This is a genomic window from Caulobacter sp. BP25, from assembly GCF_002737755.1.
Lineage (GTDB): Bacteria > Pseudomonadota > Alphaproteobacteria > Caulobacterales > Caulobacteraceae > Caulobacter.
The window spans coordinates 56,326-171,037 of sequence record NZ_PEGH01000020.1; the positions used below are offsets into that span (position 1 = coordinate 56,326).

At 66.0% G+C, this 114,712-nt stretch carries 95 protein-coding genes, 2 tRNA genes and 5 pseudogenes (1 of these 102 cut by a window edge); 59 read left to right on the forward strand and 43 right to left on the reverse strand.

Annotation, left to right across the window (positions count from 1 at the left end):
• Positions 1–705 precede the first annotated feature (705 nt).
• Positions 706–2,431 (reverse strand): annotated as a pseudogene (locus tag CSW59_RS19205) (sensor histidine kinase).
• Between the two features lie 193 nt (positions 2,432–2,624).
• On the opposite strand from CSW59_RS19205, the gene CSW59_RS19210 reads away from it, so the two are divergent.
• The 5 genes from CSW59_RS19210 to CSW59_RS19230 all read left to right on the forward strand — a co-directional run bounded on the left by CSW59_RS19210 (position 2,625) and on the right by CSW59_RS19230 (position 7,114).
• Complete coding sequence (locus tag CSW59_RS19210) at positions 2,625–3,419, forward strand: sensor histidine kinase KdpD (protein WP_099445582.1); 795 nt, start codon at positions 2,625–2,627, stop codon at positions 3,417–3,419.
• A gap of 51 nt (positions 3,420–3,470) precedes the next feature.
• A complete protein-coding gene (locus tag CSW59_RS19215) occupies positions 3,471–3,905 on the forward strand; it encodes a SufE family protein (RefSeq protein ID WP_099445583.1) in 435 nt (144 codons plus the stop codon).
• Complete coding sequence (locus tag CSW59_RS19220) at positions 3,898–4,848, forward strand: rhodanese-related sulfurtransferase (RefSeq protein ID WP_099445584.1); 951 nt, start codon at positions 3,898–3,900, stop codon at positions 4,846–4,848. The genes CSW59_RS19215 and CSW59_RS19220 overlap by 8 nt, the downstream gene beginning before the upstream one ends.
• 58 nt (positions 4,849–4,906) lie before the next feature.
• Complete coding sequence (locus CSW59_RS19225) at positions 4,907–5,356, forward strand: PA2169 family four-helix-bundle protein (RefSeq protein WP_099445585.1); 450 nt, start codon at positions 4,907–4,909, stop codon at positions 5,354–5,356.
• Between the two features lie 159 nt (positions 5,357–5,515).
• On the forward strand, positions 5,516–7,114 hold the full coding sequence (locus tag CSW59_RS19230; RefSeq protein ID WP_143755021.1) for a hypothetical protein: 1,599 nt from the start codon (positions 5,516–5,518) through the stop codon (positions 7,112–7,114).
• 47 nt (positions 7,115–7,161) lie between these two features.
• Here CSW59_RS19230 and CSW59_RS19235 read toward each other — a convergent pair whose 3' ends face one another.
• The 6 genes from CSW59_RS19235 to CSW59_RS19260 form a co-directional block, all read right to left on the reverse strand.
• Positions 7,162–7,884 carry a DUF6456 domain-containing protein gene (locus CSW59_RS19235; RefSeq protein ID WP_201722864.1) on the reverse strand — a complete coding sequence of 241 codons (723 nt, stop codon included), beginning with the start codon at positions 7,882–7,884 and terminating at the stop codon, positions 7,162–7,164.
• The gene (locus tag CSW59_RS19240) at positions 7,881–8,252 is read right to left on the reverse strand and encodes a helix-turn-helix domain-containing protein (protein ID WP_099445587.1); all 372 of its coding nucleotides are present in this window, start codon (positions 8,250–8,252) and stop codon (positions 7,881–7,883) included. The genes CSW59_RS19235 and CSW59_RS19240 overlap by 4 nt, the downstream gene beginning before the upstream one ends.
• A gap of 134 nt (positions 8,253–8,386) precedes the next feature.
• Positions 8,387–9,316: a sugar kinase gene (locus tag CSW59_RS19245; RefSeq protein ID WP_099445588.1), complete on the reverse strand. Its 930-nt coding sequence runs from the start codon at positions 9,314–9,316 to the stop codon at positions 8,387–8,389.
• 2 nt (positions 9,317–9,318) lie between these two features.
• Positions 9,319–11,091, reverse strand: a complete 1,773-nt coding sequence (locus CSW59_RS19250; RefSeq protein WP_099445589.1) for a DUF885 family protein — start codon at positions 11,089–11,091, stop codon at positions 9,319–9,321.
• Positions 11,092–11,185: 94 nt separating this feature from the next.
• Positions 11,186–11,260: transfer RNA gene (locus CSW59_RS19255), tRNA-Gly, on the reverse strand.
• A gap of 49 nt (positions 11,261–11,309) precedes the next feature.
• A tRNA-Gly gene (locus CSW59_RS19260) sits at positions 11,310–11,384 on the reverse strand.
• A gap of 171 nt (positions 11,385–11,555) precedes the next feature.
• Here CSW59_RS19260 and CSW59_RS19265 point away from each other — a divergent pair.
• Positions 11,556–12,416, forward strand: coding sequence for an SDR family oxidoreductase (locus CSW59_RS19265; protein ID WP_099445590.1), 861 nt, complete (start codon positions 11,556–11,558; stop codon positions 12,414–12,416).
• Positions 12,417–12,420: 4 nt separating this feature from the next.
• Here CSW59_RS19265 and CSW59_RS19270 read toward each other — a convergent pair whose 3' ends face one another.
• Positions 12,421–13,293 (reverse strand): alpha/beta fold hydrolase, encoded by an 873-nt coding sequence (locus CSW59_RS19270; RefSeq protein ID WP_099445591.1) that lies wholly within the window; start codon positions 13,291–13,293, stop codon positions 12,421–12,423.
• A gap of 56 nt (positions 13,294–13,349) precedes the next feature.
• Between CSW59_RS19270 and CSW59_RS19275 the strand changes: the two genes are divergently transcribed.
• Both CSW59_RS19275 and CSW59_RS19280 read left to right on the forward strand, forming a co-directional pair.
• Positions 13,350–14,531 carry a glycosyltransferase family 4 protein gene (locus tag CSW59_RS19275; protein ID WP_099445592.1) on the forward strand — a complete coding sequence of 394 codons (1,182 nt, stop codon included), beginning with the start codon at positions 13,350–13,352 and terminating at the stop codon, positions 14,529–14,531.
• Complete coding sequence (locus CSW59_RS19280; protein ID WP_099445593.1) at positions 14,528–15,502, forward strand: glycosyltransferase family 9 protein; 975 nt, start codon at positions 14,528–14,530, stop codon at positions 15,500–15,502. Before CSW59_RS19275 ends, CSW59_RS19280 begins: the two co-directional genes overlap by 4 nt.
• A gap of 9 nt (positions 15,503–15,511) precedes the next feature.
• Here CSW59_RS19280 and CSW59_RS19285 read toward each other — a convergent pair whose 3' ends face one another.
• On the reverse strand, positions 15,512–16,111 hold the full coding sequence (locus CSW59_RS19285) for a YitT family protein (RefSeq protein ID WP_099445594.1): 600 nt from the start codon (positions 16,109–16,111) through the stop codon (positions 15,512–15,514).
• 236 nt (positions 16,112–16,347) lie between these two features.
• On the opposite strand from CSW59_RS19285, the gene infC reads away from it, so the two are divergent.
• From infC to CSW59_RS19340, 12 genes are all read left to right on the forward strand, one after another.
• Entirely contained in the window at positions 16,348–16,869 is a 522-nt protein-coding gene (gene infC / locus CSW59_RS19290; RefSeq protein ID WP_013080311.1) for a translation initiation factor IF-3, read from the forward strand.
• Positions 16,870–16,994: 125 nt separating this feature from the next.
• Positions 16,995–18,932: a S9 family peptidase gene (locus tag CSW59_RS19295; protein WP_099445595.1), complete on the forward strand. Its 1,938-nt coding sequence runs from the start codon at positions 16,995–16,997 to the stop codon at positions 18,930–18,932.
• A 50-nt stretch (positions 18,933–18,982) separates the two neighbouring features.
• Positions 18,983–20,176 carry an MFS transporter gene (locus tag CSW59_RS19300; RefSeq protein ID WP_099445596.1) on the forward strand — a complete coding sequence of 398 codons (1,194 nt, stop codon included), beginning with the start codon at positions 18,983–18,985 and terminating at the stop codon, positions 20,174–20,176.
• Positions 20,177–20,316: 140 nt separating this feature from the next.
• Positions 20,317–20,517 (forward strand): 50S ribosomal protein L35, encoded by a 201-nt coding sequence (gene rpmI, locus CSW59_RS19305; protein ID WP_010918930.1) that lies wholly within the window; start codon positions 20,317–20,319, stop codon positions 20,515–20,517.
• A 15-nt stretch (positions 20,518–20,532) separates the two neighbouring features.
• Entirely contained in the window at positions 20,533–20,889 is a 357-nt protein-coding gene (gene rplT / locus CSW59_RS19310) for a 50S ribosomal protein L20 (protein WP_099445597.1), read from the forward strand.
• Positions 20,890–21,009: 120 nt separating this feature from the next.
• Positions 21,010–22,083, forward strand: coding sequence for a phenylalanine--tRNA ligase subunit alpha (pheS, locus tag CSW59_RS19315; protein WP_099445796.1), 1,074 nt, complete (start codon positions 21,010–21,012; stop codon positions 22,081–22,083).
• A 124-nt stretch (positions 22,084–22,207) separates the two neighbouring features.
• A complete protein-coding gene (gene pheT, locus CSW59_RS19320) occupies positions 22,208–24,607 on the forward strand; it encodes a phenylalanine--tRNA ligase subunit beta (protein ID WP_099445598.1) in 2,400 nt (799 codons plus the stop codon).
• Between the two features lie 295 nt (positions 24,608–24,902).
• On the forward strand, positions 24,903–25,052 hold the full coding sequence (locus tag CSW59_RS20675) for a hypothetical protein (RefSeq protein WP_143755022.1): 150 nt from the start codon (positions 24,903–24,905) through the stop codon (positions 25,050–25,052).
• A gap of 125 nt (positions 25,053–25,177) precedes the next feature.
• A complete protein-coding gene (locus tag CSW59_RS19325) occupies positions 25,178–25,480 on the forward strand; it encodes a hypothetical protein (protein ID WP_099445599.1) in 303 nt (100 codons plus the stop codon).
• Entirely contained in the window at positions 25,459–25,755 is a 297-nt protein-coding gene (locus CSW59_RS19330; protein ID WP_099445600.1) for a hypothetical protein, read from the forward strand. Before CSW59_RS19325 ends, CSW59_RS19330 begins: the two co-directional genes overlap by 22 nt.
• Before the next feature lie 52 nt (positions 25,756–25,807).
• On the forward strand, positions 25,808–26,407 hold the full coding sequence (gene msrA / locus CSW59_RS19335) for a peptide-methionine (S)-S-oxide reductase MsrA (protein WP_099445601.1): 600 nt from the start codon (positions 25,808–25,810) through the stop codon (positions 26,405–26,407).
• Between the two features lie 63 nt (positions 26,408–26,470).
• Positions 26,471–26,998, forward strand: coding sequence for a TIGR00645 family protein (locus CSW59_RS19340; protein ID WP_099445602.1), 528 nt, complete (start codon positions 26,471–26,473; stop codon positions 26,996–26,998).
• Between the two features lie 41 nt (positions 26,999–27,039).
• On the opposite strand, the gene CSW59_RS19345 is transcribed toward CSW59_RS19340, so the two are convergent.
• Positions 27,040–27,654 carry a DUF1134 domain-containing protein gene (locus tag CSW59_RS19345; RefSeq protein ID WP_099445603.1) on the reverse strand — a complete coding sequence of 205 codons (615 nt, stop codon included), beginning with the start codon at positions 27,652–27,654 and terminating at the stop codon, positions 27,040–27,042.
• A 152-nt stretch (positions 27,655–27,806) separates the two neighbouring features.
• On the opposite strand from CSW59_RS19345, the gene lepA reads away from it, so the two are divergent.
• Complete coding sequence (gene lepA / locus CSW59_RS19350; RefSeq protein WP_099445604.1) at positions 27,807–29,615, forward strand: translation elongation factor 4; 1,809 nt, start codon at positions 27,807–27,809, stop codon at positions 29,613–29,615.
• A 207-nt stretch (positions 29,616–29,822) separates the two neighbouring features.
• On the opposite strand, the gene CSW59_RS19355 is transcribed toward lepA, so the two are convergent.
• The gene (locus CSW59_RS19355; protein WP_161495075.1) at positions 29,823–32,372 is read right to left on the reverse strand and encodes an ATP-binding protein; all 2,550 of its coding nucleotides are present in this window, start codon (positions 32,370–32,372) and stop codon (positions 29,823–29,825) included.
• A gap of 599 nt (positions 32,373–32,971) precedes the next feature.
• Here CSW59_RS19355 and CSW59_RS19360 point away from each other — a divergent pair.
• From CSW59_RS19360 to CSW59_RS19370, 3 genes are all read left to right on the forward strand, one after another.
• Entirely contained in the window at positions 32,972–34,135 is a 1,164-nt protein-coding gene (locus CSW59_RS19360; protein WP_099445606.1) for a DNA cytosine methyltransferase, read from the forward strand.
• Positions 34,132–34,962, forward strand: coding sequence for an Eco29kI family restriction endonuclease (locus CSW59_RS19365; RefSeq protein WP_099445607.1), 831 nt, complete (start codon positions 34,132–34,134; stop codon positions 34,960–34,962). The genes CSW59_RS19360 and CSW59_RS19365 overlap by 4 nt, the downstream gene beginning before the upstream one ends.
• Positions 34,963–35,064: 102 nt before the next feature.
• Positions 35,065–36,003 carry a hypothetical protein gene (locus CSW59_RS19370; RefSeq protein ID WP_099445608.1) on the forward strand — a complete coding sequence of 313 codons (939 nt, stop codon included), beginning with the start codon at positions 35,065–35,067 and terminating at the stop codon, positions 36,001–36,003.
• Here CSW59_RS19370 and CSW59_RS19375 read toward each other — a convergent pair.
• From CSW59_RS19375 to CSW59_RS19385, 3 genes are all read right to left on the reverse strand, one after another.
• The gene (locus CSW59_RS19375) at positions 36,000–36,893 is read right to left on the reverse strand and encodes a hypothetical protein (protein WP_099445609.1); all 894 of its coding nucleotides are present in this window, start codon (positions 36,891–36,893) and stop codon (positions 36,000–36,002) included. The genes CSW59_RS19370 and CSW59_RS19375 overlap by 4 nt on opposite strands.
• Positions 36,894–37,040: 147 nt before the next feature.
• The gene (locus CSW59_RS19380; protein WP_099445610.1) at positions 37,041–37,835 is read right to left on the reverse strand and encodes a protein NO VEIN domain-containing protein; all 795 of its coding nucleotides are present in this window, start codon (positions 37,833–37,835) and stop codon (positions 37,041–37,043) included.
• 49 nt (positions 37,836–37,884) lie between these two features.
• A complete protein-coding gene (locus CSW59_RS19385) occupies positions 37,885–38,451 on the reverse strand; it encodes a hypothetical protein (protein ID WP_099445611.1) in 567 nt (188 codons plus the stop codon).
• 63 nt (positions 38,452–38,514) lie between these two features.
• Here CSW59_RS19385 and CSW59_RS19390 point away from each other — a divergent pair, with 63 nt between their 5' ends.
• On the forward strand, positions 38,515–38,694 hold the full coding sequence (locus tag CSW59_RS19390) for a hypothetical protein (protein WP_099445612.1): 180 nt from the start codon (positions 38,515–38,517) through the stop codon (positions 38,692–38,694).
• Positions 38,691–39,311, forward strand: a complete 621-nt coding sequence (locus tag CSW59_RS19395) for a glutathione S-transferase family protein (protein ID WP_099445613.1) — start codon at positions 38,691–38,693, stop codon at positions 39,309–39,311. Before CSW59_RS19390 ends, CSW59_RS19395 begins: the two co-directional genes overlap by 4 nt.
• Here the strand turns inward: CSW59_RS19395 and CSW59_RS19400 are convergent.
• A complete protein-coding gene (locus CSW59_RS19400) occupies positions 39,241–40,287 on the reverse strand; it encodes a D-alanyl-D-alanine carboxypeptidase family protein (protein WP_236632274.1) in 1,047 nt (348 codons plus the stop codon). The genes CSW59_RS19395 and CSW59_RS19400 overlap by 71 nt on opposite strands.
• Positions 40,288–40,372: 85 nt before the next feature.
• On the opposite strand from CSW59_RS19400, the gene CSW59_RS19405 reads away from it, so the two are divergent.
• The 7 genes from CSW59_RS19405 (at position 40,373) to CSW59_RS19435 (ending at position 45,589) form a co-directional block, all read left to right on the forward strand.
• Positions 40,373–41,446, forward strand: coding sequence for a L,D-transpeptidase (locus CSW59_RS19405; RefSeq protein WP_099445615.1), 1,074 nt, complete (start codon positions 40,373–40,375; stop codon positions 41,444–41,446).
• A 90-nt stretch (positions 41,447–41,536) separates the two neighbouring features.
• Positions 41,537–42,121 (forward strand): beta/gamma crystallin-related protein, encoded by a 585-nt coding sequence (locus tag CSW59_RS19410; protein ID WP_099445616.1) that lies wholly within the window; start codon positions 41,537–41,539, stop codon positions 42,119–42,121.
• Between the two features lie 90 nt (positions 42,122–42,211).
• On the forward strand, positions 42,212–42,349 hold the full coding sequence (locus CSW59_RS19415) for an entericidin A/B family lipoprotein (RefSeq protein WP_099445617.1): 138 nt from the start codon (positions 42,212–42,214) through the stop codon (positions 42,347–42,349).
• Between the two features lie 285 nt (positions 42,350–42,634).
• Complete coding sequence (locus CSW59_RS19420; protein WP_099445618.1) at positions 42,635–43,027, forward strand: DUF983 domain-containing protein; 393 nt, start codon at positions 42,635–42,637, stop codon at positions 43,025–43,027.
• Between the two features lie 94 nt (positions 43,028–43,121).
• Positions 43,122–43,277 (forward strand): DUF3309 family protein, encoded by a 156-nt coding sequence (locus CSW59_RS19425; RefSeq protein WP_099445619.1) that lies wholly within the window; start codon positions 43,122–43,124, stop codon positions 43,275–43,277.
• Positions 43,278–43,337: 60 nt separating this feature from the next.
• A complete protein-coding gene (locus CSW59_RS19430) occupies positions 43,338–44,777 on the forward strand; it encodes an MFS transporter (protein ID WP_099445797.1) in 1,440 nt (479 codons plus the stop codon).
• 56 nt (positions 44,778–44,833) lie between these two features.
• Positions 44,834–45,589, forward strand: a complete 756-nt coding sequence (locus CSW59_RS19435; protein WP_099445620.1) for a DUF599 domain-containing protein — start codon at positions 44,834–44,836, stop codon at positions 45,587–45,589.
• 60 nt (positions 45,590–45,649) lie between these two features.
• Here the strand turns inward: CSW59_RS19435 and CSW59_RS19440 are convergent, their stop codons facing one another.
• The 8 genes and pseudogenes from CSW59_RS19440 to CSW59_RS19475 form a co-directional block, all read right to left on the reverse strand.
• Complete coding sequence (locus CSW59_RS19440) at positions 45,650–47,254, reverse strand: TolC family outer membrane protein (RefSeq protein WP_099445621.1); 1,605 nt, start codon at positions 47,252–47,254, stop codon at positions 45,650–45,652.
• 152 nt (positions 47,255–47,406) lie between these two features.
• A pseudogene (locus CSW59_RS19445) lies at positions 47,407–48,905 on the reverse strand (tryptophan halogenase family protein).
• Between the two features lie 19 nt (positions 48,906–48,924).
• Positions 48,925–50,031 (reverse strand): cupin-like domain-containing protein, encoded by a 1,107-nt coding sequence (locus CSW59_RS19450; protein WP_201722875.1) that lies wholly within the window; start codon positions 50,029–50,031, stop codon positions 48,925–48,927.
• Positions 49,956–50,678: a SapC family protein gene (locus CSW59_RS19455; protein WP_099445623.1), complete on the reverse strand. Its 723-nt coding sequence runs from the start codon at positions 50,676–50,678 to the stop codon at positions 49,956–49,958. Before CSW59_RS19455 ends, CSW59_RS19450 begins: the two co-directional genes overlap by 76 nt.
• Before the next feature lie 99 nt (positions 50,679–50,777).
• Positions 50,778–53,882 (reverse strand): TonB-dependent receptor, encoded by a 3,105-nt coding sequence (locus tag CSW59_RS19460; protein ID WP_236632276.1) that lies wholly within the window; start codon positions 53,880–53,882, stop codon positions 50,778–50,780.
• A gap of 390 nt (positions 53,883–54,272) precedes the next feature.
• The gene (gene galA, locus CSW59_RS19465; RefSeq protein WP_099445625.1) at positions 54,273–56,771 is read right to left on the reverse strand and encodes a beta-galactosidase GalA; all 2,499 of its coding nucleotides are present in this window, start codon (positions 56,769–56,771) and stop codon (positions 54,273–54,275) included.
• 88 nt (positions 56,772–56,859) lie between these two features.
• Positions 56,860–59,517, reverse strand: a complete 2,658-nt coding sequence (locus CSW59_RS19470; RefSeq protein WP_099445626.1) for a TonB-dependent receptor — start codon at positions 59,515–59,517, stop codon at positions 56,860–56,862.
• Positions 59,518–59,630: 113 nt separating this feature from the next.
• On the reverse strand, positions 59,631–60,992 hold the full coding sequence (locus tag CSW59_RS19475; RefSeq protein ID WP_099445627.1) for an arabinogalactan endo-1,4-beta-galactosidase: 1,362 nt from the start codon (positions 60,990–60,992) through the stop codon (positions 59,631–59,633).
• Between the two features lie 204 nt (positions 60,993–61,196).
• Between CSW59_RS19475 and CSW59_RS19480 the strand changes: the two genes are divergently transcribed.
• From CSW59_RS19480 to CSW59_RS19500, 5 genes are all read left to right on the forward strand, one after another.
• Positions 61,197–62,573, forward strand: coding sequence for an NAD(P)/FAD-dependent oxidoreductase (locus CSW59_RS19480; RefSeq protein WP_099445628.1), 1,377 nt, complete (start codon positions 61,197–61,199; stop codon positions 62,571–62,573).
• 2 nt (positions 62,574–62,575) lie between these two features.
• Positions 62,576–63,352, forward strand: coding sequence for a DUF1365 domain-containing protein (locus CSW59_RS19485; RefSeq protein WP_099445629.1), 777 nt, complete (start codon positions 62,576–62,578; stop codon positions 63,350–63,352).
• A gap of 30 nt (positions 63,353–63,382) precedes the next feature.
• A complete protein-coding gene (locus CSW59_RS19490) occupies positions 63,383–63,994 on the forward strand; it encodes a sigma-70 family RNA polymerase sigma factor (RefSeq protein ID WP_099445630.1) in 612 nt (203 codons plus the stop codon).
• Entirely contained in the window at positions 63,991–64,629 is a 639-nt protein-coding gene (locus tag CSW59_RS19495; protein WP_099445631.1) for a ChrR family anti-sigma-E factor, read from the forward strand. Before CSW59_RS19490 ends, CSW59_RS19495 begins: the two co-directional genes overlap by 4 nt.
• A 95-nt stretch (positions 64,630–64,724) precedes the next feature.
• On the forward strand, positions 64,725–66,218 hold the full coding sequence (locus CSW59_RS19500; protein WP_099445632.1) for a putative 2OG-Fe(II) oxygenase: 1,494 nt from the start codon (positions 64,725–64,727) through the stop codon (positions 66,216–66,218).
• A gap of 124 nt (positions 66,219–66,342) precedes the next feature.
• Here CSW59_RS19500 and CSW59_RS19505 read toward each other — a convergent pair whose 3' ends face one another.
• Complete coding sequence (locus CSW59_RS19505; protein WP_099445633.1) at positions 66,343–69,285, reverse strand: TonB-dependent siderophore receptor; 2,943 nt, start codon at positions 69,283–69,285, stop codon at positions 66,343–66,345.
• Between the two features lie 587 nt (positions 69,286–69,872).
• On the opposite strand from CSW59_RS19505, the gene CSW59_RS19510 reads away from it, so the two are divergent.
• The 3 genes and pseudogenes from CSW59_RS19510 to CSW59_RS19520 all read left to right on the forward strand — a co-directional run.
• Complete coding sequence (locus CSW59_RS19510) at positions 69,873–70,604, forward strand: 2OG-Fe(II) oxygenase family protein (RefSeq protein WP_099445634.1); 732 nt, start codon at positions 69,873–69,875, stop codon at positions 70,602–70,604.
• A complete protein-coding gene (locus CSW59_RS19515; protein WP_099445635.1) occupies positions 70,604–71,152 on the forward strand; it encodes a hypothetical protein in 549 nt (182 codons plus the stop codon). Before CSW59_RS19510 ends, CSW59_RS19515 begins: the two co-directional genes overlap by 1 nt.
• Before the next feature lie 45 nt (positions 71,153–71,197).
• A pseudogene (locus CSW59_RS19520) lies at positions 71,198–72,830 on the forward strand (DUF5597 domain-containing protein); the annotation flags it as partial.
• Positions 72,831–73,148: 318 nt separating this feature from the next.
• On the opposite strand, the gene CSW59_RS19530 reads toward CSW59_RS19520, so the two are convergent.
• From CSW59_RS19530 to CSW59_RS19545, 4 genes are all read right to left on the reverse strand, one after another.
• Complete coding sequence (locus CSW59_RS19530; RefSeq protein WP_099445637.1) at positions 73,149–74,849, reverse strand: glycoside hydrolase family 43 protein; 1,701 nt, start codon at positions 74,847–74,849, stop codon at positions 73,149–73,151.
• Positions 74,850–75,014: 165 nt separating this feature from the next.
• Positions 75,015–76,184, reverse strand: a complete 1,170-nt coding sequence (locus CSW59_RS19535; protein WP_201722866.1) for an endo-1,4-beta-xylanase — start codon at positions 76,182–76,184, stop codon at positions 75,015–75,017.
• A 92-nt stretch (positions 76,185–76,276) separates the two neighbouring features.
• Positions 76,277–77,593, reverse strand: coding sequence for an amidohydrolase (locus CSW59_RS19540; RefSeq protein WP_099445638.1), 1,317 nt, complete (start codon positions 77,591–77,593; stop codon positions 76,277–76,279).
• Between the two features lie 200 nt (positions 77,594–77,793).
• Entirely contained in the window at positions 77,794–79,938 is a 2,145-nt protein-coding gene (locus CSW59_RS19545; protein WP_099445639.1) for an alpha-glucuronidase family glycosyl hydrolase, read from the reverse strand.
• Positions 79,939–80,287: 349 nt separating this feature from the next.
• On the opposite strand from CSW59_RS19545, the gene manD reads away from it, so the two are divergent.
• The 3 genes from manD to CSW59_RS19565 all read left to right on the forward strand — a co-directional run bounded on the left by manD (position 80,288) and on the right by CSW59_RS19565 (position 83,591).
• A complete protein-coding gene (gene manD, locus CSW59_RS19550; RefSeq protein ID WP_099445640.1) occupies positions 80,288–81,499 on the forward strand; it encodes a D-mannonate dehydratase ManD in 1,212 nt (403 codons plus the stop codon).
• A gap of 112 nt (positions 81,500–81,611) precedes the next feature.
• Entirely contained in the window at positions 81,612–82,361 is a 750-nt protein-coding gene (locus tag CSW59_RS19555) for a FadR/GntR family transcriptional regulator (protein ID WP_099445641.1), read from the forward strand.
• A 147-nt stretch (positions 82,362–82,508) separates the two neighbouring features.
• Positions 82,509–83,591, forward strand: a complete 1,083-nt coding sequence (locus CSW59_RS19565) for an acyltransferase (RefSeq protein ID WP_099445643.1) — start codon at positions 82,509–82,511, stop codon at positions 83,589–83,591.
• Positions 83,592–83,747: 156 nt separating this feature from the next.
• Here the strand turns inward: CSW59_RS19565 and CSW59_RS19570 are convergent, their stop codons facing one another.
• The 4 genes and pseudogenes from CSW59_RS19570 to CSW59_RS19580 form a co-directional block, all read right to left on the reverse strand.
• The gene (locus tag CSW59_RS19570; protein ID WP_099445644.1) at positions 83,748–84,449 is read right to left on the reverse strand and encodes an HAD family hydrolase; all 702 of its coding nucleotides are present in this window, start codon (positions 84,447–84,449) and stop codon (positions 83,748–83,750) included.
• Positions 84,450–84,504: 55 nt separating this feature from the next.
• Entirely contained in the window at positions 84,505–84,639 is a 135-nt protein-coding gene (locus tag CSW59_RS21635; protein WP_255408988.1) for a hypothetical protein, read from the reverse strand.
• Positions 84,640–84,884: 245 nt separating this feature from the next.
• On the reverse strand, positions 84,885–87,995 hold the full coding sequence (locus CSW59_RS19575) for a TonB-dependent receptor (protein ID WP_099445645.1): 3,111 nt from the start codon (positions 87,993–87,995) through the stop codon (positions 84,885–84,887).
• 508 nt (positions 87,996–88,503) lie between these two features.
• Positions 88,504–88,783 (reverse strand): annotated as a pseudogene (locus tag CSW59_RS19580) (DUF1272 domain-containing protein); the annotation flags it as partial.
• Positions 88,784–89,112: 329 nt separating this feature from the next.
• On the opposite strand from CSW59_RS19580, the gene carA reads away from it, so the two are divergent.
• The gene (gene carA / locus CSW59_RS19585) at positions 89,113–90,279 is read left to right on the forward strand and encodes a glutamine-hydrolyzing carbamoyl-phosphate synthase small subunit (protein ID WP_099445647.1); all 1,167 of its coding nucleotides are present in this window, start codon (positions 89,113–89,115) and stop codon (positions 90,277–90,279) included.
• Between the two features lie 98 nt (positions 90,280–90,377).
• Here carA and CSW59_RS19590 read toward each other — a convergent pair whose 3' ends face one another.
• Entirely contained in the window at positions 90,378–91,082 is a 705-nt protein-coding gene (locus CSW59_RS19590) for an acyl carrier protein (protein WP_143755023.1), read from the reverse strand.
• A gap of 124 nt (positions 91,083–91,206) precedes the next feature.
• Here CSW59_RS19590 and CSW59_RS21640 point away from each other — a divergent pair.
• Positions 91,207–91,305 (forward strand): annotated as a pseudogene (locus CSW59_RS21640) (3-oxoacyl-ACP reductase); the annotation flags it as partial.
• Between the two features lie 202 nt (positions 91,306–91,507).
• On the opposite strand, the gene CSW59_RS19595 reads toward CSW59_RS21640, so the two are convergent.
• Positions 91,508–91,747 (reverse strand): flagellar basal body rod C-terminal domain-containing protein, encoded by a 240-nt coding sequence (locus tag CSW59_RS19595; RefSeq protein WP_099445649.1) that lies wholly within the window; start codon positions 91,745–91,747, stop codon positions 91,508–91,510.
• Between the two features lie 420 nt (positions 91,748–92,167).
• Between CSW59_RS19595 and CSW59_RS19600 the strand changes: the two genes are divergently transcribed.
• Positions 92,168–93,862, forward strand: coding sequence for a M20/M25/M40 family metallo-hydrolase (locus tag CSW59_RS19600; RefSeq protein WP_099445650.1), 1,695 nt, complete (start codon positions 92,168–92,170; stop codon positions 93,860–93,862).
• 228 nt (positions 93,863–94,090) lie between these two features.
• Entirely contained in the window at positions 94,091–94,723 is a 633-nt protein-coding gene (locus CSW59_RS19605) for a DUF998 domain-containing protein (RefSeq protein ID WP_099445651.1), read from the forward strand.
• Between the two features lie 149 nt (positions 94,724–94,872).
• Here CSW59_RS19605 and CSW59_RS19610 read toward each other — a convergent pair whose 3' ends face one another.
• Positions 94,873–95,208 carry a hypothetical protein gene (locus CSW59_RS19610; protein WP_099445652.1) on the reverse strand — a complete coding sequence of 112 codons (336 nt, stop codon included), beginning with the start codon at positions 95,206–95,208 and terminating at the stop codon, positions 94,873–94,875.
• A gap of 58 nt (positions 95,209–95,266) precedes the next feature.
• A complete protein-coding gene (locus CSW59_RS19615) occupies positions 95,267–96,847 on the reverse strand; it encodes an oleate hydratase (RefSeq protein ID WP_304441820.1) in 1,581 nt (526 codons plus the stop codon).
• Positions 96,848–96,963: 116 nt separating this feature from the next.
• On the opposite strand from CSW59_RS19615, the gene CSW59_RS19620 reads away from it, so the two are divergent.
• Positions 96,964–97,326: a thiol-disulfide oxidoreductase DCC family protein gene (locus CSW59_RS19620; protein ID WP_099445654.1), complete on the forward strand. Its 363-nt coding sequence runs from the start codon at positions 96,964–96,966 to the stop codon at positions 97,324–97,326.
• A 5-nt stretch (positions 97,327–97,331) separates the two neighbouring features.
• On the opposite strand, the gene CSW59_RS19625 is transcribed toward CSW59_RS19620, so the two are convergent.
• Together CSW59_RS19625 and CSW59_RS19630 are read right to left on the reverse strand one after the other, a co-directional pair.
• The gene (locus CSW59_RS19625; protein WP_099445655.1) at positions 97,332–98,360 is read right to left on the reverse strand and encodes an AI-2E family transporter; all 1,029 of its coding nucleotides are present in this window, start codon (positions 98,358–98,360) and stop codon (positions 97,332–97,334) included.
• An 81-nt stretch (positions 98,361–98,441) separates the two neighbouring features.
• Positions 98,442–99,062: a TIGR02466 family protein gene (locus CSW59_RS19630; RefSeq protein ID WP_099445799.1), complete on the reverse strand. Its 621-nt coding sequence runs from the start codon at positions 99,060–99,062 to the stop codon at positions 98,442–98,444.
• A 43-nt stretch (positions 99,063–99,105) separates the two neighbouring features.
• Here CSW59_RS19630 and CSW59_RS19635 point away from each other — a divergent pair, with 43 nt between their 5' ends.
• From CSW59_RS19635 to uvrC, 3 genes are read left to right on the forward strand one after another with little or no spacing between them, the layout of a single operon-like run.
• On the forward strand, positions 99,106–99,441 hold the full coding sequence (locus tag CSW59_RS19635) for a hypothetical protein (RefSeq protein ID WP_099445656.1): 336 nt from the start codon (positions 99,106–99,108) through the stop codon (positions 99,439–99,441).
• Positions 99,442–99,444: 3 nt separating this feature from the next.
• Positions 99,445–99,726, forward strand: a complete 282-nt coding sequence (locus tag CSW59_RS19640; RefSeq protein WP_099445657.1) for a type II toxin-antitoxin system RelE/ParE family toxin — start codon at positions 99,445–99,447, stop codon at positions 99,724–99,726.
• A 19-nt stretch (positions 99,727–99,745) separates the two neighbouring features.
• The gene (uvrC, locus tag CSW59_RS19645; protein WP_236632289.1) at positions 99,746–101,659 is read left to right on the forward strand and encodes an excinuclease ABC subunit UvrC; all 1,914 of its coding nucleotides are present in this window, start codon (positions 99,746–99,748) and stop codon (positions 101,657–101,659) included.
• A 225-nt stretch (positions 101,660–101,884) separates the two neighbouring features.
• Here uvrC and CSW59_RS19650 read toward each other — a convergent pair whose 3' ends face one another.
• Positions 101,885–104,788 (reverse strand): N-6 DNA methylase, encoded by a 2,904-nt coding sequence (locus CSW59_RS19650; protein WP_099445659.1) that lies wholly within the window; start codon positions 104,786–104,788, stop codon positions 101,885–101,887.
• A gap of 238 nt (positions 104,789–105,026) precedes the next feature.
• On the opposite strand from CSW59_RS19650, the gene CSW59_RS19655 reads away from it, so the two are divergent.
• Together CSW59_RS19655 and CSW59_RS19660 are read left to right on the forward strand one after the other, a co-directional pair.
• Entirely contained in the window at positions 105,027–105,431 is a 405-nt protein-coding gene (locus CSW59_RS19655) for a restriction endonuclease (RefSeq protein WP_255408990.1), read from the forward strand.
• Between the two features lie 91 nt (positions 105,432–105,522).
• A complete protein-coding gene (locus CSW59_RS19660; protein ID WP_099445660.1) occupies positions 105,523–106,062 on the forward strand; it encodes a hypothetical protein in 540 nt (179 codons plus the stop codon).
• Between the two features lie 222 nt (positions 106,063–106,284).
• Here CSW59_RS19660 and carB read toward each other — a convergent pair whose 3' ends face one another.
• Positions 106,285–109,584, reverse strand: coding sequence for a carbamoyl-phosphate synthase large subunit (gene carB / locus CSW59_RS19665; RefSeq protein ID WP_099445661.1), 3,300 nt, complete (start codon positions 109,582–109,584; stop codon positions 106,285–106,287).
• 226 nt (positions 109,585–109,810) lie between these two features.
• Complete coding sequence (locus tag CSW59_RS19670) at positions 109,811–110,152, reverse strand: endonuclease domain-containing protein (RefSeq protein WP_099445662.1); 342 nt, start codon at positions 110,150–110,152, stop codon at positions 109,811–109,813.
• Positions 110,153–110,424: 272 nt separating this feature from the next.
• Here CSW59_RS19670 and CSW59_RS19675 point away from each other — a divergent pair, with 272 nt between their 5' ends.
• From CSW59_RS19675 to CSW59_RS19690, 4 genes are all read left to right on the forward strand, one after another.
• Positions 110,425–111,378 carry an IS110 family transposase gene (locus tag CSW59_RS19675; protein ID WP_099443262.1) on the forward strand — a complete coding sequence of 318 codons (954 nt, stop codon included), beginning with the start codon at positions 110,425–110,427 and terminating at the stop codon, positions 111,376–111,378.
• Between the two features lie 129 nt (positions 111,379–111,507).
• The gene (locus tag CSW59_RS19680; protein WP_099445663.1) at positions 111,508–111,912 is read left to right on the forward strand and encodes a helix-turn-helix transcriptional regulator; all 405 of its coding nucleotides are present in this window, start codon (positions 111,508–111,510) and stop codon (positions 111,910–111,912) included.
• Positions 111,909–112,367 (forward strand): SRPBCC domain-containing protein, encoded by a 459-nt coding sequence (locus CSW59_RS19685; RefSeq protein WP_099445664.1) that lies wholly within the window; start codon positions 111,909–111,911, stop codon positions 112,365–112,367. The genes CSW59_RS19680 and CSW59_RS19685 overlap by 4 nt, the downstream gene beginning before the upstream one ends.
• A complete protein-coding gene (locus CSW59_RS19690; RefSeq protein WP_099445665.1) occupies positions 112,364–113,017 on the forward strand; it encodes a glutathione S-transferase family protein in 654 nt (217 codons plus the stop codon). The genes CSW59_RS19685 and CSW59_RS19690 overlap by 4 nt, the downstream gene beginning before the upstream one ends.
• A 106-nt stretch (positions 113,018–113,123) precedes the next feature.
• Here CSW59_RS19690 and CSW59_RS19695 read toward each other — a convergent pair whose 3' ends face one another.
• Complete coding sequence (locus CSW59_RS19695; protein WP_099445666.1) at positions 113,124–113,741, reverse strand: DUF2306 domain-containing protein; 618 nt, start codon at positions 113,739–113,741, stop codon at positions 113,124–113,126.
• 108 nt (positions 113,742–113,849) lie between these two features.
• Here CSW59_RS19695 and CSW59_RS19700 point away from each other — a divergent pair, with 108 nt between their 5' ends.
• Entirely contained in the window at positions 113,850–114,617 is a 768-nt protein-coding gene (locus CSW59_RS19700; protein WP_099445667.1) for a LytTR family DNA-binding domain-containing protein, read from the forward strand.
• On the opposite strand, the gene CSW59_RS19705 is transcribed toward CSW59_RS19700, so the two are convergent.
• Positions 114,571–114,712, reverse strand: partial view of a patatin-like phospholipase family protein gene (locus tag CSW59_RS19705; protein WP_099445668.1) — the end only. The gene runs 1,076 nt beyond the window's last position; the window shows 142 of its 1,218 coding nt (coding positions 1,077–1,218); its start codon lies off the right edge, out of view — the gene reads right to left on this strand; the stop codon is at positions 114,571–114,573. The genes CSW59_RS19700 and CSW59_RS19705 overlap by 47 nt on opposite strands.

Consider the following 114,712-nt stretch of genomic DNA (forward strand, 5'->3'; position numbering starts at 1 on the left):
CGCCCGCGCCCAGGCCCGTGGCGCGGCCCTGCGCTCGGGTGTCAGCGAGCTTCAGGTCGCCGCTCTCGAGCAGAGGGCCCGCGCCAAGGCCAGCGCCACGGCATGCGACTCCAAGGACATGACCTTGGCGGCCTCGCGGGTCAAAGCCGCCTTCGAAGGCTATGCCCAGATGCAGACCATGACCTATCGAGGAGACGTGGCGTCGTGGAAGGCGGATCGCGCCTCTTCCGCGACCATTCCGTTCTGGCGACTATCGCAGATGTCGGCCTTTGGGGGCGACCGGCTCATGTTCGGCCTGGCGGGGCGCAACAAGGCGCTCACCGCCGTCGCAACCTTCGAAAACGGTCAGCGCCCGTACGCAGCGCGGTTGATCCTGCGCGACACCAGACGCACGCTTGCCCCTATATCGACACCCGTGGGCCGCGCCCTGGGCGGCAAGGTCGCGCGCAACGCCAGCCTCGTGTTCAACGCAGAAACGCGCGAAGAGGCGCCGCCAACCCTGCTGCCGACAGGCGCCAAGACAGGACTGGCCTTCCGGTTCCCCATCGCCGCGGCAGAGGCCATGTCGCAGCTGGATCCGCGCGAGGCGGTGACCATCGAGTTCGCCTTCGCCGGCCGTGGCGACGAACAGACCCGCAAGGCCTATATCGAGGTGGCGATTTCGCGCGGGGCGGGCTTTTTTGAACTAAACCCTGACGCTCTGGATCAACGTGGCGCGAAGGCGATCACGTTGTCACCCAAGCTCGTGGGAGGAAGCGGCTCTTCCTCGATCAACGCTTCTGGCGCCGGCGGCTTGGCGGCGGGCAGCATGGCCAGCAGCACGGCAGCCGCACCGAAACGGTCGTGCCCGCGCCCAGGCGGCTCTCAATGGCCATCTCGCCGCCATGCAGCTTGGCGAAGGCCCGGACTAGCGACAGGCCAAGGCCCGTGCCCCGGGCCCGCTGTTCGGCGCCACCGGCCTGCTCGTAGGGCCGTCCCAGGCGCTCGAGATCCTCAGGACTGATGCCGACGCCGGTGTCGGCCACGACAATCTCCAGAACCCCGTCATAACCGTCCAGCGTCACGGTCACCTGGCCGCCGCGCGGGGTGAACTTCAGAGCATTCGAGACCAAGTTCAGCACGATCTGCTTTAGCGCGCGACGATCGGCGTCGACCTCCATCTCGCCTTGCGGCAGGACGCCTCGCAGCTGGACGCCGGCGGTGTCGGACTGCACGCGCAGCAAGCGCATGGCGGCCTGGACCGCCTCGCGCGCGTCGAAGACCCGCGCTGCAACTCGAACCGCTCGGCCTCGATCTTGGACATGTCCAGCACGTCGTTGATCAGGTCCAGGAGATGGCCGCCGCTCTCGTGGATCAGCTCGGCGTATTCAGCGTAGCGGTCGCTCAAGGGGCCGAACATCCGCGCGCGCATGATGTCCGAGAAGCCCATGATGGCGTTCAACGGCGTGCGCAGCTCGTGACTCATGTTGGCCAGGAAGCGGGCGCGGCCAGCGGCCAGCCCCTCGGCGTCCGCGCGGGCCTGTTCCAGGGCGGCAGCGCGATCCCGCTCGGCCGTCACGTCGCGTAGAACGCCGACAAGCTGGTTGGGCGCCACACGCTGCAGGTCCAGGGCCACCAGGCGTTCAAGCCCGAGCGCCGGCTTGAAATCCAGACTGGCCGCGCCGTCCCGGTGAGCCTGAGCGATGGCCGCAGCCAAACGCGCGCGATCCGTCGGCGCCGCGGCTTCGGCGAGCCCGCGCGTCATCAGCAGCTCTGTGGACAAGCCCAGGGGAGCCGCCCCCCGCACGGTGGTCACCTGTTCATGACCGCGCACGGCGATCGCCAGATAGGGCAAGCCATCGAGCAGGGTCTCAAGCCAGCCGATCTCCAAGGCGTCGCGGTCTTCGCGCATGTCCTGACGGCGGCGGCCAATCAACAGACCAGCGGCAAGGCCGAGTCCCGTGGTGACCAAGGCCAGGAAACCCAGCAAGAAAGCCAAGGGTCCGCTCGGGGCCGCCGGCGCGAGGCCCGAAAGCTGAATCAGAGCGGCCACACAGCCACCGATCAGAGCCAAGGCGGCCCCTTCAGCGAGGCGCTTGGAGCGACTCATGGTTGACGCGGCGGCGACGGGGGCGAGACACCAGGCCGCCATGGCGCCGGACACACCGCCGGTCAGGGCTGCGGCCGAGGCTCCGCCCACGGCCCAAAGCACCAAAAGCAAGGATTCCGTCCGCTCGCCGCCGCGCGTGACGATCAAGGCGGCCAAGGCGGGAATCGCACCAGCGGCCAGAGCGCTCCAGATTGGCCACGCTCGGGCGTCGATGATGAACAGCGCCGCAGCGGCGGCGAGGCACACAGCCCCCAGCCACCCCAGGCGCCAGGCAAGCGCGGGATCGAATCCCGCCTGCGGGGCGGGACGCCTGATCGAGTCTGGTCGCGCTTCGAGTTCCAAGGCCGGCCGGTTTCGACTACGGCGGGAGTCGCCGTTTTATGAAGCCTAACGCGAGCGGCGGGTTCCGTCCAAGCGCACACAATCGTTAAGCGAGGTTAATGGCGGACTTCGTTGTGGACGGAAACGGAATCGTAAGCGCCATGCGTCATGGTCCGGCTTTGATTGGTGCGGACAGAAGGTCCGGGAGTTCATAATGCCAGAACCGGCGTCCCTGGACGCATCGCTTATCGTACCCTTCGACGACGCTGTTCCGACCGAGCGTCGGACGGCGGCGGAGGAGCGTCGCCGCGCGGCGCTCGACGATCGTAAGCGTTCCTTCCTGCGTATGGTCAGCCATGAGCTGCGGACCCCTCTGAACGCCGTTATCGGCTTTTCGGAGATCCTTTCGCATGAGCTGTACGGCCCGCTCGGCGCGCCGCAGTACCGCGAGTACGCTCAAATCGTCCACGAAAGCGGCGTGAAGCTGCTGAAGCTGGTCAATCAGATCGTCGAGATCGCGCGCCTGGAAGGCCACGTCACCGACATCAAGATGACGCCCGAGAGCCTCGACGAGGCTTTGGAGGACGTGATCGAGGGCCTGCGCCCCGAGATCGCCCGCCGCGAGGTCATCATCCACATCATCGGCCAGGGCGCCCTACCGCTGGTTATCGCCGACAGTCGGGGTCTGCGCACCATGCTGTCGAATCTGCTGCAGAACGCCGTGACCCACTCGCCGGCCGGCGGGGTGGTGCATGTCGCCGCAGGCCGGATCGGCGCCGAGGTCGAGGTGACCATCCGCGACCAGGGCCCGGGCGTGGACAGCGCTGAATTGCCGCGCCTGCTGCAGCCGTTCGAGCAAGGCGGCTCGCCGCTGACCCGCGCCAATGAAGGCGTGGGCCTGGGCCTGCCGATCGTCGACCTGCTGGCGCGCGCCATGGGCGGACGACTGAAGCTGTCGTCGAGCCTGGGCGCCGGCTTCCTGGCTCGGCTGATCCTGCAAGCGGGCTGATCGCCACGCTGTGCTTGCCTTGGAGCGGCGAAGGCGCCTAAACGCCCGCCCATGACCAACCCGATCGACGCCGCCCTCGACGAACTGGCCGACGAGTTCGAACTGCTCGGCGACTGGGAAGAGCGCTATCGCTATGTGATCGAGCTCGGCAAGGACCTGGCTCCCCTCACCGACGCCGAGCGCTCCGAGGACAACAAGGTGCGCGGCTGCGCCAGCCAGGTGTGGCTGGTCACCGAACCGCAAGCCGACGGGACGCTGACGTTCCGTGGCGACAGCGACGCCCATATCGTCAGCGGTCTGGTGGCCATCATGCTGCGCCTCTATTCCGGCCGCGCCCCCGCCGACATCGCCGCCTTCGACGCCAAGGCGGCCCTCGATCGCCTGGGCCTGTCCGAAGCTTTGTCGTCCCAGCGCTCCAATGGGCTGAAGTCCATGGTCGCCCGCATCCAGCGCGACGCCCAGGAGGCGCTTGCAAACCTTGGCTAGGTATCGCGTCGCCGCGCTCTATCGCTTCACGCGGTTCGAGGACCCGGCCGCGATCCAAGGGCCGCTGGCCGCCCTCTGCTGCGGCCTGGGCGTCAAGGGCACGCTTCTGCTAGCGCGCGAGGGGATCAACGGCACCATCGCGGGCGAGGACGCCGCCATTGAGGCGGTGCTGGCCCACATCCGCGCCCTGCCCGGCTGCGCTGATCTGACGCCCAAGACGGCCTGGGCAGAACGCATGCCGTTCTACCGGATGAAGGTGCGGCTGAAGAAAGAGATCGTCACCCTGGGCGAACCCGATCTCGACCCGACCGATCCTGGAACCTATGTCGCGCCCGCCGACTGGAACGCGCTGATCAGCGATCCCGACGTCGTGGTGATTGACACCCGCAACGACTATGAGGTCGCGGTTGGCCATTTCGAGCGCGCGGTCGATCCCCGAACCGCCAGTTTCTCGGAATTCCCCGCCTGGTTCCGTCAGTATCGCGAGGGCCTGGAGGCCGCGCGCGGCCCCGACGCCCCACCGCTGAAGGTCGCCATGTACTGCACCGGCGGCATCCGCTGCGAGAAGTCGACCGCCTTCCTGAAATCCGAGGGCATCGAGCAAGTCTTCCACCTGAAGGGCGGCATTCTCGACTATCTGGAGCAGGTGCCAGAGCCCGAGAGCCTTTGGCGCGGCGAGTGCTTCGTGTTCGACGAGCGCGTGGCGGTCGGCCACGGCCTGACGCCCGGAACCCACGTGCTTTGCCGGGGCTGCCGCATGCCGGTCAGCCCCGAGGACCAGGCCTCGTCTCTCTATGTCGAGGGCGTCTCCTGCCCAGCCTGCCATAACCAACGCACCGAAGAGCAAAAGGCCCGCGCCGCCGAGCGTCAACGCCAAACCCTGCATTGCGAGGCCCTGGGCGTCGACCACGTCGGCGCGAAATTGCCGGCAAAGTCGGGCTGAACCGTTCACGGCCGCCCCGCGTTGACAAGGCTCCCCTTCCCACACGAGGAGCCGCGCCATGCACACCAACGAAGACCACATCAAGCTCGTCAACGGCCTGGTCGAGACCACGATCGACAGCGCCGACGGCTATGCCGAAGCCGCCAAGGACGCCGACAACAGCAGCTACAAGGCGCTGTTCGAACGCCGCGCCCAAGAGCGCCGCTCGGTCGCTTCGGAACTGCAAGACGAAGTCCGCCGCCTGGGCGGCGATCCCAAGGACGACGGCACCATCCTGGCCGCCGCCCACCGCGCCTTTCTGAACCTGAAGGATGCCCTGACCAAGGGCGACGAGGCCGTGGTCAAAGAGGTCGAGGCCGGCGAGGACCACATCAAGGCCAAGTACGAAAAGGCCCTTCAAGACGCCGACGTCGATCCCCAGACCCGCGTAGTGATCGAACGCGCCTGGACCTCGGTCAAATCCGGCCACGACCAGATGCGCGACATCAAGCATGCGCTGAAGCACTAGAGGCCTCGGAGCCCAAGCTGGGGCGGGTTCGAGAGGACCCGCCCATTTGCTTCCGGACGCGCCTAAAGGAATCTGGAGCCCTCGAGCGGCGCTTGCCTTGTAATCGCGACGGCGGCAACCTCAGCGAGAGATTGAAGGTCGAGAGGGGCGTCGGTTTTGTTGCATCAAAGAGCGGCTCTGGTCGCTGTCGTCGCCGCTCTCGGCGTCTGGACGACATGTTCGGCGCAGGAGGGCGCGCCTGAACGCGGCGCAAGCCAGACCAACGCGCCGGCTGACCAGACTGGCTTTTGGAAGCGCGCGGAAAGCGACCACTTCGTTGTCTACTCTAACCAAAGCGACAACCTGATCCGCCGCTACGTCGCAATGCTTGAGGACTTCGATGGGGTCCTGAGGCTGCTTCACGGCAAGACCGATGCGGAAACGCCCCGCAAGCTGCCCTTCTATCTCGTATCGAACACTCAGGAGATGCGGCGCGTGCTTCCGGATGCGCCGGAAGAGATCCGAGGCATATATCTGACCCCGTTGGAGGACATCTTCGTCGTCGCCATCAGGGCCGATGACGGTCGCTATGACCGCAACAACGGCGATGACGTGGTGCTGCATGAGTACACCCACCACTTCGTCGCCCAGTACTTCCCCGCGGGCTACCCTGGCTGGCTTCAGGAGGGGCTGGCCGAGTATTTCATGACGGTCGACCTTCAGCCCGACAAGGTGCTGATCGGCGACTTCAACCGCGGGCGGGGATACGCCCTATTGAACACGAAATGGGTCCCCGTAGCCGACCTGCTGTCGAAAAGCCCACATCAAGTCCCCGAAGGCGATCGCGGCGTTTTCTACGCTCAGTCTTGGCTGCTCACCCACTACGTCTGGAGCGATAGGGACCGACGCGCGAGAATTTCCGACTATCTGGACGCTGTGCGCGCCGGCTCTCATCCGATGGCGGCATGGAAGGCCGTCTACGGTCAGGACGAAAAGACGCTCGAAAAGACCCTCCTGGCTTACATGAATAATCTATCGGGGCTGGAGCTAAAACGCGCGCCGCCTCCGCCGCCCAAAATCACATTCTCTCGCATGCCTGCGGGCGCGGATGACCTGATCCTGGAGGTTCAGCAACTCAAGCTCGATATTCCTCAGGCCAAGGGCCCCGACTTTCTGGCCAAGATGCGCAAGGTCACCGCCAAGCGGCCCGCCGAATTCTATAGTCGGCGCGTCCTGGCGCGCGCCGAATGCGATCTGGGCGACCGCAAGGCATGCGAAGAGATGCTGAGGAGCCTGCTGGCCGAACGCCCCCAAGACCTGGAGACCTTGCAGATCCTGGCGGCCAGCCGCCTGTCGACGGCGCGCCAAGCAATCCGCGAGAAGGCCAGCCGAGATCAGGTCCAGGCGATCTACGCCGACGCGACGAGCTATCTCGGCCGCATCCACAAGATCGATCCCAACGACTACATGGCCTTGTTCGGCTACGCCCAAACCAAATCGTTCGACTCCGTTCCGTCCGAGAACACCCTCAATGTGATCAGTCGCGCCGCAGAAATCGCTCCGCAGGCCTCCATGATCCGCATGACCGCCGCGCGGCTATTCATCCAGGCCAAGGAGTATGAGGCGGCGTGCGAGATGATGGCCCCGGTCGCTGGTAATCCCCATGGCGGCGCCCGAGCCAAGTACGCCACGCTCTTGATGAGCGAATTGAAGGACAAGACCGATGGCGAGCCCCTTTCGGGAGCGCCGCTGGCGAGCGCCTTCGCCGCGAACGGGTGAAACTGGGAGGCCTGCCCCCGCCTGATCGCGGTCGCCAGGGGCGACCGCTAGACCATCCGATAATGCCGCGCCAGGCGCTGCAGGGCGAGTTTCAGGACCGTCTTGCCCGTCCGGCGCGGCAGTTTCAGCGCGGACTCGGCGGCCTCCAGGGCCGAGCCCATCAGGCAGACCCGCTCCAGGATTTCGCGAAGCCCCGGGCCGACTTCCGCCAGGGCGCGGGCGATCCGCTGACGGGCGGCGTGGTCCCGTTCGACCGGCGCCAGGCCGGGTTGACCGCCATCCACGCGGGATGAGTCCCAGCGCATGGTCAGGCGTCCCTGGGTTCCGAGCCGTTCGAACTCTTCGCGCAGTCGCTCGCCGGCCGCCGCCTCGACCGGCGTCAGCCAGGGCTGCCCGTCGCGATCACGGCGGCGCGCTAGCCAGGCGATCGGCGACTCGCCGAGATTGCGCCGGACGGGCTTTGACGCCTCGGGCAGCAGGACCTCCCCTTCGATCACCCCGGGACGGCCCGGCGGCGGCAAGATCGGCTCGGGCCGGGCGATCATGGTCCAGCCGCCTTGCGGGCGAGGCTTCAACCTCGCCTCGCGGGCCAAGGCCTGAAAGCTGGCCTCGTCCAGTATCAGCATCGGCCTGCGACGACGATTGGCGCCCAGCCTGACGCCATAGCCATCGCCCTGCGCCTCGACCACTGCTCCGGGACGGGCCAGGAGGCGCATGGCGCGCTCGGCCTGACGGCGCGCTTCCAGTTCTTGATCGAACGTCATTGTCATAGCGGCAGGGCCTCCGCATGGGCCGGGGCTTGTCGAAGGCATGCCTCCAGTTCGGCCAGGCGACGGTCGAAGTCGGCGTTTTCGCGAAGGTCCTCGATCTTGCGACACGCGTGTCCGCAAGTGGTGCGGTCACGACCGAACGCGTAGGCCACCCGGTGAAGCGGCCAGTGGAAGGTGATGTGGGTCAGGTAGATGGCCAAGTGCCGCGCGCGGACGGCGGCATTGGTGGTCCGGCGGGCCGTGTTGATCTCGGCGGCGGGAATTCCAGTGGCCAGGGAAACGAGTTGGGTGACGAAACCCGCCATCAGGCGGTCGCGTCGGGGATCGGGCGTAATGACCCAGATATCCTCAAGGGCATGAACCAGCATGGCGCTCTCTCCTCCCGACCGCGAGCAGGTCGGACAGCGCCACTATAGGTTTATTTTCCTGAAGAGAGGAAGATATTCCTATTTCCGCACAGCTCAAGAAACTAAGCCTTTGATAAATTTAGACTCAACCTTCTCTATTCCCGTGACCAGACGGGCATTGAGTGTTCGGGAACGATCGCGCCCTTGCACCGAACCACCGTCGCGGCGAGGGCGTGGCCACGCTGCACCGAATCAGCGATCGACAGCCCCGCCAGGCGCGAGGACAGATAGGCGGCGTTGAAACTGTCCCCCGCCCCGGTGGTGTCGATGGCCTGGACGCGCTGCGGCGCGGGCGTCGTTGTCTGTCCCTCGGGACGATGGACATTGACCGCGTGGCTCTCGTCGCGGGCCACCACTTCCACACCCGCCGTGGCCCAGTCGGCAGCAAGCTCCTCGGCCTCGCGACCATAAAGCGGGCGGCTGTCCTCGCTGCTCAGCGAGATGTAGCGGCACGCAGGAACCACCCCGTCCAACGCGGCGCGCGCCGCCTCGGCGCTGGGCCAAAGCGCGGGCCGGTAGTTGAAGTCGAGAGCCACGGCTACGCCGTGCGAATGAACATAGGTCAGGATGTCCTTCAGCCGCGCCCGGCCTATGTCACCGATCACCGCCAGGGTGACACCCGAGAGGTAGACGAGATCGCTGGCCTTGGCCGCCTCGATCAGCTGGTCGGCGGTGTGGGCCGAGAACAGGTCGCGGATCGGGGCGCGCTCGCGCCAGTAGTGGAACTTCCGCTCGCCTTGGTCGTCCAGGACAATGGCGTAGAGCCCTGGAAGGCGGTTCTCGACCTGCCGCACGAGGCGGGTGTCGATCGTCTCGCGGCGCATGGTCGCGAGCACGCCCTCGCTGAACGGATCGCCCTGGCCCAATGCCGTACAATAGGCGACCTCATCGCCCAGGCGCGCCATGTAGATCGCGGTGTTGAAGGTGTCGCCGGCGAAGCCCATGCGATAGAGCGGCGCGGCGCCGTCGGCGGTCTCCGGAGACAGCTCGACCATGCACTCGCCGAGAACGGTGATCCTGGCCATGATCAGCCCTTCTTCGCGGCGTTGCGTTCGGTGATCCAGGCGTCGACCCGCCGCTCCAGCACCGACAGCGGCAGCGAACCGTTCAGCAGAACCACGTCATGGAAGGCGCGCTCGTCGAAGCGCGGCCCCAGCGCCTGTTCGGCGTGGCGGCGCAGCTCCAGAATCTTCAGTTCGCCGATCTTGTAGGCCAGCGCCTGGCCTGGCCACGAAACATAACGCTTCAGCTCGACCTCGATATTGACCGGCGAGAGCGCGGTGTTGTCGGTGAAGCAGGCGCGCGCTTGGTCCAGGCTCCAATGCTTCCAATGGATGCCGGTGTCCGCGACCAGCCGGCAGGCGCGCCACATCTCGTAGGACAGGCGGCCAAACAGCTCGTAGGGGTCGCGGTAAATGCCCATCTCCTCGCCCAGCCACTCCGAATAGAGACCCCAGCCCTCGCCAAAGGCGGTGAAGTAGAGGCTCTTGCGAAACTCCGGCGCGCCGGCCTGCTCCTGCGCCAACGAGGTCTGGATGTGGTGGCCGGGCGCGCCCTCGTGCAGCACCAGGGCCGGAAGTTCGTACAGCGGCCGCTGATCAAGCTCTGAGGTGTTGATCATCAGTCCGCCGGCGCGGCCGACCTTCGGATCGCCGCCGAAATAGCGCCCAGTGGTGTAGCCCTTCTCGATGGCGGCTGGCACCGGTCGCACCCCGTAGGTCAGGCGCGGCAGAACGCCGAAGTGGGCCGGCAGCTGGTCGTCGGCGCGCTTGGCGATCTCGCTGGCCTTCTCCAGAAGCTGCTGGCGGCTGGTCGCGTAGAAGCGCGGATCCTTGCGCAGCATGGCGATGAAGGCCGGCAGGTCGCCCTGGAAGCCGGCCGCCTTCATCGTCTCCAGCATCCTTCCTCGAATGCGCGCCACCTCGGCCTGGCCGATGTCGTGGATCTGATCCGGCGTCAGGGTGGTGGTGGTGTGCCGCCGGGCCAGGAACGCGTAGTAGCGCTTGCCGTCCGTCAGGTCCGACGCCGCCAGGCTCTTGGCCGCGCGCGGGACGTACTCCTCGGTCATGAACTTGACGAAGCTGGCGCGGGCGGGGGCGACCTTCGCCTTCACGGCCGCCTCGCCCTCCGCGACCAGAGCCGCGCGTGTCTCAAGCGGGATGCTCGTCGGCAGAGCTCGCAACGGCGCCAGCAACGGATCGTCGGCCAGCGGCGTGGCGGCGATGCGCTGGGCGCGCTCCAACACCGTCTGAGCGGTCGGAACCGCCTGGACGAAGCCGGTCTTCACCCCGCGTCGGGCGTTGTCGATATTGGCCGCGTACCAATCGGGCATCCGGTTCAGCAGCGCGATCCAGCGGCGCGCTTCGGTCTCGTCCTTCAGACGAAGGCCGCTGGCGCGGTACAGCATCATCACGTCGAAGCCGCCATCGCTGCTGAACGGCAGGCGGGATTCGTCGAAGCCGCCCGCCTCGATGCGGTCGTTCAGGGTCCAGAGAAGCAGCTCGCGGGTCAGAGCCTCCTGCTCAGACAGCCCCGACGTCTCCAGTCCTGTCAGCTCCGCGCGGATGGCTTTCAGCTTGGTCAGGCGCGCGGCGTCCGCAGCGGGCGTCACATCGGGCAGACGCCAACGGGCCTCGGCCGCGCCGCCGGAATCAGGGTCCTCATCGCCGCCGCCGAGCGTCTCAAATCGGGCGACCAGGCCTGTCAGGGTTTCGGAGGGACCAGCCCATGCCGCCGACGCGGCCAAGGCGGAGAAGCAGACGCCGATGCAGGCGGCGCGCCAGGGTGCGATGCGAGTCATGAGCCGGAGCTTAAGCGAACGGCGCTTGCCCCGCGACACGCGAATGACCACCCGCAGGTGTGTCCGTCGTGTCCAATATTCGGAAAACCGAGAATGGAGCGGGCGAAGAGATTCGAACTCTCGACATCCACCTTGGCAAGGTGGCGCTCTACCACTGAGCTACGCCCGCGCTATTCGCGAGATATGGTCTCATCCAGCCCGTCCCGAAAGGGAGGGAATGGAGCGGGCGAAGAGATTCGAACTCTCGACATCCACCTTGGCAAGGTGGCGCTCTACCACTGAGCTACGCCCGCATCGGAGGGGCTTGGTGAAGCGCCCCGCGACGAGGAGGCGGCTTATGGCAGAGCGCTTCGCGGTTTGCAAGCGCCCTTTGAGGGGTTGCGAAGAGGCTTTTTTCGACGGCTTGATCCGGGCGGGTTTTCGCCGGGTTTTCGCCTGGCGTTCTTGGGGGCGGAGTCCTGGCGTTGCGACTGTTCGTGTTCGGTCTGGGCTATGTGGGAGCCGCTTTCGCCAACGCCCTGAGGGCGCGGGGTTGGGAGATCGCCGCCAGCGCGCGAAGCCCTCGGCAAGCCGAAGCCCTGCGCGAGAAGGGCGTCTTGGCCGTCGATCCGGCCGATCGCGACGCCATGGCCCAGGCCCTCACCGGCGTGAACGCCATCCTGATCACGGCCCCGCCTGGGCCAGACGGTTGCCCGGCCCTCGAATCGGTCGTCCCCGCCCTCGCCCAAGCTCAGGCCTTTCCCGACTGGATCGGCTATCTTTCGACGACTGGGGTCTATGGCGACTTCGACGGGCGCTGGGTGTTCGAGACCTCGCCGCTGAAAGCGCAATCCGTCGAAGGCGCCCGCCGAGTCGGCGCGGAGCGCGACTGGCAGGAAGTCGGGCGGGGCATGGGCCTGACTGTCGCCGTCTTTCGCCTGCCGGGCATCTACGGCCCCGGCCGCAGCGCTCTTGATCGCCTGCGGGCCGGCGAGGGCCGGCGGATCGTCAAGCCTGGCCAAGTGTTCAGCCGCATTCATGTCGACGACATCGTCACAGGCCTCCTGGCGTCGCTGGACAAGCCGCGCGCGGGGGGCGTCTACAACCTCGTCGACGACGAGCCGGCCCCGCCGCAGGACGTGATCGAGCACGCCGCGCGCCTGCTGGACGTCCCGGTCCCTCCGGATCTGCCGTTCAATGAACTGGGCCTCTCGCCCGCGACCCGACGCTTCTACGCCGAGAACAAACGGGTCTCGAACGCGCGAGCCAAGGCCGAGCTCGGTTGGCGGCCAGCCTATCCGACCTACCGCGAGGGGTTACAGGCGATTGTGAAGGCGGGGGGCTGACGAGTTACTCGTCGTCGATCGCCAGCGGGCGCGGCGTTATGCCGACGGCCTCAAGCCCTGCGGCGTTGCGCAACCGCGCCGCCCGCGCGAGGCGGCGAGCGACGAGGTCGCCCTCCTCCGGCTCCGCCAGTCCCTTGGCCTCGGCCACGGCGGCGACCAGGCGCTCCAGGTCTTGAGGACGCGAGAGACGATGGTCGCCGTCCTTGATCAGGGTGAAGACGACATCCTGGCTGGCCAGGGCGTTGGCCAGCTCCAGCGCGTGGGTCCAAGGCACGTCGGGGTCCGCGCCGCCCTGAAGGACGCGCACGGGGATGTTGATCGGCACGGGCCCCGGCAGGATCGACCATCTCGCCCCATCTTCCAGCAGATCGCGGGTGATCGGGTAGCCGCCCTCGTCGTACTCCGAGGGCCGTATCCAGAAGCCGTCGCGCGCGATCGCCGCCTTGGCCTCGTCCGAAAGCTCGGGCGTCATCAGCTTTTCAGTAAAGTCCGGCGCGGGCGCGATCAGCACCATCGCCTTGACCCGATCCGGCCGCGCGATGGCCGCCAGGCACGCCAGCCAGCCGCCCATGGACGAGCCGACCAGAACAAGCGGCCCGTCGGTCAGCCCGTCGATCACCGCCAGGACGTCCTCGCGCCAGCGGCTGATCGTGCCGTCCTTGAACGCCCCGCCGGACTCGCCGTGGCCGAAATAGTCGAAGCGGACATAGGCCCCGCCGCTCGCCATGGCCTGCTCGGCCAGCACCTGAGCCTTGGTCCCGGTCATGTCGGAATGAAAGCCGCCCAGCCAGACGACCGTCGCGCCCTCTCCCGAAATACGTCGGAAAGCGAGCTTGGAGCCGTCTTCGCGCGGTAGAGCGCCGGGGGATTCGGTCATGGCGTCGCCTCGATCGTTTCGCTACTTAAAGCCCGCGTTGTCCTCGCGAGAGTCGTGTGCCCGACCTACCTCCCGATTTCACCCTGCTGCAAGTGACGCCGGAGCTGGAAACCGGCGGCGCTGAGCAGACGACGATTGATGTCGCCCATGCCGTAGTGGTGCAAGGCGGCAACGCCCTGGTCGCGACCAAGGGCGGGCGCATGGCCTCGCGCCTGACCGCCGACGGCGGCCGCCTGGCGCAGATGCCGGCCCAATCCAAGAACCCGCTGGTCATGCTGGGCAACGCCGCGCGGCTGATCGACCTGATCCGGCGCGAGAAGGTCAGCCTGGTCCACGCCCGCTCGCGGGCTCCGGCCTTCAGCGCTCTGTGGGCCGCCCACGCCACCAAAACCCCGTTCGTGGCGACGTATCACGGCGTCTACAACGCGCGTTCGAACCTGAAGCGCTGGTACAACGCGGTGATGACCAAGGGCGACCTCGTGATCGCCAACTCCGAATACACCCGCCAGCACGTGATGCAGGAGCATGGCATCCCGCCCGATAAAGTGGTGGCGATCCCGCGCGGCGTGGACCTGTCCCGCTTCGAGCCCGGCATGGTCGGCTGCGAGCGCCTAAAAACGCTCGCAGAAGCCTGGGGCGTCGCATCAGACGAGCGCCGGCTCAAGGTGCTGCTAGCCGGCCGGCTCACGCGTTGGAAGGGCCAGGGTCTGCTGATCGAAGCCATGGCTCTGCTGAAGGCGCGCGGCGAGGACCGCATCCTCTTGCTGCTGGCCGGCGACGACCAGGGCCGCAAGGGCTATCGCGCCGAACTGACCGCCGCCATCGCCGCTGCCGGCCTTGAGGACCGCGTCAAGCTGGTGGGCCACTGTGACGACATGCCGGCGGCCTACCTGCTGGCCGATCTGGCCATCGCGCCCTCCTTGGAACCCGAGGCCTTCGGCCGCACGGCGGTAGAGCCGCAGGTGATGGGCCGTCCGGTCATGGCCGCTGACCATGGCGCGACCCGCGAGACGGTTGTGGTCGGCGAAACAGGTTGGCTGGTGAAGCCCGGCGACGCCGAGGCCTGGGCGCAAGCCCTGCTGACGGCCTGCGAGGCCGGCGCCGCGCGACGCCAAGCCATGGGCCAGGCGGCCCGCGCCCGCGCACGACGGTTGTATTCGGTGGACGCGATGTGCGAAGCCACGCTCGAGGTCTATGCTCGCGTCTTGCGAGTTCGCGACACGGAGCACGCGTCTTGAGCCAGGAGATCAAGAAGGTCCTGGTCATCAAGCTGGGCGCGCTGGGCGACTTTGTCCTGGCCCTTGCGGCGATGAAGAAGATTCGCGAGGCGCATCCCAAGGCCAAGATCACCCTGCTGACCACGCCGCCATTCGAAGCGCTGGCCAAGCTCAGCCCCTACTTCAACGCCGTCGAGACCGACGGTCGCCCCGGCGATCTGAGCGAAACCCTGGCGATGATCGGCCGAATTCGGAAAGCGGGCTACGATCGGGTCTACGACCTGCAGACCAACAACCGCACCAACTGGTACTTCCAACTGCTGCGTCCCTTCCCACCGCAATGGAACGGCATCGCCTTCGGTTGCGCCCTGCCACAGAAGGGCAAGGCGCGCCTGAGCATGCACACGCTGGAGCGGCACGCCGACCAGCTGAAGGCCGCGGGCGTCTGGCCCGAGGCGCCGACAGAGCCCGGCAGCGCGCCGGCGCCGGACCTCTCGTGGATTCTTCGGAAGCAGAAGAAGGACGCGCCCCCCGTTTCCGGCGCGGCGAAGCCCAAGCCCTATGTCCTGCTGGTGCCCGGCGGCTCGGCGCATCGCCCCGAGAAGCGCTGGCCCGTCGAGTTCTACGCCCAGCTGGCGTCGCTGCTCAAGGCGCGCGGCTTCGACATCGTCATCATCGGCGGACCTCAGGAAAGCGCCATGGCGCGCCAGATCCAGAAGGCGACCGCTGGCGCGCGCGACCTGACCGGCAGAACGGACTTCGCCCAACTGGCGCTGCTCGGCGCCAAGGCCGCCCTGGCCGTAGGCAACGACACCGGGCCGACCCACCTTCTGGCGGCCGCAGGCGCGCCGACGATCGCCCTGTTCTCGGACGCCTCGGACCCGGACCTCTGCGCGCCGCGCGGCCACGTAACCGTGATCCGCTCCCCCGATCTTCAGGCCCTGCCAGTCAGCACCGTCGCCAGCGCGGCCACAGCGCTGACGACGCGGTAAGACGCGAGCCTAGTACCCCGCGTACCGCCCAGGCTTGTGATTGGCGATGATCACCGCGCTCAGCGCCACGGCGCTGGCGATCGAAAGCAAGAGCTTGTCGAAACTGATCGCGAAAAAGCCCGCACCCACGATCACGCAATCGGCGACCATCTGCACCTTGCCGGCGCTGATCCCCCGACGCTCCTGCAGATAGAGGGCCAGCACGCCGATCCCGCCGACGCTGGACCTGTGCCGCGCCAGGGCCAGGATGCCCATGCCGATGATCGTACCGCCGAAGATGGCCGCGAAGATCGGATCCACCCCCGTCACCTTCAGCCAATGCGGCATGGCCCAGGCAAAGCCCGCCAGCAGCAGGTTGGTCGCCAAGGTCTTGAAGGTGAACATCCACCCCAGGGTCCGCTGGGCCAGCACATAGAACGGCAGGTTCAGCACGAAGAACACCACGCCCACCGGCCAGCCGCTGATGTACGAGACGATCAGCGCCACCCCGGCGACGCCGCCGGTGACGAGGCCAGCGGCCTTCAACAGGGTCAGGCCGACAGCGATGAAACTGGAGCCAATCAGGAGGGCGTGGATGTCCTCCAGGGCGGTATGGCGATGCGGATTCATGGGGATCAGGCAGGGGTCTTGGTCAGGAGATCACGCGTCCCCGCCTCGTCGTTTCCCCCTGATCGCTCTTTAGGCCCGAAAAAACTGGCCCCGACGACGTCTCTTTAACCGCCTTCGCTTGATAGAGAGCGGCCGGCGCGTCATATATCAGTTTCTCGCGGCGCGCCCAGCGCGGCGCGAAAACGTTTAGCCCTACCCCTATCAACAGCCCCGGAGCCGCCCCTATTCGCCGTCCTATGCAAACGCCGCCCGTCAAGGATGGGCCGCGTATCAACGATGAAATCCGTGTCCCCCGCGTCCTGCTGATCGACCAAAATGGCGAGAAGCAAGGCGAGATGCCGACGTCCGCCGCCCTAGAAGCGGCTGAGGAGGCTGGCCTGGACTTGGTGGAAATCGTTCCGAACGCCAATCCTCCCGTCTGCAAAATCCTGGACTACGGAAAGTTCAAGTTCCAGGAGCAGAAGAAGAAGAACGAGGCGCGCAAGCGGCAAAAGGTCGTCGAGCTCAAGGAAATCAAGCTCCGCCCGAACATCGACGTTCACGACTACGAAGTGAAGGCCAAGTCGATGCACCGCTTCTTCGAGGAAGGCGACAAGGTCAAGGTGACCCTGCGCTTCCGCGGTCGCGAAATGGCCCACCCGGAACTCGGCATGAAGCTGTTGCTCAAGGTCAAGGCCGACTTCGACGAAGTCGCCAAGGTCGAATATGAGCCGCGCATGGAAGGCCGGCAGATGATCATGATCCTGGCCCCGCGCTAGGATTGGATCACGGGCAGACAAGAAAAACGCCCCGGCCTCGCGGTCGGGGCGTTTTTCTTTGGGTGTTCGCCCCCTCGACACCTCCGCTCGCCTTGGTAGAGTTGACCGACGAGGGGGAGTTTGGCGTGTTGAAATCCATTATCGCCGCGGGTGCGGCGTGCGTTGCGTTGCTGTGCGCGGGTTCCCTTTCGGCCCAGCCCAAGCCAAATCTCGCCGTCTACGGGCAACTTCCAAACATCGAGCAGATCGAGCTGTCGCCTGACGGCTCCAAACTGGCCATCGTGGTGACCGATGGCGAGCAGCGCTTCCTGTCAATCCGTCAGGTGCGAGGCGGCGTTCTTGCGGGAATGAACGTTGGCGCCACCAAGCTGCGGGGCGTGACCTGGGCGGGAGAAGAGCACCTCATTCTCGTCGTCTCCAGGACCGACGCCGTGGTCGGCCTTATGGGACCCGCGCGCGAATACTTCCTCGCCACGGACTACAATTGGAAAACCAAGAAGCAGGTTTTGCTGCTGCGCAATCAGCGCGACGCCATGAATGTGATCCTCGGCGCACCGATGGTGCGCATGATCAACAGCGAGCCCGTGGTGTTCTTGGAAGGCGTCCACTTCGTCAACAACGTCGGGCTAGACACCCTCTTCCGCATCAATCTGAACAGCGGCGCGACCCGGATGCTGGACTATGGCGCGCAGGTGGATACCGACGGCTGGCTCGTCGATGCCAAGGGCGAACCCGTGGCGCAATCGCTCTACAACAGCGAGCGAGGTCGCTGGACGCTCAAGATCAAGCAGGGCATGAGCTGGCGGGCGATCGACGAGGCCATCACACCGATGGGCTCCTATGGCATCGCCGGTTTCGGCCGAGATGGAAAATCAGTGCTGGTCTGGCGTACGGACGACAAGGATCAAGACATCCTGCGGGAGTATGACGCCAGCGGTCAGCACGTCGACCTGCCCAGCGACCTGAACCTGAGCGGATTGCTGCACGATCCCGCCAATCTCTCCCTGCTCGGCGGCTATACGCTCAAGGGCGACGACCTGATCTACACCTTCTTCGACCCTGGCAGTCAGAGAGCGTGGAACGCCGTCGGCAAGGCCTATCAGGGCGACCGCGTTTCACTGGCGTCCTGGTCCCAGGACCGCAAACGCGTCGTCGCAAGAGTCGATTCTCCGACCATGGGCCCCGGCTATACGCTTGTGGACCTCAACACCAAGACCGCTGACTGGCTGGGCGACATCTATAGCGGACTGACGGAAGCAGCGATCTCGCCCGTACGTCCCATCAAGTACAAGGCGGCGGACGGCCTGGAGATCAACGGCTACCTCACTCTGCCCAAGGGGCGCGATCCGAAGAATCTGCCGCTGATCGTGCTGCCGCATGGCGGACCGGAAGGCCGTGACACCCCCGGATTCGACTGGTGGAGCCAGGCGCTGGCCTCGCGCGGCTATGCCGTGCTGCAGCCAAACTTCCGGGGCTCCGAGGGCTACGGCTGGGACTTTGTCCAGGCGGGCTTCGGCGAGTGGGGCAAGAAGATGCAGACGGACCTATCCGACGGCGTTCGGGATCTGGCCAAGCAGGGGATCATCGACCCCAAGCGCGTCTGTATCGTGGGCGCGTCCTATGGCGGCTATGCGGCGCTGGCCGGCGCGACGCTCGATAACGGCGTCTATCGCTGCGCGGTATCGGTCGCCGGCCCGTCCGACCTGAAGAAAATGCTGCTGTCTGTTCGCGCATCCCATAATGGCGCTGTCTCCGCCGCCCAGCGCTACTGGCTTCGCTTCATGGGAGCCGATGGCATCAGGGACCCTGATCTGGCGGCCATATCGCCCGCACAGCAGGCGGCCAAAGCGAACGTCCCGGTGATGCTCATTCACGGCAAGGACGACACGGTCGTCCGTTACGACCAGAGCCAGATCATGGCCGATGCGCTCAAGAAGGCGGGCAAGCCGGTCGAGTTCATCACCCTGGACGGCGAGGACCACTGGCTCTCGCGCGGCGCCACGCGGCTGAAGATGCTGACCGAGACCGTAGCGTTCGTCGAAAAGCACAATCCTCCGGAGTGACCAACAGCGGGTCGCCAAATCGCCCCATACGGCTTAAACCGCGCGATCTGATGTCCAGCACCACTCACAGCACCCGCGCCCTGGCCGTCCTGCTCCTGGTTGTCTTCATCAACCTGGTGGGTTTCGGCGTGGTCATCCCGCTGCTGCCCTTCTACGCCACGGCGATGGACGCCGCCCCTTGGCAGGTGACGGCCATGTTCGCCGCCTACAGCCTGGGGCAGTTCTTTGGCGAACCGTTCTGGGGCCGGCTGTCGGACCGGATAGGCAGGCGGCCGGTGCTGCTCGTGACGATCCTGGCCAACGCCGTGGCCTATGTCGCCCTGGCCTTCGCGCCGAACATCTGGATCGCCATGGCCATCCGCCTGTTCGGCGGCTTTGGCAGCGGGAACATCTCGACGATCCAGGGCTACATGGCTGACGTCACGCCGCCGGAGAAGCGCGCCGGTCGGATGGGCCTGCTGGGCGCGGCTTTCGGCGCCGGCTTCGTGATCGGCCCCTCGCTCGGCGGCCTGTTGGCTCATCCCAGCGCTGGCCAGTTGGGCTTCCAGATTCCGCTGTTCGTCGCCGCGGGCATGGCTGCCGCCGCCGCGATCGGCATCGTCGCCTTCGTCGGCGAGAGCCGGGCGCGTTCGGCGCCCGACGTCATCCAACCCAGCCGGGGCGAGGCCCTGGCCCAGGCCGCCGCCCACCCGATCCTGTCTCGCGTACTGCTGGTCACCCTGGTCTCGACCGGCGCCTTCGCGGGCATGGAGTCGATCTTTGGTCTCTGGGCCAATGCGCGCTTTTCCTGGGGGCCGCGCGAGGTGGGGCTGTGCTTCGCGGTCATCGGGGTCATCGCCTCGCTGGGCCAAGGCGTGCTGACCGGGCGCCTCGCCCGCCGCTTCGGCGAAGGCCGGGTGCTGACGACGGGCCTCTCGATCATCATGCTGAGCCTCTTCGTCACGCCCTTCGCGCCGCATGCAAGCCTGGCCATGGTCGCGGTGGGCTGCACGGCCTTCGGCCAGTCGCTGGTCTTCCCCTGCGTGGCCGCCTTGATTTCGCGCGCCAGCCCGCCGGATCGCCAAGGCCAGATGCTGGGCTTGAACATGGCGGCCGGCTCCTTGGCGCGGATCGCCGGCCCCCTCACGGCCGGGCCGCTCTTTGGACTGGCGGCTGGCGGCCCCTACTGGATGGGATCGGCGCTGATGGTTCCCGCGATCGCCTTCGCTCTGACCATCGTCCACCGCACCAAGGCGGCCGCCTGATCGTGCCCGCCGCGCTTCAAACCCTTGCCAACGGCGAGTCTTTCCTGTAGCAACGCCGCCTTTCCGGAACCGCCTGGCCATTGGCATGCCATGGCGGTTCGTCATGCTTCTAGAGGACGGGGCGTAAGCTCCGACGCGAAATGCCGAAGTTGAAGACCAAGTCGGGCGCTAAAAAGCGCTTCAAACTGACCGCTACGGGCAAGCTGAAGGCCGGCGTCGCCGGCAAGCGCCACCGCCTGATCGGCCACAATGGCAAGTACATCCGCCAAAACCGCGGAACCAAGGTGATGAGCGAGGCTGACGCCAAGATCATCCGCACCTACCTGCCCTACGGCCTGTAAGAGGAGCGCTGACACATGGCTCGCGTCAAACGGGGCGTTACCGCCCACGCCAAGCACAAGAAGGTTCTCGAGCAAGCCAAGGGCTTCTACGGGCGCCGCAAGAACACCATCCGCACGGCCAAGGCCGCGGTCGACAAGGCCGGCCAGTACGCCTATCGCGACCGCAAGGTGCGCAAGCGCGCCTTCCGTTCGCTGTGGATCCAACGCATCAACGCCGGCGCTCGTCTCGAGGGCTTCACCTACTCGCAATTCATCCACGGCCTGGACGTGGCGGGTATCGTGATCGACCGTAAGGTCCTCGCCGACATCGCCGGCGCCGATCCGGTTGCGTTCAAGGCCATCGCCGACAAGGTTCGCGCCGCTCTGGCCTAAGGACATCTGGGTTTTTAAGACCCATTCGATCCTGAAAAGCCCTCCGGTGCGAACCGGAGGGCTTTTTGCTGCGCGCTCCCCTACTCCCCCGCGACCAAATCCTCTAGACGGATGCCCGTCATGACCGATCTCAACACCCTCGAAGCCGACGTGCTGGCCCAGGTGGCCGCCGCCTCGGATCTCCAAGCGCTCGACGCGGTCCGCGTGGCCGCCGTCGGCAAGACCGGCTCGATCTCGGGCCTCCTGAAAACCCTGGGCGCGATGAGCCCCGAGGAGCGCAAGACGCAAGGGGCGGCGATCAACGCCCTGCGCGACAAGGTCGCCGAGGCCATCAGCGCCAAGAAGGCCGCGCTGGAGGCCGCCGAGCTGGACGCGCGCCTGGCCAGCGAAACCCTGGACCTCTCTTTGCCCGCGCCCTACCGCCGCAAGGGCAGCGTCCACCCGACCATGCAGACCATGGACGAGATCGTCGCGGTCTTCGCCGAAATGGGCTTTGCGGTCGCCGAAGGTCCGGACATCGAGGACGACTTTCACAACTTCACGGCCCTGAACTTCCCCGAGAAGCACCCGGCCCGCGAGATGCACGACACCTTCTTCTTCAACACGAAGGAGAGCGGTGAGCGCATGCTTCTGCGCACCCACACCAGCCCCGTGCAGGTGCGGACCATGGTGTCGCAACAGCCGCCGATCCGCATCATCGCCCCGGGTCGCACCTATCGCGTGGACAACGACGCCACCCACACGCCGGTGTTCCACCAGGTCGAGGGCTTGGTGATCGACAGGGGCATCCACATGGGTCACCTGAAGTGGACCCTGGAGACCTTCCTGGCGCGGTTCTTCGAGACCGACGCGGTCACGACCCAGTTCCGTCCGCACCACTTCCCGTTCACCGAGCCGTCGGCCGAGATGGACGTGCAGTGCGATCGGTCGGGCGGCGAGATCAAGATCGGCCAGGGCACGAGCTGGCTCGAAATCCTGGGCTGCGGCATGGTTCACCCGAACGTCCTGCGCGCCTGCGGCATCGACCCGGACGAATACCAGGGCTTCGCCTTCGGCATGGGCGTCGATCGCTTAGGCATGCTGAAATACGGCATGCCGGACCTGCGCGACATGTGGTCGTCGGACGTCCGCTGGCTGTCGCACTACGGCTTCAGCGCGTTTGCCGCGCCGAACCCGGCTTCTGGGCTGAGCTAGACAAGAACCCTCCCCTCCCCCTTGCGGGGAGGGGGCAGGGGGTGGGGGTGAGACGCCGCCGCCTCCGAGCACACACCCCAACCCCAACCCCTCCCCGCAAGGGGGAGGGGCTTGGAGATCGAAAATGAAATTCACCCTGTCCTGGCTCAAGGATCACCTTGAGACCACCGCCACCGTCCCCGAGATCGTCGCGGCCATGACCATGGCCGGGCTCGAGGTCGAGCACGTCATTGATCCGGCGACCAAGCTGGCCCCGTTCACGGTCTGCAAGATCGTCGAGGCCGCTCGGCACCCGAACGCCGATCGCCTTCAGGTCTGCCAAGTCGACACCGTCGACGGCCGCAAGGAGATCGTCTGCGGCGCGCCGAACGCCCGCGCGGGCCTGACCACCATCTACGCCCCGATCGGCGCCTATGTGCCTGGCCTGGACGTCACCCTGGTCGAGAAGCCGGTGCGCGGCGTCGTCTCCAACGGCATGCTCTGCTCGGCCGCCGAGCTGGAATACGCTAGCGAGAGCGACGGCATCATGGAGCTGCCCGATAGCCTGGCGGTCGGCACGCCTGCCGTCGACGCCCTGGGCCTGGAAGCCGTCATCGACTTCGAAGTCACCCCCAACCGCCCCGACTGGCTGGGCGTCGCCGGCATCGCCCGCGACCTAGCTGCTGCGGGTGTGGGCACGCTCAAAGACCTGTCGATCGCGCCGGTCGCGGGAACCTTCCCCTGCCCGATCACCGTCAAGGTGGACGGCGAGGCCTGCCCGGTGTTCGCCGGCCGCCTGATCAGGGGCGTCAAGAACGGCCCCTCGCCCAAGTGGCTGCAGGATCGCCTGACCGCTATTGGCCTGCGCCCGATCAACGCCCTGGTGGATGTCACCAACCTGATCTCCTACGACCGCGCCCGGCCGCTGCACGTCTATGACGCGGCCAAGCTGTCGGGGACGGAGATCTCGACGCGCCTGGGCCGTCATGGCGTCCACGGCGACGAGCACCTGATTGCGCTGGACGGTAAGACCTACGAGCTGACGCCCGAGATGTGCGTGATCGCCGACGCCCACGGCGATCGCCCGATCGGCCTGGGCGGCGTCATGGGCGGCGAGAGCACCGGCTGCTCGGACGAGACGGTCGACGTCTTCATCGAGAGCGCCTGGTTCGAACCGATCCGCATCGCCCAGACGGGCCGCGCCACCGGCATCAACAGCGACGCTCAGTACCGCTTCGCCCGCACGGTCGACACCGGCTCGGTCGTTCCGGGCATCGAGCTGGCCACCAAGCTGATCCTGGAGCTTTGCGGCGGCCAGCCGTCGGAGATCGTCGTCGCCGGCGAGGCCCCGGCCGCGCCGAAGGGCTTCGTGTTCGACCCGGCCTATGTCGAGCAGCTGTCGGGCCTGTCGGTCTCGACCGATCGCGCGCGCCAGATCCTGGTTGCTCTGGGCTTCGACGTCGAAGAGGGCTCGCCCTGGACCGTCATACCGCCGACCTTCCGCCGCGACGTGGAGGGCAAGGCCGACCTCGTCGAAGAAGTCGCCCGCATCGCCGGCTACGGCGCCCTGCCCTCGACACCGCTGCCGGAAGTTCCGCGCGCCGTCGGCGGCATCCTGACCGCCAAGCAGGCCCGCGCTCGCACCGCGCGTCGGGCGCTCGCGGCGGCCGGCTATGCCGAGGCCGTGACCTTCAGCTTCACCAGCCGCAAGACCGCGCAACTGTTCGGCGGCGGCGCGGCCGAACTGGTCCTGGCCAATCCGATCGCCTCGGAGCTGGACTGCATGCGCCCGTCGCTGCTGCCCAACCTGATCGAAGCGGTCGGCCGCAACGGCCGCCAGGGCTTCCCGGACGCGGCCCTGTTCGAGATTGGCCCGACCTTCCACGGCGACAAGCCGGCCGACCAGCGCACCGTCGTCTCGGCGATCCTGGTCCCCAAAGCCCCGCGCGGTTGGGACAAGTCGGCCCAAGGCGACGTCTTCAGTGTGAAGGCGGACCTGCTGGCCCTGCTGGAAGAACTGGGTGCGCCCGTCGCCTCGCTGCAGACGGCGCAAGGCTCGGCCTCGCCCTGGTGGCATCCTGGGCGCTCGGCGCGCCTGCAACTGGGCCCCAAGGCGGTGATGGCCGAGTTTGGCGAGATCCACCCGGCTGTCCTGAAGGCCCTGGACGTGGCCGGCCCGGTCTATGGCTTCGAGATCACCCTAGAGGCGATTCCCGAGCCGAAGAAGAAGTCGGTCAAGACGCGTCCGGCCTTCTCGCCCTCGGCCCTGATGCCGCTGACCCGCGACTTCGCCTTCCTGGTCGAGAAGACCAAGGCCGCCGGCGATCTGGTAAAAGCCGCCGCCGGCGCAGACAAGGCGCTGATCACCGCCGCCCGCGTGTTCGACGTCTATGAAGGCCCCGGCGTGCCGGAGGGCTTCAAGTCAATCGCGATCGAGATCGTGGTCCAGCCCCGCGAAGCCACCCTCACCGACGCCGAGATCGAGGCCCTGTCGGCCAAGGTCGTGGCGGCGGCCGAGAAGGCCGGCGGCAAGCTGCGGTCTTAATTTTCCTTCTCCCCTTGCGGGAGAAGGTGGCAGCCGAAGGCTGACGGATGAGGGGTCGCGCAGGCGGCCCCTTTTTCGTTGTAGAGGCATTCAACCCCTCATCCGGCGCTGCGCGCCACCTTCTCCCGCAAGGGGGAGAAGGAAGCCGTATTGTCCACTTTCCAGGCGCCGAGCCTCGCCAAGGGCAAAACCCGCCCTCCTCCGCGACCGAACGTCCCTGCTTGGGGTGAGACCTTGCGCGGTGGCGAATGTCACGCTACCTGTAACAAGCGCCAATCGGAGTTATCGCTTCTACATGCAATCGACCTTCGCCTTCGCCGCTTTCGTGACCACCGGCCTCGCCGCCGTGGTTGCGATGTCGTGCGCGGTGTCGATGTGGAATATGATTAACCAGATTAAAACCGTGCGAGTTCGAACGGGGCAAAATCGGCGCAAGCAGCGGTAGGGAACCCTACCAAACCCAAAGCCGAAGGATCGCAAGATCTCCAAAAAGCCCCGCTCCCACGAGCGGGGTTTTTTGTTGCGCGGTTCCTCGGTCCTCCAGTCTCTCAGATCCTAAGGACCACACCGATGAGCTACCTGCCCTCTCCACCCGCCTTCCACAGCGACGCCGACGGCGTTACCGTGCACCAATTGCTGCTGGCCGCGCAGGACGCGCCCAGCGCGCTCGACGCCGTTCGCCAAGGCCTGGCTGACAGCGGCGCCGAACTGTGCGGCCTGACCCTGAAGCCTGTTGGCCAGATCGTCGAAGCCTCGCTGCGCGTGCGCCATCTGGGCGACCAGGCGGCTCGACTGCTGGCCCGCGACCTCGCCGCCTGGCCGGGCGTGAATTCGGCCTCGGTCGAGCACCAGTGGGTCCGCCCGTGCGCGTAGAGGACCTCAAACCCGAAGAAGACACCTTTGCTTCTCTTAGGCGCCGCCTCTTCCTGGTCACCGCCGAGGACACGCCCGACGCCCTGATGCGTGTGCTGGGCGTGGCCTCGGTCCAGCAGGCGCGGCTGCGCGCCCTGTCCGCCGCTCCCGAGGGCCAGCACATGGCCATTAGACTCGAGATCGACGACCAGGGCGACGCCCGCGCCGAAGCCCTGGCCTCGCGCCTGGCTGCCTGTCCCTCGGTGCGCGGCGTCGGTTTCGGCTGGCGGCAGTAACCGATCGAGCGTTTCGTGCGTATCTGAGGTGAGTTCGCCTTCGGAGACCACGATGCGCCGCCTGCTTACCCTCCTCATCGCCGCCGTCGCCCTGCTGGGCGCGCCCGCCCTCGCCGCTCCCCCATCTGGCGCTCCCAAAACCGAGACCGCCGTGTTCGCCGGCGGCTGCTTCTGGTGCATGGAGCACGACATGGGCGGCATTTCCGGCGTGCTGAAGGTCGAGAGCGGCTACACTGGCGGCCACGTCAAGAACCCGACCTATCGCGACGTCACGAGCGAGCGCAGCGGCCACTACGAGGCGGTTCGCGTGACCTACGACCCCGCCAAACTGGACTACGGCTTCCTGCTCTACCGCTACTGGAAGCTGGTGGATCCGACCGACGACGGCGGCCAGTTCTGCGATCGCGGCCCCTCCTACCGCCCGGCGCTTTTCGTCACGCCCGCCCAGCGCCCGATCGCCGAGAAATCCCGCGCCGACGCCGCCAAGCGCCTGAGGACAGGGACGATGAAAGCCCAGATCCTGCCGCTGCAGACCTTCTACCCGGCCGAGGAATACCACCGCGACTACGCCAAGCGGAACGCGGCCAACTACAACGCCTATCGCCTCGGCTGCGGCCGCGACGCGCGCTTGAAACAGGTCTGGGGCGGGTAGATCGGGCGTGCTGGCGCTCGCTCGCCGGCCCCGCTAGGTTGGCTTCGATCACGGAGGTCGTGGATGAAGAAACCAGCTTGGGAAATATGGCTCGAGCGCGGACTGTTCGCCTCGCGCTGGCTGATGGCCCCATTCTACGTGGGGCTGGTCGTCGCCTTGGCGGCGCTGATCGTCGTCTTCTTCCAGGAACTAGCGCACGAGCTGCCCGGCTTGCTGGCCATGAAGCCCGAGGACGCCATCCTGATGGCGCTGACGCTGATCGACCTGTCGCTGGCCGCCAACCTGCTGGTGATCGTCATATTGTCTGGCTACGAGAACTTCGTCTCCAAGATCGACACGGCCAGCCACGAGGATCGGCCTGAATGGATGGGCACGGTCGACTTCTCGGGCCTGAAGATGAAACTGATCGCCTCGATCGTGGCGATCTCGGCGATCGCCCTGCTCAAGGCCTTTCTGAAACTGACCGAGCCTGGCCAGACCGTGGATCAGGTGCGCCTGTTCTGGCTGGTGATGGTTCACCTGTCCTTCGTGGTGTCGGGCGTGCTGCTGGCCGTGATGGACTGGCTGAGCGCCAAGGTGGCCAAGCACTGAAGCGCCCAGGCTCTCCCGCGCGGCGGGAGAGCCTTCGAAGCTTAGAACGGCAGCGTGCGACGCTTGCGGCTGTAGCCCAGATAGCCGACGTTCGCGCCCAGGCGCAGACCCACGCCGGCGCGGATTGGCGCCAGGGCGATGTCGTCGGCCTTTTGGTAGTTCACGCCAAGACCGCCGATCAGGTAGGCGCTGCCCTCGACACCGGGGAAGCGGCGGAAAAGCGCGTCTGGATACTGCAGGTTATAGCACAGGGTGAAGACGCGGCTGGCGTTGCCGCCCCAGTCCCAGCCCACCGACGGGCCCTGCCAGAAGACCTCCATGGTCGGACGGCCCTTCATATAGAGCAGGCCCCGGCCGTAGCGCAGGCCGACCCCGATCGCGCCCGAGCCTTCCTCGCCGGCGATGTAGCCCGTCGGCTGGCCCTTCTCCTTGAACACGCGCTCGATCGCCGCGCCCGCGCTCTCGGCCGTGACGCCCAGGAAGTCCGACGTGGCGCGGACCATCTCGTCGCGTGAATAGGTCGAGGCGCCGCCCGTTTGGAAGTTCGGGCCGCCCGCCCCCGCCGGCGTCGGATTGGCTTGGCGCGCGAGCGCGTCTGTCGCCGAGGCGGTCAGGCCGGCGGCGGCGCCGGAAAGGATCAGCTTGCGACGGTCCATGTATGGGCCTCCAGGTCGGTTACTTTGCAACACTGTTGCAAGCCATTGAGACGGGTTTGCGGCCCCAAACTTAACGCGCGGTTAAGCATGACAGTTCGCCTCGCGACGCGCGCCCCCTCGCGAAGCGGGCCAAATGTGCTAGAGGCTGCGGCATGACTTCGACGCCCCTCGACCGGATCCGCAACTTCTCAATCGTTGCGCACATTGACCACGGCAAGTCCACGCTGTCCGACCGGCTGATCCAGACCACCGGCGGCCTCACCGCGCGCGAGATGAGCGCGCAGGTGCTGGACAACATGGACATCGAGAAGGAGCGCGGGATCACCATCAAGGCGCAGACCGTGCGCCTGACCTACAAGGCCAATGACGGCGAGACCTACATCCTCAACCTGATGGACACCCCCGGCCACGTCGACTTCGCCTACGAGGTCAGCCGCAGCCTGGCCGCCTGCGAAGGCTCGATCCTGGTCGTCGACGCCAGCCAGGGCGTGGAAGCCCAGACCCTGGCCAACGTCTACCAGGCCATCGACAACAACCACGAGATCGTCCCGGTCCTGAACAAGGTTGATTTGCCCGCCGCCGACGTCGACCGCGTCAAGGCCCAGATCGAGGACGTCATCGGCCTGGACGCCTCCGACGCCGTCGAGTGCTCGGCCAAGACCGGCATCGGCATCCCCGACGTGCTGGAAGCCATCGTCACCCGCCTGCCCCCGCCCAAGGGCGAGCGCGACGCCCCGCTCAAAGCCCTGCTGGTCGACGCCTGGTACGACGCCTACCTCGGCGTCGTCGTCCTGGTCCGCATCTTCAACGGCACGCTGAAGGCCGGCCAGCAGGTCCGCATGATGCAGACCGGCGCCACCCACCGCATCGACAAGGTCGGCGTCTTCACGCCCAAGGCCACCGACGTCGCGGAGCTTGGCCCCGGCGAGGTCGGCTTCTTCACCGCCAGCATCAAGGAAGTGGCCGACGCCGCCGTCGGCGACACCATCACCGACGAGAAGAAGCCCACCGCCGAAGCCCTCAAGGGCTTCAAGGAAGTGGTCCCGGTCGTGTTCTGCGGCCTCTTCCCGGTCGACGCCGCCGACTTCGAGGACCTGCGCGCCGCCGTCGGCAAGCTGCGCCTGAACGACGCCAGCTTCACCTACGAGATGGAGAGCAGCGCCGCCCTCGGCTTTGGCTTCCGCTGCGGGTTCCTGGGCCTGCTGCACCTGGAGATCATCCAGGAGCGCCTGTCGCGCGAGTTCGACCTTGATCTGATCGCGACCGCCCCGTCGGTCGTCTACAAGATCCACATGCGCAACGGCGAAGAGATCGAGCTGCACAATCCGGCCGACCTGCCGGACGTCATGCAGATCGAGAACATAGCCGAGCCGTGGATCAAGGCCACGATCTTCACACCCGACGAGTTCCTGGGCGGCGTGATCAAGCTGTGCCAGGACCGTCGCGGCCAGCAGCGCGAGCTGTCCTATGTCGGCAGCCGCGCCATGGTCGTCTACGACCTGCCGCTGAACGAGGTGGTGTTCGACTTCTATGATCGCCTGAAGTCGATCTCGAAGGGCTATGCCAGCTTCGACTACCAGCTAGACGACTACCGCGTCGGCGACCTGGTCAAGATGTCGATCCTGGTCAACGCCGAGCCCGTCGACGCCCTGTCGATGCTGGTCCACCGCGACCGCGCCGAGAGCCGCGGCCGGGGCATGTGCGAGAAGATGAAGGAGCTCATCCCCCAGCACATGTTCGTCATCCCGATCCAGGCCGCCATCGGCGGCCGCATCATCGCCCGCGAAACCGTCCGCGCCCTGCGCAAGGACGTGACCGCCAAGTGCTACGGCGGCGACGCCAGCCGCAAGCGCAAGCTGCTGGACAAGCAAAAGGCCGGCAAGAAGCGCATGCGCCAGTTCGGCAAGGTCGAGATTCCGCAGGAAGCCTTCATCGCCGCGCTGAAGATGGACGAGGATTGATCGGGGCGGTTAGCGCCGGATCGTAGAGTTGTGAGCGCCCCCGCCGGGAGACTGGCGGGGGCTTTGTTTGGGGCTTAGAGCTCTTAGCAACGCGAGCCTTAGTCCGATCACCCCGAAATAGAAGGAGGTGCCCTTGCCAACCAATAATGGCAATCACACCGGACGAACCAACCGCTCCGCTAATTCAAGGTTCCGACGCCAACATCATCAGCAAGTGCCAGGGCGCACTAACTTGAGGCTCCACCTTGTAGCGGGGGGTGAGTGAACATTGGCCTCAAAAATCTGAGAACTTTCGATCGAGACCAAGGGCTCTCCGCCCCACGCCGTATGCAGAAGCTTCAAGAGCGTCATCCAGGAAAGGCCATTGTCGCTGATGTCCGACAACAAGATATCGGAGCGCCCCTCCTTTGTGATTCTTCTCGCCAAATCCTCATCAATAAGTTTTGAATCTGCACCACTTATAACTATTACATCATTTTGAAGCGGAAGCTCGAAATAGGTTGGCCCCAGATCAGAGAAATTTAATATCTTGAAGCGGGCAGAATACTCCAGGTAAAGAGGAATTCTCACAATATTTAGCGAACCAACCATCGCCAAAGCAGATCCATATGCCGTGAACCCTTGGGAAGTAAAGCAATATGGTAGACTTCCCGGATCCCCTCCAGCCTGAACAATACGCTCACAGATCTTCAGAAGCTGCCCCTTTAAAAACTTATTCTGATCGATAAGCTGAGCCTGCCTCGTCGCCCAACCTGCGATGACAGCTTCCGGAATACTGGACATAGCTATCTGGCGCGACGCTTGGTCAGTAGTGCCATCAACGACGCCAACATACTCAGTGGAGATTCCGCGCCCATCTGCGTAGAGGAAGCCCCCGACACTTACAGCGCCCAGACCTCTGAATTGCCTCCGATATTCGCGCTGATCAACTTCAAGAACCAGTATGGCAGCACGACCATATCTCCTGCCATCTTCACCTTCCATGGGCGACATGAGGGCGGCGTGAGCGGCCTTCAGCATATTGCGCTCCCTTTCGGGAACATCAGCATAAACCTCATCTATAAATGTATGGGGATTCACTTCATATACGTTAGGATCATGAAGAAATGAAGCGCCACTTATCTTGTCATTATACTCAACCTTAACATCAAGCATCGAGATAAGGCGCAAAACAGCGTTCTCAAATTTTCTCTCGGAGTACCCTCTTAGAGGCGAATTCCTTACCTTTTGCGCAAACTTCTCGTCGACATTACTTATACGAACAGAAACTCTCGTACTAAAATCCTTCGGCAGCTCCCCCGGCCTTGCCGGCCGCAGGATAGGACGCGCGTTCAACGCCCTAAAATCCAACACCTTCGCGTCACTAACGGCCCCCTCGAAGTGCCTGCTGATGACTTTTACGATCTTCCCAAGCTCAAATATGGAGAAAAAGCCGATGCCGAATTTCCCTATAGGCACCATTCCGCTTCTTTGAAGACCAGGAAACTCTTCCCTAAGCAGTGACGAATTCCATATGGATTTTCCAAAATCTATGAGAGGCCCGCACAGAACACGCTCGGTCATCCCGATCCCGTTGTCGTCTACGTGCAACCAGCCACTCTCAGAACCAGGAGGATCAGGCTCGATAGTTACCCTAATGCTCCCCCAATCTCGTTCACGCCCCTCCAGCTTGCGCCTAGCGCGCACCGCATCCGCCGCATTCTGTAAGAGTTCGCGAACGGGCGCGAGCGTATCGCGACCGTAGAGGTGATGGCCACCTAGCGTTTCAGCCAAGTGCACCGGGTCCGAAACCTTCACCTCGGTATCTACCGGACGCCAACCATCAACACGTATATGCTTAGAAAGCGATCTCGGACTATCCGCCCCCAGAACTCGTGAGACAGAAAACGAGGGGAATCCGATATCTTCCAACATGGCATTCGAAGATCGTATTTCCCCATCGATCATTCTGATCAAATCATAAGTCAACCACCAGGCGTCTGCATCCTCCGGGCCGTAAGATTGACCAGAACTATATATAAGAACCCCGCCCCGCACGGCCGGCTTGTTGATCTTATTCTGCGCGCTCCAATGTGTGTCTGAGACACCAGACGGTCGCGTTGAAGCGTATAGAATTGAAGGCGCTCGACGACGATCTATGTGGGCGGCATCAGCACACCTCAACAAACAGGCAACTTTACGCTCACTCACCGACCATTCGGGCGGTAAAAATACAGGAGCCCCCACGTTATCGACCAACTCATCGACAATGCGCTCAATATCCCAATGATGGCTATAAGCTATCCGCCCTATAGTACCGCCCAGGGCCTGCCTCAATTCAAGATCTTCAATTAGATATACAAGATCACCACCCAAGCTCCATTTTGCCGTAGCCATCTTCTCAGCTTGAGATGCATGCAGCAGACGCAAGACCTCAAACTTGATTCTGGGCAATAGATCATTCGGAGGGGAATTTATTAGCTCCTCCGTTGGATCTATCCCGGCCTGCCTGATTGTGGCGGCGGCCACATCTCCCCACTCGGTAGTTTGCTTAATTTCGTTGAGCCCACCTGGAAACGCTGCCGCAGACATTCCAGCGTCGTGCAGCAGTATTGCCGCTCCAAGCACAAACGCCTCGGTTGGATTTAGATCATACTCCGGGCCGGCAATCGTACTTGCCATTTCCCAGAGCGCATCCAAGTGACTGACGTCATGAACAGTCAAATCTTTGCAGTCGGCGGGTATTGTCGTGATTAGCGAGGCGACCGCCTCCCTCATTCGCAGTAGACTCCCACGGAGCCGCTGGCGCGCCTCAGAGTGAGCACCATTTTCACAAGGCTCGAAAGCTGCAAGCCATAGCGACTGCTGGGTTATATCTGACATGTGCCCTATCAATCTGCGTGTGCCGATGCAGCATAGCTTTGCGGTTGGCATTGGCTAGTAGCTTACCCGCCTCGCTAGAAGCGTAGGGCGCAATCAATCATTACGGACGACGGCAACTCGGCCTAGCCGATCGCTACCTGCCGCTACAACGCTGGGAAAATGCAACGAAGAGAGAGCGCGAATTTAGCGGCTCCAGATTTGCCCATCGATTGCGGCCATCTCGCGAAGCCCGTACCCTCAACGATGGACTGGAATTACAGTGACAGTGCACCAATTCCCCTGCCCCACGTCCACGGCCCGATCCCCCCACACCTAGCGCCCCCGCCCAAATCACGGCACGAGTCCTAGCGCCTCAAGCTGGACGGGAGTCGCCCCCGCGATCTTCGCCAGCGGGCGGAACTGGAAGCCCTCGGCTGGCGGGCCCTCGTCCTTTGGGAATGCGGGCTCAAGGACGAGGCTTTTCTTGAGAACGAAATTAGAACATCCTGGTACTCATGAAGTCGATCGAACTGTTCGCGGGCGCCGGGGGACTGGGGATCGGTCTCTGCCGGGCGGGGTTCAAGCCGGCCAAGGTGGTCGAGTGGAACCGCTATTGCCGCGAGACCATCGCCGAGAACCGCGCCAGCAAGGCCTCGCCCATGGCCGGCTGGCCGCAGGTCGAGGGCGACGTGCGCCATGTCGACTTCCGGGGGCTTGAGGGCAAGGTTGATCTGGTCTCGGGCGGGCCGCCCTGCCAGCCGTTCTCGCTGGGCGGCAAGCACCGCGCCTACGACGACACCCGCGACATGTTCCCCCACGCAATCCGCGCGGTGCGCGAGACACGGCCCCGGGCCTTCGTGTTCGAGAACGTCAAGGGCCTGACCCGCGCCAGCTTCCGCAACTACTTCGAATATATCCGGCTGCAGTTGGAGCACCCGGAGGTCGTCGCCCGTCCGGACGAGGACTGGTCCGAGCACCTGTCGCGGCTGGAGGAGCATCACCTGCGCGGCGCGCGCGACGGCCTGGCCTATCGCGTGGTCGCCCGGGTGCTGAACGCTGCCGACTATGGCGTGCCGCAAAAGCGCGAGCGGGTGATCTTCGTGGGCTTTCGCGACGATCTGGACCTGGAATGGTCGTTCCCCACCGCCACCCACTCGGCCGAGGCCCTGCTGTGGGCGCAGTATCGCTCGGGCGATTATTGGGACGCGCACAAGGTGGCCAAGCGGGCCCGGCCGGACGCCTCCGACGCGCCCGCTCGCGCCCGCGCGCTGAAGGACAAGCCGACCGAGATCGCCTGGCGCACGGTGCGCGACGCGATCGCCGACCTGCCCGATCCCGAGTTCGAGCCCGACGCGGCGGCCAAGATCGCCTATCACCGCTTCCAGCCGGGCGCCCGGTCCTATCCCGGACACACCGGCAGCCCGCTGGACGAGCCCGCCAAGACCTTGAAGGCCGGCGTCCATGGCGTGCCCGGCGGGGAGAACATGCTGGCGCGGCCCGACGGCTCGGTGCGCTATTTCTCGGTGCGCGAGAGCGCGCGCCTGCAAACCTTCCCCGACAGCTTCATCTTCCACGGAGCCTGGAGCGAGGTGATGCGCCAACTGGGCAACGCCGTGCCGGTTCGCCTCGCGGAGGTGATTGGCAAGGACGTCGCGCGGAAGTTACGCTACGCGGCGTGAGCAAACCGATTTCCCTCGACCAAGAGATCGCCGGCCTGCGCGAGCGCGTCGCCGCGCTGACCAGCCTCGCCGATAGCGCGCCGTTCTCGCCCGCCTCGCGTCGCAAGGTCGATCACGAACTGCGGGTGGTCATCGAGACGCTGGAAGCGGCTCTGCGGCGGCTCGATCCGATCGCCATGCCGCGCTCGATCTTCGATCCCAGCAACCCCAAGGTCATCGGCCGCTTCACGGCCCTGGCGTTGGTGGCGCAGGACCGCATTCCCTTGAACGCCGTGGGGCAGTTCTATGGGTCCGGCGTCTATGCGATCTACTATCGTGGTCCCTACCCGCTCTACGCGTCGCTATCGGGTACGGAGACGCCGATCTATGTCGGCCAGGCCGCTCCTAGCAACCAGGGGGCGCACACCGCGCGGGACCAAGGCCCTCGGCTCGCCGTACGCTTGAACGAGCACCGAAAGAACATCGCCAAGGCCATCAGCACCTTGGATGTCGCGGACTTCGACGCCCGCTACCTCGTCGTTCAGTCGGGCTGGGAGACGGCGGCGGAAGACTACCTGATCCACCTGTTCAAGCCGATCTGGAACAACGAGACGAACCTGCTCTACGGCCTGGGCAAGCACGGCGACAGCGCCACCACGCGCGCCAATAAGCGTTCGCCTTGGGACACCCTGCATCCTGGCCGCGCCTGGGCCGCGAACTCGACGGAAGACGCCCGGCCTGTCGAACAGATCATCACGGATGTCACCGCGCACTTCGCCAGGCACGCGCCGTATCGCGAGCGCACGACGTTGCTGGAAGACTTCTTCGCGGAGCTGAGACAGGGCTAACCCCCACCTCTTCCCACACCTAACCCCCTGAAATCCCTCACCCCGACCCCGCTCTACGCCACGCTGCGTCCTCGGTGTCCGGGACGGCCGTATTCTAGGGGCATGAGCAGATCACATCCCAACGCCCGCCCCACCTGGTTCCGCCTCTCGGAGGACTCGTGGGCCAAGATCGCCGATGAGTACAAGAACGGCGCGACCGCCGACGAGTTGTCGGCCAAGTGGAAGGTCGCGGCCCGCACGGTCTATCGCCGGGCGGGCCAGCACGGCTGGACCAAGAAGGCGCACGGCGACGCGGTGGCGCGCGAGCACGCCGCGGCCTTCGAGGCGCAGGCCGAAGCCGCGCGGCGGGCGGCGCTGGGCGGCGCGGGGCCCCTGCCCGGCGAGCTTTGGCCGACCGGCGACGAAGACGCCGACGGATCGGGCCCGACGCCCCCGCCCCTATCGACCGATCCGTCGGACCTGAAGGCCGCGACCCTGGCGCGGCTGGCGGCGGCGATCCGCGAGGGGCGCGACCAGGAGGCCCTGCGGCTGACGACGCTGGTCGACAAGCTCGGCAAGCTGAGCGCGTCCGGCGAGACCGGGCGGGAGGCGTTCGACGACGACTACGACCCCGAGCGGGCGCGGCTGATGCTGACCGGCTTCGTCGACTGGCGGCCGACGCGAGCCCATGTCGAGCACGAGACCGCCTACATGTTCCGCACGATCTTCCTGCTCGCCCTGTTCATGCTGGAGAAGCCCGAGAGCGTGCCGGGCCTGTTCAAGCGGCGGGTGATGCGCTTCCGCCGCGACTATCTCGGCGAGGACGATCCCGAGGCGCTGGAGGCGGCCGAGGAGCTGACCGACTATCTGCTGGCCGGGTACGATCAGCTGTTCATGGACTTCACGGAAGACGAGCCGCGTCCGGCCCGCAAGCTGCCGTGCCGGACCTGGCCGCCGCCGCGTCCGCCCTATCCCTCGCGCAAGGCTCTGGCCAAGGAGGCCACGCCCCTGCCGCCGGCCGAGCCTCGGCCCGGGGCTGTGCTATATGGGCGGCGGCGCTAGGGGCGGCCGCCTTGGGCCAGGTACTGCGCCTCCCACCAGCCTAGCAGGTTCTGTTCGCCCATGGCCGCGAAGAAGCGCATCAGGACCTGGGCGTGGCGTTCGGAGAAGGCGCGCCAGCGGGGCTCCTCCATCAGTTCGGGGGTGATCAGGTAGCCGCGCCCGACCTTCTGGCACAGGCCGTTGTCGGTGATGCGCAGGGCGTTGCGGCGGACGCTCTCGAACGGCAGGCCAAGGGCGCGGGCGACGGCCGAGGCCGAGACGGGCTTGCCTGCGGTTGTCGCCAGACTGCCGTCGAGGATCGCAAACAGCATGACGACGCTGAACGGATCGCCGACCATGGGCAGCAGGGCCTCGATCAGGCGCAGGAAGTGGTTGGTCCACAGCCGCATCATCAGGCGCAGCGGCGGCGGCTGGTCCGGCGGCGCGGGCTCGACCGGGGCCAGGGCGCCGGCGCGGCGCAGGTTGGCGTAGAAGCCGGTGAACAGCGCCCAGCTGTCGATCGCCGTCTGCAGCGCGTGGGGCGAATAGGTAAAGGCCTGGGGCATGATCACGCCCTCGTCGCGCATGACCAGGATACCGGCCTCGACCAGGCTGGCGACCCGGCGGCGCGCGGTCTCCTGCGGCACGCCCAGCGAGACCGCGATCGAGCGGACGCGGGCGGGGCGGCGCATCTCGTCGGGCGGCGAGGCCTCCAGCCCGGCATAGGTCTTCTGGAACTCGGGATCGCGGGCCATGGGGGCCAGGTTGGCCTGGGCGATGGCCAGCATCAGCAGAACGTCGATCGCCGAGCGGTGCCCCTGCTTACGGAAGCCATTTGGAATTAACTGGGCCGAGAAGGCCAGGCACAGTCCTTCGCAGGTCCTGTCCACCGTCACGGTCGATGTGGTCATGATCTCGAAATCCCAGGACGGAGTCCGGGACCTGCCCCAATGCTTGGCCCCCTCCCCCAATCCTTATTATGCGCCCCACCGTGGTCTAGTGCGCGCGCTGGGCGGAGGCAAATCACATCTTGGGGGTTCTGGCGCGGCGCGGGCGCGTTACTCGAACGGCGGCTTGAGCCGGAAGAAGCGCGCTTCGCCCAGCAGGTCGTAGACGCGCCGCACACGGAAGGCTTCGGGGCGGGCGCGGGCCAGGGCCAACTCGGCCTCGGTCAGGCCGAACGGCGCGACCTCGGCGCCCAGGCTGGTCTTGACGGCCAGCAGGCGCGGGGCGGCCTCCAGGTCGAAGCTGATGACGTCGCAGCCCTCGGGGTCGCCTGCGCGGGCCAGGCGGACCTGGTGGGCCAGGTCGTAGCGGCCGTGGTCGGTCAGGCGGCGGGCCTCGTGGGCGACGATGCTGGCCGCGCCCAGGCCGGGCAGGAACCGATCCTCGGCGGCGCGCGCAGCCAGGTCGAAGCGCTGGATGATCCGGGCCAGGGTTGCGTCGGGCGGCAGGGGCTGGGGCGGCGCGGCCTCCAGCAGCGGGACGGCCGGCGGGGCGGCGAACAGGGCGTCGGGACGAACGGCGGCGGCCAGCAGGGCCGGCTTGGCCAGCAGGGCGTCCTCGACGGCGGTCAGCAGCGCGGGATCATAGGTCCAGCGCGGCGGCGGGTCCTTCAGCACCGGCAGGCCGATCAGGGAGAGCACGGCGGTGATCTCGCCCTGCTTGGCCGTCACGGGCATGCCGGACTTGCCGGTGACGAAGCGGACCGTGCGGTCGTGGGTGGCGCGATCGACCGGCTTGCCGGCCAGGGTCTTCTCCAGCTGGGTCAGGTAGTCGCCGACGACGACGGCGAGCTCGGCCCCCGTCCACTCGCGCCCGATGGCCTCCCGTTCCGTCGAATCCCCCGTCATCGGACAATCCTGCGCCAGCGCGGCTTCCGGCGCCAGACGCTTGAGCGGTTCAGCGCCCGCCGGCCGCGTTGCCGGCCGAGGCGCGCGGGGCCTCCTGCACCGGGGTCTGGTCGGCCTGCAGCCCGCCCAGCTCCATGGCGCGGCGCAGGGTGGTGACCGGCGCGCCGTTGTCGACCTTGAAGGTCAGGCTGGCGGTCTGCGCGGGGTTCTCGCCGAGATTGGAAAAGCCGCCAGCCCGCTCGGCGTTAAAGGTCACGCCATAGGTGCGGCCAGCCAGCACGCGGCACAGCAGGACGAAGGTCTTCTGGTCGGACAGCAGCCGCGGGGTCTTCACGCAGTCCATCGGCTCGGCGCCGGACGCGGGGGCGTAGTTCCAGGCGGCGGGCGACATCTGCTGGTCGAAGGTCGCCTTCAGGATCAGCACGCCCGGCGCGACGCTCTGATCCTGGGCCGGATAGGTCGAGACCAGCTTGGGAGGCAAGGTCGGCGGCAGGATCAGCACCGGCGAGACCGCGTTGGGCGCCTCGCCGACCGGCTTCTGGGCCTGAGCGCGGACACTCGTTCCGCAGAGGGCCAGACAGAGGACAATCAGGGGAACACGGGGGCTGCGCGACATGTTTCCAGATTGGCTGGCAAGCGCGGCCTTCTCAAGGCGCCAATCGAGGCCTAAACCGCGTGCATGACCGACAAAACCGACGCTGCCCCGCCCGAGGGCGAAACGCCGATGCAGCGCGCCCTGCGCCTGAAGAAGGCCGCTCAGGGCCGCCATGGCCACGGCCCCAAGGCCTCCAGCGGCAAGGTGGAGCGCGCCAGCGCCGCCGCCCCCACCGGCAAGTCCAAGCCCTGGATGACCCGGTGACAATCCCCAAGGTCCTCGGCCGGACCTCGTCCATCAACGTCCGCAAGGTCCTTTGGACCCTGGAGGAACTGGACCTGGCCTACGAGCGCGAGGACTGGGGCGCGGGGTTCGCCTCGACGAAGGACCCGACCTTTCTGACGATGAATCCCAACGCGCTCGTGCCGGTGCTGGTCGACGAGCACGGCGCGCTTTGGGAGAGCAACACCATCTGCCGCTATCTCGCGACCGGTACGCCGCTGCTGCCGGAGAACCGGCGGGCGCGTGCGATCGTCGAGCAATGGATGGACTGGCAAGCCACCGAGCTGAACACCGCCTGGCGCCACGCGTTCGCGGGCTTGGTGCGCAAGGCCCCGGGCTTCGACGATCCGGCCCAGATCGCCGCCAGCGTCGAGGCCTGGAACAACGCCATGGGCCTGCTGGACGCGCGCCTGATCGACACCGGCGCCTATGTGGCGGGCGAGGCCTTCACCCTGGCCGACGTCGTGCTGGGCCTGTCCACGCATCGCTGGCTACACAGCCCGATTGAGCGCGTGGAATGGCCCGCCGTCACCGCCTACTACGCGCGCCTGAAGCAGCGTCCGGCGTTCGCGCCGTGGAGCCTTCCGCAGGTTCCGTGAGCCGCTCCGCGCCGTCCTGGGAAAGGCTGGCGATCGGCGTCCCGGGCAGCAACGGCTCGCCGGTCCACTCCCAGTGCCAGGGCTCGTAGACGTAGTTGACGAAGCCAAAGCGCCCCGCGTTCCAGACCATCCAGCGATAGAGCGGCGAGCGCGCCATCGCCAAGCGGTTGGCGTCGGCCGATGAGTCCGGGCCAAAACCGGGCGCGGTGTCGATGAAGAGGTCGACGGCCAGTCCCGTGCGATGGGCCGAGCAGATCGTGCGGGTCAGCCCCTGGCAGTTGCGGTCGCGCGCGCAGCGCTGGGCGTCGGCGTCCGGGGCGCGGAAGCCGGAATAGATTCTCAGGGCCTCGGGCCGATGCAGCACGCCGGCGGCGCGCGCCTCGGCGGCCATCCAGCGATAGGCCTCCAGCGCGGCAGGCCGCAGCTGGATCGTCTTGCCGCCATGGCCCTCCTCTGGTCGGGCCATCGCCAGGGCGTCCTCGGCCGGCGCGCCGGGACAGATCCCATCTCGGTTCAAGCGTACGAAGGGGCGCGACAGATGCCAGCGCGGCAGCATCGCGGCGAAGGTCGCCGCGTCCATCACCCCCGTGCGCGGCAGGCGGTTCGCCGCCTGCCAGCGGGCCAGGGCGGCGGCGAAGCCGTCGGAGCCCGCCGCGCAGCTTGTGCCCAGCTCGGCGGCGATGCGGAGCGCGTAGATTTCCCACCCGATCTCGGGCTTGCCGAACGGCGCCCAGGCCAGGGTCGAGAGCGAAGCGGCGTTGGCGGCCGCCGCGCCAGGCGCCCCCGCCTCACGTCCCACGCAGAGCGCCGGCGCGGCGACCAGAGGCGGTGCGATCTCGGCGACGGTCGGAGCCTCCGGCGCGCCATTTGGCCCGCGCCGTTCGGATCGCTCTCCTCCGGAAGGCCAGACAACCCACAGCCAGAAGGCGCCGATCGCCAGGACCAGGACGCCCAATCCCCACAGCAGAAGACGCAACGGCCTCAACTCCAGCCTCGCAATTGGTGGAACTTCGCCATGGCTCAAGCCTTGAGACGGTGAAGTCGTTCCCCCTGGAGTTTTCATGACCGGTCTGGTTTCCCGTTTCGCCCTCGTCGCCGTCCTCTCGCTCAGCGCTTGCGACAACAAGCCACCGGCCAACCCCGCCAACACCGTCCAGAAGGCTCCCGGCCCGGTCGTCGCCGTCCCGCCCGTCTCGGCGGCGTCGTCGGCGTTGGGACAAGCGATCAACGCCGCCGCGCTCGATCCCACGGCAACCGATCCGCAGGCTCGGCGCAACGCCCTGATCCGCGTCCAGACCCTGCTCGACCGCGCGCACTTCTCGCCCGGCGTCATCGACGGCCGCGATGGCGGGAACCTGACCCTGGCGATCCGGGCCTTCCAGAAAGCCCATGACATGACGGTCGACGGCGAGGTCGGCCAGCCGTTGCTCGACGCCTTGATCACGGCCGATAGCGGCCCGGTGCTGGTCGACTATACGATCACCCAGAGCGACGTGGCGGGCCCCTTTATGCCGCCGATCCCCAAGGGCGACTACGAGGCGATGGCCCGTGAGCCGGCCATGAACTACCACGACGTCGTCGAGATGCTGGCCGAACGGTTCCACATGGACGAAGCCCTGCTGCGCGCGCTGAACCTGGGCGTCGATTTCAACCAAGTCGGAGCCGCCATCGCCGTCACCGCCTCCGGTCCTGACACCCTTGCCGCCAAGGTCGACAGGATCGAGATCGACAAGACCCTCGGGCAGGTCCGGGCCTTCGACCAGTCAGGCGCGCAACTCGCGGTCTATCCGGCCACGGTGGGCAGCACCGAGCGTCCCGCCCCCTCAGGCGAATGGGCGGTTCGCACCCTGGCCCCGCGACCGACCTACACCTACGATCCCTCGCGCCTGACCTTCGGCAAGCCCAAGTCCAAACTGACTATTCAGGCCGGCCCGAACAATCCGGTCGGCTCGACCTGGATCGACCTGACCAAGGACACCTACGGCATCCACGGCACGCCGGATCCCAAGCTAGTGAACAAGCGCGCCTCGCATGGGTGCGTGCGGCTGACCAACTGGGATGCGGTCGAACTGGGCTCGGCGGTAAACAAAGGCGCGAAGGTCGTCTTCATGGGCGCCGAGGCGCGGACCGGCTAAACACGGGCGAGCTTCAGTGTTCAGGCTGCGTTCAGCCGGCAAGCTGCCTAGTCGCCTCGACAAGCCGCTCAAAGCTTGGGGGAAACAACGATGTTCAAGACGCTCAGCCTGACCGCCCTTTCCGCCGCCGCCCTGATGGCCGGCTGGAGCGGCGCCGCCAGCGCCCAGGCGCCCGGCTGGGACGGCCGCTACGAAGAACCGCCGCGCGGCGCCTACACGCGCTCGTGCCGCGAAATCACCGCGTTCGACGGAAGGGTCTGGGCGCGTTGCCAGAACGATCGGGGCGGCTGGGAGTGGAGCAGCGCCCGGTTCCGCGATTGCGGCGGCCAGGGCCTTGAGAACCGAGATGGACGCCTGCAATGCGCTGGCTTCGTCGGCCCTGGGCCACTCCCCGGTCCTGGCCCCGGCCGCCCGCCGGGCGGCTGGCGCGCTGACGCGGTGCTGTTCGAGCACGCCGGCTATGACGGTCGCGTCTACGAGGTGCGCGGCGACATGCCCGACCTGGATCAGGCCCGCTTCAACGACCGAACCTCGTCGATCAAGATCCAGCGCGGCGCCTGGGAAGTCTGCGAGGACGCCTACTACCGGGGTCGCTGCACCGTGATCGACCGCGACCAGGGCGTGCTGCCGCGCGACTGGAACGACCGGATCAGCTCGATCCGCCGCGTTCGCTAACCGCCTTACACCACCGTGGGTCGCGCCCTCTTGAAGGCCGTCGCGGCCCACGGTTAAGGTCCCGCGCCTCGAGAGAAGTGGAGCTTAACCATGCGCAAGATCATCATCCTGGCCGCCGCTTCGGCCGCTCTGCTGGTCTCGGCCTGCAACACCATCGAAGGGGCTGGTCGCGACATCTCGGCCGCTGGCCGGGCTGTCAGCAACACCGCAAAAGAGGTCAAAAACTGATTGGTTGGGTCGCAGCGCTCACGCGCCAAGCCCGCCACTTTAGGGCAAATACTGCGAAACACTGGGCATGCCGAGCAAAATAGACAAACTTAGCGACTAAAAATAAACGACACGAATATTACATCCATTAACCACAGCCTAATTCAACAACCTCAAGCCGCCCGAAAACCAAGCGATTTCTGGCATCTTTGCGGCGAAGAAGTACGGAATACTTCTTCCGGATCGGGACAAATCGTCGCCGTGCGACCCCGGGTCGCCCTTTTCTTACAAGGCCAGGAAGCGCATATGGACGCCATGTCCGAGACCCGCACCGCCTCCCCGCTGCTGACCGGCCTCAAGCGCGGCCTGCTGCACCGTTGCCCCAACTGTGGCGACGGCCGCCTGTACATGCGCTATCTGAAGGTTGATCCTGAGTGCGAAGCCTGCGGGCACGAGCTGGGCGCCTATCCAGCCGACGACGGTCCGGCCTATTTCACGATCCTGCTGATCGGACACCTGTTCGTGGCCCCGCTGCTGTTCTTCCCGTGGATCTGGGAAGCGCCGCCGGCGATCGTCGCGCCGCTGACCCTGATCCCGCTGGCTGTCCTGACCCTGCTGCTTCTGCCCCGCGTGAAAGGCGGCGTCATCGGCGCTCTATGGGCGATCCGCCTGCGCAAGGCCGAAGACACGCCGAGCTAATCTCCGGAACCGACCTGCGCCGTCGCGTATTCCCAAGACCTGGTCCCAGCGTCGCCGTGGTGGCGGACACGGGAGCGGAGGGAAACCACGGACCATGCTCGGCACGATCCTCATCATCATCCTGATCCTGGCCCTGATCGGCGCGCTGCCCACCTGGGGTCACAGCCGCTCCTGGGGCTACTATCCCTCCGGTGGCCTTGGCCTGATCCTCGTGATCCTCGTCATCCTCGTTCTGATGGGCCGCATCTAGCCGGCTTGCCCTAGACCGGCGTTCGCCTAATCTCCCCCTCGACAAGAGGGGGAGATGACCATGACGGCGAGCGCTGAAGCGCCGAGCGCGCGGCTTACGCCGACCGCCCGAGCCCGGGCCATTCTGGGAGGCTCGGCCGGCAATCTCGTCGAATGGTACGACTGGTTCGCCTACGCCGCCTTCACCCTCTATTTCGCGCCCGCCTTCTTCCCGAAAGGCGACCAGACCGTGCAGCTGCTCCAGGCGGCAGCGGTCTTTTTCCTGGGCTTCGTCGCGCGTCCGATCGGCGCCTGGGTGATGGGGATCTATGCCGACCACGCGGGCCGCCGAGCCGCGCTGTCGGTCTCGGTCGCCTTGATGTGCGCGGGCGCGCTGATCATCGCCATCACACCCGGCTACGCCGCGATCGGCCTCTGGGCGCCGGCGATCCTGCTGTTCGCCCGCGTGCTGCAGGGCCTGTCGGTCGGCGGCGAGTATGGCGCCAGCGCCACCTATATGAGCGAGATGGCCGGCAAGGCGCGGCGCGGCTTCTGGTCCAGCTTCCACTATGTGACCCTGATCGCCGGCCAGCTTCTGGCCTTGGGCGTGCTGATCGTCCTGCAGCGACTGATGCCAGAAGAGGCGTTGAAGGCCTGGGGCTGGCGCATCCCCTTCGTGATCGGGGCCCTGCTGGCCGTGGTGGTGTTCTGGATCCGCCGAGGCCTCGACGAGAGCATCTCGTTCAAAAGCGCCGGCCCGCGCGAGAACTTGTCACGGCGTCAGGTCGGCGTCGCCGGGACGCTCCTGGCCCTGACCGTGATCGCGGGCGTCGTGGGCTTGACCAATGGCTCGCTGGCTCGCCCCGGACAGATCCTGGGCGCGGTGTTCCTGTTGCTGTTCTTCATCTCGCTGATCGTGCCGCTGGTGCGCCTGCACCCGCGCGAGAGCCTGCTGATCATGGGCCTGACGGCGGGCGGCTCGCTGACCTTCTATGTCTACACGACCTACATGCAGAAGTTCCTGGTCAACACGGCGGGCTTCTCCAAGGGTCAGGCGTCCGAGATCAGCGCCATCAGCCTGATCGGTTTTCTGCTGGCCCAACCGCTCGCGGGGTGGCTGTCGGACAAGGTGGGGCGCAAACCGATGCTGATCGCGGCCTTTGGCGGCGGCGCCCTGACCATCTGGCCGATCATGACCGGGATCTCCCAGGCGACCACGGTGACGGGCGCCCTGTCGCTGATCCTGGTCGGGGTGGCGATCCAGTCCTGCTACACCTCGATCAGCGCCGTGGTGAAGGCCGAGCTGTTTCCCGCCCACATCCGCGCTCTTGGGGTCGCCCTGCCCTACGCCCTGGCCAACGTGCTGTTCGGCGGCACGGCCGAGATGGTCGCGCTGGCCTTCAAGCACGAAGGTCTCGAGAGCACCTTCTATGTCTATGTCGCGGGCGTCATGACCCTGGGTCTGATCTGCGCGATCATCCTGAAGGATACCGGCCGACACAGCCTTATCCACGAAGACTGAGGCAAGTTCCCTCGAACCCCGTTTTCCGACTCTCCGCGCCCGTCTAGACTGACCTCATGCCGTTGCTCGACATCATCGTCCTCGTCACCTTCACGCTCTGCTGGCTGCTGTACGAGCCCATGCTCCGGCGGCTGGGCGCGGCTGGGGGCGTGCTCAACACCGACATGACGGTGATCCGCCGCCGATGGATGCAGGAGATGGCGGTGCGCGAGATCGCGCTGCTGGACGGCCAGTTGTTGGGCCACGCCATCAACTCGGCCAGCTTCTTCGCCTCGTCGAACCTGATCCTGATCGCTGCGGCGGCCGGGGTGCTGTTTGGCGGCGACAACGTCTGGAAGAGCGTGGAGGGCCTGGCGGTTCTGGCCAAGACCACGCCCATGATGTTCCAGATCAAGCTCGGTTTGGTGCTGATCGCCCTGGCGCGCGGCCTGCTCGACTTCATCTGGTCGATCCGCCAGATGAACTATTGTCTGGCGGCGATCGGCGCGACCCCGATGTGGGCCTCGCCGCGCGTGCTGGAAGAGTACGCCGAGGCGGCCGGCGGCATCCTCAACCCGGCCCTGTCGGCCTTCAACGCCGGCGTCCGCGCCTATTACTTCGCCCTGGCGGCGGCGTGCTGGCTGCTGGGCCCAATGCCTTTCCTGACCGCGACCCTGGGCGCCATGACCCTGCTGCTCTGGCGACAGCGTCGCAGCCGGGCCTCGATGGCGGTCCACAAGGTGCGCGAGATCCTGGAGCGCCAGCCGGTCGTGCACGGCCCGCACCTGACCAATCTGAAGCGCTCGTCGTCCCAGCCGAGGGACCGGGCCTAGAGCCTTCTCCGACCAACGTGACACGGCGATCGGATCGGTAAGAACCCCCAGCGCCGGTCTCTATTCGTCCTTCGGCGCGGTCGCGAGCGGTGCGTCGCTGTCGCTCAGCGACATCATCTCGCTCATCGACGGCGGCGGCGGGACCTTGTCCGCGGACACGGGCTTGGCCGGCAGTTCGCTCGATACCGGACGGATGGGCGTCGTGTCGCCCGGTTCCGGCTTCTTCGCCGCCATCGGCAGGGAGATCTTGTCCATGGTCTGGACGATAAAGTCCGTCGGCAGCATGCCCTTGTAGCGAACCTTCTTGAAGTTGCGGGTCGGGTCGTAGGCGGCCACGCCTGGGGCCAGGTCGCCGACCTCCAGCGTGCCCACCTGAGCCAACAGCTGGACGCGGCCAACATATTCGGTGGCCCGACCGCGCACGAAGCTGATCTGAGCGTTCTGCAGCTCGGCTTGGACGTTCAGCACTTCGATCGTGCTGCGCAGAGCAAAGCGCTCTTCCTCGCGCACGCCGTAGAAGGCGATCGTATTGGCCTTCATTTCCTCTTCGGTCGAAGCCAGCGCCTTGCGGGCGGCGGTCAGCTGGTTCCAATACTGAGAAACGCCCAGCACCATGTTGCGCCGAGCTTCTTCGATCAGCAGCTGGTCGCGATTGTTCTCCTCGATCGACTGGCGAACCTCGGCGTTCAGCTGCCCGCCCGCGAACAGGGGCTGGGTCAGGGTGATGCTCGCGGTGACGGTATCCGACCGCTCTCCTTCACGGTACGAATAGTAGGGACCGTTGCGATAGTTCGCGCGCGCCGAGATCGAGAACAGACGCTGGGCGCGCGCCTCGGCGACGGCCAAGCGGGAGGCCTTCTCGTTGAAGAGCGCCGTGTTCAGGGCCGGGTTGGATTCCTCCGCCTGGTTGAAGGCCTCGTCCAGCGTGGCGGGCAGGCCGTCGATATCCGGCTCGGGCTCCAGGTTGTCCGGCAGGCGTCCCACCAGGGCGGCGTAGCTGGCGGAGGTGATATTGAGCTGCGCCTGGGCGTTTGCGACCTGCGTGCTGGCCGACGCCAGGCGAGCCTTAGACTGCTGGACGTCGGTGAGGGTGACCTGGCGAACGTTGTACTTTTCCTCGGTGTCCTGCAGTTGCTTGCGGAGGAAGGCCTCGCCGCCTTGAGCAAGCCGCAACACCTCGCGATCACGCCGAACCGACACATAGGCGTTGGTGACCCGCACCAGCAGATCCATCTCAAGCCGACGGAGGTTCTCGCGAGACGCCTTGATCTGAGCCTCGACCCCAGCAAGACGCGCGGCATAGCGACCGTTGGTGTAGAGGGCCTGGCTGACCGACAGCTCGGTGGCTGGGTTTACCGCATCCTCCGCCGCCGGCGGGCGCAGGAGCGAGGCGCGAGTCTGCGGACCTTTGGCGTAGCCGTACTCCTCGCCCGTCGAAATGCTGGCCTGAGGGCCATACGCGGCCCGGGCCCGGGTGTAGTTCTCGTCCAGCGCGCGCAGGGCCGCTCGCTGGGCCTGAATGGTCGGATTGCTCTGGTAGGCGGCGGTAATCGCGTCGGCCATGGTGTCGGCCTGGGCCAGCTCGGCGCGCCCCATCACGGCCGCAGCGACGGCCAAGGCAATCGCGGATGTCCTAAGGGACAAGACTCTAGACAGCACTCGCATTTCCCTGACTTCCACGACCCCCGCCGATTGCGGCGGTTCAAGCCTCTATTTGTGGCTTAATCAAGAAGCGGGCGCACTGTCACCGGCCAAGTGACATTCTTGTCGCTCGATGTGACGGTCGCGCGCGCCGCTGGGCGCGGCCAAGCGCGCGATCAAGCGCTCTTGCTGATCGGCGGGGCGCAATAGGCGTCAAGGAAGGCCTGGTGCTGCGGCAGGCGGCTGACCGTCGTGGCGATGTTGCGCTTCAGGTCGTCCAGGGCCTGTTTCAACTGCTGCGGCGGCATCAGGCGGCCCATCGCGTGGAATGCCTGGGGCTGGACGCGCTGGCCCAGCAACACCTGCAGCCATGAGTCGACCTGGAACAGTTCGCCCGGCGCCTGATAGACCTGGGCGCTCTCTCGGAACAGTTCGATGCGTTGGGCCAAGCTGTCGGGGATCTGCATCTCGCGCACGCGGTCCCAGAACGGGCTGTCGCTCCGTTCGGTGGCCTTATAGTGCAGGATGATGAAGTCGCGGATCTTCTCCAGCTCGTCGTCGGCAAGGCGGTTGTAGCGGTCGATCGCGGCCTGGCTGATCCCCCGAACGGGAACAGCTGCATCAGCCGCGTGACGCCGACCATGATCAGGTGGATCGAAGTCGATTCCAGCGGTTCGACGAAGCCGCTGGAGAGGCCCAGGGCGACGACGTTCTTCTCCCAGGTCTTGCGGCGGCGGCCCGTGCGGTAGCGGATCAGGCGCGGCGGTATCAGGGTTTCGCCCTCGATCTCGCCCTGCAGCAGGGCCAGGGCCTCGTCGTCCGACATGTGTTCGTTGCAATAGACGAGGCCGTTGCCGACCCGATGCTGCAGCGGGATCTTCCAGCGCCAGCCGGCCCGGTGGGCGATGGCGCGGGTGTAGGGCTTGGCGGGCTCGGTCGAACGCGTCTGGACGGCCAGGGCGCTGTTGGTCGGCAGCCAGTGATCCCAGTCCTCGTAGCCGGCCTTCAGGGTCTGTTCGATCAGCAGCCCTCGGAAGCCCGTGCAGTCGATGAAGAGGTCGCCCTCCACCGCCTGGCCGGAGTCCATGACCAGCGCCTCAACAGAACCGTCGGTCCCGCTCTGGCGAACGCTGGCGATCTTGCCTTCGACGCGCTTGACCCCGTCGGCCTCGGCCATCCGGCGCAAGAACTGGCCGTAGAGGCCCGCGTCCAGGTGATAGGCGTAGTTGAGCGGGCCGTTCTCGCCCGTGAAGAACCGCTCGCCCTCGGCCGCCTTCAGCTCCAGGCAGTAGTCGCCCAGATCGCCGCCAAAGCCCTGGGCCTTGGCCTGCATCCAGAAGTGATGAAAACCGCCCATCCAGGTCGACTTGCCCACCTGGCCGAACGAGTGGATGTAGCGGTCCCCGATCTCGCCCCAGTTCTCGAACGCGATGCCCAGCTTGAAGGTCGCCTGGGTCGCCCGCATGAACTCGGCCTCGTCGATGCCGAGTAGGGCGTTGAAGGTGCGGGCCGTGGGGATGGTCGACTCCCCTACCCCCACCGTGCCGATGTCCTCGGATTCGACCAGGGTGATATCCAGAAGCGGACCGAGCTGTCGCGCGAGCGCGGCGGCGGCGGTCCAGCCGGCGGTGCCGCCGCCCGCGATCACCACCTTGCGGATCGTCTGCTGGGTCATGGCGTCCCTCCCTTGAATCCTATCGGTTGAGCCGGTCGAGCAGTTGCGCGCGCAGCCGCCGGGCGGTCATGGCGTCCATCGGCCCCAGCGGCCCGCGCGCGCCGTCCGGCAAATGCGCGCCGGCCCGGTCGGCGGGACCGAAGACATAGTAGTCGAACAGGCTCTTCCAGGCCTGCTTCTCGAAATCAGGGCGGTCCCGCAGGCTGAGCAGGCCGTGCAACAGGGTGTTCATCGGCGTGTCGGCATGGGCCGGCCCGGTGTTCCACCAGTAGTTCATCAGGACATTGAACGGCTCCAGCGCCTCGACCTGGTGCCACCACAGCGCCGGATAGACCAGCACGTCGCCGGGCTCCATCTCGGCCACTTGCGCGTTGGCCAGCGCCTCGCGGAAGCCAGGATGCGCCTCGAAGTCGGGGTTCTCGAAGTCGACCATGCTAACCACCTGGCCGCCGGGAGTCGGTTCCAGCGGGCCCGGATAGAGGTTGGCGACCTGATCAGGTGGAAAGAGCGTGAAGCGCCGTCGCCCCGCCGCACAGACGGCGATATTGTTCGACATGTCCCAGTGGGCGGCCGCCACCGTTCGGTTGCCGATCCAGATCCCAGCCATGGGCGGCTGATCGCCATAGACCTCCGGCCCGAGACCCAGATCGTTTTCGCTCTTGAGGCTTGGGAAATAGGCGTCCAGGTCCGCCGAGCCGACATAGACGGCGGGCGCGTCGTTGAGCGCCTCGACCGCCTCCAGACGACGCAGGAACTCCTCCAGCGGCGCGCGCACGGCCTTGAAGTTCACGGCCGCACAGGTCTCGTCGTAGAAGAACCGCCCTCGTATCTCGGGCCCTGCGGAATAGCCTACGACCCGCCCGCCCTGGTCGTGGGCGCGGATGTAGTCGCGGGCCGCCTGGCTGGATTCCAGGCCTTTCTGGACAATCGGCCAGTGACGGGCCAAGCCCTTGAATAGCATCGGGGTCTGGCCGGCCAGGATGGCGTCAAACGGAATCTCGGCCGGCGCAGCGACGACGGCCTCCAGCGTGCGGCGGGCCGTCAGGGCGCTCATGCCAGCCTGCCCCCGCGCCGCGTCTTGCGCGCGATCAGGTCCTCGATGTTGCCCATGGAGGCGATGATCCAGTGGGCGGCGCGCAGCAGGCCCGACTGGTGCAGCTTTTCGAGGTTCTCGCCCGTCACCGCCGCCAGCCGATCCGGCGCCAGGGTGAAGACGTCGGGCAGGTCGTAGCTCGTCCCATCGTCCAGCTTGATCTCGACGTCGATCGGCTCGATCAGACCCAGTTCGTCGAAGAAGGCGAACATCGGTCCGGCGATCTCCAGGCCGTCGTGGATCTGGCCCAAGGTCCGGCTCGCAGCCAGCAGATACGGCGCGTTGCCGCCGGCCGGCAGGAAGAGAGGCTCACCTTCGTCGCGGCTGACGCGCGGGTGATCGAGATCGACATGGATCATGGGTCGCGGCTCGCTCGCCACGGTGTCGCGCTGCAGGGCGATGGAGAAAGGCCCGCGCCGCTGCACCGCCGGCACGTAGCGAGCGTTCCAGCCTGTCTCGTCGAGGAAGAGGTTTTCGTCACGCTCCAGGCCCAGCAGGACCACGGCCTGGTAGGCGCCGGCGGCGTCCTTGCGGATCAGGATCGGATACTCGCGCTGCGCCGCCTCAAACTCAGTAGGCAGGATCAGGGTCTGGTTGATCGCATCGCCAAAGGCCGCGCCGTGGCCAGCGATCACCCGCAGATCGGCATGATCGACATTGTTCAGAAGCACTCGGTTCATCGGGGCCGCACTCACGCTGTCTTACGCGTACTTCAAAGGAAGAAAGGGGCCGCCGCAAGCGCGGCGGCCCCTCCTTAGGCTTTCTAGGTAACTCCAGCCCTAGAAGCGGTAGCGCGCGCCGAGCAGGAAGCGGCGATCCAGCTCTTGAGCGAACCACAGTTGGTTCGGGTCACGAGCGTAGGTGCGGACGTGCTCCTTGGTCAGGTTGATGCCTTCCAGCGAGATCGCCAGCTTCGGCGTGACGTCGTAGCTGATGTTGAAGTCGATCTGCGTGAAGGGCGCGACATAGACCGGGTTGCGCGAACCACCGCGGTTGGTGGCTTGCAGGAACTTGTCACGCCAGTTGTAGGTCAGGCGCGCCGAGATGCCGTTCTTGTCGTAGATCAGCGTGGCGTTGGCCGTGTCCGACAGACCCAGCAGCGCAAACTGGTCTTGCGACGGGCTCGCGCCGTTGTCGAATTCGACATCGCCGCGCACCATCGTATAGGCCGCCGAGACGCCGAAGCCGGTGTCGCCGAAGAAGTGCTGAGCCGCGATTTCGAAGCCGTGGATCTTGCCGGTCCGGTTGTTGATCGGCTGGGACACCTGGAAGTTCATCAGCGGATCGGTGCTGTTCGGCGCGATGTCCACCGCAGCCAGGATCTGGTCGACGAAGGCTTGGTTCAGGTCGCCGCTAGCGCCACGATTGGCCTGGAACTGCGCCTGGGCGGCCGCGGCCGAACCGGTGGTCTGCAGCAGGGCCGTCATCGTGAACAGGTTCACATCGGTCCGGTCGGCGCCAATCGACGTCAGGATCGCCCGAGCCTGACCCGAGCGGGTGCCGTCCTGGCCAGAGCTGACGTCACGCAGACCAAACAGGTTCTGGGTGAAGGTCCCGGTGCCCACGAAGTTGTTGACGCGCTTCTCGAAGAAGCCGGCCGAGATGAAGCTGCTGGGCTTGTAGTACCACTCCAGCGAGACGTCGAAGTTGTCCGAGATCAGCGGCTCCAGGTCCGGGTTGCCGCTGGTGCCGAGCGGGATGGCGCCGTTGGCGATCGGACGGTTGGGCGTGCCCACCGTTTGCGAGGCGAACAGGTTGCCATAGTCCGGACGGGCGATGGTGCGGCTGAACGAGAAGCGGCCGATCAGGTCGTCACGAAGGTCGATGCTGAAGTCCAGGGCCGGCAGCAGGTTGTTGTATTTCCCGTCGCCCGACAGCGGCGAGAAGGTGCTGGCGGTGTCGAGGCGGAAGTCGTTGTCGGCCGTCCAGACGATGGCGCTGGGCGTGCGGATCAGCGAGGTCGAGGTCACCTCGGTCCGCTCATAGCGAACGCCGGTGACCAGGGTCGCCGGGCGCCCCGCCAGTTCGGACTTCCAGGTGACCTGGGCGTAACCAGCCAGGATGTCTTCGTCGACCTGGTTGTTGCCTTGACCCGTGACGCCCACCGCGTTGCCGCGAGCGACATAGGCCGCCGACATGGCGTTGTAGAGGTCGATCGCGTTGGCGCGGAACGAGACGAGGCCCGCGCCGGACTGCTGCAGATCAAAGTCGTTGAACTGGCAGGCCATGCAGAAGGACTTGACCAGATTGCCGGCGAACTGCTGCACGTCACGCGGGTTGGAGATGCCCCAGCTGCCCAGGTCCTGCTGGGTCGAGCTGGACGATTGGGTCATCTTCGACGTGCGGTAGTTGAAACCGGCGTCGAAACGGCTGCCGTTGTCGTCAAGATCCCAGGTCAGGTCGCCCCGGATTTCCTTGACTTCGTGCTGCTGGCGGTTGGTCCAGGTGCGGGCCACCTGGCTGCCCAGGTCGCCGACATCCATCACGCCGTTGCCGTTGCCACGGGGGGCCGCGTCGTTGATCGTGATCCTCTGGATCGGAACCGAGCCGCTGAAGTCCACCGAGTGCGACGAGACGATAGGCGCGCCGATCGAGACCGTCGTCGAGCTGGTGCCGTTCGGGGAATCTGGTCCGGAGTCGGCCTTCGAGATGTGACCGTCCAGGCTGACGCGCACGCGGTCGGAGAGATCCCACTCGGCGTTCAGGCCGTAGGACTTCAGGGTGTCTTCGTTGCTGCGATACTGCTGCTCGAAGCCCATGTCCTTGGTGCCGCTCAGGGTTTCCGAGAGCAGGACGGCCGTCGCCACGACGGGATTGGTGTCGAAGGTGACGCGGTCGAACGGACGGTTGAACCAGTTGGTGCTGTCGTTGCGGCGCTCGAACGATTTGTTCTGCGCGTACAGCACGTCGGCCGTGATCGTCAGGCTGTCGGTCGGGCGATACTGCGCCGTCAGCTGGCCGTTGATCCGCTCACGCTCGCCTTGCGAGAAGTGGTAGCGGCTGTCGTTGGGGATCGCCACCAGGGTCGAGCCGCTGGCCGGCGCGTTGGTGATCTGGGTGGCGCCGCCGTTGCGGACGAAGCCGTTGGCCGGATTGATGAAATCCGAATAGGTGCGGATGTTCCAGTCGTTCGACGTGACGCTGCGGCTGGTGAAGTCGCGCTTCTGGTAGGCGCCGAACAGGGCGACGCCGAACTTCTTGTCGTCGTCGGTCCAGTTCAGCAGGCCCGAGACTTCCGGCGTGATCTTGTGGCCGAAGTCGTCGACCTTCTTCTCCATGCTCGTGTCGTAGACGCCCTTGATGCCGACGCTGCCGCTCAGGCCGCTTTCGCGCGCGTCCAGCGGATGACGGGTCTTGACGTTGATCGTGGCGCCGATGCCACCCGACGGAATGGCCGCGCGGCCGGTCTTGTAGACCTCCAGCGTGGTCACGCCTTCCGAGGCGAGGTTCGAGAAGTCGAACGAACGGCTGGTGCCGCCGGCGGTGTCCGACGATTGGTCGCCGCCGACCGTGGCGACGTTGGCCGTCGGCATGGTGCGGCCGTTCAGGGTCACGAGGTTGAAGCCGCCGCCGAAGCCGCGCACCGTGACCTGAGAGCCTTCGCCGTTGGTGCGGTCGATGGACACGCCGGTGATCCGCTGCAGCGATTCAGCCAGGTTGGTGTCCGGGAACTTGCCGATGTCTTCGGCCGAGATGGCGTCGACCACGCCGCTATTGGTGCGCTTGATCTCGATCGAACGCTCGAGCGAGGCGCGGATGCCCGTGATGACGATCTCATCGACGGTGGTGTCGGAAGTCTGCTGAGCCAGAACCGGGCTGGCGAACATGGCCGCTGTGATGGCGACACAAGAGGCAGACGCGTTCAAGCGACGAAGCCGCTTCATAGCCGTTCCCCCTAATAAAGCCCTCTGTGGGGCGATGTTATTGTTGCGATCCGGAAGCATTTCCCGGCCGCTCTTCCCGTTCTTGCGCCTGATAGACAACCAGGGCACGAGAGACGAGTTAGCGCTAACATTGGTCACTGACCGCTGCAATGACAAAAATGACAGCGCTAGCAATCTTTTTTCAAGCGATTTTTCGGCTCATTGTTACGACAAATCAGCCCGACCGGGGACGCTCTTCGGCGGCGCCGCACAAGGCCATGCCCGACACTTCGCCGAAAGGTTGATTATTTCAGCGCGGTAACCGGTTTCCAGGCGCAGAAATGCATCGAGGCGAGCGTCCTTTGCTGGACGCCCGCCTCGCCTGAGCTTCGAAAATTTCGCAGTGCGGCGTTAGCCGGCCGTCAGCTCCACCGTCGCGCTTTTCAAGCCGACGGCGCTGGCGACCACCCGCCCTCGCCCAGATTGATTCTGACGGGTGCGGACGATGGCCTGGGCGAGCCCGTTGAACGCCTTGCGCTGCGGGGCGACGTCCGGCTCATGGCTCGTTGGATTGCCATTGCCGACGCCAATCAGGTCAATCGGACCCGAAAGCTCGAAGCGCACCAGATCATCGGCGCGAGGAACCGCCCGCCCTTTGGCGTCCAGAACCTCGACCTTCAGCACGGCCACGTCCTGGCCGTCGGCGGCGAGGCGCGCGCGATCGGCGGTCAGACGCAAGGCGGCGGGCGGGCCGGCGGTCTCGCGGCGCTGGCGCAGGATCACCTTGCCGTTCTTGTAGCCGTGCGCCTCCAGCACGCCCGGGGCGTAGGGCACGGACCACTCGACGTGATGATTGGGCTTCACCTCGCGAACGCCCTGGCTCTTGCCGTTCAGGAACAGCTCGACCTTGTCGCAATTGCTGTGCGCCCAGACCGCGATCGGCTGGCCCTCGCGCCCCTCCCAGTTCCAGTGCGGCAGAAGATGCAGCAGAGGCTCCGACCGCCACCAGGCGCGGTAGTAGTAGTAGTTGTCCTTCGGGAAGCCGCAGGTGTCGAAGGCGCCGAAGTGCGAGCTGATGCTGGGCCAGCGGTTGAACGGCGTCGGCTCGCCCCGATAATCGAAGCCCGTCCAGATGAAGCCGCCCGCCATCCAGGGCCGGTCGGCCGCGTGGCTCCACCACTTCTCGGCCGTCGTCGCCCACCAGGGGTGGTCGGTATCGTAGGCCGGGACATAGGACTTGGCCTCGTCGCGCGCATACTCGCCGCGCGTCGACACCACGCTGGCGCTCTCGGTGCCGATGATCGGCATGTTCGGGAAGCGGGCGTGGAAATCGTCCATCTTCTCGTGGCGGTAGTTGAAGCCCTGCACGTCGATGACCGCGCTGATGCCCTCGCCAAAGCCATTGTCCATGGCGGCGATGACCAGGCGGGTTGGGTCGAGCCGGTTGACCAGACGCTTCATCGTCTTAGCGACCTTGACGCCGCGCGCGGTCGCTTGCTGTGGCTCCTCATTGCCGATCGACCACAGGATCACTGAGGGGTGGTTGCGGTCGCGGCGGACCAGACGCTCCAGCTCGCTCATCGAGGTCGGGTCGCTGGACATGCGGCGGGTCTCGTCGATGACCAGGATCCCCATGCGGTCGCAGGCGTCCAGCAGCTCGGGAGTCGGCGGGTTGTGCGCGGCGCGATAGGCGTTGTTGCCCATCGACTTCAGCTGCTCCAGCCGCCAGACCTGCAGCGCGTCCGGGATCGCCGCGCCGACGCCGGCGTGGTCCTGGTGGTTGCAGCTGCCCTTCAGCTTCACCGGCTTGTCGTTCAGGAAGAAGCCGTTGGCCGGGTCGAAACGGATCGAGCGGACGCCAAAGCGCGTGACGAAGCGATCCACGACCGCGCCGCCGACCTTGGCCTCGGTGACCAGGGTGTAGAGGTGCGGGTTCTCGAGGCTCCACAGCACCGGATTGGCCAGGGTCACCGTCTGGGACAGGCTCTGGCGCTCCCAGGCCGGCAGGCGGCCGGCGGCGGGGGCGACGGCCAGCACCGGCTTGCCGGCGGCGTCCAGCACCGCGTGTGAGACCTCGAAGGCCTGGGCGGCGTCGGACTCGTTGACGAGGTCGGTGTCGATTTGGACGGTCCCATCGACCTGGGCGCGGACGAAGACGCCCCATTGCGGCACGTGCACAGGCGCGGTCTTGACCAGCCAGACGTGGCGGTAGAGCCCCGCCCCTTCGTAGAACCAGCCCTCGCCCAGGCTGGCGTCGACGCGCACGGTGATCAGGTTGTCGCCGCCGATATTGGCGATGTCGGTGATGTCGACGCGGAATGGCGAGTAGCCGCTTTCCTCGCGTTCGAGAATGTAGCCATTGACCATCACCAGGGTGTCGCGGAAAGCGCCGTCGAACTCGATCGACAGGCGCTTTCCGGCGTCGCTGGCCGGCAGGGCGAAGGTCTTGCGGTACCAGCCGACGCTGGTCTCAGGGAAGCCGCGCCCGACCGCCTTGTAGCCGTGGGCGGCCAGCACGTCCTCGTCGTCCGGCTTGCCCGAGGGCTTGTAGTTGGCATTGTTGACGAACGGCAGCTCCACGGCCCAGTCGTGCGGCAGGGTCACCGGCTTCCAGGCGCTATCGTCGAAATCCTTCTGCGCGGCGGCGGCCACCCACCAGTTAGGCGAGTTCGCGCCGGCCTTGGCGTAGGTGCGCTGATTGCCGCCGAAGTCGAAATCCTTGGCCGGATCCGAGGCGTGCCCCAGGGCGAAGCGCCAGCCGAAATCCAGCGACGCACGCTCGCGCGGCGCAAGGTCGATGGCGGCGGCGGCGGCGGGCGCGGTGACAGCAGCGGCAGCGCGCGGAGCGTTGGCCAGGAGGGCGGCGCCCCCAGCGGCGGCCAGGGCCTGGCGTCGGTTGATCTGGGCCATGGGACGAGCCTCTCGATAAATCAAAAAAATGGGGAGGAGGCGCAAGGCCTCCTCCCCAGCGCAGGGAACGTCAGGGAGGATCGACGCTCTAGAACTTGAAAGTGACGTCCATCAGGTAGCGACGACCATAGGAGTCGTAGCGACCGATACGGTTCGGATCGTTGTCGCGGTACATGCGCAGCGTCTCGTTGGTCAGGTTGTTGACCTGCAGGCGGACGCTGACGTTCTCGCTGATCTTGTAGGACGAGCTGAAATCGAGGGTCTTTTCGCTTTCCAGCGTCTGAAGGTCCGAGCCGTTCCAGCCGTAGATGACCGTCATCGGCGAGTGGTACTTCCAGCCCAGACGCGCTTCGATCGGACCGTCGGCGTACCACAGGTCGACCGTGGCGGTGTGCTTGGCCAGACCGGTCATCCGCAGCGGATTGTTGGCCGGCGAGAACTCCTTCAGGTTCGATTCCACGTGGGCGTAGTTCGAGTAGATCCCGAACTTGCTGAGCGGCCCCGGCAGGAAGAAGAACGGCGTCTGGAACGTCAGCTCCACGCCCTGGATGTGGCCGCTGCCGCCATTGGCGGGGCTGGCGACCGTATAGGTCTGGCCGCCGAACACGACCGGGGTCTGCTTCCAGCCGATGTAGGAGTCGACGTCCTTGTAGTAGTAGGACAGCGCCACCAGGGCTTCAGGACGGAAGTAGTATTCGGCCGAGGCGTCGAACTGGGTCGCTTCGAACGGCTTCAGATTCGGGTTGCCGGCGCTGCCGGTCCACGGCGACCAGTTCGACAGGCTGCGGCTAGCGCGCAATTCGTCGAGCGGCGGACGGGCGATGACCTTGGCCAGACCCAGGCGCACGATCTTGCCGCCGCCGAAGTCCAGCTTGGCGTTCGCCGAGGGCAGGACGTCGGTGTAGTCGTTGCTGACCGTGGCCGCCACGAAGGCGCTGACGGTGTTCTGCTGCAGACCTTCGCTGTCGGTCTGAGTATGCACGACACGGGCGCCGATGTTACCGGAGACCCAGGCGCCGGCCGGACCGTCGGCGGCGAAGTTCAGCTTGCCGTAGCCTTCATAGACCCTCTCCTGGACAGTCCAGCGCTCGGCCAGCTCCTCGGTCGCTTTGGAGACGTCGAAGGCGTTCGCGCCGTAGGCGATGGCCGCGATCTTGTCGATGTCGCCGGTCAGGATCGCCGGAACGTTGGCGCCCTCGCTCAGCGTGTAGGCGGTGAGCATGCTGGCCGGGATCGTCGCGCCGGTGGCGGTCGGGGCGTAGCTGAAGCTGCTGTGGCTCTTGACGCGGTCCGAGGCGCGAACGCCGAACTGAACGCTCTTGAATGCGCCGTCGCCGCCGAAGTCGCGGGTGAAGTCCAGCGCCGCGGCCTTCAGCTCGTCGTTCAGGTGCTCGGGGCCGTCATAGGAGCCAGCGAGATCGGCCGTCTGGGTCAGGCTCAGGCTGTCTTGGCTGGTGGTGATGGTCGGCGTCTTACCGGCGCGCCAGTCGAAGCTGGTCCAGGTCGGATAAGACTCGAAGCGGACGGCCTTCCAGGTGTTGGTGCGCTCGGCCTTGGAGTAGGACAGGTCGCCCGCGACGGTCCACAGGTCGCTCGTCCACTTGCCGTTCAGGCCGCCGGCGAACAGGTCCTTGTCTTCGCTATACTTGGCCAGCACGGTCTGCACCGAGCTGAAAGGTAGGCGAGCCGCGACCACGGTGTTGTTGATCAGCGTGTAGGACGCGCCAGCGGCGTTGTAGACGCCGTCATTCCAGCCGATGTTATTCGTGCCGGTGTTCCAGTTGCCCCAGTTGTTGGCGCCCCAGACGGTCTGGTCCTGGACCTCGGTGATCTTGATCTTCGAGTAGAGAGCGTCGGCCTTTAGCTCGAAATTGTCAGTCGGCTTGTACTGCAGGCCGCCCGAGACGCCGGTGCGCGTCTGGTCGATGCGGCTGGCCGACATCTGAGCGCCCCAGGGGGTGGCGTCGAGCTTACCGTCGCGGTTCAGGTCGCTGCTGTAGTCGCTGGCGCCAGCGGGCGGACGGGCGTTCGAGTCGTTGTAACCCCAGCCCGTGAACGAGCCATAGCCGTTCTTCTGCTTCTGGCTGGTGAGGCCCAGAACGACGGCGAGGTCGTCGTTGATCTTGTGAACCCACGAGCCCGAGGCGCGATAGCCGGTCTGGCCATAGTTCGGGATGTCCTTGCCGCCGTCGTAATAGACCGGGCCGGCGCGCAGCACGAAGGCCGGACCGCGATAGTCCAGCGGGGCGATCGTGTTGATGTTGATCGTGGCGGCGACGCCGCCGGCGATCAGGTCGGCCGATTGCGACTTATAGACCTCGACGCCGGAGACGACTTCCGACGGATAGATTTCCCAGCGGACGTTGCGGTCCGGCTCGGACGAGGCGACCTCGCGGCCGTTGATCGTGCCCAGCACCAGGCGCGCGCCCAGGCCGCGAACCACAGCCTGGCTGTCGTTGCCGCGGTCGCGGGTGGCGTTGACGCCCGGCAGGCGAGCGATGGACTCGGCGATGGTCACGTCGGGCAGGACGCCGATGTCCTTGGCCGAGATGGCTTCGACGACCTTGTCGGAGCCCTGCTTCACGGCCAGGGCGTCGCGCAGGCTCTTGCGGACGCCAGTGACGACGACCTCCTCGACCTGGGCGGCGTCGCCGGCGGGGGCTGGCGTGGTTTGGGCGTGAGCACTAGCGGCCACGAGCATGGCCAAGCCGCTGGCGGCGGCGAAGAGCATGGAATGACGAGTCATGGTTTCCCCCTCGAGGAGCGGCGCCACGCTTCGTCCGGCGGGGCTACCAATAGGATCTTAAGTGAACTTGAGCGCTAATTATCATATCAATCCGACATGACAAGCAGCTTGGGTCAGTCGAGCGTCACCACCGAAGCCGCCTTGCCCACGACGGCCGACTTGGCCAGCGCGTCAGCCACGGCTGCGGCGTCCGTCGCCGTGGCGGCTGTCACCGAAGCGCCGGGCATCAGCCGCGTGCGATAGGTCCACGAGCCGCCCTCCAGCCGCATCGGCCGAGGCCCGACGCCGCCCAGAAAATCGCCGTCGATGAAGCGCGCCGCCTCCCCGCGCGCCGTGGCGCGGAAGGTGACGTCCACCGGCATGACATAGGGCGTCGTGAGCCATTCGACGCCTTCCAGCGCCTGGCCCTTGAAGTCGAAAAGGGCCGCGTTCTCCCAGTTGGAGCCAACGCCCCAGCGGGTCTTGCACTTGGTCGAGAGCCACGCCGGCTCCCAATAGACAACCCCGACCCCGCCATTGGCGAAGACGAGCTGCGTCAGGTCGGTCAGGTACTTCTTCTGGCCGGCGGGCGTGGCGGGATAGCCGGCGATCAGCGAGTCCTGCCCCAGCAGGTTGGGCGAGGAATCCGCTCCGTCGTTCGTGAACGGATAGGCCGTCTCGACCACCACGACGTCGGCGGAATAGAGGTGGCGCAGGCGGTTGATGGTCTCGCCCAGCTGGGCCATCGAGCGTTTGGACCACTTGCTGTAGTAGCTGATCCCGATCAGGTCGAAGTCGGTCACGCCCGCCTTGGCGGCGGCCGCGAACCAGGGCTCGACGTTCTCGGGCTGGGCGATGTGCAGCATGATCCGGGGCTTGATCGCCGAGGCCGCGCCGGCGTCGCGCACGGCCTTGATGCCCGCGTTGAACAGCAGCGCGTTGCGCTCCCAGTTGATCGGATCCTTGGCCTTTTCGAGACTGGAGACGATCTCGCCGTTGGACTCGTTGCCGACCTGGACCATGTCCGGCATCAGGCCTTCGCGGTCCAGTTCGGCCAGGGTGTCGCGGGTGAAGGCGTAGAGCGCCTTGGCTTGGTCGGGGGTCGAGAGCTTGACCCAGGCCTTGGGCGTCAGCTGCTTGTCGCCGTCGGCCCAGTCGTCGGAATAGTGAAAGTCCAGCAGCACCTGCAGCCCGGCCTTCTTGGCCTTGGCGATGCTGCGCTTGACGTCCTTCAGGTTCGAATAGGGCGTCCAGTCCGGATCATTCCAGATGCGGATGCGGGCGAGGTTGGCTCCAGAGGCCTTGAAGAAGGCGTAGGGCTCGACGGTCTTGCCGCCCGATCGAAAGACGGCGCCACAATCCTCCATCTCGTTGGCGTACGAGATGTCGACGCCCAGATAGGTGTTCGGCGCGGCCCAGGCCTGCCCGAACGGCGTGGCCAGGGACAGGGCGAGCACGGAAGCCAGGGCGGCGCGGCGTGGGGTCGAGACAGACATGTTTCCTCCGGACGCGACCGTTCGACGGCCGCTGAAGTTCTAATATTATTTATCACATAATTTGGATGCAAGACACCTCGTGCATCCATCACGGCGCCAATTGCGTGGGCGCGAAAAACTGACCGACCAGACTCGTCTGTATGGCGATCACGACCGTAGATAGGGGCGAGCGCGCTTTTCGCGCCAAACTCCAGGAGACAGTCGATGAGGCCTATGCACGGCGAGTTTCCGGCGAATCCTGGTCATGCCTCCCCCCTGCGGATCGCGGTGATCGGAGCCGGAATCTCAGGGCTCTCCAACGCCTGGCTGCTGGGTCAGCGCCACGACGTCACCCTGTTCGAGTCCGCCGATCGCCTGGGGGGCCACGCCCACACGGTCGAGGTCGAGACGCCCAAGGGGCCCGTCCCCGTGGACATGGGCTTCATCGTCTACAACGAGTTCAACTATCCGAACCTGACGGCGCTGTTCCAGCATCTCGGAACGCCGACCAAGCACGCCGACATGTCGCTGGCCATCTCGCTGGACGACGGCCAGCTGGAGTATGGCAGCAAGAGCCTGGCCTCGCTGTTCGCCCAGCCCAGCGCGCTGCTGCGTCCGCGCTTCTGGTCGATGCTGCGCGACCTCAACCGCTTCTACCGCACCGCGCCCGGACACCTGGCGACGCTGGATCCGGTGGTGTCGCTGAGCCAGTATCTGCGTGACAACGGCTATGGCGCGGCGCTGAGCCAGGACCATCTGCTGCCAATGGCGGCGGCCATCTGGTCGGCGACGATCGAGGGCGCCGGCGAACACCCCGCTGCGGCTTTCATCCGCTTCTTCGAGAACCATGACCTGCTGCGGTTCGTCGGCCGGCGCACTTGGCGGACGGTCGACGGCGGCAGCCGCGCCTATGTCGACGGCCTGGCCGCCGCCTTCAACGGCCAGGTCCGCCTGTCGACCCGCATCAAGGCCGTGACGCGGTCCGAGGACGGCGTGAAGATCGTCGAGGCCGACGGCCGCCAGACGACGTTCGACCACGTCGTCTTCGCCACCCACGCCCCCACCACTCTGTCCCTGCTGGCCGACGCCGACGCGCGCGAGCGGTCGGTGCTAGGCGCGTTCCGCTACACGACCAACGAGGTCGTGCTGCATCAGGACCGCCGCCTGATGCCGCACCGCCCCCTGGCCTGGGCCAGCTGGAACCATCTGGGCCGGCGCGATGATCCAACCGCCGGCTGCGTCAGCTACTGGATGAACCACCTTCAGAGCCTGAAGGGCGCGCCGCCGCTGTTTGTCACACTCAACCCGCACATCGCCCCGCGCGAGGACCTCGTCCATGAGGTGCGAAGCTTCGAGCACCCCCACTTCGACGCCGGCGCTCTGGTGGCGCAAAACGATCTGTGGAGCCTGCAAGGCGTAAACCGCACCTGGTTCTGCGGCGCCTATTTCGGCGCGGGCTTCCATGAGGACGGCTTGCAGTCAGGCCTCGCCGTGGCCGAGCAGCTGGGCGGCGTCCGTCGTCCCTGGCGCGTGGCCGATGAGAACGGCCGCCTTCCCTTCCGGGCGCCCCAGACCGCCTCGCCCCTCGAACAGGCCGCCTGAGGGTGAGCGCCTCGGCGATCTACGAGGGGGTCGTAACGCATCGGCGGTTCTCGCCCGCCTCGCATCGCCTGCGCTACCGCATCTTCATGCTGCTGCTGGACCTGGACGAGCTGTCGGACCTTGGCGCGAAACTGAAACTGCTGAAGTTCGGCGCCTTCGGCCTGATGTCGTTCCGAGCCGCCGACCATGGCGACCGCTCGGGCGGCGACCTCAAGGCCTACGCTCATGAGCGCCTGGCCGAGGCCGGCATCGTGGCCGACGGGCCGGTGCGCCTGCTCTGCATGCCGCGCATCCTGGGCTACGGCTTCAATCCGCTCAGCCTCTATTTCTGCCACCGCGCCGACGGCGAGCTGGCGGCGATACTGTACGAGGTGCGCAACACCTTCGGACAAAGCCACAGCTATCTGGCCGCCGCGCCCGAGCCCGGCGTGTCGCCCGTGCGCCAGAGCGCGCCCAAGCGGTTCTACGTTTCACCGTTCATGGACATGGACCTCACCTACGACTTCGAGATTCTGCCACCGGGCGAAGCCGTGGCGGTGAGCGTCTCGGCGCGGCGCGGCGACGACGCGATCCTGACCGCCCGCTTCGGCGGCGAGCACCGGCCGCTGACCGACGCCAACCTGCTGAAGGCTTGGCTGAAGCACCCCTTACTCAGCTTCAAGGTCATTGTGGGCATCCACTGGGAAGCCGTCCGGATCGTGGCGCGCGGCCTCTGGCTGCGCCCGCGACCGCCCCTGCCGCCCGAACCGGTTACGATCGGCGTCGTCGCCAAACCCTAGAGTCATCCAAACAGAGCCATTCGGCGTATTATGGTCATGCATGCGACTCAGGCCGCCCATCATCACCCTCGAAACCGCGCTGTGACGACGTCGCGCGATTTCGACGACTGCGTGCTGCGGATCGCGGCCGACCGCGACCGCGAAGCCTTCGCGACGCTGTTCGACCACTACGCGCCACGCGTGAAAGCGCTCTTGATGCGTAGCGGCTCTCCCGCCGCCGCCGCAGAGGAGCTGGCGCAGGAGACCCTGCTGAGCGTCTGGCGCAAAGCGCACCTCTTCAATCCCGAACGCGCGTCTTCCGCCGCCTGGATCTTCACAATCGCGCGGAACCTGCGCATCGACAGCCTCAGGCGCGGCGACGCCAGCGTCTATGCCGCCGATCTCTCCCTGGCGGCGGACGAACCCGCCCAGCCCGACGCAATCCTCAGCGGCGCTCAAGACGCCGAACTCGTCAGGGCCGCGATGCGGACCCTGAACCCCGACCAAGCCCGAGCAATCGAGATGGCCTTCTTCCACGAGCAAACCCACACCCAGATTTCGCAGGCCTTGGGCGTTCCCCTCGGCACCGTCAAGGCGCGGATCCGCTTTGGCATGATGAAACTCCGCGCCTTTATCGAGCGCGACGTCGGGGGCGCCGCATGAGCCTGCGTCGCCAACCGAGCGAAGAACGCCTGCTGGCCTATGCGGCCGGCACGCTCAGCGCCCCCGAGGCCGTGGTCGTCGCCACGCACCTGGCCCTGAAACCGGAAACCCGTCCCTGGGCCGATCTCGGCCGCGCCGTCGGCGGCGCGTTGCTCGACGAGGCCGAGCCCGTCCCGATGGACGTCGGCGCGCGCGACGCGGCCCTGGCGCTTCTGGATACGCCTGCCGCGAACGACAAGCCCATCCCGCCCGAATCCGCCGACCTGTCCCTGCCAGAGCCCCTACGCGGCCTGCCTCTGGGCCCTTGGCGCTGGGCTGGCCCCGGCGTGCACGTGCGCAACGTGATCGGGCCGCGCGACGGCGACTGCCGCGTGGTCCTGCTGCGCATTGCGCCGGGCCAGTGCGCGCCGCGCCACACCCACGGCGGCGTGGAGCTGACCTGCGTGATCAGTGGCGCCTACACCACTGAGGACGGCGTCTTCGCGCAGGGCGATTTCGAGGAGGCCGATCCGAAGGTGACGCACCAGCCGCGCGTCATCTCCGAGGAAGCTTGCCTTTGCGTGGCCGCGCTGGACGGCCAGATCGTGCTGCCCGGGCGCCTGGGCCGTCTGCTGGCGCCGTTCGTCAAGCTTTAGGCGCCCGTCTTCGCGCCGACGGGTTCGCGCCTTGCCTGTTGTGGTCCTTCGCTCGGAAAGACAAAGAAGCGACGGGACTCAAAGGCGGCGCCGTCATGATCGATTCGTTGACCCATCAGGCCTGGACGCTCATCGACAATGGGCGGGCTGCGGACGCGCTTGGCCTGACGACGGCGACGGCCCTCTCACCCCAGGCGCCCGCCAACCTGCTGATGGCGCACGCCGCAGCCTTGAAGGCCCTTGGACGCCACGACGAGGCGCTGACCTTCAATCGCCGCGCCGTGACCCGCGCGCCGGGCGATCGCTTCGCCTGGTATAACCTAGCGGCCACTCTGGGCGACCTCAGCCTGAACGCCAAGGCCGAGGAAGCCGCCCGCAAGACCATCGCCCTGGGCCTGGACGTCCCCGAAGTGCGGCTGGTGCTAGGAAAGGCGCTGCAGGGCCTGCATCGCTATGACGAAGCCGAGCAGACCTTCGAGGTTGCTCTCGCCGTGCGCCCCACGGACGCTGTGGTTCACCTGGAGCTGGCCCAGCTGCGCTGGATGCGCACCGGCCGGATCGACGCCGCCCTGGCTCGCCTGGACGCCGTCATCGCCCGCCAACCGACCGCCACCAGCCTGCATCTGATCCGTAGCACGGTGTTGACCTTCGCCGGCGATCGGGCCGGCGCCGACGCCACGCTGGAGCGCGCCCTGGCCCATGCGCCCGACGACCTGATGGTCCGCATCGCGGCGGCGCGGTCGGCCGGCGCCCAAGACGACCCTGAGCGCATGCTGCGCCACGCACGGGAGGTCCATAGGCGCGCGTCCGGCGCTGGCGAAGCCCGTGCGGTCCTGTGCGAAGCGCTGCTGGCCAACGGCGAGTTCGACGCCGCTGCGGGGGTGGCCGAAGACATGGTCGCCGCCACGCCCGACGACCAGTACGCCCTGGTTCTGCGCAACACGGCCTGGCGGATCATGGACGATCCGCGCGGCGAGCTTTTCCGCGACTACGCGACGCTTGTCAGGACCGACAAGCTGGACACGCCCGAGGGCTGGCCGAACCTGGACGCCTTCCTCGACGCCCTGCGCGAACGGCTGCTGAAGATGCATGATCTGGAAACCCACCCGCTGCACCAGTCGCTGCGCGGCGGCACCCAGGTTCCGTCGCTGGATCGTTCGCAGGATCCGCTGGTGCGCGCCTTTTTCGAGTCGGCGCGAAAGTCGGTGGCGCGCTATATCGCGGCGCTGGGGCCGGGCCAGGATCCTATCCGGCGCCGCCAAACCCAAGGCTTCGCCTTTGCCGGCGGCTGGTCGGTTCGCCTGAAGTCGGAAGGCTTCCACGCCGACCACGTCCATCCGCGCGGCTGGATCTCGTCGGCCTTCTATCTGGATTTGCCAGGCCGGTTCGACGACGAGGCCACCCGGGCTGGATGGTTGCAGTTTGGGCGTCCCGGCTGCCGGACGGAGCCGGTGCTTGAGGCCGAGCACTTCGTCAAACCCGAGCGGGGGATGCTGGCCCTGTTCCCCTCATGCCTGTGGCATGGGACCCGACCGTTCTCGGATGACGGTCATCGGCTGACCGTCGCCTTTGACGTGGTCCCGCGCTGAGGCCAGCGCCTACTCGGACGTCCAACGCTCGCACCAAAAAAGCCCGCCCCGGGTGACCGGAGCGGGCTTTTCGCCAGACCGGTCTCCCCGTCGCCGAGACGACGAGGAGACCTTGATGCCTGGATTAGTAGCGCAGGCGGGCGTTCAGGAAGAACGTCCGGCCCAGCACGTCGTAGACGGCCGGATAGCCGCTGTTCGACGGCGAGGCGTTGCCGCCCAGGATCGGATAGGCTTCCTGGGTCAGGTTACGCACGCCAGCCGTGAAGGCGACGTTGTCGGTCACGTCCCAGTCGGCCGACAGGTCGATGTAGTTCTTCGCGCCGATGTGCTCGACGGTGAAGCGGCTGGCGGGATTGTCGTCGATCACGTCGTCCAGGTGGCTCCAAACCAGGTTCACACCCAGGTTGTTCATGCGCCAGTTGACCGAGGTGCGCAGCTTGTGGCGCGGCACCGGGTTCACGTCAAAGCCGCGGCAGAGGTTGCCGAACTTGTCGGCGCACTTGATCGGCGACGAGATCGGGTCGGGCAAGATCGTGTACAACCAAGTGTTGGTGTACAGCGAGCGCACCGCGACCGAACCCCAGTCCGGCAGACCCAGGTCTTCCAGGTTGGTCCGGTAGGCCACGCCGAAGTCCAGGCCTTCGACTTCACGCGAGGCGACGTTGGCGTTCGGCGTCCTGACGAAGTCGATCGAGCCGTTCGCCAGGCGCACGATCGCTTGGCAGTAAGGCGAGGTCGGATCGCCGTTGACCCGCGAGCCGTAGCAGACCTGCATCGCGTTGGCGGTGCCACCAAGGGCGGCGTCGATCGCGTCGGTCACCTTGATGTTGTAGAAGTCGAGGGTGAACGAAAGCTTGGGCGCCCACGACGGCGTGTAGACCGCGCCGATCGTCAGAGTCTTGCCCGCTTCCGGACGCAGGTTCGGGTTCCCGCTCGTCAGGGTCTGGGTCTGAGTGTTGGCGCTCAGCACACCCACGACGCTGGCCGGCACGCCCGAATTGATACAGGCTTGGCGAACGGCGGCGGTCGGGTTGGCGCGGGCCGAACACGGGTCGGTCGCGGTCGGGAAGCTGTTGGCTTGCGGCTGGTACAGTTCGCCGATCGACGGCGCGCGGATCGCCTTGTTGTACGAGGCGCGCAGCAGCAGATCGTCATAGACCTTCCACGAACCGGCGACCTTGTAGGTCTTCACCGGATTCGGCTGACCCGTGTAGTCAGAGGTCCGGCCGGCCAGTTCCAGGTCCAGACGCTGAACGAACGGCAGGTCCTTCAACAGCGGAACCAGCACTTCGCCGTAGGCTTCGTAGACGTCGAAGCGACCCGAGACAGGCGGCGAGGCGTTGAAGCCGGTCAGGTTGCCCGTGGCCAGATCCTGGCTGGGATCGAACGCGTACTCTTCGGAGCGGTATTCACCGCCGATAGCAAAGCCGATCGGGCCGGCCGGCAGCGAGAACAGGTTGGCCGTGTCACCGTTGAAGGTGAAGCCGCCGAACAGCTGCTCATAGTCTTGCGACGAGTTGATGCGGGTGCGGATGAAGTTGGCCGCGGCGGCCGACATGGTGCCGTTGCCGAAGATGTTCACCGGCACGCAGCCGTTGGACGGGTCGGCGCAGGCGGTGCCCGTGGCGTTCAGCAGCAGGCCTTGCTGGATGCGGGCCAGGCTGGTGTCGCCCAGCAGCGTGTTGCTGCCATGGGTGTTGCCGTACTGGAAGTAGACGTCGAAGCCGCCGTTGATGGCCTCGATGTCGCCCTTCATGCCCAGCTGCATCTGGTAGCCGAAGAAGTTGAACTTCGACACGCGCGGCCCCACGTCGCTCAGGCGCTTGTTGAAGACGCCAGTGACCGTGTCGAAGAGGCCGTCGCCGTCGGTATCGACGTCGGTGTAGGTGCCGGTCGCCCAGGGGCTGGAAGCGGCGATCTGATAGCTGGTGGTCGAGCCGAGACCCTTTAGGGCGTTCTTGGCCGCCGCCGTCAGGAACGGGTTGTTGTCCAGCGTGAAGCGGAAGACCCGGTTCCCGACAGGCGTCGGAGCCAACTGGGTGACGACCTTCGAATTGACGAAGTTGCCCTTGGCGTAGACCGTCAGGCCCGGCTTGACCTCATAGCTGGCCAGCGAGGTGAGCGAGTAGCGCTCTTGCGGCGTCTGGAGGTAGTTGACCGGCGCGAAATTGTAAGTGTCGTTCGCTTCGTTGTAGAGGCGCACGTCGCCATTCGACAGGAACAGAGCGGAGTCTGCGGAAGTCGGAGCACGTCCCAGGCCGGGGAAGTCAATCACCTTCCCGCCGACGAACGTTCCGACACGACCCGGCTCCATAGAACCCGAGCCCGACGGGACTAGGCCGGTCCGAGCAGTGTTGTCGCCCCAGGCGCTGCTCAGCATGCCGCCGCGCTCGCCCTGGGTCAGGGCTTCGCGCTTGTTGTAACCCAGGCTCAGGACCACGTTGCCCTTACGATCGGCGAAGTTGGCGCCCATCGTCAGGTCGGCCGAATAGATCGGGGCTTCGCCCTTGTCCGTGGTCGAATAGCCGGTCGAGAATTCCAGCCCTTCGAAGTCGTCCTTCAGGATGAAGTTGACCACGCCGGCGATGGCGTCGGAACCATAGACGGCCGAGCCGCCGCCCGAGACGACGTCGATGCTCTTGATGAGCGCGGTCGGGATCAGGTTCAGGTCGACGGTGCCGCTTTGTGTGGTCGGGGTCTGACGCTTGCCGTCGACCAGCACCAGGGTGCGGTTCGCGCCAAGGCCGCGCAGGTTGACCGTCGCGGTGCCGTTGTTGCCGTTGTTGACGGTCGAGGTGATGCCCGGGACGGCCTGCGGCAGGGTGTTCAGCAGGTTTTCGGTGTTGACGACGCCCGACTGCCGCAGTTCGGCCGCGCCCACGCTGGCGATCGGGCTGGACGAGGTCAGGTCGGGACGCGCGATGCGCGAGCCGGTGACGACGATTTCCTCGACCTGAGCAGACTCTTCCGTCGCCTGCTGAGCCCAGGCCCCGACGGCCGGCAGCATGACGCCGCAGAGGATGGAAGACGCCAACAGGCTCTTCCGACGGCTAACAAAACCCAACAATTCCACCTCCAAAAACTTGGCGTCGCCGACATAGCGCGGCGGCGAGCGCTCCCCCCCGGTTCCTCAGGAACTGGGCATTGGCGCATGGAGGCGGTGTCCGCCGTCTCGGGTCAACCACGGCTCATGTCGGCTCAGCAAGAAATTCGGCACAGTGTCTCAAATGCGACACATTATCGCATGTTTCTCGGGAACCGGGCCATAAAAGGCTATGAATTTCAGGGAGATGGAGAGAACTCGCCAATTGCCAACTGACAACATTTGGCAATGTTCGGGCTAGAAAATATTGATTCTTGTCAAATCCCTCCAAGCAAACCCCGAGCAGTCGTAACGCCGTTCGCGTAGCCTGGTCTAAAAGATTGCAAATCGTAACGGAGCGATCAGCCTGGGAGGAGCGATCAGGCCGCCCGAGTTAACGGTACCAGACACTTCCTCTACATTGCAGAGCTCAAAGAGAAGGTAAAAGTTGTTTGGATGGCCGATATTTTAAGCCCCAGAAAGTGCCGGGTGGTTGCACCGCGCTGAGAAGCATCGCTTGAATATAAGCGCGACAGATTGACGCCGCCCGTGCGTCGCGTATCCGAGTTCGAATGGCCCTGCACTCGCCCCTGAGAATCAACTCTGACCTGCCGGTCGACACGTTCGCCGCCCGCTTCGCGCAGGACGGCTATGTGCAGATTCCGGTGTTCCTGGCGCCCGAGGACGCCGAAGCGGTGGCGAGCCTGCTGGAGCCGCTGACCTGGAACATCGTCGCGCCGGACGAGACGGCCGAGACGCTGGTCATCACGCCGGACGTGATCAAGAAGTTCGGCGAGGCCCAGGTCCGTCAGTTTCTTCAGGGCGCCATCCGCCGCGCCGGAAAGACCTTCTCTTTCGTCCACATGTCCTACGCGTTGCAGGACGAGTACCCTCGCGCGCCGCAGACGCCCATTCACCGCGCGACCGAGTTTCTTGAAAGCCGGGCGTTCCTGGATTTCGGCGGTCGCGTGATCGGCGCGCCCGAGGTCGCCGGCGTTCGGGTCCAGGCGTCCTACTACCGACCCGGCGATTTCCTGACGGTGCACGACGACAGCCATCGCAAGGACCATCGCCTGGCCGCCTTCACCCTGGGCTTCACGCGCCGATGGCGGCCCGACTGGGGCGGCCAGCTCCTGTTCCATGACACCGATGGAAACGTCACCCGCGGCCTCGCGCCAGGCTTCAATGTGCTGACCCTGTTCAAGGTGCCGACCGCCCACTCGGTGGCGCAGGTCGCCAGCTATGCCGAGACCAAGCGGCTATCGCTGACGGGGTGGCTGCTGGGCGGCAAGGACGCCGACTGATGAAAAGCAAGATGATGATCCGCCCTGCCCTCTCCATGGCCCTGGCCTTCACCCTGGTTGGCGGTAGCGCCATGGCCCTGACCGGCTCGGAGCCGGACGTGATCAAGGCGCTCAAGGCCTGCAGCGCCATCAAGGCCGATGGCGAGCGACTGGCCTGCTACGACAAGGCCGCCCAGTCGGTCGCCAAGGCGCAGGAAACGGGCGAGGTCATCATCATCGACAAGCAGGCGGCCCGCGCTGCTCGGCGCCAGGCGTTCGGCCTGGAATTGCCGACCCTGTCGATCCTGGACCGCGGAGCGGACAAGAGCGAGACCGAGACGCTGCAGGCCACGGTCAAGTCCGCTCGCGCCGACGCCGACGGCCGCCTGGTGCTGACCCTCGAAGACGGCGCGGTCTGGCGGCAACTTGACGACCGGACCTTGGGCAAGCCGCCCAAGCCGGGCGCATCGGTCGAAATCCGCAAGGCCGCCATGGGCAGCTACCTGATGAAGATCGGCGGCCAGCCGGCCATTCGAGTTCGTCGCAGCGAGAGCGGCGCGGCGCGCTGAGCAGCCTCGCCAGCGTCGTTTCCTGCGGCTCCATCGCGAAACGCGGTTGATCTTACAAGCAGCGCGCGGTCATCTGACCAGTATCATGCGCCTCAAGATCGCCCGCCTCGCCGCCGCCCTGGCCATCGCCGTATCGCCTGTTTGCGTCCGCGCCGAGGCGATCCCTCGCATCGCGCCGGTCAACGGCGTCCAACGCCTGCTGGTCGACGACAAACCGTTCCTGATCCTGGGCGGTGAGCTCGGCAATTCTTCAAGCTCGGACCTCAAGGACCTTTCGCGCCACTGGCCCGTCATGAAAGCGGCGAACCTCAACACCGTGCTGGCGCCCGTCAGCTGGGAGCAGGTCGAGCCGGTCGAGGGGCGGTTCGACTTCACCGTGCTGGACGGGATGATCCAGCAGGCCCGCGCGCAGGACATGCGCCTGGTGCTGCTGTGGTTCGGGGCCTGGAAGAACAGCATGTCGACCTACGTCCCGGCCTGGGTGAAGCGCGACCGCGACCGCTTTCCCCATGCCCAAACGGCGGACGGGCGGGCTGTGGAGATACTCAGCGCTTCCTATCCCGCCACCCGCGACGCCGACGCTCGCGCCTTCGCCGCGATGATGGCCCACCTGAAGGCCGTGGACGGCGACAAGCGCACCGTCCTGATGATCCAGGTCGAGAACGAGATCGGCATGCTTGCCGAGGCCCGGGACCACACGAAAGCCGCTCAGGAGGACTTCCGCAAGCCCGTGCCGGCCACCGCCCTCAAGGCGCTGAGCGCCCAGATCAAGGGGCGAAAGACCGGAACCTGGGAAGAAGTGTTCGGCGCCTCACTGGCCACCGACGAACTGTGGCAGGCCTGGACCTTCGGCCGTTATGTCGAGGCGGTGACTGCGGCCGGCAAGAAGGCCTATCCGCTGCCGATGTACGTCAACGCCGCCTTGCCCCGGCCGGGAGCCGCGCCGGGCGGCTATCCCAGCGCGGGCCCTCTACCGCACCTGATCGACCTGTGGCGCGCGGCGGCTCCGTCCTTGGATATGCTGAGCCCCGATATCTACTACCCCGACTTCATGAAGTGGGTTCCGCCCTACGATCGCGCGGACCAGCCGCTGTTCATTCCGGAGGCCGACCAGGCCGGCAAGACCCCCGCGCCCGGCAACGCCTTCTGGGCGTTCGGCGAGCATGACGCGATCGGCTTCTCGCCCTTCTCGATCGAGGACCTGCCCCCTAGCGGCGTCAAGACCCTGGGGGCGGCGTATCGCCTGCTGGACCGCTTAAGCCCCCTGATCACCACGCACGACGGCGGCAAGACCAAGCGCGGCTTCCGCGCTCCGGTCGCCTATGACGGAACGATCGACCTGACGCCCCGCAAGACCAGCTTCGGCCCCTGGGAGGTCACCGCGACCGTTGTCGATCCCTGGACGCCCAAGGACAGCCAGGACTATGCCAGCCATGGTGGCCTGATGATCCAGACGGGTCCGGACGAGTTCCTGGTCGCCGGACGCGGGGTTACCTTCACCTTCGCGACGAAGGGCGCCAGCGTGGGCCTGGAGAGCGTGCGGGAGCTGACCTTCCAGGACGGGAAATGGGTCGATGGCCGCTGGCTGAACGGCGACCAGACGCACCAGGGCCGCCACGTGCGCTTGCCGCCGTCCGACTTCGGCGTCCAGCGGGTGAAGCTGTATCGGTACCGATAGCGCTTCCTCCGGTACGCCTGCGCCCGGAAGCGGACGTAGCGATAGTCTGTTCAGGGAGTGGAGGCGACCTGCCCATCTCTTCTCAATAACTCCCGTCATTCCCGCCCATGTGGCGGGAACCTCTCTGTCCGTCGCAGGTGCGGGTGGGGCGGACTGCCAAGCAGTCCGCTTGCGCTTCACGTGTCAGCTGAAACAGGGGTTCCCGCCACAAGGGCGGGAATGACGGAGTTTTATTGGGTTGGGTCCGCTATGGGGCGAAAGCCCGCCTCGACCCAGACGCCGATTTCGGACGTTCCAACCACGGCGGCAAGAGGCGCCCTACTGCTCCGCGCCGTGGGCGTAGACGCCCAGCATGGTCCCGACGAAGCCGCCGGCGATCTTGGTGCTGAGCGTGGTCCCGTCCGCGCCCGCCTTCAGCACCTCCCACTTGCCCGGAGCCACCCCGTAGGCGAAGTCGAGGCTCCCGGCCTTGGCGGCGATCTTCAGGTTCAAGGGCTGGCCGTCCTTGAGGGAAACTGGCTTCTCGGCCACCACGAGGCCATCGACCGGATCGTTCTTGCCAGCCCGCCTCTCGACCCGCACCAGCGTCTTGCCGCCGGCGCGGACCAGACCCACGAACCAGTAGAAGTCGTCGCTTTGCACCGCGACCAAGCCCGCCTTGTCGCCGTCGGCCTTGGGCGTGAAACGCACCGTCGCCTGGACCGTGGCGTTCATGTGCTGCTGGCGGCGCGCCCAGATCGAAGGCTGCTCGTGGCCGCCGATCTTGTCCTTGCGGGCCTCCACGTTCAGCGTCCCGCCCTTCACCGACCACCAGCGCTTGCTGGGGATGCGCATGGTCATCCAGCTGTTGGGCAGCTGGGGACCGACGAAGCTCTCGGCCGCCTTGAACGGGCCCGAGGTCGGCGGGGCCGGAGTCTCTTTCTTGCTTGAAGGGGGCAGCTTCGGCGCATCGGCCACATACGGGATGGTCTTGCCGTTCTCCAGGATCACCGGCCAGCCGTCCTTCCACGCGACCGGCAGCAGGAAGGTCTCGCGGCCAGTGTTGTAGAGATCATCGCCATAAGGCCGGACGGCCAGGAAGGTGGCCCACCACTGGCCGTCCGGCGTGTCGACGATGTCGGCGTGGCCGGCTGAGGTGATCGGCAGCGGGCGATCCTTGGGCAGGCCGCGCTGGGTCAGGATCGGGCTCTTGTCATAGGGGACGTAAGGCCCCGTCACCGACTTTGAGCGCAAGGCCACCTGGCTGTGTCCCTCGGCCGTGCCGCCCTCGGCGGCGGTCAGATAGTACCAACCGTCCTTCTTCAGGATATGCGGCCCCTCGGGCCAGATCGGCTTGGTCGAGGGATCAACGCCCTTGTCCAGCAGCACCGAGCGGGGCCCGATCGTCTTCTTAGCTTTCGGGTCGTACTCCTGGATCCAGATGGCGCGATGGCCCTGGTATTCGGCCGGTCCCGGCGGCTCCTCGTTGTTGACGATCCAGCCTCGCCCGTCGTCGTCGAAGAACAGCGAGGCGTCGATGCCGCCGACCTGTGGCAGCCACACAGGATCGGACCACGGACCTCGCGGGTCCTTGGCGGTGATCAGGAAGTTGCCGCCGCAGTCGACGCAGGTGTTGAGGATGTAAAAGAGGCCGTCGTGATGGGTGATCGCCGGGGCGAACACGGCCCGCGACAGGCCCAGCCGCTTGAAGTCCAGCATGCCCGGCCGGTCGATGGCGTTGCCGATCTGGGTCCAGTTCACCAGGTCGGTCGAGTGGTGGATCGGCAGGCCGGGGAACCAGGCGAAGGTCGAGTTGACCAGGTAGTAGTCCTTGCCGACCCGCGTGATGCTGGGGTCGGGATAGAAGCCCTGCACGACCGGGTTGCGGTACTGGCCCGGCCCGGCCTTGATCGCGTCTGAGGGGTCGCTGCCCTGGTAGACGAAGTTGCTGAACGCGGCGGTGTTGGGCGCGGCCCATGCCACGGAGGGGGCGGCGGCGGGGGCGGCCAGCAGGGCCAGGGTTATCGCCGTTCGGATCATTCGTCTCTCCCTTGTGGGGCTGTTGAGCGCCCCCTCCGTCTCGCCGCCGATGGCGGCGATCCACCTCCCCCGCTTTGCGAGGGAGGATGCTGCGACCTCCTCCTCACCCGCGACGCGGGGGAGGTTGCGCGGTGCGGATACGCGCCGCGACGGAGGGGGCGCTGGTTAAACCTCCCGCGCCGGCGCCGCCCGCAGCGCCGCAGCCACCGCCTCGCGCAACGGCTTGGGCTTGTAGTCGTCATCATAGAGCGTCGGGCGCTTGGGCTTGCCATCCTGGCGCAGCCATTGGCCCTGCAGCCACGAGTATTTGTCGATCATGCCCCAGGCCAAAACCTCCTTGGTCTGGCGGTAGCTCAGCACATGGTCGAGGAAGGCCTTGGCGTAAGCCGCCACCGCCGCGTCGCGCGGGCCAAAGTCATAGACCAGCCCCTTGTCGTGGACGTCGAACTCGGTGACCAAAAGGTCATAGCCCATGCCGGTGACGTCGTTCAGGAACGCCGTCCATTCCTTCTCCTGCGGCTTGCCAAAGCCGGTGAAGGTATCGGCGTTTTCCGCCCCGATATGGCTCTGGATGCCCAGGGCGTCGACGGGCGTCCCCCGCTTCTTGAAGCCTTCCAGCAGCTTGAGCACACCGTAGCGGTGCTTCTCGTTGCCGACTTCCTGGCTCATGTAGTCGTTGTAGACGAGGCGCGCCTTGGGCGCGGCCTCTCGGGCCACGTGGAAGGAGAGATCCAGCACCTCCTCCTTGCCCATGGCGTCCGACAGGAAGGTCGAGCGGATCGACCCGTCCTTGGGGTCGACAGTCTCGTTGACCACGTCCCACGAGATCATCTGCGGATAGCGCGCGCACAGGGTCTGGATGTGCTCGGTGACCATCTTGGCCGCCGCCTGGGCGGGGCGCCCCCCGAAGTCGTAGGTCTTGGTCCAGGCCGGAAACCACTGCGGGTGATGCCACAGCAGGGTGTGGCCGCGCAGGGCCTGGCCGTTCTCACGGGCGAAGGCGGCGATGCGGTCGGCGCGGCTGAAGTCGAAGCTCTCCGGGCCCGCCGCGCGGACCACGTACCACTTCAGCTCGTTCTCGGGGACCAGAACTCCGCACTCGCGGGCCAGGATGGCGCGATAGCGGGCGTCCTCGAACGGGCCACGGGTGGCGCCGGGCGGACCGGCGGGAACCGCCGATCCAAAGTACAGCCCCTTCGCCTTGGCCAGGTCCCGCAGCGGAGTCTCGTCGGCGAAAGCGCCAGAGGGAGGCAGGCTCGCGAGTAGGCCGGCGGCCGCGCCAGCGGCCATCGCGAGCGCCTGTCGCCGTGTTGGTTCGATTGGACTCGAAGCCATGGTCGCCTCCCGTTTTATCAGCGGCGCGGTAGCGCTACCATTTTGACAGCAGAGGACCTTAGACGGGCGGCGGGGTCAAGCGGTTAGAGGTCTTACTTCCCCGTCACCGACAGCACCGCCAACGTCATGGCCTCGACGCCCGTGCGAATGGTGGGCTCCGGCGTCGGGGCGAAGAAGGGCGAGTGGTTGCTGGGCAGCGGCTTACCCTCGGCCTCAGCCTTCTGGACCATCGCCTTGTCAAAGCCGCCGATGCCGAAATAGAGCGACGGCACGCCGGCGATGACGAACTCCGAATAGTCCTCGGACGCCGAGCCCGGCTTGGTCTGGGCCACCGCGCGAGCGCCGAAGGCGGCCTTGAACACCGCCGCCGTCCGGTCGGTCAGCGCCTGGTCGTTGACCACCATCTTGCCGCCGGGGTTCAGCTTGACGTCGGCGGGCGGCGCGCCGGCCATGTCGACCACCGCCTTGGCCGTACGCTTGACCCCGTCGAGGATCTTCTCACGCACCGCGTCGTCCTGGGTGCGGACCGTGCCGCGCACCCGGGCGTTGTCGGGGATGATGTTGCCGGCGCTGCCGGCCTGGATCGAGCCGACGGTGACGACGCCAAAGGCCGAGGGGTCCTTCTCGCGGCTGATCACGCTCTGCACGTCAACGGTGAAGCGCGCCGCCATCATCACCGGGTCGATCGTCGTCGAGGGCATCGAGCCGTGCCCGCCCCGGCCATTGAAGGTGATATCGAGGCCATCCGAGGTCGAGCTGATCACGCCGGCCTTGTAGTAGACCTCGCCCGCCACGCCGTTGCCCACGTGCAGAGCAAAGCCGTAGTCGGGCTTGCCGCCGATCTTGTCCCACAGGCCGTCGGCCAGCATCGCCTTTGCGCCGCCGATGACCTCCTCAGCCGGCTGGGCCACGAAGACCAGCGTGCCCTTCCACTTGGACTTCATGGCCACCAGCTGGCGCGCCGTGCCCAGCCAGGCCGCCATATGGATGTCGTGGCCGCAGGAATGGGCGACGAAGGTCTGGCCGTCGCGCCAGGTCGCGGTGGCCCGGCTGGCGTAGGGCAGGCCAGACTTCTCCTCCATGGGCAGGGCGTCCATCTCGGTGCGGATCAGGACCTTGGGCCCATCCCCGTTCTTGAGCACCGCGACGACGCCGGTCTTGCCCACGCCCTCGGTGACGGTGAAGCCCAGGGCCCGCATCTCGGTGGCCAGGATCTTGGCCGTCTGGACCTCCTGGAAGGCCAGTTCGGGATGGGCGTGGATCGTCTTATAGACCGCCTCCAGCGCCGGGTAGTCACGGTCCAGCTGAGCGTCGATGACCTTCAGCGTCGCCGGCGCGTTCATGGACGCGGCGTGGGCGCTGGTGGCGAGGACTAGGGCCAGTGCGGCGGCGGCGAAGAGGGGCTTCATGGGGGCGGGGTCTCACGCTGACGGTCTCGCTTAAGATGACGCACGCCAGGCATCAATCCGCCACCCCAATCGTCATCCCGCGCTTCATGCGCGGGACCCATTTGCCCGCCGCACGGGCGATGGAAGTCCATCAACTCACTTGCGAGCTGAACCATGGGTCCCGCACATGAAGCGCGGGATGACGGCCTATTTCAGGCCCCCTACCCCCCATTCCCCGGAGCCCAGCGGAACTTGAGGCTCTGATACTCCTCCAGCGACTTCTCAGGCGGCTTTTCCCCCGCCGGCAGCGGGCGCTTGGAGAAGGTCTGGAACCAGGCGATCGAGGCGTCGCGCCACCATTGGGCCTCAAAGCGCTGAATCTTCAGGAAGTCGGCGACCTCGGCGTGGCGCTGGGGGTCGACGTAGGGGCTCAAGCCAGCCCAGGTGCGGTTCATACCGTCCACGTACGAGACGCCGCGCGAGTAGTGTTTCACCATGCCGTCCCACAGGGTGTCGCCGGACTTCAGGCGATAGTCCCAGGGCAGGTGGTGGAACCACAGCAGGTCCTTCTCGTCGACGCACTTGAGGTCGGCGAAGCAGGCCCCGACCGGCGGCGCGTACTGGCTGGTGGCGTTGCTGCCGGTGGGCGTGCGGTCGAAGCCGATCCCGTCCGGGCTGGCCTTGGCGTAGTAGACGCTGGTCCAGTCGGCGCGCGGACCGCCCGACACCCAAGGACCGGGGCCGTAGTGGTGGCCCTCGCCCATCTGGTGGTGCAGACCGAGCGGGGTCATGTAGTCCACCGCCGCCTCGCGCGAGCCCATCATCATGTCCACGGCGGGCTTCACGAAGCGCTCGTCGTTGGTGAAGGTCATCTTGGCCCAGTCGCGGGCGATGGCGCGGGTGTCGGCCTCCGGATCCCAGGCGAGGCGCCCGAAGACGTACCAGTTGGCCTGGTCGAACTGCGAGCCGCTCCAGTTGCGGTCGCTGCCGATGTTGGCGACGCCCGCCATCACCGTCAGCTTACGGCCGTCCAGCTGGCCGTCGACCACCTTGGCCACCGTCGAGCCCTTGCCCTTGACCATGGTGTCGGCCTTCAGGGTCTCTTCGTACATCGGGCCCAGATAGACGAGGTGGGTCGCGAAGCCGAGGTATTCCTTGGTGATCTGGAACTCCATGCCGATGTTGCTCTTGGGCATGGCCCCGAACAGCGGGTGGAAGGGCTCGCGCGGCTGGAAGTCGATCGCGCCGTTCTTGACCTGGATGACCACGTTGTCGGCGAACTGGCCGTCGAACGCCTTGAACTCGGTGTAGCCCTGCTTGGCGCGGTCGTCCGGCTGCTCGTGCGAATAGACGAAGGCGCGCCAGATCACGACGCCGCCGTGCGGGCCCACGGCCTCGGCCAGCATGTTGGCGCCGTCGACATGGGTGCGGCCATAGTCCTGCGGGCCGGGCTGGCCTTCGGAATTGGCCTTCACCAGGAAGCCGCCGAAGTCGGGGATGTCCTTGTAGATCTCGTCGGCCTTGGCCTTCCAGAAGGCGCGGACGGCCGGGTCCAGCGGGTCGGCGGTCTTCAGCCCCCCAATCTCGATCGGGGCCGAGAAGCGGGCCGACAGATAGACCTTGATGCCATAGGGGCGGAAGGTGTCGGCCAGGGCCGCAGCCTTGTCGATGAAGGGCGCGGTGAGACTATCGGCCTTGGCGTTGACGTTGTTCAGCACCGTCCCGTTGATGCCCAGCGAGGCGTTGGCGCGGGCGTAGTCGAGCATGCGGCCGTCGACGTGGCCCGGCAGCCGCCACCAGTCGAAGATCGACTGGCCCGAATAGCCACGCTCGACCGTGCGGTTCAGGTTGTCCCAGTGGTTCAGCATACGCAGGCGCACCTTGGGCGCGCTGGCGAGGTCGAGGCTGGCGACGGCCTGGCGGGTCTGGATCAGCGAGAGGTAGCGGAAGACGCCGTACAGCACGCCGATGTCGCGGTTGGCGGCGATGACCGTGGTGGCCTTGCCGTTCACCGCCAGGGTGCGGATCAGGTAGCCGTCCTCGCCCAGGCTTTTAAGCGGCAGGTTCAGCTTGGCGATCGCGGGATCGGACGCCGCGCCCAGCAGGATGACGCCGTCGCGGGTCCCGGCGGCGGCGGTCGCGGGCTTGCCAAGGTGGCCGGCCAAGCCGCGCTCAAGCTCGGCGTGGGCGGCTTTCATCGTGGGGGCGTCGCGGGTCGGCGCGATGGCGCTGGCGGCGGCGGCGTAAGGCGCACGCGCGGCGGCCTCGACCGGCTTGTAGCGCAGCCAAAGGTCATAGCCGTCTTCCGCCAGGGCGGCCGGGGCGGCGAGGAACAGCAGGGCGGCTGTGAACGCCATCAAACGCATCATGTTTCCTACCCTAATTCCCGATTTCCCCGGCGAATGCCGGGGCCCAGATCGCAAAGCCCGGCCGAGCAAGTCCGGCACAAGCACAGCCCTATGATCTGGGTTCCGGCATTCGCCGGGAAGATCGGCTTTTTTGAACTTCCGAGCTCGGATCAACGCACCCGAAAGCGCGCCGCCAGAGTTCGAGCCCGCCAGTCTTAGAGGTCAGACCACCGGGTTGACAACCTTTATGGTACCGGTACATCGGTAAGCTAGGGAGGAAGTTTTGGATAGCTGGCGCGACCTACGCGCGGCGTCCCGCGCTTTCGGCCCCACCCTTTCACGCCCAAGCGGCCAGCCGAAGCATCCCATGCCCAAGATCATCGCCGCCAAGACCATCGTCACATGTCCCGGGCGCAACTTCGTCACGCTGAAGATCATGACCAGCGACGGCGTCTACGGCATCGGCGACGCGACGCTGAACGGCCGAGAACTGGCGGTCGAGGCCTATCTCTCCCAGCACGTCATCCCCTGCCTGATCGGTCGCGACGCCCACCAGATCGAGGACATCTGGCAGTACCTTTATCGCGGCGCCTACTGGCGGCGGGGGCCGGTGACCATGGCCGCCATCGCGGCCGTCGACATGGCGCTGTGGGACATCAAGGGCAAGATCGCCGGCCTGCCGGTCTATCAGCTGTTGGGCGGCGCCTGCCGCTCGGGCGTCATGGTCTACGGCCACGCCAATGGCGAGACGGTTCAAGAGACCCTCGACAACGCCGCCCACTACGCCGAGCAGGGCTACAAGGCCATCCGCCTGCAGACCGGCGTGCCGGGCATGAGCGGGACCTACGGCGTCTCCAAGGACAAGATGTTCTACGAGCCGGCCGACAGCGACCTGCCCAAGGAGACGATCTGGTCGACCGAGCGCTACCTGCGCAGCACCCCCGCCCTCTTCGAGGCGGCGCGCGTTCGGCTGGGCGATGACCTGCACCTGCTGCATGACGTCCACCACCGCCTGACGCCGATCGAGGCCGGCCGGCTGGGCAAGGACCTTGAGCCCTACCGCCTGTTCTGGATGGAGGACGCCACCCCGGCCGAGAACCAGGCGAGCTTCCGGATCATCCGCCAGCACACCACGACGCCGCTGGCGATCGGCGAGATCTTCAACTCGATCTGGGACTGCAAGCAGCTGATCGAGGAGCAGCTGATCGACTACATCCGCGCTACGGCGGTGCACGCCGGCGGGATCACGCACCTGAAGAAGCTGGCCGCCTTCGCCGACCTGCACCACGTGCGCACCGGCTGCCACGGCGCCACGGACCTTTCGCCCGTCTGCATGGGCGCGGCCCTGCACTTCGATCTGTCAATCCCGAACTTTGGTGTCCAGGAGTACATGCGCCACACGCCGGAAACGGATGCGGTCTTCCCGCACGCCTACACCTTCGCGGACGGCATGCTGCACCCGGGCGAGGCGCCGGGCCTGGGCGTCGACATCGACGAGGCGCTGGCGTCCAAGTACCCCTACAAGCGCGCCTACCTGCCGATCGCGCGCCGCCTGGACGGCTCGATGCACGACTGGTGAGGCGCGGCGCAGCGCCTTCCAAGACGAAAAATCAGGCCCAGCGGCGCCAGGGTTCCGTGGTAAAGGTCGCGGACCTAGACAAAGCCAGCGTCCTCGGGCCCCTTCGCCGACCATGTCAGACAACGTCAAGCTCTACCGCAAGATCGCCGACAGCGTGGCCGAGGCCATCGAGGCCGGCCAGTACAAGATCGGCGACCGCCTGCCGACCGAGCGCGAGCTGGCCGAGCAGTTCGGGGTATCCCGCCCTACCCTGCGCGAGGCGATGATCGCGCTGGAGATGCTGGGCATGATCGAGGCCCGGCACGGCCTGGGCATCTATGTCACCGGCAATGTCCGCCCCATGGCGCCATCGGCCGAGATCGACTTCGAGATCGGCGCCTTCGAGCTGATCGAGGCCCGTCGCCTGTTCGAGGGCGAGGCTGCGGCCCTGGCCGCCACCTCGATCACCGACGAGCAGATCGCCGAGCTGGACACCCTCTTGCGGCGGATGCACGAGGAAGAAGAAATTCGGGGCGAGGACGCCGATCGCGAGTTCCATCTGACCATCGCCCGAGCCACCGGCAACGGCGCGATCATCGCCACGATCGAGAACCTCTGGGACTGGCGCAACCGCTCACCCCTGGCCCGCAACATCCTGACCCGCGCCCGCGGCATGGGCCTAGAGCCCCGCATCGTCGAGCACCGCCGCGTGGTCGAGGCCCTGAAGGCCCGCGACCCCGCCGCCGCCCGCCAGGCCATGCGCGACCACCTGGAGCGCGTCATCGACCACCTGCTCCACGCGACCGAGACCGAAGCCGTCCAGAAGGCGCAGCAAGAGACCAAGGCGCGGCGGAGCGCGATCGCGAAAAGGGTGGCGATTTGATCTTTCAATCCTCCCCCTAGCGGGGGAGGTGGCGCGAAGCGCCGGAGGGGGAAGTTCCGCTGAGCTTGCCCCTTCCCCCTCCGTCGTCTCTTCGAGCCGACACCTCCCCCTCTTGGGGGAGGATCTAGAACATGCCACAGCTTCCCCATGCGCCTGCCCCCGCTCAAACCTGATTCCGACCAGATGCTGCACCTCGACGCCCTGCGGATCGTCGGGGCCGTCATGATCGTGGTGTTCCACTTCAACCGGTTCATCAATCTGGACGGCCACTGGCAGTGGGCGGACGATACGATCAAGAGCTTCAGCCTGATCGTGGACCTGTTCTTTCTGATCTCCGGCTATGTGATGGCGGCGATCTATACCGGGCGGCTGACCACCGTCGCCAAGTACCGGGACTTCCTGCAAAAGCGCGTGGCGCGGCTGGGGCCGCTGCATTGGGCGACCATGCTGGTGTTCATCGCCGTGGCCGCCGCCGGCGCGGCCGGCTGGATCCAGGACCGCGATCCGCGCCGCTACGACGTGGCCTGCATCGTCCCCAACATCGTCTTCGTCCATGCCTGGGGCGTCTGCCATTCCCAGACCTGGAACTTCGTCAGCTGGGCCATCAGCGCCGAGATGGGGATGTACATCGCCCTGCCGCTGCTGTTCCTGCTGACCGCGCGCGGGCCGTGGGTCACCCTGGCCGTGGCCCTGCTGTCGATCGTGGTGATGCTACAGACCCCGCACGGCGACCGGCCCTTCCACCAGTGGACTTGGGACTATGGCGTGCTGCGAGCGGTTCCCGGCTTCCTGATCGGCATGGCCGCCTTCCAGCTGCGTGACCGCTTGGCGAAGATCCCGCGTCCGAACCTTCTGATGTGGCTGCTGCTGGGCGCCTATCTGGTCGCCTCGTGGGCGGGGACGCCGCGCACGGCCTTGCTGTTCGTCGTCTACGGCATCGGCCTTCTGGGCGTGGCGGCCGACGCCAAGGGCGTTCAGGGCGGCGTCAGCCAGCGGCTGGCGCCTTGGGCCCAGCTGTCGTTCAGCCTGTACCTGTTGCACCCCATCGCCCTGAAGATGGGCCTGGCCTGGGTGGGTCTTGGAATGTGGAACCTGAACGGCGACCTGATGCGCCTGTGGGTCCTGTTCTGGGTCGTGGCCCTGTTCCCGATCGCCTATCTGTCACTGGTGGCGTTCGAGCGGCCGGCGCGGGACTGGATGGCGAGGTTGGGGAAGAAGCGGGCGAGCTGAGCGCCCCCTCCGTCACGATGCTTCGCATCGCGCCACCTCCCCCGTTTGGCTTCGCCGCCCTAACGGGTCACGGGTGAGGAGGAAGCTGCTTCCCTCCTGCCCCGCTTGCGGGGGAGGTGGATCGGCGCGGATACGCGACGAGACGGAGGGGGCGCTTTAGCGCGAAATCCCATCCACCCAAGCCGGCAGCTCGCTGATGCTGCCCAGCTCCACATACCGCTCATGCCCCACGGGCGCGTCCGCCGCCTCGTGCGACCAGACCAGCGGGTACGGGATCAAGGCGCCCCAGCAACCGGCCTCAAGCGCGGGCAGGATGTCGGACTTCATCGAGTTGCCGGCCATCACGGCTTGCTCAGCGCCGGTGCCGTAGCGGTCGAACACCCGGCGGTAGGTGCTGGCGTCCTTCTCGGACACGATCTCGACGGCAACGAAGTAGTCACCCAGGCCCGAGGAAGCCAACTTCTGCTCCTGATGCAGCAGGTCGCCCTTGGTGATCAGAATCAGGCGGTAGCGGTCCGACAACGCGGACAAGGCGTTCTCGACGCCCGGCAGGGGCTCGATCGGCTCGGTCAGCATCTCGCGGCCGACGGCCAGGATTTCTCGGATCACACGGGTGTCGACCTTGCCGTCGGTGACCTCCAGCGCGGTCTCGATCATCGACAGGGTGAAGCCCTTGGCCCCATAGCCGTAGACTCGCAGATTGCGCTTCTCGACGGCCGTCAGCTGGGCCTCGATCTTCTCGGGGTCGCCGTGCTCGGACAGCAGGTCCAGAAAGCGCTGGTGCGAAAGGCGAAACAGGCTCTCGCAGTGCCAGAGGGTGTCGTCGGCGTCGACGCCGACGGTCGTGATGCTTTTCATGAATCTAGGACTTAGCATCGCCCAAGCGAGACGACACGCCCCAAGGATCGCAACTTCAGAAGGTCAGGACCGCGAACACCACCAGGCTGACCGGCACCGCAGCGGACAGCACCATGCCCACCAGCGCTTCGGCGACTCCAAAGATCAGGCGAGAGGCCGAGAACAGTTCAGGCGGAGGGGTCGGGATCATGCGGGGAAGTGCTCCTGTCAGCAGACCTTGCCCCGATCCTCGTTAACGTCTCGGAACCACGCGGCCTAAATTGTCTGCGACAGTTTGTCCGGCGCGGCGCCCGCACAAAAGAATAGCCCGGCGCGAGGCCGGGCCAGAGGGTCGGGGGAGGTTGCGCGGCCCGGCTCCAAGGAAGCAGCCAGGCCTCAAGGTCGAGCTTAGAAGCTCATCTGCGAGTTCAGAACGTACTGACGGAACCAAGGCCTTTAGAAGTCGGCGCGGAAGCCAACGACGAAGTTGCGCCCGGCGTAGGTCGCGCCGTCGACCATCGACTCGCGATTTTCGTAGCGGTTGTATTGCACCTGCTTGAGCAGATTCTGGGCCTGGAACGTCACGCGTGCGCGGCGGTACCAGGGGACCAGGAAACTAATCTGCGCGTCCATGTAGTTGGTCGGCGCCGCGTACAGGTCGCCCGGAATGTTGTTACAGGGGCAGACCGACGAGAGGTTGGCGTCGCGGTGGGTGTAGGACACCCGCGCCGAGAAGCCATTGCGCATCTCGTAGTAGAGCGTCCCGTTGTAGGTCCACGGCGCCAAGCCCGAGATCAGGGACTTGGGATTCAGGGTCGCGGGCACAGTGCCGGAAAGCGACTGCGAGATGTGGGTGACATTGGCGTTGAAGCCCAAGCCCTTCTTGATGAAGTCCAGCGGCTGGATCCACTGGAACTCCTGACCCAGCAGCTTGACCACGACATCGGAATTCAGCTTCTGGCGCACCGTCAGACGGGCCGCGGTCGGATCGCCGCCGCCCAGGTTGGTGATGCCCGTCTTCTGACGATCGCTGAGGCGGTCGAACAGGAGGCCGGTGTCGCCGAACGGGGTGTTGGTGTCCAGCGTCGCCGGATAGTCGAAGATGTTCTTGGCCCAGACGTTGAAGGTCAGGACGGTCTTGGACTTGGCGTACCACTCCACACCGAAGTCGTAGTTGTTGGCGTAGAAGGGCGAAAGGCCCGGATTGCCCTTGGTGAAGATGTCGCCGTCCAGGCTGAGACCAAAGGTCGGGGCCAGATCGGCGGGGTTGGGACGGGTGACCGTGCGGGCGGCGGCGCCGCGAATGACAAACTGATCCGTCAGCAGGTAGGCCAGGTTCACGCTGGGCAGCCAGTTGTGGCTGAAGCTCTCGGTGGTCGGTGCGGTCCGCGCCCCGCCGCCGACCAGGAAGTCGTTGACGATGCCGGCCACCGATTGACGGGTTTCGGTGTAGCGCAGACCCGCATTGAAGCGCAGCTCGCGATCGAAGATGTCCTGACGACCGTCGGTCATCACATAGGCCGAGGTGGTGTTCTCCCTCAGGCGCCGAGGCGAGTAGGTGTTGAGGTAGTTGCCCGGCTGGTCGCCCGGGTTCAGCTCATTGGTGTAGTAGTCGAAATTGACGGCCTGGCGGACCTTGTCGAAGTCCACCACGCGCCAGCCGCCATTGAACCCGGCGTCGATGGGCGCGCCCTTGAACAGGTTCATCGACGGCAAGGTGGTCAGGTACTGCGGGATCGCCGCGTTCGGGATCGCCCCCGTCAGCGAGGTCTGGGTCGAGGTGAAGGCCGAGGTGCAGTTGTTCCGGAAGGCGCAGTCCGAGGCGTTCCAGGTGACGATGTTGCGCTCGAACTCTGACCGCATCACGCCGCCCGAGACTTGCAGGCGTCGCGCGTCGCCCCAGGCCAGATCGGCCCGGAAAGACTTCTGCTCCAGGTCCTGCACCGTCGGGATCAGCTGGATGCTGTTCCAGTACCAGTTGGTGTAGTTGGGCAGGTCGATATTGGCGCCGATCTTGGGCGTCAGGTCGCCCGAGGTGTAGCTGTAGGTCGCGTACTGCCCCGTGTTCAGCGGCGTCAGGTTCGAGGCGGGGCCGCCGCCGGCCGGCGCGGCCACGCCCGCGGCGTAGGTGACGAAGTTTGTCTGCCCGGGCGCGGACTGCAGCGTGTACTGGATCGAGTTGTTCCTGAACCGGCCCGAGTTCATCATCGCCGCGGCCGAGAAGCGCAGATCGTCGGTGATGTCCCACTCGCCGGCCAGCGAGCGATAGAACAGCTTCGTATAGGTCTGGGCGTCGGTGCTCTGGTTGAGGAAATAGGCGTTCCCGAACGTGCCCGAGGTCAGCACCTTGTTCTGGTCGAGCTGAAAATTGATCGGGATGTTGTTGTTGTAGCTGCGGACCACCAGCATCACGTCGTGCTGGCCAAAGTCGTTGTTGGACTCGGTCAGGATCGAGTCCAGCTTGAACCGGACGCGCTTGGACGGACGCCATTCCAGGTTCAGCATGCCCGTCGTCCGGTCACGATTGCCGACGACCTGTTCGGCGCGCACCAGGCGCGGGACGATGGCGTAGCTGAGGTCTTGGCACGAGAGGTTCGATGTGCCCCCGGCGACGTTGTTGCCACATTGGACTAGCGCCGAACCCGGCGCTCCAAGCCCCAGCACGGACGGCGCATTGGTCGGCACGGTGGTCAGCGTGGCCCCCGCCCCGCCGCCGTAACCGGCCGTGCGGTTGGTCGCCGGCGCCGAGTTGGCGTTCAGGGTCAGGGAGTTGCAGCCCAGCGTCGTGTTCCGGCAGGCCGCCCCCAGGTTCATCGTCGTGTAGCCGACGGTGTTGAAGATCTCGCTGCGATAGTTGCGCTCGGCATAGGCGCCGGCGACCAGGATGCCGATCTCGCCGATCTTGGTCTTGAACGTGTTGCTCATGATCGCCGCCGCACGCGGCGTCGAGGTCCCGTCGGCGTCCTGGTACGACCCTTGCGCCTGGAGATTGAGGTGGAAGCCCTTGCGGTCGAAAGCCCGGATGGGCTGCATGTCGACCGAACCGGCCGTACCGCCCTCGACACCACTAGCGACGGGCGACTTGCTCAAGGTCAAGCGCCGAAACAGTTCGGACGGCAGGATGTCCAGGCTGGACCCACGCCCTTCATTGCCGCCGTTGCTGGAGGTGCTGATGGCGAAGCCGTTGACGGTCAACACCGTGAAGCCCGCGCTCAGACCGCGAACATTGATGTAGGTGCCTTCGCCCGAGGTGTCGCGGTCGATCTGAACGCCCGGCAGGCGCTGAAGCGACTCCGTCAGGTTGAGGTCGGGAAACTTGCCGATGTCTTCGGCGAAAATCGAGTCGATGAAGTTGGTGGTGTTCTTCTTGGCGTTGGCCGAATTCTCAAGTGACTGCCGGTAGCCGGTGACAACGATCTCCTGAACGACGGACGTTTCGCTCGCGGGCGCTGTAATCGGTGACTTTACAGATGCTGCCTGCCCAAAAGCCTGGCTGGACAGAGCGAGAGCAGGAACAGCCGCCGCCGCCAACAGCGCTAGGCGCGCGCATCTTGGTTCACGAGTCATATTCAATTTCCCTCCCAGCGTCGTCGGCTTAACGCGGACGATCTTTCTCGTTTGCGGCCAGCTTCGTGACTTGAAACGCGGCCATGCCCCTCGCCTTGACGCGCCGCAGCTAAGCCGTCTGCAGAGTCAGCGTCGTAGGCATTGGCCACCCCATTGGACAGACCAATGCCAACTACAAGGTCTGACAAACAGGTACCGGTACCTTTCCTTTATCGCAATAGATTTCTCAGCCGCGCAATGGATCGAAAGCGCCCGCTAGAGCCCTAGGGAGCTCATTGCGAGCGCGGCGGCAGAGAGTGGGAGGTAAGTTCCCCCAGGTCACAGTGGTCAGATCTCTGCCGCGACGAAGCCCTTCCCCCACCGCGCGGATAAAGGGCCGCAAGGCCTCAGGGCCGCAGCGGATGGGGGCGCAAATCCCCTCCCATCGCTTCACCGGTAAGAGGCGTTATCGCGCCCTTGGAGCGCGCCATGTGTGTAGAGGGGCCGTGAGAGCCCTAAACCCAGCCCGTCGGCCGCTCGGGCTCACGGTTGGGCCCGGGCGTTTTGGGCGTTGCGGGCCGATGCGCCTTCAACACGCGCCGCAACGAGGCAGGAAAGCGGTGTAGCTGAACCTCGGGGCGGATCGGCCGGGCCACGAGACCGCCACCGCAGTCTGGGCAGACATCATCGAAGCGCAACTCGGCGCAGGCGGCGCAGAAGGTGTGCTCGAAGGTGCAGATTCGCGCTGCGTCGCTGGCCGGCGGCAGGTCGCGGTCGCAGCACTCGCAATTGGGACGCAACTCAAGCATGGGCCGCCCTCCCGTGTCCGTAGCGCTTCAATGCCTGGAAGCCCTTTACTATAAGGCGTTTCGCGCCGTTCGCGCGAGGGTGTCCGTTCACCGATCACGGGAATGTGGAACCTTGGGAAAAACGTGTGATCGAGAGGGGTTGACCCCCTCCCCCATACCCCCTAGACACCGCGCCGTTTGCGCGGCGGACGGGCCCAAAGCCCGTCCGCTTTCTTGCAAGGAGACGCCCCGCGCGCGGCGCGGGGCGGGGGGTGTACCCCGGGTCCGCCTTTTTTGCGAAAATGACCGCCCAATTCCGGGCCCGATTGCGTTCAGGAGCGCTCAACAGAATGTCCCAAGACCTTCTCCCCGGCGTTACCGGCGTTCTGGCCCTGGCCGACGGCACGATCCTGCAAGGCGTGGGCTGCGGCGCGGTCGGCGACGCAGTCGGCGAGGTGTGCTTCAACACCGCCATGACCGGCTATCAAGAGATCCTGACCGACCCCTCCTACATGGCCCAGATCGTGGCCTTCACCTTCCCGCACGTGGGCAATGTCGGCGTGAACGCCGAGGACGTCGAGCAGATCACCGGCGTGGCCGAGACGGCCGCTCGCGGCGCCCTGTTCCGCGATGTCCCCACCCAGCAGGCCAACTGGCGCGCCGGCGGCGACTTCGACGCCTGGATGAAGGCGCGCGGCGTCGTGGGCTTGGCCGGCGTCGACACCCGCGCCCTGACCCGTAAGATCCGCGAGACCGGCATGCCGCACGGCGTCATCGCTCACTCGCCCGAGGGCAAGTTCGACCTTCCCGCCCTGGTCGCCAAGGCCAAGGCCTGGGCCGGGCTCGAGGGCCTGGATCTGGCCAAGGAAGCCTCGACCACCCAGACCTTCACCTGGGACGAGGGCCTGTGGTCGTGGCCGGAAGGCTACGCCAAGCTGGACAAGCCCAAGTATGAGGTCGTGGTCATCGACTACGGCGTCAAGCGCAACATCCTGCGCGCCCTGGCCCACGTCGGCGCCCGCGCCACGGTGGTGCCGGCCTCGACCTCGGCCGAGGACATCCTGGCCCGCAACCCGGACGGCGTGCTGCTGAGCAACGGCCCCGGTGACCCGGCCGCGACTGGCCAATACGCCGTGCCGGAAATCCAGAAACTGGTCGCCAGCGGCAAGCCGGTGTTCGGCATTTGCCTGGGCCACCAGATGCTGGCCCTGGCCCTGGGCGCCAAGACCGTGAAGATGGAGCAAGGCCACCATGGGGCCAACCACCCCGTGAAGGACCTGACGACCGGCAAGGTCGAGATCGTCTCGATGAACCACGGCTTCACGGTGGACAGCGCCTCCCTGCCGGCTCCGGTGCAGGAGACCCACGTCTCGCTGTTCGACGGCACCAACGCCGGCATCCAGCTGGCCGACAAGCCGGTGTTCAGCGTCCAGCACCACCCGGAAGCGTCTCCGGGTCCGACGGACAGCCTGTACCTGTTCGAGCGTTTCGCGGGCCTGATGGATCAGGCGAAGTAGCGATCAGAATCCCTCTCTCTTTGAGAGAGGAAGGGGCCCGCCGCCACGGGCGGTGGGAGGGTGAGTGGTTTCGAGATCAGCGGGCGAACGTGAGCCCGTCAGACTCGGGCCGCCCCACTCTGAAGGATGAGCATGTCCCGGCGCATAGCGGACGCGGGAAAATCGCTCTGCGCGGACAGCACTTCGGCCATGGCGTCCCAGAGATCCTTGGGCCGCACCGCGCCGCCGACGCCCGCGAGGGCTCCGTAGTTCAGCGCGCCGACCTTGGTGGCCAGGTCGCCCAGCGTGACGCACCCTTCGGGTAAACCGCCAGGATCGAGACGGATCAACACGACGCCGACGACGAGCATGGCGGCCGACGCCAGGCCAACGATGAGCGCGCCTTTGATCGCGGCGATCGCGGCGCCAACGATTGCCAGCAAAGCCAAGCCGCCGCCTATGCCGCCCAGCCAGGTTCCGCGCGGCTCAGGCATCTGAAGGCCGCTGACACGCCGCAATTCGACGAAGAAAGCTCGAACGTTCCCGCCAGCAAGAGGAGTCAATGCGGTGTCCGGCCGCCAATCGGTCCCTGGACACACGACGCGTAGCGATCGGCGAAGACGATAGAAGGCCATAGACGTCATGCACGCTCCCGGCTCGCCGATCCGTCCGGCGAACCGCGCCAGGAGAAGATCGTAGATGTCGCCAACGGTGTTGCAGGCCGCCGCCTCCCCATCGCTGATCTTCAGCGCGAAGGCCTTCTCAAGACCGATGACTGCCTCGACGGGATCGAGATCGTCATCCAGACCCAAGGTGTTCGACATGGCGCGCATCCCAGCTTCACCCTGGATCTAAACATGGGCTGGTTGGGCTGGAAAGTTCGGATTCTCCCCCTTTGACCTTCTCTGCGTCAGCCGCGTCTATCCTCCGAAAGAAGAGGACGCCGGAATGATCGACGACACCGACTTCAGCGGCCGGCTGGTGCTGGTCGTGGGCGGTTCCAGGGATCGGCAACGGGATCGCCAAGCGTTCCGGGCGCGCGGGGCCGGGGCGCTGAAGACGGTGCTGACGCCGGAGTGAGGCGGCCGTAAAAAAGGGGCCGCCTCCCGCAAACATAGGGGGCGCTGCGGGAGGCGGCGGCCAAGCGCCCTCGGCAAAAGGGGGCGCGCTTCGGGCGCTTGGCTGGGGGTAGAGTCCAGCGTTCTTCCGGCGAACCGGGAGGGCGCGAACTCAAACGCGTGGAGCGGAGCTAGGCCTTGATGTTCAGCAGCGCGCCGGCCATCTGGTCGGCGGTCTGAGCGACCTTGACGTTGGCCTTGAAGTCGTACTGAGCGCTGATCTGCTCAACCCGCTCCTTGGCGTAGTCCACGTCCTTCAGTTCCTCGACCGTCTCGGCGTGCGCGTCGGACGACGCGACCCGTTGAGCGCTAGCGTTCAAGCGGTTGGCAGCGACCGTCATACCGGCAGCGGCGATAGCGAGAGCCTGCATAAAGGCGTCCTCCGTTCTCGACGCGAGTTATCCGGGCGGTTGGGTTAAGCGGTCGCAACCAAAGATGGTAAAATTTACCGTTTGGTCACCTTTTTTAGCACGAATTAACCATGAAATAGATTTCCGACCCCACCTCCGCTCGGGTGGAATCCTCCCCTCGCCCTGGGGTAGCGGACAAGAAACACGGCGACCGAGGCCCAGCCGCCGGCTTCGGCAGAGCTGTTCGGGTCTTCGCGGGCCAGATCGCGCCGAACATTACAAAACGTTCAGACAGCCGCGCTCGACAAGCCGTCATCGTCCCGACATGGTTCGCGACCGCGCCTCGGAGCCCTCTAGCTCTGGGGCCCCGTTTCGATAACCGTTTGGACGCGACCGAGGCCGACACGGCATGGGGGTGACGTCCCGAGGAGCCTCTTGAGAATGTCGTTCACGCGTCGCGCCGCGCTCGCCAGCGCCGCCCTGCTGATGGTCGCCCAACCGGTCCTGGCGGCCACGCCCGCCAAGCCCGCCGTCGCCGCTAAACAAAAGGCGGTCGTCTCGGACTTTGTCCCCTCGCCCGAGGCGATCAAGGCGCACATGACCTTCCTGGCCGATGACACCCTGGAGGGCCGCGAGGCCGGCACGCGCGGTTATGACATCGCCGCCAACTATGTCGCCGCTCAATACGCCCTGCTGGGCGTCAAGCCGGCCGGCGACAAGGGCTCGTACCTTCAGCGCGTGCCGCTGCTGGCCTTCCGCCCCTCGGGCGAGGGCGCGGTGAGCGTGACCGGCGCCGATGGCGCGGCGGTCGCCTTGAAATACGGCGAGGATTATCTGCCGAACGCTCAGGCGCAGGCGGCCGACCTCGCCGTCGAGGCGCCGCTGGTGTTCGTCGGCTTCGGCGTCGTCGACGCCACGCGCGGTCGCGACGACTACGCGGGCCTGGACGTGAAGGGCAAGATCGTCGTCATGCTGACCGGCGCCCCGTCCTCGATCCAGACCGAGGAGCGCGCTCACCTTTCCAGCCCCAACACCAAGCGGACCGAAGCGGCCAAGCGTGGCGCCATCGGCGTCCTGACCATTCCAACCACCAGCGGCGAGAAGCGCCGTCCGTTCGCGCGCGGCCTGAACGGTATGAAGGAATGGCGCATAACCTGGCGCGACGCCCAGGACATCGGCGCTATCCGCGCGCCGGGCGCTCCGGCGCTGGCCCAGATCAGCCTGACCGGCGCGGAAAAGCTGTTTGCCGGCGCCGCCACGCCGCTGGCGTCGATCCTCGCCGAGGCCGAAAAGCCGGAAGGCGCGGTTAAGGGCTTCCCGCTGGCGGGCAAAATCAAGGTGACGCTGAAGACCGAGATCGAAAAGCGCGAGAGCAGCAATGTCGTGGGCCTGATCGAGGGCTCGGACCCGACGCTGAAGGCCCAGACCATCATCCTGTCGGCGCACCTGGACCACATCGGGATCAAGGAGAACGCCAAGCCCGGCGAGGACCGCGTCAACAACGGCGCGCTCGACAACGCCTCGGGGATCGCGACCCTTCTGGAGGTCGCGCGCGGCTTCAAGAACACCAAGGTTCGCCCCAAACGCTCGATCGTGCTGCTGGCGGTCACGGCCGAAGAGAAGGGGCTGGTCGGCTCGGACTACTTCGCCACCAACCCGACCGTGAAAAAGGCCGATATCGCCGCCGACGTGAACCTGGACATGCCGGTGCTGCTGTATCCGTTCACCGATGTGATCGCGTTCGGCGCCAACCGCTCGACCGTGGGCGAGGCGGTGCAGAAGGCCGCCGGCCGCGTCGGGGTGGGCCTGTCGGGCGACCCTCTGCCGGAAGAAGGCCTGTTCACCCGCTCGGACCACTACCGCTTCGTCGAGCAGGGCGTGCCGTCGGTGTTCCTGATGACCGGCTTCCAGAACGGCGGCGAGAAAGCCTTCACCACCTTCCTGAAGACCAACTATCACAATCCGGCCGACGACCTGAATCAGCCGATCGACTACCAAGCCGCGGCCAAGTTCGCCCTGGTCAACTACGAGATCGCCCGCGAGCTGGCCAACACCCCGGCCCGCCCGGTCTGGAAGAAGGGCGACTTCTTCGGCGCCGCCTTCGCGCCGGCGGGGCATCCGTCCGCGGCGAAGTGATCTGTCGCTAGAAAGCCCCCGTCATCCCGCGCTTCGTGCGCGGGACCCATGGCTCAGCTTTCACGTGAGAGCCCGAGCCTTCTCCGCACGTGCGGCGGACAAATGGGTCCCGCGAACAAGTCGCGGGATGACGGAGTTTATTGTGGCGCGAAGAAATCTCACGCCCATTGACCCCTCCTCCATCCGGAGCGATTTTCAGGCCCTCCCTTCCGACCCGAGGCCCTTCCCTTGCTCCGCACCGGCGCTTTCCTGAAGATCGGCGTGATCGCGCCGGCCGTGATGGTGGCCGACGTGTGGATCGCCCAGCGATTGTTCCCCGGCTTCGACGCGGGCGCGCAGTTCATCAGCGAGCTGGGCGGACCGGCCGCGCCGATGCCGGAGGTGTTCAACATCGGCATGGTGATCGCCGGGATCGCGGGCCTGTTCGCCGGCGCGGGCTTCGCTCACGCGCTGGAGCACGCCGGCGGCCGCAGGGTGGTCTCGGCCTTCGCGGGTCTGTTCGTGGCGCTGACCGGCCTGGGCGCGGTCTTCGCGGGGATTTTCCACTGGCCCGATCCGATGCACCGCGCCTGCGGCGTGGGTCTGGCCATCCAGTTCGCGCCGTTGTTCACCGCCTGGGCGCTATGGGGCAAGCCCGAGCACCGGCGGCTGGCCAATTTCTCGCTGGGCTGGTTCTTCGGCCTGCTTCTGGTCTTCGCCCTGCTGACCGGGGTGTGGAACATCCGCACGGGCTATGACGTCGGCTACTGGCAGCGCGGCCACGCCTTCCTGAGCCTGCTGTGGCTGGCCATCGCCGCCTGGACCCTGGAGCGCAACTGGCGGCGGACCTTCGTCGGCGAGCTGGAGTCGGCCTCGGCCTGACGCCTCCTTCCTCCCCCACCGGGGGAGGGGGACCGGCGAACGCCGGTGGAGGGGGCTTACGGCTCACGCGGAACCGCTTCGCGGACCCCCTCCGTCTCGATGCGTATTCGCATCGTTCCACCTCCCCCTAATGGGGAGGAAGATCCGCTCTAAGCCCGCTCGCCGAGCAGCACGCGCCGGATGTCGCCGCCCGAGCGCGACAGCAGGATCAGCAGGTAGATCGACAGGAATAGCATCCCGCCGAACACCGCCAGAACGCCCAGGCCCAGGGCCGCAGGCTTGAACCCGCCGCGCCAGGAAACCCACAGACCCGACAGCAGCAGGAAGCAGAAGAAGTCCAGGTTGAACTGGCCCGGCCAGCCCATGGCCGCCATGTCGCCAAAGAAGATCGGCAGCAGGTTCCAGCCGTGGTTGGCGATCGTGACGCTGGTGTAGCCGACGATCACGACAAGACAGGTCCAAAGGAACAGTCGAAACGGCGTCATGCTTGCGCTCCCCCCAAGGTCCGCGAGCATGCCGCCGCCTCGAAGCGACGTCGAGCCCTCAGCTCATCGCCTTGGCCGCCGTACGCAGCAGCACCGAGGGCGCGTGGTCGTGGCGAGTGATCGGCGGGATGGCGCGATCGACGCCCATTAGTTGGTAGACCGCCGTCTGGGCCGCCCGCACCGAATACTCGACCGTGAAGACCACATCGTCGGGGATCTCCACGAACTGGCTGATAAAGGCCAGGTTCACCGACGTCTCAGGGACCGGCAGCGGGCGGTCTTCCTTACGGCGCGGCATGAACATCGAGGTGATGTAGGGCAGCCGGCAGGGCACGCAGGTCGCGTCCTCGAAGACGTCCATCTCAAGGCCCAGATGGCCGCACACCTCCTGCAGAATCTCTCGCCCGCCGCACTGGCTCATCGGCTTGGCCACGAAGTCGCCGATCCGGTCGGGATGCAGCGCGTAGCCCCAGAACACCGACCAGCCCTCGGGCTGATCGCGGAAGTGCGGCTGATGGTACAGCACCACCGACATCAGCCAGCGCGAGTCCTTGAAGGTCACCAAACCGCCCGTCCCGGCCGCGTTGCCGCTAAAGGCCTGCATGGCGTCGAAGAACTTCGGGTTACGGCAGGTGACCGTGAACGACTCCCACAGGCTGCGGCCGATCTGGGTGTTGAAGGCGGCCGGATTGCCGAACTCGGGGCGGCCGGCGGCGATCTTCTCCCACAGCGCCCAGCCCTGGCTGTCGATCTTGGTCATGGCCGGCGGCGGGGCGTCCATGGTCCCCAGGCTGGTGGCGTCGGTCATCGAGCCGTTCTGGTAGAAGACGAGGTCGCCCTGAGCCAGCTCCACCGTCTCGACCTTGCCCTCGCGGTCCAGGGTCAGGCGGGTGACGCGGTGGCGGCCCCCTTCGGTGACGATCTCCATGTCGGTGACGGCCGTGTCGCCGACGAAGTTCACCCCGCGCTCGCGCAGCCAGCGCTCCAGCGGCACGACGATGGCGTCATACTGGTTGTAGACCGTGCGCTTGACCCCGCCGAGCGTCTCGATGCGCGGGAACTCGTTCATGAAGCGGTGGAAGTAGCGCTTCAGCTCCACGGCGCTGTGCCAAGTCTGGAAGGCGAAGGTCGTCTGCCACATGAACCAGAAATTGGTTTCGAAGAACGGCGGCGACAGCCAGTCGGTGATCGGATCATCGCCCAGCGTCTCCTCGGACGTCTGCATCAGTCGCACCAGCTCCAGCCGGTCCTGCATGGAAAAGCCCATGTGGGTCACGTCCAGCTTGTGCAGGTTGCGATCGACCAGCCGCGCCTGGGAGTGGGCGACGACCTCCTGGTTGAAGGCGACGGTCTGGTCGCGCACCGTCTGGCCCGGCGCGTCGACGCTGGGGATGGTCGACAAGAGATCCCAGGTGCACTCGTAGTGGTCGGTGGTCAGCATCCGCCCACCGCGCAGCGAATACGAGCCGTCGGGCAGGCGCGAGCCGTCCAGCGAGCCGCCGAACACCTTGGGGTGCTTCTCAAAGATCGTGATGTCAGAGCCTTCAGCGCCCGCGTCGCGGATCAGGAAGGCAGCCCCGGCCAGCGCGCCCACGCCGCCGCCGACAAAATAGTGCTTCATGGCCAAGGTTCCTTCCATACGCGCAAACAGCAGCGCGTTCCTGCACCCTTAACGCGGGAGGCTCCTTGAGGTGCGTCAACGATTGACGCGGGCGGGCGGCGAGCCCACCTACGGACGGTCTGGAGGGCGTTGCGATGGCTCAGGTGACGGTGTGGTTCGACGGTGCGTGTCCGCTGTGCATCCGCGAGATCGCCCTGATGCGCCGGCTGGATCGCCGAGGCGCCATTTCCTTCATCGACGTCGCCAGCGACGACGCCAGTTGCCCGATCGACCGCGCCGACTTGCTGGCCAAGTTCCATGCGCGCGAGGACGGCCAGCTCTTGTCCGGCGCGGCGGCCTTCGCGGCGATGTGGCGGGCGATCCCGGTGTTGCGGCCCTTCGGCCTTCTGGCGCGGCGTCCTTGGGCGCTAAAGGCGCTGGACGCCCTCTACCGCCGATTCCTGCGCGTGCGACCGCGCCTGCAGCGATGGGTGACGCGGATGACGGCGAGGGGCTAGCCGCCCTACTCCGCTGGCTCCATCGGGGTCGGGTCGCCATCGTGCGAGATCAGCACCGCCAGCCAGCGCAGGTCGTCGTACTGGGCCAGGGCGTACATCAAAGCCAGGGTCAGCGGGATGGCCAGGAACGCGCCCGGCACGCCCCACAGCACCGTCCACATGCCCACCGCGATCAAGCTGGCCGCCGGGTCGATGTTCTGGCTGTCGGCCTGCATCTTGGGCAGGACGAAATTGCCGACGATCGACGAGACCAGCTGGATGCCGACGAACACCGCGATCGCCGGCGTCAGGGTCGGGAACTGCAGCAGGGCGAACAGAGTCGGCCCGACGCCGCCAACCAACACGCCCAGCACCGGCAGATAGGCGAATAGGAAGATCACCAGGCTCCAGAACAAGGCGTTGTCCAGGCCCACGGCGGTCATGACGATCCAGGACCCCAGCGCGATCATCAGACCGGTGATCGACTGCACGTACATATAGCTCTCGACGCCCGAGAAGCTGCGCTCCAGCACCGTGGCCAGGCCCCGGCCGCCGCGCGAGGCGACGATCTGGTCGACGCGCTTCTCGATCATCGGTTTGGAGAGCAGCAGGAAGAACAGGAAGATCAGGGTCAGGCCCAGGCCCGCCGAGGCGTTCTGCACGCTGGTCAGCAGGCGGTCAGCCAACGGCCCCAGCTCGACCTTCTGGGCCAGGGCCTCCAGGCTCAGGGTCCCGCCGCCCGGCACCCGGACCAGGGCCAGCAGTTGGTCGATCCGCGCCAGCATGGCCGGAATCTCGACGACAATCCGTGAGGCGCCCTCGATCACCACCGCCATGCTGGCGACGATGATCCCGCCGACGATCACGGCGGTAATGGCAAAGACCATCCAACGCCGCGCCTTGGGCAGCAGTCGCACGACCCGCTCGCTCAGCGACATGATCAGGATGGCCAGGACCAGCGCCAGGGCGAACGGCCACAGCACGGCGCGGAACACGTATAGCAAGGCCGAGGCCATGGCGAAGTTCACCAGGAACGATGTGCCGGTCTTGCTCACGGGGCCTCCGCGGATGGGTTTGGGGAGATCATCCTCGGCAGGCGATAACATTCCCCTAGCGGAAGGCGCTAGCACCCGCCCCTAACGCCAGGCGTAATTGAAGCTGATGCTGATCCGCTGCTCGTCGGCCTGGTTGGGCGTCACCTCGTGGCGCAGCCAGCTCTCCCAGAGAAGGATCGTCCCCGGCGCCGGCTGAACATAGACGAACGGCTGCAGCGCCTCGGGCGCACCCTCCAGGCGGTTGGGCGCGGCCATCATCATCGGCAGGCGCGGGTCCTCGAACTTCAGGGCCGAGGCGCCCGGCGGAATGGTCACGTAGATCGTGCCGGAGATGACGCTGTGCGGGTGGATGTGGCCGGTGTGCTGGCCGCCCGGCTCCAGGATGTTGATCCAGAAGCTGTCCATGACCAGCTTGCCCGCGCCCAGGTCGAAGCACAGATCCTTGGCGAAAGCCGCCGCGTGCTTGTCCAGCTTCTTCTTGAGGTCGGCGAACAGGCTGTCGCGCTGGGGCAGGTCGTTCAGCGAGGCGTAGGACGTATAGCCCAGATAGCCCTTGTTATAGGCCCAGGCCTGGCCGGCCTCGTCCTCCTCGGCGATGGCGACGCAGGCGTCGTGCAGCTCGTCGATGAAGGTCTCGAAGCCCTTCTCGCCGGCGAGGCTGGCTTGGTAGATCGGGGTGGCAAAGAGGCTGCGCGTGGTCATGGGGCGCGTCATAGCGCCCGCAGGCGTTGACGACAAATCATGGATGGAACATCATGAGAACATGGCTGATGGTGACCTCATCCTGAAAATCGATCCGGAACTCGCCGAGCGACTGAGGGCTCGCGCCGAAGCTGCGGGCCAGAGCGTGGAGGCGTATGCGCGAGACGTCCTCGGGCGCGACGCCGAGCAATCGGGCGTCGCGGAACGAGAACCGCGTTGGGACGCCCCCTTGGCGCGCCTTCCTGAAGACGACGTCGACCAGGATTCCGAGGCCTATGCCGACTACCTCGATCGGATCTGCGATGAAGCCGAGCAGACCGGTGGCGTGCCTTTCGAGGTCTTCCGAGAACGTCTCCGCAATCTCGGCCAGCGCCGCTGATCCATGTATCGGGTCGTCGTCACCTCGGCGGCCATGGCCGATGTCGATTATCTGGAGGACTGGCTGCTGGCGCGGGGCGCGCACTATGCTCTCGACCTCAGCGATACCCTCGGCGCCGCCGTGGACCGGCTCTTCGACCATCCCCAGCGCGCGCCGATGAGCCGCGATGGCCGCTATCGCGAACTATACGTTACCTTTCACTCGAACCAGTACGTGATCCAGTACCGCGTGCGCGGCGACCGGGTGACGATCGCGCGCATCCGACACAGCCTGGAACGTCGCTGAACGCGCCGGACTCGCCTATATCTGCCCCGTGACCGACACCACCACCGACATCGACGCCTCCCCCCGCCTGACCGGCGCCGCCCTGATCAAGGACGAGGTCACGCGCCTGCCTGACGCGCCCGGCGTCTATCGCATGATCGGCGAGGCCGACGAGGTTCTGTACGTCGGCAAGGCCAAGAGCCTGAAGAAGCGGGTCGTCCAGTACGCGCAAGGCCGCTTCCACACCAACCGCATCGCCCACATGGTCGACGCCACGCGGTCGATGGAGTTCGTCACCACCCGCACCGAAGCCGACGCCCTGCTGCTTGAGATCAACCTGATCAAGTCGCTGAAGCCGCGCTTCAACGTGCTGCTGCGCGACGACAAGAGCTTTCCCGAGATCATGATCCGCCGCGATCACGACGCCCCGCAGCTGCGCAAGCATCGCGGCGCCCACACGATCAAGGGCGACTATTTCGGACCGTTCGCCAGCGCCTGGGCGGTGAACCGCACGCTGAACACCCTGCAAAAAGCGTTTCTTCTCCGCTCGTGCAGCGACAGCGTCTACGACAGCCGCGACCGCCCCTGCATGCTGCACCAGATCAAGCGCTGCGCCGCCCCCTGCACCGGCCTGATCGGCAAGGACGACTACCAGGCCCTGGTCGACCAGGCCGAGGCCTTCCTACGCGGCAAGTCCCGCGCGGTCATCGCCAGCATGGCCAAGCAGATGGAGGACGCCGCCGAGGATCTGGAGTTCGAGCGCGCCGCCCGCCTGCGCGACCGCATCCGCGCCCTCTCATCCGTCGCCCAGGAGACCCAGATCAATCCCGAGACGGTGGACGAGGCCGACGTCGTGGCCCTGCACGTCGAGGGCGGCCAGGCCTGCGTGCAGGTGTTCTTCTTCCGCGCCGGCCAGAACTGGGGCAACCGCGCCTACTTCCCCCGCATCACCGGGGCGGCCGATGAGAGCGAAGAGGAAGGCGTCACCGAGGAGCAGCGGATCATCACCGCCTTCCTGGGCCAGTTCTACGACGACAAGCCGATCCCCCGCCTGATCCTGGCCAATGTCCAGCCGGCCGAGGCGGCCCTGCTGGCCGAAGCCTTCGCGCTGAAGAGCGGCCGCAAGGTCGAGATCAGCGTCCCCAAGCGCGGCGAGAAGGCCGATCTGGTCCAGCACGCCCTGACCAACGCCCGCGAAGCGCTGGGCCGCAAAATGGCCGAAGGCTCGGCCCAGACGAAGCTCTTGGCCGGGGTCTGCGAGGCCTTCAAGCTGGAGGCTCCCCCCGAGCGCATCGAGGTCTACGACAACAGCCACATCCAGGGCACGAACGCCGTCGGCGGCATGATCGTGGCGGGCCCCGAAGGCTTCATGAAAGGCAAGTACCGCAAGTTCAACATCAAGAGCACCGAGCTCACCCCCGGCGACGACTACGGCATGATGAAGGAGGTGCTGCGACGCCGCTTTTCCCGCCTGGTCAAGGAGGAGGAGGAAGGCGACAGCGACAACCGCCCCGACCTTGTCCTGGTCGACGGCGGCAAGGGCCAGCTGGACGCGGCGATCGAGATCATGGCCGACCTGGGCGTCGACGACATCGCCGTCGTCGGGGTGGCCAAGGGTCCTGACCGCGACGCGGGGCTGGAGCGCTTCTTCCTGCCCGGCCAGCCGCCCTTCATGCTCGAGCCCAAGTCGCCGGTGCTCTACTACCTGCAACGCCTGCGCGACGAAGCCCACCGCTTCGCCATCGGCGCCCACCGCACCCGCCGGTCCATGGACCTGAAGAAGAACCCGCTGGACGAGATCGAAGGCGTCGGCCCGGGCCGCAAGAAAGCCCTGCTCCACGCCTTCGGCTCAGCCAAGGGCGTGGGCCGGGCCAGCGTGGAGGACCTGATCAAGGTCGAAGGCGTCAGCCAGGCGCTGGCGGAGCGGATCCACGGGTTCTTCCGGAAGGGGTGAGGGGGACTCTCAGCTGACCTTACGAAGGTCTGCTTTGAGGCCCTTAGAGCGTGACCACGACCGCCGTGCCACAGTCGCGGCCACGCGCGTCCTAACGCATCTAAATTGAGGCCCCCCACCTACAACACCCCTGCGGATCGTATCAGAACCGGTCGTTTCCGCGCCGCCTGAGGCTCGTGCCTCCTGCTTACCCCACGTACTCCAAGCACGTGGCGAGATAGAGCATCAGTCGCGCACCTTCTGCTCGATCTGCTCGGAAACACTGCCGGTCTTGCCATAGACCCAGGCGGGAATTGAGCTCCGCGCCGGAAGTAGCAAGTCGCGCAGCGTGCGGTTTGCCTGCCGGCCGTAGCTGTACCGAAACATGTTGGCTTGAATGCACGCGCAATAGAATAGGAGTTCATCAATAGTGAATTCGAACTTTGGTTTTAAGTAGTACAGATCCCGCCCGGAATAAAATGGCTCGGTCTGAAGAAATGTTGCCAAAACTGATCCTCCCCCGGCAACAGTAAGAACGCCACCATCTATCGGCTCCAGACCGTCTATGCGCTGCACTTTGGCAGAAATTCCATTGTTAAGCGCGGTTCGTGAGACAAAGTTTATTCCGTCGTCGTCCAGCGTGAGCTTATTGAGCTCCAGATTTGAGCCGTAGATCGGATCGAATAACGTGTGCAACGGTACGCGCTCAGCGCCCAGCGTCGCTGGTGGCGCGACTGGCTCAAATTGATGCGTTGGCGGGGGCGCGAGACGCGCCAGGAATGTTTCCTTAGCGGCCCCGAAGGCGTCGCCGATCCAACCAGGAAAATCGACCAGGTCTGGAACTTCGATCGTTTTGATCGTCCGGTTCGCTTCGCGTCCGAAAGCGCTATACCGAAACCGGTTATGCCTAATCGCGATGCACACGAAGAGCTTTTGCTCGAACGTAAGCTCAACCTTGGGAGATAGGACGGCTACATTTTGCGCCGTATAGAACGGAGCATCCTGAATGAACGCCGAAAGCAGCTTCGTTCCACCAAGCGAAACCGTAATCGTCCCGGCAGGATAAGTCGCCGCGCCGGAAACCGGAGCAACCGTTGCTGTAACACCTAGATTCTTACTAGACCTGCCGACAAAGTTAACTCCCCCCTCGCAAGGTAGACGTCGCGTCATCTTATTGAGGTCAAACTTATTTCCGTAACTGACCGAAAAAATATCACTCAACAGCATTAGCGGCCTCTTCTGCTTCGGGGGACCTCCATTTCCCCCATGCAGAACGCGGAACATAAGGTAGTGCTTAACCTCACGCTCGAATTCTTCTCTAGTTATAGTGCTGTAGTCAGTCTCCATATACGCTTCGGCGCACCATTCATCTTCAGCCGTAACGTTGGCAGATACACTAAGCCCGGGTTCGATTTCGCGATTTCTAAAGCCGTCTACCCAGCTTCGACGAGTGTCCAACCATCTGTCGAATTGATCAATCCGACCCAAGTGCTTCGTCTTGACGAAGCCATCGTTCCGCCAGTAGCCGAACCAAGTCTTCTTCTTGCTAACGTTGTGAGGTACGCCGGCGGTAAAAACCATGGCGCACGTGACTGTCCCTACTGGTGAAAATAGCTCATTGGGCAACGACATAACCGCCTCAAGCGTATGCGCCTTTAGGAGCTCGGCCTTCGCCGCATGGGGAGCGATCGCGCATGAGATCGGCGTAATCGCAATACCGACGCCGTTTTTTTCCAAACAATCAAGCATGTGCTTGACGAAATAGAGTTCGTGAAGCGCTTCATCACCTTGCGAGAACGGCGGATTTAATAGCCCGACATTGCAGCCGTGGGCCTTTATGGCGGCGGTTATCGCCTCATCAAAACAGGAGCCTTGGTGTAAGTTCGCCTTACCATCACCTCGCAGGATCATGTTGGATGCGGCGAGGGCGAACATATTCGGCTGTTGCTCGACGCCAACCAAGCCCTCAGCCTTGATGCTCTCCTTATCCTCCTCGGTAACTGCAGTGCGCATCATCTCCTTCATCGCGGAGATGAGGAATCCGCCGGTACCCGCGCATATATCGAGAACGCGACTATCCTTGTTTACGTTCGCCAAGAGCGCGAACAGCTCCGTGATGTGCCTCGGCGTTAGAACGATACCGAGCGCCTTCTTGTCACCCCCAGTATATTTTAGGAACTCGCCATAGAATTGGCCTACCACGTCGAAGTCGTGATATAGCGATATGAATGGCCAGACCTTCTCCTTGAGCATCTTTATTAGCTCGTGAAGAACACCTTTTGGGTAGAATTTTGTAGCCTTACTAAGCTCTGGATGCACGGCAATGCTGGAGTACGGCTGCGCCATATTATCCTTTTTGGCGCGCGGAATATCTGCTTTTTGTATCTCCTCGCGTATAACATGCATCCATTGCTTTTGGAGCTCGTCGGGTGGATACTCATCAAACGCCTTCGCGAAGGCGGCGTTTCGAAGCGCGATGAGAGTACCGCTTACCAGAAGTGGCTTTTCACTTTCCGTAAGCTTGGCGTGATCTCGCATGAAGTCGTGGAGTTCCCTCGAGAACGCCATCAACTCATCAAATCTCACCCTTTGCACGGCAGGATTGAAGAGCGCGTGCCTAACATAATCATTCCAGGGCACGATCGTATCGACAGTTGCCCCCTCAGGCGTCGTAAGCCTTTTCGGGGCGGTCGAGCCCTTCGTGTGTATATAGCTCGATATACTAAGCGAGGATTTTGTTTCCCCACTGACCGCGACGGCGATTACATTGAATTCTTTCGCCAAGCTTGAAGCATAATGCAGCGCCCCGTCAGCCGCGTATCGTTGGACGCGCTTGGCACGCTGGTCGGGTGTTTCTACAGGCGCAAAGCCATTGATAATCTGTAAGACGGATGGACTCTCATGGTCCTTTGGCGAAGCTTTGCATTCGATCACGATCAGAATGTCGGGATCGTCCGGGCAGCTAATTATGAACTCAGGAGCGCCAACACCCTTTCCTCCAGCCTTGCTCGCTGCCTTGAGCAATCGGCGCACGGCTTCGATATTGCTCTTCTGCTCCTCAATCTGGACGGTATTCGCTGCGTCAGCGAAGCCCAGCTCCCGGAGCCGATCACGGACGAGGTTTTCGGTGTTTCGCTCGTTCTTAGCCATGAATCCAGACGCTTCTACGCTTCTCCTGACCGCTTCGCGGTGCGAATCGGACCCTAGAGGGCAGTCGTTAACGACACCCGTAAGCAATGGCTTATGGAAGGATTTGTAGGGAGGTGGAAAATCGCCCACAAAAGCGGTGAAAAACAAGCGGTATCGGCAGACACCCTCTCCGCCCAACCCAATTTGATGGCTGCTCAGGCGCAGTGTCGGCACTCTGCCTGGGTGGCAAGGTCAGCTTCTGGCGCCCAGCCGCCCCTCCCTCCTCCGCGAGGCCGGGTTCTCCAAGGTCGAGGTGACCGGCAAGACCGGCGACGGCGGGATCGACGGGACCGGCGTGCTGCGAATGAACCTGCTGTCGTTCCAGGTGGTGTTCCAGTGCAAGCGCTGGCAGGGCTCGGTGGGGGCGCCGACGGTGCGCGACTTCCGAGGCGCGATGGTCGGGCGGGCCGACAAGGGGCTGATCCTGACCACCGGGACCTCCACCGCCGAAGCCCGCAAGGAAGCCGTTCGCGACGGCGCGCCGGCCATCGACCTGGTGGACGGCGAGATGCTTTGCGACCTGCTGCGCCAGCACCGGCTGGGCGTGCGCGTCGAGATGGTCGAGCGGGTGACCGTCGATGCCGCCGCCCTGGCGGCGATATGAGGCCTCCCCGCAAGATAATTACGCCCGTAATTAGTTTAAGCTTGTAAATTGAACCCATCGCGCCGAAGCTCCCTCCGTTGGAGGGAGCGGCATGGCGGTCAAGGACTATGGAACGCGCAGCGTCAGGCGGTCGTGGACGCCGCTGATCATCACCGGGAGCTCGGTGGTGGGCATACTGGGCGCCTTGATGTTCACGGTGTTCGACTTGGCGCGCTTCGAGCACGACAACGCTTTCAAGCCTTCGCCGACGCCCATCCAGCGGGCTCGCTACGCGCCGGTCGCGAAGGCTGAATGGCGGCAGGTCCGGGCGAACCTGGAGGCGCGGCTGGACCAGCGTGAGCCGCTGGAGCTGGGCGCGGTGTGGGCCACGCGCGCGGGCCAGATCTGCGGCCTGGTCAACGGCCGGGGCAGCTTTGGCGGCCTGACCGCCATGACCCGCTTCTACACGGTCGACCAGCAGCCCGTCTTCCACCAGGACATCGAGCACATCGCCTTCCAGAAAGCCTGGTTCGAGTGCCGTCGCGACCCGTACGTGATGCTGCACGAGGGAACGACGGAGCCCGGCTTCTGCGGGACCGAGCTGGGCAAGCGGCGATGCTACGCCGTGAAGAACGGGGTGCGGGTGGAGTGAGCGCCCCCTGAGCGCCAATCTGGGGTCCCTCTCTCGGGAGAGAGGGAGGGGCCCGCCGCGAAGCGGTGGGAGGGTGAGTGCGACCACCCATCCAGGCGCGCACCCAATTGCTCGCGACGCCCCGAGAACCCAGTTCTGAACAGGTGAAACCACTCACCCTCCCATCCTGGCTCGGCCAGGATGGGCCCCTCCCTCTCTCAAAGAGAGAGGGATTTCAATAGCCTACCCCGCAGCGTAGCTTTGCAGCGGACGCACGTCCAAGGCCTCGGCCGGGGCGCCGGCGATGGCTTGGGCAGCAGCCAGGGCGCCGGCGCTGGTCGTGTAGTACGGCACCTTCATCATCAGGGCCGTGCGGCGGATCTCGAAGCTGTCTTCCAGCGCCTGCTTGCCCTCGGTGGTGTTGAACACCAGCTGGACGCCGCCGTTCTTCATCACGTCGACGATGTGCGGACGGCCTTCCAGCACCTTCTTGACGTGCTCGACCTGGACGCCCTGTTCGGCGAGGTAGGCCTGGGTGCCTTCGGTCGACAGCACCTTGAAGCCGGCGGCCAGCAGCAGCTTCACCGGCTCGACGATCCAGGGCTTGTCGCTTTCCTTGACCGAGACGAACGCCGCGCCCTTGGTCGGCAGCTTGACGCCGCCGCCCAGCTGGCTCTTGGCGAAGGCGCGGGCGAAGGCCGGACCCATGCTGGTCTCGCCGTCGCGCTTCCAGTCCAGGCCCATGACCTCGCCGGTCGAGCGCATTTCCGGGCCCAGCACCGTGTCGACGCCAGCGAAGCGGGCGAACGGGAAGACTGCTTCCTTGACCGCGATGTGGTCGTAGGGAACGTCCTTCAGGCCAAAGCTGGCCAGGGTTTCGCCGGCCATGATCTTGGCGGCGATGGCGGCCACCGGCTGGCCGATGGTCTTGGCCACGAACGGCACGGTGCGCGAGGCGCGCGGGTTCACTTCCAGCACGTAGATGCGCGGGTTGTCGCTGTGCGGCTCTTCGATGGCGAACTGCACGTTCATCAGGCCACGGACGTTAAGGGCCAGGGCCATCTGCACCGTCTGGCGCTTCAACTCCTCGACCGTCTCGGCCTTCAGCGAGAAGGGCGGCATCGAGCAGGCAGAGTCGCCCGAGTGAACGCCGGCTTCCTCGATGTGCTCCAGCACGCCGGCCACAAACACGTCCTTGCCGTCGCACAGGGCGTCGACGTCGACCTCGGTGGCGCGGCTCAGATAGTGGTCCAGCAGGATCGGGTGCTCGAGCGAGATCTCGCCGGCCCCGGCGATGTAGCGCTCCATGGCCTCGTGATCACGGATGATCTCCATGCCCCGGCCGCCCAGCACGTAGGACGGACGCATCACGAACGGGAAGCCGATCTTGTCGCCTTCCGCCCGGGCTTCATCCCAGCTGCGGGCGATGGCGTTTTCGGGTTGGGCGATCTTCAGGCCGTTCAGCAGTTGCTGGAAGCGCTCGCGGTCCTCGGCCAGGTCGATGGCGTCGGGGCTGGTGCCCAGGATCGGGATGCCGGCCTCTTCCAGGGCGTGGGCCAGCTTCAGCGGCGTCTGGCCGCCGAACTGGACGATGACGCCGGCCAGCGTGCCCTTGGACTTTTCGACATGCAGCAGCTCCAGCACGTCCTCGGCCGTCAGCGGCTCGAAGTACAGGCGGTCGGAGGTGTCGTAGTCGGTCGAGACGGTCTCGGGGTTGCAGTTGACCATGATCGACTCGACGCCAATCGCGTCCAAGGCAAACGCGGCGTGGCAGCAGCAGTAGTCGAACTCGATGCCCTGGCCGATCCGGTTGGGACCACCGCCCAGGATCACCGCCTTCTTGCGGTCGGACGGATCGCTCTCGCACTCGGGGATCTGGCCGAGAGCCCCGGTCTCGTAGGTCGAGTACATGTACGGCGTCGAGGCCAGGAACTCGCCGGCGCAGCTGTCGATGCGCTTGAAGACCGGGCGGACGGACAGCTCTTGGCGCAGAGACCGCACGGCGGCCTCGGTCTGGCCGGTCAGCTTGGCCAGGCGCGCGTCCGAGAAGCCTTGGGCCTTCAGCGCGCGGAAGCCGGCGGCGTCGGTGGGCAGGCCACCGGCGCGAACCCAGCCTTCCTGGCGGATCAGCTCGGCGATCTGGCGCAGGAACCAGGGCTCGTAGCTGCAGGCGGCGTTGACCTCTTCCACGGTCAGGCCGTGGCGGAAGGCCTGGGCGATCACGCGCAGGCGGTCGGGCGTCGGGGTTCCCAGGGCGCGGACCACCGCGGCCTTGCCGGTGTCGGGATCATCGGCGCCGTGGATTTCGATCTCGTCGAAGCCCGACAGGCCCGTCTCCAGGCCGCGCAAGGCCTTCTGAACGCTTTCCTTGAAGGTGCGGCCGATGGCCATGACCTCGCCGACCGACTTCATGGCCGTGGTCAGCAGGGGCTCCGAACCCGGATACTTCTCGAAGGCGAAGCGCGGGATCTTGGTGACGACGTAGTCGATGCTGGGCTCGAACGAGGCCGGGGTCGCGCCGCCGGTGATGTCGTTCTTCAGCTCGTCCAGGGTGTAGCCGACGGCCAGGCGCGCGGCGACCTTGGCGATCGGGAAGCCGGTGGCCTTGGACGCCAGGGCCGACGAGCGCGATACGCGCGGGTTCATCTCGATCACGACCATGCGGCCGTCGGCCGGATTGACGGCGAACTGCACGTTCGAGCCGCCGGTCTCCACGCCGATCTCACGCAGCACGGCGATCGAGGCCGCGCGCATCCACTGGTATTCCTTGTCCGTCAGGGTCAGGGCCGGGGCGACGGTGATCGAGTCGCCGGTGTGGACGCCCATCGGGTCGATGTTCTCGATCGAGCAGACGATGATGCAGTTGTCCGCCTTGTCGCGGACGACCTCCATCTCGTACTCCTTCCAGCCCAGAACGCTCTCTTCGATCAGCACCTCGGTGGTCGGCGACAGGTCCAGACCCCGCGCGACGATCTCCTCGAACTCCTCGAGGTTATAGGCGATGCCGCCGCCGGTGCCGGCCAGGGTGAAGGACGGGCGGATGATCGCCGGCAGGCCGACGAACTCGAGGCCCTCGCGGGCCTCGTCCATGTTGTGGGCGGCCTTGGAACGGGGCGATTCCAGGCCCAGCTTGTCCATGGCGTCGCGGAACTTCTGGCGGTCCTCGGCCTTGTCGATGACCTCGGCCTTGGCGCCGATCATCTCGACGCCGAACTTCTTCAGCACGCCCTGCTCTTCCAGAGCCAGGGCGGTGTTCAGAGCCGTCTGGCCGCCCATGGTCGGCAGCAGCGCGTCGGGGCGTTCCTTCTCGATGATCTTGGCGACCATCTCCGGCGTGATCGGCTCGATATAGGTCGCGTCGGCCACGTCGGGATCGGTCATGATCGTGGCGGGGTTCGAGTTGACCAGGATGATCCGGTAGCCCTCGGCGCGCAGCGCCTTACAGGCCTGGACGCCCGAATAGTCGAACTCGCAAGCCTGACCGATGACGATCGGGCCGGCGCCGATGATCAGGATCGAGGAAATGTCGGTTCTCTTGGGCATAGCTAACTCGCGCAAAGACACGGTCGCGCACATCCGCGCGCCCGCTGTCGACCATCTTGCAGGTTAAGCCGCCCGTTTAGAGACGGAGTCGGCTCGGCGCAACCCCGCATCTTATGAAGGGGTTAACGCCAGCTTGGCCGAACAAGGTTCAAGGCGATTTAGGTCCCTCTCTCTGGAGAGAGGGAGGGGCCCGTCCCGACGAAAGTCGGGATGGGAGGGTGAGAGGCTACGGCCTGCCCGAACGCAGCACCGCCAGAATCTCGTCCGTCGTTCCACCGGGGTCGGCCAGCACTCGCTCGTTACGGAACCGCAGGACGAGATAGCCGAAAAGCTCCAGAGTCTCGGTGCGGCGGTCATCATAGTCCTCGCATCCCTCATGAACGGGACCATCCAACTCCACGATCACCTTCGCGGACTCGCAAACGAAGTCGGCGAAGTAGCGATCGATGGGGTGCTGGCGCAGGAAGCGAAACCCGCCGAGGCGACGATTGCGGACGAGAGCCCAAAGTGTCCTCTCGGCCACGGTCTGGCTTCGACGAAGGCGACGGGCGGTGGCGATCCGATCCATGGCCGGAGCGTGGCCTAGCCCAAGGTCTCGCTCAATCAAAGGAATCCGGATTTTCCGGATGGGCGGTGAAACCTCTCACCCTTGTTTGCCGATGGGATGTTAGGCGTGGGTGTCCGGAAGGTCCGCCCGGCGTTGGCGCGCCAGGCGGACGGTCGGAGAGAGGCCGTTTCACCCTGAGCCGTTAGGGGCTGCGTGGGAGCTGGGCCCTCGTCGACGTTTCAAGACCCGGATGGTTGCAGGGACGACAGGGTCCGCAAGCACAAGGACGGGACATGGAACGGTGTAAGCTTAACACGATCATCGCCGGGATTGATGTGGGGAAGGGTCGCCTCGACGTGGCGCTTTATGGCCGGAGCGAGACGTTGGTGATCAACAATAGCCCGGCCGGGATCGGAAGCTTGCTGGATTGGCTGAAGTCGCACGGCGTCACGCGCGTTGGGCTGGAAGCGACCGGAGGCTACGAACGGGCGGTGCGTGAGGCCATGGGCTTTGCGGGTCTAGAGGTGGTGATGCATCAGCCTCTGGAGGTTCGGCTGTTCGCGCGTCTCAAGCGCATGAAGGCTAAGAACGACCGTCTCGATGCGGCGCTGATCGCTGCGGCGACGGCGCAGGTCGACGCGGTCAGGGCCGCCAGCGATCCTCGCTTGAGCCAGCTAGCCGAGCGCCTGACGGCCTACGAGCAGATGAGCGATCAGGCCGCCCAGATGAAGACCTATCTGGAGCACGTGACGCTGAAGGACATCATCCGCAGCTATCAGGCTCGGATCCGTTCTCTGGAAAACCTGAAGGCTCGGCTGCTTAAGGACATCCTGGCCCTGGTGGCGGTTCATCCCGACTTGGCCCAACGTCTGGCGCTGCTGCGAAGCCTGCCGGGCTTTGGGCCGGTCGTGGCCGTCGCCGTCCTGATCCGCATGCCCGAGCTTGGCGCCCTGGAGCCAGGAAAGGCCGCCGCCCTGCTCGGCGTTGCGCCGTTCGACAGCGAAAGCGGCCAACACAAAGGCCAGCGCTTCATCCAGGGCGGGCGCTCTCGCCCCAGGCGTCTTGTCTACATCGCCGCACTGGCCGCAAAGCGCGTCGATACAGGCTTCAGGGCCTTCGCCGAACGACTGCGCTCAAGGGGCAAGCCTCCTAAGCTCGTCCTTGTCGCCATCATGCGAAAGCTCATAGAGGCGGCGAACCTAATCCTCCGTCAGCAACGCCCCTGGCGCACTCGACCCGCACAATGACATGGTTGCTCCCATCCCGACCTACGTCGGGACGGGCTCCTCCCTCTCTCCAAAGAGAGGGATTCTCCTTGTTGACAAACCCTCGACCTAAATTTAACAAGATAATTAAATAACAACTCAGTTAAATAAATGACCGACCCCCTCTCCGCCACCTTCGCCGCTCTCGCCGACCCGACCCGCCGGGCCATCCTGGCGCGCCTCACCGAGGGCGAGGCGACCGTGAACGACCTGGCCGCGCCGTTCGACATCAGCCTGCCGGCCGTCTCGCGCCACCTGAAGGTGCTGGAGACCGCCGGCCTGATCAGCCGCTCGCGCGAGGCTCAGGCGCGGCCGTGCAAGCTGGAGGCGGACGCCCTCAAGCGCGCCCATTCCTGGATCGAGCACTACCGCCGCTTCTGGGACGCGCGCTTCGACCAGCTGGCCGACTACCTCGCCGAACTGCAGGCCACAGAGGCGGACGCCTCCCCCTCCCCCATCGCCAAGCCCAGGACCCCAAAGCCCAGGACCCCAAAGCCCAGGACCCCAAAGCCATGACCGACACTGTCGTGATCCAGGACGACGAGCTCCTGATCGAGCGCATCTTCGAGGCCCCGCGCGAGCTCTTGTTCAGCGTCTGGACGCAGCCCCAGCACCTGCTGAATTGGTGGAGTCCGAAGGCCTTCACGCCGCTGTCGATCACCCACGCGCTGGAGGTCGGCGGGACCTATCGCTACGGCGTGCTCAGCCCCGACGGGAACGAGGTCTGGATGACCGGCATGTTCCAGGAGATCGTCCCGAACGAGAAGATCGTCATGACCTTCCGTTGGGAGAACGGCGCCTTTGACGTCGACAACCTGATCACCGTCACCTTCCTCCCGCTGGCCAGCGGCCGGACCCTGGTTCGCTTCCGTCAGACCCCGTTCAAAACGCTCGAGGGCCGCGACGCCCATGTCGGCGGCTGGAACGGCGTGCTCGACAAGCTCGCCGCCTATCTGGAGACCGTGCAATGACCCCCGTCGTTTCCGCCTACAACTGGGTCCCCGACATCGCGCGTGGCAAGGTGCGCGACCTGAGGGCGCGCTGGGCCCTTGAGGAGATCGGCAGCTCCTACGCGACCGAGACCGTCCTGCATCAGGACAAGTCCGCCTATCTCGCCAAGCAGCCGTTCGGCCAGGTGCCGGCCTATGACGACGGCGAGATCGCGCTGTTCGAGAGCGGCGCGATCGTGCTGCATATCGCGCAGGGTCAGCCGGCCCTGATGCCCAGCGATCCGCAAGGCCGGGCTCGGACGATCAGCTGGATGTTCTGCGCGCTGAACACGCTGGAGATCCCGATCAGCTTCCTGGCCGAGCTGAACGTCTTCAGCGCCGGTCAAGCCTGGACGGAGGGCGCGCGGCCCCGCGCCGAAGGCTGGGTGCGCCAGCGCTTGGCCCAACTCGCCGCGCGGCTGGGCGAAAACGCCTATCTGGACGGCGAGCGCTTCACGGCCGGCGACCTCTTGGTGGCCGACGTGCTGCGCAACGCCCCCGAGGCGATGCTGGCCGAACGCCCGAACCTGGCCGACTATCTGGCGCGCTGCACGGCGCGGCCGGCGTTCCAAAAGGCGATGGCGGCGCAGTTGGCGGACCTCAACGGAACCCCGCCGCCGGGCTGGGGCTAGAGCACTTTCCGATAGGTGTGAAACGGTTATCGGATCGAAAAATGCTCTAAACTTTTGAATGAGAGCCCTTTCCGATCTGATTGATCCAATCAGATCGGAAAGGGCTCTAGAGGCTACGGGACGAGGCGGGGCTGGGCGCAGCGGACAGCCACGCCTCGGCCAGCAGCAGGTTCGGAACCCAGCACAGGAACGAGATCGCCTGGTAGACCTCGACGAAAGAGGCGCCGGGTATGAAGGCGAGCGGCAGATACAGCCGCAGGGTGACCGCCGCCAGGGTCAGGGCGAACGAACGGATCATCCAGGCGCGATGATCGGTGAGACGGCCCTGCAAGGCTCGGCGCCAGGCGAGACTGGTCGTGACGATCCAGCCCACCCCCAGCAGGCCAAAGCCAGCGCTGGCGATCGGTCCCGCCGTCACGCCCAGCGCTAGCGCCAGACCGCCGATCCCGCCCGACAGACAGCCCAGGACATAGATCCGCCCCAGCAGCTGATGAACGCTGGGCCAGCGCGCGCGGACGCCCCGCAGCATCTGGAAGGGCCCGACCAGCAGAGCGGTCGCCGCGCCCGCCACATGCAGGGAGAGGAACGGATCGACAAACCGGTTGGCCATCACATTAGTCGCCAAGGGCCCGATCCTGGGCAGGTAGCGATAGGCGGTCAGGGCGACCAAAAGGCTGAGGATCATCATCAGCACCCAGGCGAGACGGGATAGGATCTTGGGCATGGTTCGGCTCCGGTTTCGGACCGAGATTGCAAGGCTTGCTGGGTCGCGCTACGCCAAGCCCGTGAGCGGCGCCCATTCTGCGCGAACGGCGCCGGGGGCTGACCGTATATGACTCTGAAGGATCGGCCGGCCGCCCTGAGGCGTCTGACCATCGACCTCTTGCTGCTGACCGCGCTGGGCCTGGTGCTGGGCGTGCTGTCGCCCTTTGGCACCGCGCGCCTGCCGCCCGGCGATCGCTTCGGCTACTGGCTGCTATCCATCGTCGGCGGGGGCATGCTGGGCGTAGCGGTCGACGAGCTTCTGGGCCGTCGCATCGACCACTTCGCGCGGCGCCTGCTGACGGTAACCACCGTTATGACGCCGGCCGTCGTGGTCTGGGTCGGGCTAGTCGAGATGATGTTCGGCCACCAGAGCTTTTGGCTTCCGCCGGTTCTGTGGTTCCGCGTCTGGGTGATCAGCGGCCTCGTCATGGCGGTGCGCATCCTGGCCTGGCGCAAGCCGGTCGCCCCGCCGCCGATTGTCGAGACCCGCCTGGTGGTCGCTTCGCCCCTGCCCGAGGCCGAGGCCGCCTTCCGTCAAAGGCTGTCGGCCAAGCGTCGAACCGCTCAGCTGATCGCGGTCGAGGCGCACGACCACTATCTGCGAGTCCATACCGACGCTGGCCCCGAGTTACTGACCTTGCGCTTCTCGGACGCCCTGGCCGAGCTGGCGGGCGTCCACGGCTTCCAGACCCATCGCTCCTGGTGGGTTGCGGCAGATGCGATAGAGGCGGCGCACTGGCGGCGCGGGTCGGGCGAGTTGCGCCTGGCCGGCGGTGTCGTGGCTCCGGTCAGCCGCCGTCACGTGTCTGTGCTGCGGGCGGCTGGCTGGCTTTGAGCCCGGACGGGTCCGCCGCCTTGACCTCGGCCGACGGATCGGTCGGCGAGACCCACGCCGCGCCGGACTTGCCCAGGACGTAGCCCAGCTTGAAC

Bases quoted from the DNA above. Each gene is read 5' to 3' on its own strand.
- CSW59_RS19210 (WP_099445582.1), top strand. From the start codon at position 2,625: ATGCCAGAACCGGCGTCCCTGGACGCATCGCTTATCGTACCCTTCGAC.
- CSW59_RS19215 (WP_099445583.1), top strand. From the start codon at position 3,471: ATGACCAACCCGATCGACGCCGCCCTCGACGAACTGGCCGACGAGTTC.
- CSW59_RS19225 (WP_099445585.1), top strand. From the start codon at position 4,907: ATGCACACCAACGAAGACCACATCAAGCTCGTCAACGGCCTGGTCGAG.
- CSW59_RS19235 (WP_201722864.1), bottom strand. From the start codon at position 7,884: ATGACAATGACGTTCGATCAAGAACTGGAAGCGCGCCGTCAGGCCGAG.
- CSW59_RS19240 (WP_099445587.1), bottom strand. From the start codon at position 8,252: ATGCTGGTTCATGCCCTTGAGGATATCTGGGTCATTACGCCCGATCCC.
- CSW59_RS19245 (WP_099445588.1), bottom strand. From the start codon at position 9,316: ATGGCCAGGATCACCGTTCTCGGCGAGTGCATGGTCGAGCTGTCTCCG.
- CSW59_RS19250 (WP_099445589.1), bottom strand. From the start codon at position 11,091: ATGACTCGCATCGCACCCTGGCGCGCCGCCTGCATCGGCGTCTGCTTC.
- CSW59_RS19270 (WP_099445591.1), bottom strand. From the start codon at position 13,293: ATGACCGAATCCCCCGGCGCTCTACCGCGCGAAGACGGCTCCAAGCTC.
- CSW59_RS19285 (WP_099445594.1), bottom strand. From the start codon at position 16,111: ATGAATCCGCATCGCCATACCGCCCTGGAGGACATCCACGCCCTCCTG.
- infC (WP_013080311.1), top strand. From the start codon at position 16,348: ATGCAAACGCCGCCCGTCAAGGATGGGCCGCGTATCAACGATGAAATC.
- CSW59_RS19300 (WP_099445596.1), top strand. From the start codon at position 18,983: ATGTCCAGCACCACTCACAGCACCCGCGCCCTGGCCGTCCTGCTCCTG.
- rpmI (WP_010918930.1), top strand. From the start codon at position 20,317: ATGCCGAAGTTGAAGACCAAGTCGGGCGCTAAAAAGCGCTTCAAACTG.
- rplT (WP_099445597.1), top strand. From the start codon at position 20,533: ATGGCTCGCGTCAAACGGGGCGTTACCGCCCACGCCAAGCACAAGAAG.
- pheS (WP_099445796.1), top strand. From the start codon at position 21,010: ATGACCGATCTCAACACCCTCGAAGCCGACGTGCTGGCCCAGGTGGCC.
- pheT (WP_099445598.1), top strand. From the start codon at position 22,208: ATGAAATTCACCCTGTCCTGGCTCAAGGATCACCTTGAGACCACCGCC.
- CSW59_RS20675 (WP_143755022.1), top strand. From the start codon at position 24,903: ATGCAATCGACCTTCGCCTTCGCCGCTTTCGTGACCACCGGCCTCGCC.
- CSW59_RS19325 (WP_099445599.1), top strand. From the start codon at position 25,178: ATGAGCTACCTGCCCTCTCCACCCGCCTTCCACAGCGACGCCGACGGC.
- msrA (WP_099445601.1), top strand. From the start codon at position 25,808: ATGCGCCGCCTGCTTACCCTCCTCATCGCCGCCGTCGCCCTGCTGGGC.
- CSW59_RS19340 (WP_099445602.1), top strand. From the start codon at position 26,471: ATGAAGAAACCAGCTTGGGAAATATGGCTCGAGCGCGGACTGTTCGCC.
- CSW59_RS19345 (WP_099445603.1), bottom strand. From the start codon at position 27,654: ATGGACCGTCGCAAGCTGATCCTTTCCGGCGCCGCCGCCGGCCTGACC.
- lepA (WP_099445604.1), top strand. From the start codon at position 27,807: ATGACTTCGACGCCCCTCGACCGGATCCGCAACTTCTCAATCGTTGCG.
- CSW59_RS19355 (WP_161495075.1), bottom strand. From the start codon at position 32,372: ATGAGGGAGGCGGTCGCCTCGCTAATCACGACAATACCCGCCGACTGC.
- CSW59_RS19360 (WP_099445606.1), top strand. From the start codon at position 32,972: ATGAAGTCGATCGAACTGTTCGCGGGCGCCGGGGGACTGGGGATCGGT.
- CSW59_RS19370 (WP_099445608.1), top strand. From the start codon at position 35,065: ATGAGCAGATCACATCCCAACGCCCGCCCCACCTGGTTCCGCCTCTCG.
- CSW59_RS19375 (WP_099445609.1), bottom strand. From the start codon at position 36,893: ATGACCACATCGACCGTGACGGTGGACAGGACCTGCGAAGGACTGTGC.
- CSW59_RS19380 (WP_099445610.1), bottom strand. From the start codon at position 37,835: ATGACGGGGGATTCGACGGAACGGGAGGCCATCGGGCGCGAGTGGACG.
- CSW59_RS19385 (WP_099445611.1), bottom strand. From the start codon at position 38,451: ATGTCGCGCAGCCCCCGTGTTCCCCTGATTGTCCTCTGTCTGGCCCTC.
- CSW59_RS19390 (WP_099445612.1), top strand. From the start codon at position 38,515: ATGACCGACAAAACCGACGCTGCCCCGCCCGAGGGCGAAACGCCGATG.
- CSW59_RS19405 (WP_099445615.1), top strand. From the start codon at position 40,373: ATGACCGGTCTGGTTTCCCGTTTCGCCCTCGTCGCCGTCCTCTCGCTC.
- CSW59_RS19410 (WP_099445616.1), top strand. From the start codon at position 41,537: ATGTTCAAGACGCTCAGCCTGACCGCCCTTTCCGCCGCCGCCCTGATG.
- CSW59_RS19415 (WP_099445617.1), top strand. From the start codon at position 42,212: ATGCGCAAGATCATCATCCTGGCCGCCGCTTCGGCCGCTCTGCTGGTC.
- CSW59_RS19420 (WP_099445618.1), top strand. From the start codon at position 42,635: ATGGACGCCATGTCCGAGACCCGCACCGCCTCCCCGCTGCTGACCGGC.
- CSW59_RS19425 (WP_099445619.1), top strand. From the start codon at position 43,122: ATGCTCGGCACGATCCTCATCATCATCCTGATCCTGGCCCTGATCGGC.
- CSW59_RS19430 (WP_099445797.1), top strand. From the start codon at position 43,338: ATGACGGCGAGCGCTGAAGCGCCGAGCGCGCGGCTTACGCCGACCGCC.
- CSW59_RS19435 (WP_099445620.1), top strand. From the start codon at position 44,834: ATGCCGTTGCTCGACATCATCGTCCTCGTCACCTTCACGCTCTGCTGG.
- CSW59_RS19440 (WP_099445621.1), bottom strand. From the start codon at position 47,254: ATGCGAGTGCTGTCTAGAGTCTTGTCCCTTAGGACATCCGCGATTGCC.
- CSW59_RS19455 (WP_099445623.1), bottom strand. From the start codon at position 50,678: ATGAACCGAGTGCTTCTGAACAATGTCGATCATGCCGATCTGCGGGTG.
- CSW59_RS19460 (WP_236632276.1), bottom strand. From the start codon at position 53,882: ATGAAGCGGCTTCGTCGCTTGAACGCGTCTGCCTCTTGTGTCGCCATC.
- galA (WP_099445625.1), bottom strand. From the start codon at position 56,771: ATGGCCCAGATCAACCGACGCCAGGCCCTGGCCGCCGCTGGGGGCGCC.
- CSW59_RS19470 (WP_099445626.1), bottom strand. From the start codon at position 59,517: ATGACTCGTCATTCCATGCTCTTCGCCGCCGCCAGCGGCTTGGCCATG.
- CSW59_RS19475 (WP_099445627.1), bottom strand. From the start codon at position 60,992: ATGTCTGTCTCGACCCCACGCCGCGCCGCCCTGGCTTCCGTGCTCGCC.
- CSW59_RS19480 (WP_099445628.1), top strand. From the start codon at position 61,197: ATGAGGCCTATGCACGGCGAGTTTCCGGCGAATCCTGGTCATGCCTCC.
- CSW59_RS19490 (WP_099445630.1), top strand. From the start codon at position 63,383: ATGGTCATGCATGCGACTCAGGCCGCCCATCATCACCCTCGAAACCGC.
- CSW59_RS19495 (WP_099445631.1), top strand. From the start codon at position 63,991: ATGAGCCTGCGTCGCCAACCGAGCGAAGAACGCCTGCTGGCCTATGCG.
- CSW59_RS19500 (WP_099445632.1), top strand. From the start codon at position 64,725: ATGATCGATTCGTTGACCCATCAGGCCTGGACGCTCATCGACAATGGG.
- CSW59_RS19510 (WP_099445634.1), top strand. From the start codon at position 69,873: ATGGCCCTGCACTCGCCCCTGAGAATCAACTCTGACCTGCCGGTCGAC.
- CSW59_RS19515 (WP_099445635.1), top strand. From the start codon at position 70,604: ATGAAAAGCAAGATGATGATCCGCCCTGCCCTCTCCATGGCCCTGGCC.
- CSW59_RS19530 (WP_099445637.1), bottom strand. From the start codon at position 74,849: ATGATCCGAACGGCGATAACCCTGGCCCTGCTGGCCGCCCCCGCCGCC.
- CSW59_RS19535 (WP_201722866.1), bottom strand. From the start codon at position 76,184: ATGGCTTCGAGTCCAATCGAACCAACACGGCGACAGGCGCTCGCGATG.
- CSW59_RS19540 (WP_099445638.1), bottom strand. From the start codon at position 77,593: ATGAAGCCCCTCTTCGCCGCCGCCGCACTGGCCCTAGTCCTCGCCACC.
- CSW59_RS19545 (WP_099445639.1), bottom strand. From the start codon at position 79,938: ATGCGTTTGATGGCGTTCACAGCCGCCCTGCTGTTCCTCGCCGCCCCG.
- manD (WP_099445640.1), top strand. From the start codon at position 80,288: ATGCCCAAGATCATCGCCGCCAAGACCATCGTCACATGTCCCGGGCGC.
- CSW59_RS19555 (WP_099445641.1), top strand. From the start codon at position 81,612: ATGTCAGACAACGTCAAGCTCTACCGCAAGATCGCCGACAGCGTGGCC.
- CSW59_RS19565 (WP_099445643.1), top strand. From the start codon at position 82,509: ATGCGCCTGCCCCCGCTCAAACCTGATTCCGACCAGATGCTGCACCTC.
- CSW59_RS19570 (WP_099445644.1), bottom strand. From the start codon at position 84,449: ATGAAAAGCATCACGACCGTCGGCGTCGACGCCGACGACACCCTCTGG.
- CSW59_RS21635 (WP_255408988.1), bottom strand. From the start codon at position 84,639: ATGATCCCGACCCCTCCGCCTGAACTGTTCTCGGCCTCTCGCCTGATC.
- CSW59_RS19575 (WP_099445645.1), bottom strand. From the start codon at position 87,995: ATGACTCGTGAACCAAGATGCGCGCGCCTAGCGCTGTTGGCGGCGGCG.
- carA (WP_099445647.1), top strand. From the start codon at position 89,113: ATGTCCCAAGACCTTCTCCCCGGCGTTACCGGCGTTCTGGCCCTGGCC.
- CSW59_RS19590 (WP_143755023.1), bottom strand. From the start codon at position 91,082: ATGTCGAACACCTTGGGTCTGGATGACGATCTCGATCCCGTCGAGGCA.
- CSW59_RS19595 (WP_099445649.1), bottom strand. From the start codon at position 91,747: ATGCAGGCTCTCGCTATCGCCGCTGCCGGTATGACGGTCGCTGCCAAC.
- CSW59_RS19600 (WP_099445650.1), top strand. From the start codon at position 92,168: ATGTCGTTCACGCGTCGCGCCGCGCTCGCCAGCGCCGCCCTGCTGATG.
- CSW59_RS19610 (WP_099445652.1), bottom strand. From the start codon at position 95,208: ATGACGCCGTTTCGACTGTTCCTTTGGACCTGTCTTGTCGTGATCGTC.
- CSW59_RS19615 (WP_304441820.1), bottom strand. From the start codon at position 96,847: ATGGAAGGAACCTTGGCCATGAAGCACTATTTTGTCGGCGGCGGCGTG.
- CSW59_RS19620 (WP_099445654.1), top strand. From the start codon at position 96,964: ATGGCTCAGGTGACGGTGTGGTTCGACGGTGCGTGTCCGCTGTGCATC.
- CSW59_RS19630 (WP_099445799.1), bottom strand. From the start codon at position 99,062: ATGACCACGCGCAGCCTCTTTGCCACCCCGATCTACCAAGCCAGCCTC.
- CSW59_RS19635 (WP_099445656.1), top strand. From the start codon at position 99,106: ATGGAACATCATGAGAACATGGCTGATGGTGACCTCATCCTGAAAATC.
- CSW59_RS19640 (WP_099445657.1), top strand. From the start codon at position 99,445: ATGTATCGGGTCGTCGTCACCTCGGCGGCCATGGCCGATGTCGATTAT.
- CSW59_RS19650 (WP_099445659.1), bottom strand. From the start codon at position 104,788: ATGGCTAAGAACGAGCGAAACACCGAAAACCTCGTCCGTGATCGGCTC.
- CSW59_RS19660 (WP_099445660.1), top strand. From the start codon at position 105,523: ATGGCGGTCAAGGACTATGGAACGCGCAGCGTCAGGCGGTCGTGGACG.
- carB (WP_099445661.1), bottom strand. From the start codon at position 109,584: ATGCCCAAGAGAACCGACATTTCCTCGATCCTGATCATCGGCGCCGGC.
- CSW59_RS19670 (WP_099445662.1), bottom strand. From the start codon at position 110,152: ATGGATCGGATCGCCACCGCCCGTCGCCTTCGTCGAAGCCAGACCGTG.
- CSW59_RS19675 (WP_099443262.1), top strand. From the start codon at position 110,425: ATGGAACGGTGTAAGCTTAACACGATCATCGCCGGGATTGATGTGGGG.
- CSW59_RS19680 (WP_099445663.1), top strand. From the start codon at position 111,508: ATGACCGACCCCCTCTCCGCCACCTTCGCCGCTCTCGCCGACCCGACC.
- CSW59_RS19685 (WP_099445664.1), top strand. From the start codon at position 111,909: ATGACCGACACTGTCGTGATCCAGGACGACGAGCTCCTGATCGAGCGC.
- CSW59_RS19690 (WP_099445665.1), top strand. From the start codon at position 112,364: ATGACCCCCGTCGTTTCCGCCTACAACTGGGTCCCCGACATCGCGCGT.
- CSW59_RS19695 (WP_099445666.1), bottom strand. From the start codon at position 113,741: ATGCCCAAGATCCTATCCCGTCTCGCCTGGGTGCTGATGATGATCCTC.
- CSW59_RS19700 (WP_099445667.1), top strand. From the start codon at position 113,850: ATGACTCTGAAGGATCGGCCGGCCGCCCTGAGGCGTCTGACCATCGAC.